This is a genomic window from Pelodictyon luteolum, assembly GCF_001622165.1.
In the GTDB taxonomy this organism is placed as follows: Bacteria; Bacteroidota; Chlorobiia; order Chlorobiales; family Chlorobiaceae; genus Chlorobium; species Chlorobium luteolum_B.
The window spans coordinates 1-86,518 of sequence record NZ_LVWG01000022.1 but is presented as its reverse complement, the minus strand read 5'-3'; the positions used below and the strand labels follow the sequence as shown (position 1 = coordinate 86,518).

Annotated in this window: 61 protein-coding genes and 1 tRNA gene; 17 read left to right on the top strand and 45 right to left on the bottom strand. The window is 57.8% G+C overall.

All coding sequences use genetic code 11. The features are described from left to right. Positions 1 to 9: 9 nt before the first annotated feature. Positions 10 to 711 (bottom strand): hypothetical protein, encoded by a 702-nt coding sequence (locus A3K90_RS04230; protein WP_303681318.1) that lies wholly within the window; start codon positions 709 to 711, stop codon positions 10 to 12. Positions 712 to 890: 179 nt separating this feature from the next. On the opposite strand from A3K90_RS04230, the gene A3K90_RS04225 reads away from it, so the two are divergent. Further along, on the top strand, positions 891 to 1,538 hold the full coding sequence (locus A3K90_RS04225) for a hypothetical protein (RefSeq protein ID WP_303681317.1): 648 nt from the start codon (positions 891 to 893) through the stop codon (positions 1,536 to 1,538). Positions 1,539 to 1,571: 33 nt separating this feature from the next. Here A3K90_RS04225 and A3K90_RS04220 read toward each other — a convergent pair whose 3' ends face one another. After that, positions 1,572 to 3,491, bottom strand: coding sequence for an FAD-dependent oxidoreductase (locus A3K90_RS04220; protein WP_303681316.1), 1,920 nt, complete (start codon positions 3,489 to 3,491; stop codon positions 1,572 to 1,574). Positions 3,492 to 3,585: 94 nt separating this feature from the next. Between A3K90_RS04220 and queG the strand changes: the two genes are divergently transcribed. Both queG and A3K90_RS04210 read left to right on the top strand, forming a co-directional pair. Beyond that, positions 3,586 to 4,530: a tRNA epoxyqueuosine(34) reductase QueG gene (gene queG, locus A3K90_RS04215; RefSeq protein WP_303681315.1), complete on the top strand. Its 945-nt coding sequence runs from the start codon at positions 3,586 to 3,588 to the stop codon at positions 4,528 to 4,530. 8 nt (positions 4,531 to 4,538) lie between these two features. Continuing rightward, positions 4,539 to 5,024 carry a DUF456 domain-containing protein gene (locus tag A3K90_RS04210; RefSeq protein ID WP_303681314.1) on the top strand — a complete coding sequence of 162 codons (486 nt, stop codon included), beginning with the start codon at positions 4,539 to 4,541 and terminating at the stop codon, positions 5,022 to 5,024. Positions 5,025 to 5,157: 133 nt separating this feature from the next. Here the strand turns inward: A3K90_RS04210 and purH are convergent, their stop codons facing one another. Next, positions 5,158 to 6,732 carry a bifunctional phosphoribosylaminoimidazolecarboxamide formyltransferase/IMP cyclohydrolase gene (gene purH / locus A3K90_RS04205; RefSeq protein WP_303681313.1) on the bottom strand — a complete coding sequence of 525 codons (1,575 nt, stop codon included), beginning with the start codon at positions 6,730 to 6,732 and terminating at the stop codon, positions 5,158 to 5,160. A gap of 79 nt (positions 6,733 to 6,811) precedes the next feature. Between purH and purN the strand changes: the two genes are divergently transcribed. The 4 genes from purN to nfo all read left to right on the top strand — a co-directional run bounded on the left by purN (position 6,812) and on the right by nfo (position 10,038). Further along, positions 6,812 to 7,414 (top strand): phosphoribosylglycinamide formyltransferase, encoded by a 603-nt coding sequence (purN, locus tag A3K90_RS04200; protein ID WP_303681312.1) that lies wholly within the window; start codon positions 6,812 to 6,814, stop codon positions 7,412 to 7,414. A gap of 44 nt (positions 7,415 to 7,458) precedes the next feature. Next, positions 7,459 to 8,130 carry a 7-carboxy-7-deazaguanine synthase QueE gene (locus A3K90_RS04195; protein ID WP_303681324.1) on the top strand — a complete coding sequence of 224 codons (672 nt, stop codon included), beginning with the start codon at positions 7,459 to 7,461 and terminating at the stop codon, positions 8,128 to 8,130. An 85-nt stretch (positions 8,131 to 8,215) separates the two neighbouring features. Then, positions 8,216 to 9,202, top strand: coding sequence for a glycosyltransferase family 2 protein (locus tag A3K90_RS04190; RefSeq protein WP_303681311.1), 987 nt, complete (start codon positions 8,216 to 8,218; stop codon positions 9,200 to 9,202). Further along, on the top strand, positions 9,199 to 10,038 hold the full coding sequence (nfo, locus tag A3K90_RS04185) for a deoxyribonuclease IV (RefSeq protein WP_303681310.1): 840 nt from the start codon (positions 9,199 to 9,201) through the stop codon (positions 10,036 to 10,038). Before A3K90_RS04190 ends, nfo begins: the two co-directional genes overlap by 4 nt. Positions 10,039 to 10,050: 12 nt before the next feature. Here nfo and A3K90_RS04180 read toward each other — a convergent pair whose 3' ends face one another. Then, positions 10,051 to 10,938 carry an ABC transporter permease gene (locus A3K90_RS04180; protein WP_303681309.1) on the bottom strand — a complete coding sequence of 296 codons (888 nt, stop codon included), beginning with the start codon at positions 10,936 to 10,938 and terminating at the stop codon, positions 10,051 to 10,053. A gap of 149 nt (positions 10,939 to 11,087) precedes the next feature. Here A3K90_RS04180 and A3K90_RS04175 point away from each other — a divergent pair. Next, positions 11,088 to 11,160 (top strand) — tRNA-Ala (locus A3K90_RS04175). A 97-nt stretch (positions 11,161 to 11,257) separates the two neighbouring features. Here A3K90_RS04175 and A3K90_RS04170 read toward each other — a convergent pair. Further along, a complete protein-coding gene (locus A3K90_RS04170) occupies positions 11,258 to 11,776 on the bottom strand; it encodes a hypothetical protein (RefSeq protein ID WP_303681308.1) in 519 nt (172 codons plus the stop codon). Between the two features lie 213 nt (positions 11,777 to 11,989). On the opposite strand from A3K90_RS04170, the gene purF reads away from it, so the two are divergent. After that, the gene (gene purF / locus A3K90_RS04165; protein WP_303681307.1) at positions 11,990 to 13,483 is read left to right on the top strand and encodes an amidophosphoribosyltransferase; all 1,494 of its coding nucleotides are present in this window, start codon (positions 11,990 to 11,992) and stop codon (positions 13,481 to 13,483) included. A 135-nt stretch (positions 13,484 to 13,618) separates the two neighbouring features. Here purF and A3K90_RS04160 read toward each other — a convergent pair whose 3' ends face one another. The 17 genes from A3K90_RS04160 to bchF form a co-directional block, all read right to left on the bottom strand. Then, positions 13,619 to 14,053, bottom strand: coding sequence for a TraR/DksA C4-type zinc finger protein (locus A3K90_RS04160; protein WP_303681306.1), 435 nt, complete (start codon positions 14,051 to 14,053; stop codon positions 13,619 to 13,621). A 65-nt stretch (positions 14,054 to 14,118) separates the two neighbouring features. After that, entirely contained in the window at positions 14,119 to 17,370 is a 3,252-nt protein-coding gene (gene ileS / locus A3K90_RS04155) for an isoleucine--tRNA ligase (protein ID WP_303681305.1), read from the bottom strand. A 149-nt stretch (positions 17,371 to 17,519) separates the two neighbouring features. After that, the gene (locus A3K90_RS04150) at positions 17,520 to 17,738 is read right to left on the bottom strand and encodes a hypothetical protein (RefSeq protein WP_303681304.1); all 219 of its coding nucleotides are present in this window, start codon (positions 17,736 to 17,738) and stop codon (positions 17,520 to 17,522) included. A gap of 97 nt (positions 17,739 to 17,835) precedes the next feature. Next, on the bottom strand, positions 17,836 to 19,251 hold the full coding sequence (locus A3K90_RS04145) for a mannose-1-phosphate guanylyltransferase/mannose-6-phosphate isomerase (RefSeq protein ID WP_303681323.1): 1,416 nt from the start codon (positions 19,249 to 19,251) through the stop codon (positions 17,836 to 17,838). Positions 19,252 to 19,259: 8 nt separating this feature from the next. Next, the gene (gene galE / locus A3K90_RS04140) at positions 19,260 to 20,246 is read right to left on the bottom strand and encodes a UDP-glucose 4-epimerase GalE (RefSeq protein WP_303681303.1); all 987 of its coding nucleotides are present in this window, start codon (positions 20,244 to 20,246) and stop codon (positions 19,260 to 19,262) included. 21 nt (positions 20,247 to 20,267) lie between these two features. Beyond that, positions 20,268 to 21,320, bottom strand: a complete 1,053-nt coding sequence (gene rfbB, locus A3K90_RS04135) for a dTDP-glucose 4,6-dehydratase (protein WP_303681302.1) — start codon at positions 21,318 to 21,320, stop codon at positions 20,268 to 20,270. Positions 21,321 to 21,333: 13 nt separating this feature from the next. Then, positions 21,334 to 22,200, bottom strand: coding sequence for a dTDP-4-dehydrorhamnose reductase (gene rfbD, locus A3K90_RS04130; RefSeq protein WP_303681301.1), 867 nt, complete (start codon positions 22,198 to 22,200; stop codon positions 21,334 to 21,336). After that, complete coding sequence (gene rfbC, locus A3K90_RS04125) at positions 22,197 to 22,781, bottom strand: dTDP-4-dehydrorhamnose 3,5-epimerase (protein WP_303681300.1); 585 nt, start codon at positions 22,779 to 22,781, stop codon at positions 22,197 to 22,199. The genes rfbD and rfbC overlap by 4 nt, the downstream gene beginning before the upstream one ends. Positions 22,782 to 22,850: 69 nt before the next feature. Continuing rightward, entirely contained in the window at positions 22,851 to 23,729 is an 879-nt protein-coding gene (gene rfbA, locus A3K90_RS04120) for a glucose-1-phosphate thymidylyltransferase RfbA (RefSeq protein ID WP_303681299.1), read from the bottom strand. Between the two features lie 12 nt (positions 23,730 to 23,741). Further along, on the bottom strand, positions 23,742 to 24,179 hold the full coding sequence (locus A3K90_RS04115; RefSeq protein WP_303681298.1) for a hypothetical protein: 438 nt from the start codon (positions 24,177 to 24,179) through the stop codon (positions 23,742 to 23,744). 74 nt (positions 24,180 to 24,253) lie between these two features. Continuing rightward, a complete protein-coding gene (locus A3K90_RS04110) occupies positions 24,254 to 24,754 on the bottom strand; it encodes an LptE family protein (protein ID WP_303681297.1) in 501 nt (166 codons plus the stop codon). A 17-nt stretch (positions 24,755 to 24,771) separates the two neighbouring features. Then, positions 24,772 to 25,596: an SDR family NAD(P)-dependent oxidoreductase gene (locus A3K90_RS04105; RefSeq protein ID WP_303681322.1), complete on the bottom strand. Its 825-nt coding sequence runs from the start codon at positions 25,594 to 25,596 to the stop codon at positions 24,772 to 24,774. Between the two features lie 16 nt (positions 25,597 to 25,612). After that, positions 25,613 to 26,914 carry a RuBisCO large subunit C-terminal-like domain-containing protein gene (locus A3K90_RS04100; RefSeq protein ID WP_303681296.1) on the bottom strand — a complete coding sequence of 434 codons (1,302 nt, stop codon included), beginning with the start codon at positions 26,912 to 26,914 and terminating at the stop codon, positions 25,613 to 25,615. Positions 26,915 to 27,005: 91 nt separating this feature from the next. After that, the gene (gene lsrF, locus A3K90_RS04095) at positions 27,006 to 27,887 is read right to left on the bottom strand and encodes a 3-hydroxy-5-phosphonooxypentane-2,4-dione thiolase (RefSeq protein ID WP_303681295.1); all 882 of its coding nucleotides are present in this window, start codon (positions 27,885 to 27,887) and stop codon (positions 27,006 to 27,008) included. A 48-nt stretch (positions 27,888 to 27,935) separates the two neighbouring features. Then, a complete protein-coding gene (locus A3K90_RS04090; RefSeq protein WP_303681294.1) occupies positions 27,936 to 30,041 on the bottom strand; it encodes a bifunctional aldolase/short-chain dehydrogenase in 2,106 nt (701 codons plus the stop codon). A gap of 39 nt (positions 30,042 to 30,080) precedes the next feature. Beyond that, positions 30,081 to 30,305: a hypothetical protein gene (locus A3K90_RS04085; RefSeq protein ID WP_303681293.1), complete on the bottom strand. Its 225-nt coding sequence runs from the start codon at positions 30,303 to 30,305 to the stop codon at positions 30,081 to 30,083. A gap of 6 nt (positions 30,306 to 30,311) precedes the next feature. Further along, positions 30,312 to 30,782: a 2-vinyl bacteriochlorophyllide hydratase gene (bchF, locus tag A3K90_RS04080; protein ID WP_303681292.1), complete on the bottom strand. Its 471-nt coding sequence runs from the start codon at positions 30,780 to 30,782 to the stop codon at positions 30,312 to 30,314. 266 nt (positions 30,783 to 31,048) lie between these two features. On the opposite strand from bchF, the gene A3K90_RS04075 reads away from it, so the two are divergent. Continuing rightward, positions 31,049 to 32,449, top strand: coding sequence for a radical SAM protein (locus A3K90_RS04075; protein ID WP_303681291.1), 1,401 nt, complete (start codon positions 31,049 to 31,051; stop codon positions 32,447 to 32,449). Beyond that, positions 32,439 to 32,975 carry a recombination regulator RecX gene (gene recX / locus A3K90_RS04070; RefSeq protein WP_303681290.1) on the top strand — a complete coding sequence of 179 codons (537 nt, stop codon included), beginning with the start codon at positions 32,439 to 32,441 and terminating at the stop codon, positions 32,973 to 32,975. The genes A3K90_RS04075 and recX overlap by 11 nt, the downstream gene beginning before the upstream one ends. On the opposite strand, the gene pyrH is transcribed toward recX, so the two are convergent. From pyrH to rplM, 5 genes are all read right to left on the bottom strand, one after another. Further along, positions 32,972 to 33,679, bottom strand: a complete 708-nt coding sequence (pyrH, locus tag A3K90_RS04065; RefSeq protein ID WP_303681321.1) for a UMP kinase — start codon at positions 33,677 to 33,679, stop codon at positions 32,972 to 32,974. The two genes, recX and pyrH, sit on opposite strands and share 4 nt — an antisense overlap. Before the next feature lie 117 nt (positions 33,680 to 33,796). Then, the gene (gene tsf, locus A3K90_RS04060) at positions 33,797 to 34,663 is read right to left on the bottom strand and encodes a translation elongation factor Ts (RefSeq protein ID WP_303681289.1); all 867 of its coding nucleotides are present in this window, start codon (positions 34,661 to 34,663) and stop codon (positions 33,797 to 33,799) included. 38 nt (positions 34,664 to 34,701) lie between these two features. Next, on the bottom strand, positions 34,702 to 35,457 hold the full coding sequence (gene rpsB / locus A3K90_RS04055; RefSeq protein ID WP_303681288.1) for a 30S ribosomal protein S2: 756 nt from the start codon (positions 35,455 to 35,457) through the stop codon (positions 34,702 to 34,704). A 158-nt stretch (positions 35,458 to 35,615) separates the two neighbouring features. Then, complete coding sequence (rpsI, locus tag A3K90_RS04050) at positions 35,616 to 36,005, bottom strand: 30S ribosomal protein S9 (protein ID WP_303681287.1); 390 nt, start codon at positions 36,003 to 36,005, stop codon at positions 35,616 to 35,618. Between the two features lie 18 nt (positions 36,006 to 36,023). Continuing rightward, a complete protein-coding gene (gene rplM, locus A3K90_RS04045; protein ID WP_011357164.1) occupies positions 36,024 to 36,473 on the bottom strand; it encodes a 50S ribosomal protein L13 in 450 nt (149 codons plus the stop codon). 143 nt (positions 36,474 to 36,616) lie between these two features. Here rplM and der point away from each other — a divergent pair, with 143 nt between their 5' ends. The 3 genes from der to A3K90_RS04030 all read left to right on the top strand — a co-directional run bounded on the left by der (position 36,617) and on the right by A3K90_RS04030 (position 39,496). Then, on the top strand, positions 36,617 to 37,927 hold the full coding sequence (der, locus tag A3K90_RS04040; RefSeq protein ID WP_303681286.1) for a ribosome biogenesis GTPase Der: 1,311 nt from the start codon (positions 36,617 to 36,619) through the stop codon (positions 37,925 to 37,927). 33 nt (positions 37,928 to 37,960) lie between these two features. Beyond that, the gene (locus A3K90_RS04035) at positions 37,961 to 39,148 is read left to right on the top strand and encodes an Mrp/NBP35 family ATP-binding protein (RefSeq protein WP_303681285.1); all 1,188 of its coding nucleotides are present in this window, start codon (positions 37,961 to 37,963) and stop codon (positions 39,146 to 39,148) included. 87 nt (positions 39,149 to 39,235) lie between these two features. Continuing rightward, positions 39,236 to 39,496 carry a NifU family protein gene (locus A3K90_RS04030; protein WP_041463992.1) on the top strand — a complete coding sequence of 87 codons (261 nt, stop codon included), beginning with the start codon at positions 39,236 to 39,238 and terminating at the stop codon, positions 39,494 to 39,496. A gap of 86 nt (positions 39,497 to 39,582) precedes the next feature. Here A3K90_RS04030 and A3K90_RS04025 read toward each other — a convergent pair whose 3' ends face one another. The 9 genes from A3K90_RS04025 to uvrB form a co-directional block, all read right to left on the bottom strand. After that, positions 39,583 to 41,163 carry a DNA translocase FtsK gene (locus A3K90_RS04025; protein WP_303681284.1) on the bottom strand — a complete coding sequence of 527 codons (1,581 nt, stop codon included), beginning with the start codon at positions 41,161 to 41,163 and terminating at the stop codon, positions 39,583 to 39,585. 125 nt (positions 41,164 to 41,288) lie between these two features. Further along, the gene (locus A3K90_RS04020; RefSeq protein ID WP_303681283.1) at positions 41,289 to 41,981 is read right to left on the bottom strand and encodes a DNA translocase FtsK 4TM domain-containing protein; all 693 of its coding nucleotides are present in this window, start codon (positions 41,979 to 41,981) and stop codon (positions 41,289 to 41,291) included. Positions 41,982 to 42,019: 38 nt separating this feature from the next. Then, complete coding sequence (gcvT, locus tag A3K90_RS04015) at positions 42,020 to 43,117, bottom strand: glycine cleavage system aminomethyltransferase GcvT (RefSeq protein WP_303681282.1); 1,098 nt, start codon at positions 43,115 to 43,117, stop codon at positions 42,020 to 42,022. A 135-nt stretch (positions 43,118 to 43,252) separates the two neighbouring features. Continuing rightward, positions 43,253 to 43,426, bottom strand: coding sequence for a hypothetical protein (locus A3K90_RS04010; protein WP_303681281.1), 174 nt, complete (start codon positions 43,424 to 43,426; stop codon positions 43,253 to 43,255). Positions 43,427 to 43,436: 10 nt separating this feature from the next. Next, positions 43,437 to 44,087 carry a TPM domain-containing protein gene (locus A3K90_RS04005; RefSeq protein WP_303681280.1) on the bottom strand — a complete coding sequence of 217 codons (651 nt, stop codon included), beginning with the start codon at positions 44,085 to 44,087 and terminating at the stop codon, positions 43,437 to 43,439. Between the two features lie 20 nt (positions 44,088 to 44,107). Continuing rightward, complete coding sequence (locus A3K90_RS04000; protein WP_303681279.1) at positions 44,108 to 44,899, bottom strand: YgcG family protein; 792 nt, start codon at positions 44,897 to 44,899, stop codon at positions 44,108 to 44,110. Positions 44,900 to 44,901: 2 nt separating this feature from the next. Continuing rightward, positions 44,902 to 45,489, bottom strand: a complete 588-nt coding sequence (locus A3K90_RS03995; RefSeq protein WP_303681320.1) for a LemA family protein — start codon at positions 45,487 to 45,489, stop codon at positions 44,902 to 44,904. Positions 45,490 to 45,582: 93 nt separating this feature from the next. Next, complete coding sequence (locus A3K90_RS03990; RefSeq protein WP_303681278.1) at positions 45,583 to 47,784, bottom strand: bifunctional (p)ppGpp synthetase/guanosine-3',5'-bis(diphosphate) 3'-pyrophosphohydrolase; 2,202 nt, start codon at positions 47,782 to 47,784, stop codon at positions 45,583 to 45,585. 132 nt (positions 47,785 to 47,916) lie between these two features. Beyond that, positions 47,917 to 49,977, bottom strand: coding sequence for an excinuclease ABC subunit UvrB (gene uvrB / locus A3K90_RS03985; RefSeq protein ID WP_303681277.1), 2,061 nt, complete (start codon positions 49,975 to 49,977; stop codon positions 47,917 to 47,919). Positions 49,978 to 50,473: 496 nt separating this feature from the next. Here uvrB and A3K90_RS03980 point away from each other — a divergent pair, with 496 nt between their 5' ends. The 3 genes from A3K90_RS03980 to A3K90_RS03970 are packed head-to-tail and all read left to right on the top strand — an operon-like array spanning position 50,474 to position 55,240. Further along, positions 50,474 to 53,338 (top strand): pitrilysin family protein, encoded by a 2,865-nt coding sequence (locus tag A3K90_RS03980; protein WP_303681276.1) that lies wholly within the window; start codon positions 50,474 to 50,476, stop codon positions 53,336 to 53,338. Positions 53,339 to 53,349: 11 nt separating this feature from the next. Next, positions 53,350 to 54,432: an LPS export ABC transporter permease LptG gene (lptG, locus tag A3K90_RS03975; RefSeq protein WP_303681275.1), complete on the top strand. Its 1,083-nt coding sequence runs from the start codon at positions 53,350 to 53,352 to the stop codon at positions 54,430 to 54,432. 4 nt (positions 54,433 to 54,436) lie between these two features. After that, the gene (locus A3K90_RS03970) at positions 54,437 to 55,240 is read left to right on the top strand and encodes an S-adenosyl-l-methionine hydroxide adenosyltransferase family protein (RefSeq protein ID WP_303681274.1); all 804 of its coding nucleotides are present in this window, start codon (positions 54,437 to 54,439) and stop codon (positions 55,238 to 55,240) included. Between the two features lie 233 nt (positions 55,241 to 55,473). Here A3K90_RS03970 and A3K90_RS03965 read toward each other — a convergent pair whose 3' ends face one another. The 9 genes from A3K90_RS03965 to A3K90_RS03925 form a co-directional block, all read right to left on the bottom strand. Beyond that, on the bottom strand, positions 55,474 to 56,373 hold the full coding sequence (locus A3K90_RS03965) for an RNA polymerase sigma factor RpoD/SigA (RefSeq protein ID WP_303681319.1): 900 nt from the start codon (positions 56,371 to 56,373) through the stop codon (positions 55,474 to 55,476). A gap of 148 nt (positions 56,374 to 56,521) precedes the next feature. After that, entirely contained in the window at positions 56,522 to 59,227 is a 2,706-nt protein-coding gene (locus A3K90_RS03960) for a valine--tRNA ligase (protein WP_303681273.1), read from the bottom strand. Between the two features lie 40 nt (positions 59,228 to 59,267). Then, positions 59,268 to 59,945: an ATP-dependent Clp endopeptidase proteolytic subunit ClpP gene (gene clpP, locus A3K90_RS03955; protein ID WP_011357148.1), complete on the bottom strand. Its 678-nt coding sequence runs from the start codon at positions 59,943 to 59,945 to the stop codon at positions 59,268 to 59,270. A 356-nt stretch (positions 59,946 to 60,301) separates the two neighbouring features. Next, positions 60,302 to 61,057, bottom strand: a complete 756-nt coding sequence (locus tag A3K90_RS03950) for a serine protease (RefSeq protein ID WP_011357147.1) — start codon at positions 61,055 to 61,057, stop codon at positions 60,302 to 60,304. A gap of 6 nt (positions 61,058 to 61,063) precedes the next feature. Continuing rightward, positions 61,064 to 62,470 carry an HlyD family type I secretion periplasmic adaptor subunit gene (locus tag A3K90_RS03945; RefSeq protein ID WP_303681272.1) on the bottom strand — a complete coding sequence of 469 codons (1,407 nt, stop codon included), beginning with the start codon at positions 62,468 to 62,470 and terminating at the stop codon, positions 61,064 to 61,066. A 110-nt stretch (positions 62,471 to 62,580) separates the two neighbouring features. Next, positions 62,581 to 62,859, bottom strand: coding sequence for a hypothetical protein (locus A3K90_RS03940; protein WP_303681271.1), 279 nt, complete (start codon positions 62,857 to 62,859; stop codon positions 62,581 to 62,583). Positions 62,860 to 62,970: 111 nt separating this feature from the next. Then, the gene (locus tag A3K90_RS03935; protein WP_303681270.1) at positions 62,971 to 65,127 is read right to left on the bottom strand and encodes a type I secretion system permease/ATPase; all 2,157 of its coding nucleotides are present in this window, start codon (positions 65,125 to 65,127) and stop codon (positions 62,971 to 62,973) included. Positions 65,128 to 65,160: 33 nt separating this feature from the next. Beyond that, positions 65,161 to 70,983 (bottom strand): Ig-like domain-containing protein, encoded by a 5,823-nt coding sequence (locus tag A3K90_RS03930; protein ID WP_303681269.1) that lies wholly within the window; start codon positions 70,981 to 70,983, stop codon positions 65,161 to 65,163. Positions 70,984 to 71,143: 160 nt separating this feature from the next. Next, entirely contained in the window at positions 71,144 to 86,395 is a 15,252-nt protein-coding gene (locus A3K90_RS03925; protein WP_303681268.1) for a hypothetical protein, read from the bottom strand. Positions 86,396 to 86,518: the final 123 nt, after the last annotated feature.

Below are 86,518 nucleotides of genomic sequence, written 5' to 3'. Positions count from 1 at the left end.
CACCAAGGATTAATCGTCATCTACCGGACCGCCGTCATCTGAACCGCCCCCGCCGGCAGCAAGTGCAACAATCCCGCCAATCAGCGCAAGCCCCCCGATGACCAGAAGGATATTCGTTCCACGCTTCCGCCCGTCATCCTTTTTCAGACCGGCGGCATCCAAATTCTGCCGCATCTCCGCCAGTCTTCCCTTTTCAGACATCTCATCTTCGAAAATTCCGCTTTTCACATCAGAAGGACTCTTCTGTGCAATCGGCTCTTTGCTCAGCTGCATCGCCTGTCGACCCGCCTGAATCCGACCAAGCTGATGACGGATATCATCAGGATCCAGCTGGATTTCGGCTTTCACATAATACTCCGTCCCATCCCAGCTCTCTTCGAGAATCTGCGTTTTTGTCACACCTGCCGATATTGCAGTGATATCCTCCGTGGTGAGGCTGTCAATGCCCTGATCCGTCTCCCTCTTTTCAGTATTCAGGGTACTTTCGACATAGGCACCGGTCTCCTTCAGAAGCAGCGCAGTGACCTGATCGAGCGCTGCATTCCGGCTGCTCACCTTGCTGTCCTTGTCGCTTGCGCGATACCGGTACTCTCGTATAAAGGTTTTCTGGGCAGCGTCAGCAACAGTCGCCATCATGAACGAGGCAACAAGGACCATAACCAATGAAGTCTTCGCCGTTTTGTGGAAGTGCTCTGAAAAAATGTAGCGCATGGGGACAGGGGAGGTCTTGAGTTATTGAGTAAATATGGCGCAAGATCGAAAACACATGTTTGCGGCTATTGGATTTTATTTGCACCAGCCATATATTAACAATTGTTACACTAAATTCAAAGAAACCATAGCGTAGCAAGATCACTAAACTTTTCAACAACCCCCATAGAAGAAAACCAATGAAAAATACCGTTCTGGCCATACTCGCGCTGAGCATGGCCCTCTTTACCGCCGGTTGCGGGAGCACTAAGATCCAGGAAACCAACCTAGGGAAAGCGCCGGGATGGTATGACGATATCCACAAGGATAACGACTATATCTTAGCCGCCAACACCCAGCGTTCAATGGACCTGCAGCTGGCCCTTGACAAGGCAACGGCTGCCGGCAGGGCCGAAATCGCCAGAAAGGTTGCCGTACAGGTAAAATCGATCCAGAAGCGATTCATCGACGAGGTAGGAAACGGCATGGACACGAAAACCGGTGATCTCTTCACTCAAGTCGAGAAAAACATTGCATCTGAATCCCTGGCAGGAAGTATTGTAACCAAACAAAGTATCGTCAAGGAAGGAGAGTTCTTCAGGGCTTATGTCCTTGTTAGCTACCCTGTCGGCAAAGCGAATGCGGAATTCCTTGAAAGCATCAAGAACCGTGAGTACAGCCTTACCCGGATGCGTGCCACCAAGGCGTTTAGGGAGCTTGAAAGGGATGTCGACAGGTATGAACAGATGAAAAATGCCCGGAAGGCTGACGATGCCATCAGTAACAGCAAACCGGAAACGAGTGAAGAAAGCACAGCTATAGAACAAAACGGAGTAAAAGAAGGCTGAGCGACAAAAGAGGCGCAGCTATCGACATCCCCGTCAGGAAAAAATTCCGCCCATCGGCACGATTGGCAGCGGAACAGAACGTACCCCTTCGGCTCTGAACACAGCGTTTGCCGCCATACGGCCGGTGAACGCTGCCGCCTCCATGAGAAAGACCGGTGCATCGACCCGTACCCAGTCTCCGGCAAGGAAGAGATTGCGGAACGGGGTTTCCGGTCCTGGGCGTCCGGCGTGTTCACCCGGTGCCCAGCGTGTGAAATTGGACTGCACCATGAACACTTCATGCAGTACCGAGGCATTGAGGGTTTCCGGGAAAAGACTGTGGAGTTCCCTGAGCATGGCCAGGCGGATTTCGTCATCAGAGCGCATGTCTTCAGGCGCAATGGCATAGGCATGCAGTTCGACAACACTTCCCCCCCGATCCCCTGCCCAACTGATGAATGGCTCCTGGAAGGCTGAATAGATCGACACTGAATCGGTGTAGGTGTACCCTGAGACCGTATAGAACGGGTACCCCTCGCCTTCCAGCGGCCGGTCGAGCCAAAGCCGGTATACGGCGTAAGGGTCTGCTTCCCCGAGTGAAGCAACGGACTTTTCGAATGCCGGGCTTGAGAGCTCGGAGTGCCTGACGATTTCTTTCGTTCCACGAACATCTGCAGCAAGAACGCAATACTCGCATTGCAGCACTTCGTCACTGACCGCTTCACCTGAACTGAGCACCAGGGTCGCCCCTTCCAAGGTCACCGAAAGCGGAGGAAGCGGTGTTGGAGGAGGGCCGCCAATAGGCTCACCCGAAGCGTTGAAACGGCCTGCATGGCAGGGGCAGTAGAATCCATCTCCTGAAGAATCCGGTGATACAGGACAGCCCATATGGGTGCACCGGCCGTCGAAGGCTCGGTACCCCGAGCCCTCCCTGCCGACCAGAACCGGCACGCCTTCACGGCTGACGAGCGACACCCACCCCGTCTCGGGAACCGAAGCCCCGTCAACGTGCAGAACCAGTCCTCCGCTTACGGGACCGGTGATATGAACGCCCGCAATGCGTCCGCCCTCATGCTCTAAGCGAAGCACCCGTTTCCCTGAAAGCACCCGCACACCAAGTTCCTTGAGTTTGGACTCAAGCGGGTTGATGATGGCCGTCATGCAGTCACGGTTGGTGATCCGGAATGCAAGCCCTTCGGGGCTGCCCATGAAATAAAAATGAAAATAGCGGATCGCTTCGGCAGCCGAAAGCACCTCCATCCGGTTCATCGTGGCGTCAGCGAATGGGTGCAGCACGGTATCGATGAACGCCGGCAATATCTCCCCGCGTCGACAGTACTCCATAAAATCGATGCCATCCAGTTCACCGAACGTGCGCCGATAGTCGTAGCGGAACATGTCGACCACTGGCGGAAGGCCTCGGTACTGGCGGAGGAATGATGCAATGTCAAGCGAGCGGGACTGTCCCACCACCGAAAGAATGTTCAGCGGGAACACTTTCGGGGTCTGACCGTATATTTCGCGCGGCCTTTCTTTGAACATCACCGGGTACCCGGGAGAAGCGTCGAATACCTCCCCGGTTATACCCGCCCTGTCGAACATCGCATTGAGGTTGTAGTACTGGTCAAAAAAACCATGAAATCCGTGCTCGACAGGAAATCGGCTCCCGAGCGCATCAATCTCCCATCCAGTGAGCTTGCCGCCGAGGGAGGTTGAGGACTCGACGAGTGTCACCCTCATCCCTTTTGAGGCAAGCTCCATGGCGGCCGAGATGCCCGCAAGACCTCCGCCGATCACCACACAAGTCCTTGGCACTGCCGGCCGGTCAGCCCCTTCACCTGACCCCCGACCGTCTTCATACAGCTCTTTCCGGGGTTGGAACGAGCCCACGAGGCCGGCGGATGCAGCGGTTGCAACACCAAGGCCGATGCCCGTGCGTAAAAAAATCTTCCTGATAAAATCCCGTCTGTCCATACAAAAAATGGGTAATGTCCTGAAATATCCTGCAGCCGCTTAGGGCAACATCCTGTAACTTAAGAAGAATCGACGCATTCGCCTATATTTCATTATGCATGAAGCGCCCACGACACTGGCCCGAAAGATCAGACAGGAAGCTCACCGGCTGGGGTTTTCTGCCATAGGCTTTGCCGCTCCTCCTCCAGGATTCCTGGCTGTTGAACGCTATGACGAGATGCTCAGGGATGGTCGTCACGGTGAAATGACCTATCTTGAAACAGGCGCTCCGGCACGCCGGCATCCCGAAAGCCTGCTCCCGGGCCTTAAAACAGTCGTATCACTGGCCGTCAGCTACCGCCACAATCCGCCCGGCGGCAGGGCGAAACTGTCGCGATACGCCATGGTCGCTGACTACCACACCGTGATGCGAAAAAAAGCAGAATCCCTTCTGGACTGCATTGAACGGCTGAACGGCTGTAAACCGAACGCCTTCATCGCCGTGGATGGAGCCCCGGTTCTGGAAAAAGAGTGGGCCGAACGCTCCGGCATGGCGAGAACCGGAAAAAACACACTCGCAATCGTCCCCTCGGCCGGCACCTTCGTATTCCTTGGCGAACTCTTGCTTGACATCGAAATCCGGGAAGAGCGACCCCTGCTGCCGAACCTCTGCGGCAGCTGCACGAAATGCATTGACGCCTGCCCGACCGGAGCGCTCCAGGGGCCGGGGAAAATCGATGCACGCCGCTGCATATCCTACCTGACAATCGAGTTGAAACGGGAGTTCACTGCTGAAGAATCAGCAATGATCGGCCGGAACCTCTTCGGCTGCGACACCTGTCAGGAGAACTGCCCCCATAACCAGCGACCGGCCATCAATCCAGACCCTGCCTTCTCCCCCAGACAAGAACTCACTGGACTCGACCCCGAAAGGATCCTCCAGCTGACCCGTTCAGGATTCAATGCACTCTTTGCCGGCACACCGGTATGGCGGATAGGGCTCAAACGACTGAAACGCAATGCCCGGGCCATCATTGCCAATGAACTACAACGTTCCTGACAACCAGCATGGAAACAACCGACATACTCTGGATGATCTCCGCGCTCCTTCTGTTAGCCGGCTTTGCCGGTCTTCTGGTCCCTGCCCTGCCTGGAGTGCTGCTTGTCTTGGCAGGGCTGATACTGGTGGCCTGGGCCGAAGGGTTCGCTTTTGTAGGATGGGGGACCCTTTTCATCCTTGCGGCCCTCACCCTGGCCGCCTACCTCTTCGATATGCTTGCCGGCCTGCTCGGCGCCAAACGGTTCGGGGCAGGCAAAGCCGGCCTCTTCGGAGCAGCAGCAGGAACGGTGACCGGTGTTGCGTTCGGCTTGCCGGGCATTATCCTTGGCCCCTTTATCGGTGCTGTCATGGGAGAACTCTATGCAGAGAAGGGCCTGCGTGAAGCAGGCATGGCGGGTCTCGGCGTCTGGATCGGCATTGCAGTCGGCACGGCCTTCCGGGTAGCCGTTGCATTCATGATGGTCGGGATCTTTCTTATGGCCCGGTTCGTGTAATTCGCTGGCCCCTCAAAAGCTCATAGGCTTTCGGGGCATGTTCAGCAGAAACCGCCAGGCCGGCAATACAGAAGCCCGCTCAAGCGGGCTTCTGAAGGGTCTTATGACAGATCGTGTGGCCTGAATGGTTTGATCAGTGCTTGAAGTGGCGCATGCCGGTGAAGACCATTGCAAGGTTGTTGGCATCGGCAGCCTCGATTACCTCGTTGTCACGGATGGAGCCACCCGGCTGGATTACCGCAGTGACACCGGCTTCGGCTGCGGCAAGCAGGCCGTCGGCGAAGGGGAAGAAGGCGTCGGATGCAACAACCGATCCATGGAGGTCTAAATTGACCTCGGAGGCTTTCCAGCGTGCAATCTTCGATGAGTCGACACGCGACATCTGGCCCGCTCCAACGCCGTATGTGCGACGGTTCTTAACGTAGAGGATCGTGTTGCTCTTGATGTGCTTGCATATTTTCCATGCGAACATAAGATCGCCGAGTTCCTCCTCGGTAGGCTGGCGCTTCGTCACCACATTGAGTTCCTCCCGGGCAACGATCTTGCTGTCGCGCTCCTGCACGAGCATGCCGAACGGAGTGGACTTGAACTCCCATCCGCCTTTCGGAAGAGCCTGCTTCTGCACGAGGAGCCTGCGGTCCTTTTTCTTCATGAGCAGATCAAGCACACCCTCTTCATAGGAGGGAGCGATGAGGATCTCGGTGAAAATGCCGTTGACTGCCTGTGCCGTCTCCATATCGAGCGGACGGTTGAAGGCGATGATGCCCCCGAAAGGAGCCTGGGTATCGGTTGCAAAGGCGCTGTGCCATGCTTCAACCAGCGTCGGCGCCTGTGCGACACCGCACGGATTGGTGTGTTTGATGATGACAACCGATGGATCCTCGCCGCGGAACTCCTCAACGAGTCCCGATGCCGCAGCAATGTCAAGCATATTGTTGTAGGAAAGCTCCTTGCCGTGGAGCTTCTCGAAATAGTCTCCGAACGAGCGGGTTCCCTCAGCGTCGGTAAGGGTGTAGAATCCCGCGCTCTGGTGGGGGTTCTCGCCGTAGCGCATATCGAGTTCGCGCTCAAGCTTCACCATCATGGTTTCGGCTGCAGCGGGAGCTGAGCCTTCTGCCCCGGTGAGGTACCGGGCGATTGCACTGTCGTAGCGGGAGGTCAGCTGGAACACCTGGCGGGCCAGACGAAGCCTGGTGGCACGAGTGGTCCTGCCGCCGGAGGAACGCATCTCTGCAAGGACAGAAGGGTAATCGGCACTGTCGGTAAGAACCGTGACCGACTCGTTGTTCTTGGCTGCGCTGCGCAGCATAGAAGGCCCTCCGATGTCGATATTCTCGATGGCATCCTCGAAGGAAACACCGGGCTTAGCGACCGTCGCTTCAAAAGGATAGAGGTTGACGACAACCATGTCGATGAACCCGATACCGTTCTCCACTGCCTCGGCAACATGAGCCGCATTGTCCCTGACTGCAAGAAGGCCACCGTGGATCTTCGGATGGAGGGTCTTCACCCGTCCGTCCATGATTTCGGGAAAGCCGGTGATCTCAGAGATCGAGGCCGCTTTGACACCGGAATCCTGCAGGGCTTTAAGGGTACCCCCGGTTGAAAAAATCTCAACGCCGAGGGAGGAAAGCTCGCGGCAGAAGTCGACGATGCCGGTTTTGTCGGAAACCGACACCAGCGCCCTTTTGATAAGCGGATCAGACATTTGAGGAATGGTTATCTTATGGTATACTTGCAGTGAGGAACAGCTTTATGAAGCGGAAATGTAAGAAAATATTCAGGAAATGAGTAACCCGAAAAGACGCCTTGCGGTCTTCTGCTCCGGAACGGGAAGCAATTTCATGGCAGTCCACAAAGCCATTGCGGAGCGCAGCCTCCCAGCCGAAATCGTCCTCTGCATCTCCAACCGCAGACAGTGCGGGGCTATGGAGTTCGCCCGCCGGGAGGGCATCGACACCCTCCACATTTCGGAGAAACAGTTCAACGGGCAGGAAGAGTTCGCCCGGGCAATGATCCAGGCGCTTGAAGCGCACGGCATAGAGACCATTCTCCTTGCCGGCTACATGCGCAAGATTCCCGCAGAAGTCACCCTGGCATACCGGAACAACATCCTCAACATCCATCCCGCACTCCTGCCGAAATTCGGCGGCGAGGGCATGTACGGCATCCATGTCCATACGGCGGTCCTTGCAGCGGGTGAACAACAGAGCGGTGCGACCGTGCACTTCGTCGACGAGGAATATGACCGGGGCGAAATCCTCCTGCAGGGAACAGTACCTGTGATGGAAGGCGACACACCCGAAACCCTGGCGGCACGGGTACTCGAATGCGAGCACCGCATCTACCCCGAAGCCCTCTATAAACTCCTTCTGCGCTTCAGGCAATGACGGATATCATGACGGGCACCATGACGGGCACCATGACGGGCGCCATGACGGGCGCCATGCTCCAGATCAGCGAAATATTCCACTCCATTCAGGGAGAGTCATCCTTTGCCGGATGGCCATGCACTTTCATCCGGCTCGCAGGATGCAGCCACGGTTGCCGTTACTGCGACACAACCTATGCAAGAACAGCAGAGCGCCAGCTCTCCATAGGCGACACCATAGATGAAGCCCGCCGCTTCCGGCCACACCTGATCGAAGTCACCGGCGGCGAACCACTCGAGCAGCCTCTGGTCCATAAACTGCTTTGCGCCCTCTGTGACGGAGGAGGCATCATCATGCTTGAGACCGGCGGATTCCTTTCCGTCCGCGACGTCGACCCGCGTGTGCACAAGGTCATTGACCTCAAGCCTCCATCCTCAGGCAAAGATGGAGAGAACTGCATGGAAAACATCGACCTTGCCCTCAGTCAGGGAGAAAAGGAGCGGAACCACTACGAGTTCAAGATCGTCGCCGCCGACCGGGATGACTACCTCTGGGCCCGCAAGCTCATCAAGGAGACCAGGCTCGCCGAAGCATGCACCGTCATGATGGGTCCGATAGCCGGAACGGTCCACCCATACGAGCTGGCCGGATGGATCCTTGAGGACCGGCTGCACGTACGCATGCAGCTGCAGCTCCACAAGTACATATGGCCAGACATAGAGCGCGGGGTATGAGGCCAGAGCGCCATTTGGGGCGTTTGTGTCCATCCGGCTGAGTTCGTACCTTTCCTCAATCGCTTACTCAACAAACATCGTCCCCGTGCTCATACTCTCCGTCATCGTTCCGCTCTATAATGAACGGGAATCAATCCCCGAACTGCTTAAGGAACTGTCTCTGGCCCTGTCTGACACAAAGCTTCATGCGCTCTGTGCGGAACCCTTCAGCCATGAAATCATTCTGGTGGACGATGGTTCAACCGATGGATCCGGCGAGGCGGCAAAAGCGCTGGCAGCAACTGCACCGGAAGTAAAACTCATCTCATTCAGAAAAAACTCGGGGAAAACAGCGGCCCTTTCAGCCGGTTTCAGGGCGGCCGAAGGGCGCTTTATCTGCACCCTCGACGCCGACCTGCAGGATGATCCCCGGGCCATACGTCCCCTGTTCGAAAAGCTTCTGGAGGGCTACGACCTCGTCAGCGGCTGGAAACGCCACAGGCACGACCCTGTCACCAAAACGGTCCCCTCACGCATCTTCAACGCCGTCACAGGATTCTTCACCGGTGTCCGGCTGCACGACATCAACTGCGGCCTGAAAGTCTATCGCCGCGAAGTTCCCGAAAGCATAGAGCTGCACGGCGACATGCACCGATACATCCCGGTGTTTGCGGCATGGAAAGGGTACCGGATCACCGAGTTGCCCGTTGAGCACCGCAGGCGCCGCTACGGCCGAACCAAATACGGATCGGCACGCTTCCTCAAAGGGCTGTTCGACTTCTTTGCTGTCCTCTTCATCACCCGCTACTTCCGCCGTCCCATGCACTTCTTCGGCATGGCAGGCCTCATCAGTTTCCTTCTGGGGTTCAGTATCAGCGCATACGTCACACTCGACAAAGTCATCAACAACCATTACATCAGCAACCGGCCGATCCTCTTTCTCGGCATCCTCCTCCTGATCCTCGGTGTCCAGCTGTTCTCGACGGGACTGCTTGGAGAGATGCTGTCGACAACCACCGGCGCGAAAGAAAGTTTTCTCATCCGCGAAACCATGAACCTCACCGCGGAACAGCAAAAAAAGATTACGGAATGAAACGCTTAGGAGCTCATGTCAGCATTGCTGGCGGCATTGAAAACGCCCCCTTGAATGCCCGGGCCATCGGGGCCACGGCGTTCGCACTTTTCACAAAAAACCAGCGGCAGTGGAAATCCCCCCCGCTCCAGCCGGCTTCAATTGAGGCCTTCAGGCGGAACTGTGCTGAGGGCGGGTTCGAGATGCGCCACATCCTCCCCCACGACAGCTACCTCATAAACCTCGGCAATCCCGACCCCCTGAAACTCGAACACTCCCGGGCGGCGTTCATTGATGAAATGCAGCGGGCAGCAGCCCTCGGGCTTGAGCTTTTGAACTTTCACCCGGGCAGCCATCTCAACCTCTCCACTCCGGATGAGTGCCTCCGCCGCATCGCCGATTCAATCAACATAGCTCTTGATCACTCGACCGGCGTGACTGCCGTCATCGAAAACACCGCAGGGCAGGGAACGAACCTCGGCAACCGGTTCGAGCACCTCGCAGCACTGATTGAAATGACCAACGACAAGTCACGCATCGGCATCTGCCTCGACACCTGCCACCTCTTTGCCGCCGGCTACGACCTCGCAACAGCAGACGCGGCAGCAGAGACCTTCAGGGAGTTCGACAGGGTTGTAGGGATGCAGTATCTGAGGGGCATGCACCTCAACGACGCACTGCACCCTGTCGGCAGCCGGCTCGACCGGCACGCATGTGTGGGAAAAGGCAAAATAGGGCTTGACGCATTCCGCCTCATCATGCAGAGTCCGGCATTCGAAGAAATTCCCCTCATCCTCGAAACCCCCGACTCGGACGGATGGGCGGAGGAGATCAGGATGCTCTACGGCCTGCAGTAACCATCGAGAATGCTAGCGGAGCACACGGGAGGCGGAGCGAAGGTACTTGGCGACCGAGAGCGCACTGCCGAAGAGACCGAGTATGATGCCGAGCACGGCCACGGAAGGGTATGCCAGAAGAGCAGAGTGCTGCAGCACAAGATAGAGACCGGGCTCATAACGCTGGAGCACCTGTTCGAAAATGAGTGCGAGAGCCCCCGAGGCAAGCAGGCCGGCCAGAAGGCCTTCGAGGGCCCCTTCAAGGAGGTACGGAGCAGCGATGAACGAGGTGGATGCACCGACAAGGCGCATGGTCCGTATTTTTTCCTTCCTTGAATACATGGCCAGTCGGATGGTGTAGCCGACCATCACCACCGTCGCCATCGAGATCAAGAGACCGATGGTGCCGGTGATGATGGTGAAGAGGCGTGCATTGTTCTCAATATCCAGAAGAAATGCCTTGTTGTAGCGGATGTCGGCTCCGGGAGCAATGCTTCGCACCGCAGCCATGATGGGCTGAAGGCTGTCGGGAGTAGCATAGGATGGAATGATGCGGAGCCGGATGGAACGGGGCAGGGGGTTCGAGCCGAGTATGGCGACGACGTCCTCTCCGAAATCCGCTGTAAAGATTTTGCGTGCCTCATCCTTGTCGATGAACCGGCTCTCGCTGACACCCGCAAGATCCTTCATCTTAAGGGCTGCAGCGCGGGCGTCCCCACCCTGCAGGGCATCACTGAAAAACACTTCCAGCTCCACACGGCCGCGAAGTTCCTGGATGATGTCATAAAAGCCAAGGGAGACCGTACCGAAAAGCCCCAGAAGAACAAGGGCGAAAAAGCTGATGGCGACGGTGACCGAAGCAGGCACACGAGCTCTCGAAATGCCTGAAAACCCTTCCCTGACAATGAAGCGAAGTGACATGGGTGAAGAAAATGGGATGCTTGGAGTTGAATACGACTTTCTGCAGCTTTCTGCAGCCGTCAGGACCCCTTATCCGGGGTCACAGTAAAAGAATCAGCAAAACTAGTTGCAAAAACAAGTTTTTTTTCTTTTAATTAAATCTTCCAATCGGGGCTATAGCTCAGTTGGTAGAGCATTTGCATGGCATGCAAAGGGTCAGGAGTTCGAGTCTCCTTAGCTCCACCCCGATAAAGAAAAGCGCAGGCATCCGCCCGCGCTTTTTTTTTGTCCCATCCGTCCCATCCGATCCTCGGCTCCGGTGAACCTCAAAGAGGATCCCTCAGGCCTTCTTTCCGATGCCAGAAACAAGGAATACCATACCCACCAGCAACGAAGCCGAAAGCCCCGCGCCGATATTATAGAACGATGCCAGCAGCACCACGGAGAGACTGAGGGCCGCACCTGCCGGAAACAGTTCCGAGGATGCAGTCCATGTAAGGGCTGTCAGGGCGGTAAAGAAAAAACCCGTAGCGATGCTGCCGGCTAGCGAAATGAACACCTTCTCACCATAGCCGCCCTTTACGGCATCCCACCGCCTCTGCTGGCTCCGGGCTCCGGGGTCCATGACCATTCGGGCGGTCATGGCAATGAGGGCGAATGATACCAGCAGTAACACATGCATGCCGTAAACGTTGAGGACGACCTCTCCGGAAGGATCGAACAGGCCTCCCGCGAGCTGCCGTGAAGCCAGCCGGAGCAAGGCAACGGAGGTAGCGTAGAAAACGGTTCCCCAGAGGAGCGTGATGGCGAGCCACAGGGCGGGACCGGGAACGGTCGGCGATGCAGGGGTGTTTTTCATGGTGTTGAGGGGTGAAAGGGTTTCCGGTTTTGGTGCAATTCGGCACTATAACAGCAGAGGCCTGTCAGTAATTCCCATCCACCTGAAAAACATCTTCTTGAGGGCTCGATGCCATCATAGTGATTATTTTCAATTTTGAATTTGAAGTTTCACTTGGCAATCGCCATTTTATGGAGCTCGGAAGTTTACACAAACTTAACATCCCCCAGGCCTATGTGTGGAGTTTTCGGCATCTTCAATTCAAAAACTCCTGCGGAAGACACCTTCTATGGTCTGTACTCCCTACAGCACCGGGGGCAGGAAGCTGCGGGGATTGTTGTTGCTGACTACAGCAAGGCCCGGAAAAAGACCATTTTCAAGCAGCACAAGGGAATGGGCCTCGTCTCGGAAGTATTCCGCGACGAAACAGTGTTCGACAGCCTCAGCGGCTATGCGGCAATCGGCCACAACCGATACTCTACGTCCGGTTCGGCAAAGTCGACCAACAACATCCAGCCGTTCTCCCTCACCTACCGTTCCGGAAGCCTGGCCATAGCCCATAACGGCAACCTGACCAACTCCAGAAAACTCCGCAACGAACTGACGGAACTCGGCGTCATCTTCCAGGCCTCCTCCGATACCGAAATCATCCCGCATCTTGCCGCACGGAGCCGTGAAAAGGAGCCGATACAGCAGATCTACGAAGCACTGAAGCAGGTGCAGGGCGCCTATTCGATGGTGCTGCTCGCAAACAACCAGATGATTGCCGCACGCGATCCATTCGGGTTCCGGCCGCTGGCGCTCGGCAAGAAGACCGATCCCCTCACCGGCGAACTGGCATACGTCGTCGCCAGCGAAACCTGTGCATTCGACATCATCCAGGCAGAATACATCCGCGATATCGAACCGGGCGAAATCCTGCTCATAGACCACCTTGCGGTGGCCAACGAAAAACCGACATCACTCTTCCTCCCGCCCTCGGAACGCAAGGCCCGCTGCATCTTTGAATACGTCTACTTTGCCCGTCCCGACAGCTTTATCTTCGGCAACTCGGTAGACAAGGTGCGCCGCAACCTCGGAAAAAACCTTGCCCGGGAGTCGTCGATTGAACAGACACCAGGGGAGAAGGAACTGACCGTTGTCAGCGTCCCCGACTCTTCGAACACCGCAGCCCTCGGTTTCGTGCGCGAAAGTAACCGGGCGGGCCGCCCCGCACGCTTTGAGCATGGGCTGATCCGTAACCACTATGTAGGAAGAACCTTCATCCAACCGGGCATTCAGAGCCGTGACATCAAAGTCCGCTCCAAATACAATATCGTCCGGGGTGTCCTGCAGAACCGCCCTATCATCCTCATCGACGACTCTATCGTACGGGGAACAACGGCAAGGATGCTGATCAAGCTGATCCGCGAAGCTGACCCCAAGGCCATACATCTGCACATCAGCTCTCCGCCGATCACCAACCCCTGCTTCTACGGCATGGACTTCCCCACCAAGCGCCAGCTGCTCACCCACATGTTCGATTCGATTGAAAATGAGGTCGATGAGATTGAAAAGATCAGGGAGTATATCGGTGTCGATACCCTCACCTACCTCTCCATGCCCGGGCTCATAAACAGCGTCCCCTCATTCGAAGGCGAGAGCTGCAGCTACTGCACCGCATGCTTCAGCGGAGACTACCCCATTCAGGTCAACGAGGCGACTACAGACAAGGAGGAAAACGACTAAAGGGACTGCAGAGAGCCACCCCCGTTATACCTTACCCGCCTGCATCGAAAAAGCCCGTCCCGCATGCCACCATGCAGGACGGGCTCTCTTGTTTCCGGCACGTCCCCTGATTTTCTGATACCGAGGAATGCGAACCTACTTTTTCCCCTGCTTGCACTCGATGCGGACCGAGGTATGCGGAACGGCCTCGAGGCGCTTCTTCGGAATGGGCTTGCCGGACTTGATGCAGATACCGTAGGTTCGGTTGCGGATCCGGTCAAGCGCCTGATCGATGTAGCCGATGTATTTCTCGTCGCGGGCGATAAACATGAAGCGCTGCTCACGGTCCATGGTTTCGGTCCCGTGGTCGGCCATGTGCATGGAGTAGTTCGAGTTGATCGAATCCTCCACATTCTCGTCTGAAAGTGATGAGCGGAGGATGTCGAGATCGCGCAAGACCTCCTCACGTCGTTTCAGGAGAAGCTGGCGGAAATGTTCAAGTTCCTCGTCCGTGAGATAGGTCTTGGTGAGCACCGGTTCCTCAATGATCTCCTGGTCCTTTTTTGATGCACTGCTGCTTTTCTTGGTCATGACACTTCAGATTTTCTGATTCTAACGGTATACCGTAAAAAAGGAGAGTTAAAATACCATTTCACTCAGGATTTATCAAGCGCGATACGGCATAATTCGCCGTTCACCGTTTCGGTGCCGGCTGTCGGATTGGCTTCGGAATCGAGCGGAGCGAGCTCTAGAGCCGTTGCGAGTGTTTCATCCCTAATATACGCATCATTTCGTTGCACCGCCTCGAGAAGTTTTTCTGTTCCCTCAATCCGCAACCGGATCCGGTCAGTAATGTCCAGTCCGCTGTCCCGCCGCATGGCCTGGATCCGGCTGACCAGTTCCCGCGACAGACCCATCATTTGAAGCATTTCACTCATTTCAGTATCAAGGGCGACCATGATGCCGTGTGACTCATCCGATGCGACAAGCCACCCTTCGATGTCCTCATGCATGATCTCCACATCCCCGCGGAGGATGTCGAACGACCTTTCAGCCCACTCGAGGGTAAGGCTCCCCTCTTTTTCGAGTTGCGCGATCTGCTTGTAGCTCATCGAGCGGACCGCTTCAGCAAGCTGCTTCATGTCCTTTCCGAACTTCGGTCCGAGTGTCTTGAAATTAGGCTTCACCTTCTTGCTGATGACGGAGCCGTCCTCGTCTACATACTCGATGTTGAGTACATTGACCTCTTCGGTGATGATGTCGGCCACAAGACGGTACTCTTCTCGCTCCGTACTGTCTGCAACAGCCAGAAGGATCCGTGAGAGCGGCTGTCGAACCTTGATTGACGCCCGCTCACGCATCGTCCTGACGAGCGAGGTGATGATCTGCGCTTTCTTCATACGGCGCTCGAGCGGCAGATCCACCGCTGCGGTGTCGATGGTCGGGAAATCAGCGAGATGCACCGATTCCCTTCCCGCAGTGCCCTGCAGGGCATGCAGGTTCAGATAGATCCGTTCAGCAAGGAACGGGGTGAACGGAGCGAGCAGCCTGGCAAGAGTTTCAAGGCACTGGTGGAGCGACTGGTATGCGGCAAGCTTGTCGGTCCCCATATCGCTTTTCCAGAACCGCTTGCGCGAGCGGCGGATGTACCAGTTCGAAAGATCGTCAACAATGAAATCGTCGACGAGACGCGCTGCTCCGGTCAGGTCATACTGCTCCATGCGGCTGTGCACTCCGCCGACAAGGCTGGAGAGGCTTGAGAGCACCCAGCGATCGAGCTCGGAGCGCTGAAGAAGCGGTACTGCGGGCTCGCTGCCCGTGAAACCGTCGACATTGGCATAGAGAACAAAAAAGTTGTAGCTGTTGATGTAGGCACGGAAGAACTTCCGCTGCTCTTCTTCGATCTCTTCGGTGTTGAACGACTTCGGCCGCCAGGGAGGACTTGCCACGAGGAGGTACCAGCGGATGGCATCTGCACCGTATTTCTGCATGGTCTCGAACGGATCGACCACGTTGCCTTTCGACTTCGACATTTTCTGCCCGTTCTTGTCGAGGATGTGGCCGTTGACGATGAGGTTCCGGTAGGCGGGGCGGTCAAAGAGAAGGGTCGAAACGGCGTGAAGGGTGTAGAACCACCCCCTCGTCTGGTCAACACCTTCAGCGATGAAGTCCGCGGGGAAGGTCTGCTCAAAAAGCTCCTTGTTCTCGAACGGATAGTGCAGCTGGGCGAACGGCATGGACCCGCTGTCGAACCAGACGTCAATCAGTTCGGGAGTACGGGTGAATCGGACCCCGTCGCGGATAAAATAGATCCGGTCGACAAAGGGCTTATGGAGATCAAGCTCCGCAAGTCCCTGATCGAGGGCATCGCCAAGCAGCATGCGGCGTCCGTCAACGTCGATAAAGCCGTCACGAAGCTCGGCAATCGAGCCGACTGCAAACATTTTGCCGGAAGCGGCATCGTCGCCGATTGCAAAATCCTCCGCCACCCAAACCGGCAGCGGTGAACCCCAGAACCGCTCGCGTGAGAGCGCCCAGTCCTTGTTTTCCTCGAGCCAGTTGCCAAACCGCCCGGAACCGATTTCGGGTGGACACCAGTTGATGGTTTTGTTGAGCTCAACCATCCGGTCCGCGATGCTGGTCGTGCGGATGTACCAGGACTCGCGCGCATAGTAGATGACCGGCACGTCATAACGCCATGAGAACGGGTAGGTATGGGTGATGGTCTCTTTTCTGTAGAGTTTCCCCTCCTCTTTCAGCCGCGTGATGATCGGCGGATCGGTGTCCTTGAAGAACATTCCCTCATACTCGGGAACCTCGGCCGTAAAGCAGCCGTTGCGCCCGACCGGCTGCAGCATCGGCAGGTCGTACTGTTTGGAAACCTCGTAGTCGTCGGCTCCGAATGCAGGTGCGATGTGCACGATGCCGGTGCCGTCCCCCGTTGAGACAAACGAACCGAGGGTGACATACCAGCACTTTCTGGCTGGTGAAAAGTATTTGAACAGCGGCTCGTATTCCAGACCTTCGAGCGCACTGCCCTCGATCCGCTCAACAACGTTCCACAGCGACTGACCCTCTTCATTCTTCTCAAGAAGCACCTGCAGGCGGGATTCGGCAAGGATCAGCACTTCACCGCTTTCGGCATGCTTCACCCTCACATACAGGATATCAGCACCGACCGACAGGGCTACGTTGGAAATGAGTGTCCATGGCGTGGTGGTCCATACAAGGAACGATGCATCCTCTCCTTTCAGGCGGAACTTCACGTAGACGCTCGGGTCCTTGACCTCCTTATAGCCAAGAGCCAGTTCATGCGAACTGAGCACGGTCTCGGACTTGGGATCCTGGGGAACGATCTTGTAGTCTTTATAGATCAATCCCTTGTCGAAAATGGTTTTCAGCGCCCACCAGACCGATTCGATGTAGTTGTTTTCACAGGTGATGTAGGGATGGTCCATGTCGACCCAGTATCCCATCCGCTCAGTGAGTTTTCCCCACCCTTCGCGGTTGTCGTCGATATGATGGTAGACGAGTGCACGGGCCTCCATGTTGAACTCCCCTTCTCCGTACTCCTCGACCTGCGCCTTGTTCTTCAGGCCGAGCTTCTTTTCTACGGAAATCTCGACCGGCAGGCCGTGGGTATCCCATCCCGCCTTGCGCGGAACCCGGTACCCCTGCATCGTCCTGTAGCGGCAGACGGCGTCCTTGATGGTACGGCTGAACACATGGTGCACGCCGGGCTTGCCGTTGACGGTCGGAGGGCCTTCATAAAACGAAAAAACCCGGTCGGAAGGCCGTTCCTCCAGGCTTTTATGGAATATATCGTGTTCGTTCCAGTAGGTGAGTACGGCAGCCTCCATCTCGCTGTAAGGCGTACTGGAGGGATACTCGGCAAATTTATCGGCCATGGTGTTACGTCAGATCATTCAAAAAAAACCAATATACAAGAATCAGCCATAAAAACAGTACAGGCAAGCCTTCCCCGTCGTGAAAAGCTTGCCTGGAAACCTGCATTCCGATTTCTTCCGGTACCGGCCGGAATCGTAAATGGTCTGTATTACTTCCTGTCGCCGAGCGAAGTGTTGACGCCCTCAAGTATCTGCTTTGCGACCACTGTGAGGGAGTCGAGAGCATCGGCAACCATTTTACCGAGCGGGGTGAGGGTGTTGTCGAGGAGGGTGCCGACACCGACAAGAATGGTGGCGAAATCACCTTTCACGACATCGCCGCCTTTCTGCTGTGGAGCCGGGGCGGGAGTTTTCATTTCTTCAGCCATAATCTGCAGGTATTTATGGTTTATGCTTATCGCGCTCTGATTTCAATTAGGGGAAGTTACAATTTTATATTTTTCCGTCAAAGCCCGCCGGAGGGCTTCAGCTCCTCCCGTACCGGTCATCCACGCGTATGATGTCATCCTCGCCGAGGTAGCTGCCGGTCTGGACCTCGATGAGCTCGAGCGGCACATCAGCGGGGTTTTCGAGCCGGTGGAAGGAGCCTACAGGAATGTAGGTCGACTGGTCCTCATGGAGCAGAACCTCCCGGTCCTCGACGGTGATCCTGGCAGTGCCGCGAACAACGATCCAGTGTTCTGCGCGGTGGAGGTGCTTCTGCAGGGAAAGCGCCGCTCCGGGATTCACCGTGATGCGCTTGACCTTGAAACGCTCAGCCTGGTCGACCGTTTCGTATGAGCCCCAGGGACGAAACACCCTGCGATGGATGTCAGCCTCCTCCCGCGCCTGTTTCTTGAGTTCGTCGACGAGCAGCTTAACGTCCTGCACATGGTCCTTCGAGGCGACAAGCACCGCATCGCACGTCTCGACGATGATGTGGTGCTCAAGGCCGACGGCGGCAACAAGGCGGCTTGAGGCATGGATGTAGCTGTCGGTGACGTCCTGCACGAGAACATCCCCCTTCGTCACGTTCCCTGACCCGTCGCGCTCATGCACGCTCCAGAGCGCCGACCAGGCACCGACATCGTTCCAGCCCGCATCGAGCGGGACAAGGAAGGCGTGCTCTGTTTTCTCCATGACGGCATAATCGATCGAATCAGACGGTGAGGCGAGGAACGCCTCCGGCTCAAGGCGAAGAAAATCAAGGTCTTCCGAAGCCCCGTCAAGGGCTCTTCTGCATGCCGCCAGCATCTCGGGGGCATACTGCTGGAGTTCGCCCAGAAAGGCTTTTGCACTGAAAAGAAAAATGCCGCTGTTCCAATAATATCCTCCGCTTTCCAGATACCCCTCGGCCGTCTTTCTATCGGGCTTTTCTACAAACCGCTCCACCCGCCTCGGCCGAAGGCCCTCCGGGCCGTCACTGGATGCCTTCAGATAGCCGTACCCGGTTTCCGGAGCGGTAGGAACGACACCGAAGGTCACGAGTCCTCCCTCTCGGGCAGCTGCAGCGCCGGCCTCGATGGCGGCGCCGAACGCCACCTCATCGGCTATGACATGATCGGCCGGCAGCAGCAGCATAAGCGCTCCCGGATGTTTCCGTTCAAGGAGCATCGCGGCAACCGCGGCAGCGGGAGCAGTATTGCGGCCCGCCGGTTCGAGGATGATGCCGCCCACCCGAACACCGGTTGCACGCAGCTGCTCGGCAACAAGGAACCGATGGCTTTCATTGCAGACGCAGTACACGGGCCCGTGGCCCGGTAATACTCTGAGTCGGCCGACCGTGTCCTGGAGCATGGTGTTTTCCGAGCAGAGCGGAAGAAGCTGCTTCGGGTAGAGGGCACGCGACAGCGGCCAGAGCCGTGAACCGGCTCCCCCGGAAAGGATGACTGGTACGATCATCGGTGCGTTCATGGTTTTCTTGCTGCAAGGGTGCGCTCGTACATCGTCCATGTGGAGGAGATGAGGGTGTCGACGTCGCTGAAACGCGGCACCCAGCCCAGCAGTTCGCGGGCTTTTACGGAGGAGGCGACAAGCTCGGCGGGATCACCCGCCCTCCGGCCCGCAATGACTGACGGAATCGGCCTGCCGGTTATGGCACGCGCGCGCTCGATCATTTCCTGCACCGTGACCCCGCGCTCGCTCCCGAGGTTCACCGAAAGGCTCCTGTCATTGCCGACGATATAATCAAACGCGCTGACATGAGCCTCGGCAAGGTCCGAGACATGCACATAGTCGCGGATGCAGCTGCCGTCCCTCGTCGGATAGTCGTTGCCATAGACGGAGAGCTCGGGGCGTATGCCGGCAGCCACCTCCATTACGATCGGCAGCAGATTCTCTGGCTGCAGCTCCAGCCCTTTGATGCGCCCACCTGTATCATAACCTGCGGCATTGAAATACCGGATGGCTGCGTAGCGCATCCCTTTAAGGCGGTCAAACCATGCAAGCAGCCGCTCGATTTCAAGCTTCGTGAACCCATAGAAGTTCTCGGGATCTTTCGGATGCTCCTCATCGATGGGAAGATATTTAGGGCTGCCGTAGACTGCCGCCGAGGAAGAGAAGATGATGCGGCCGATACCGGCCCGGGAGGCCTCGGCGAGAATGTTGATGGTTCCGGTGAGGTTGGACTCTGCATATGCCTCGGGTTCCAGCATCGACTGGCCGGCAGCCTTCAGGGCAGCAAGGTGCACGCACCCGTCAAAACCCGAAGCCATGGCAGCCCGGAGCTGAAGCGGGTGCATGATGTCACCGTGGATGAACGATGCGTCCCTGAAAAGGTTCTCCCTGAGGCCGGTTTTGAGGTTGTCGAACACCGTAACCTCGTGACCGCTGTCGAGAAAGGCGCGAACGACGTGGCTACCGATATAGCCCGCTCCGCCGATGACAAGAATCTGCATGATGGATGACCGGTAAAAAGGTTAACGCCCGCCGTAGTGAGCGTCGTAATAGTGCTGATAGGATCCGGAAGTCACACCCCGGAGCCACTCTTCGTTTGCAAGATACCACTCCACAGTCTTTTCAAGCCCCTCTTCGAATGAGAGGGAGGGAACCCAGCCGAGTTCACGCTGCAGAAGAGAGGAGTCGATGGCGTAGCGGAGGTCATGGCCCGCCCGGTCGGTCACAAACGTGAGAAGCTGTTCCGACTCCCCCGCCGTGCGACCGAGTTTTTCGTCCATGATCCGGCAGAGGAGCCGGACCAGGTCGATGTTGCTCCACTCGTTATGCCCGCCGATGTTGTAGGTCGCCCCATCCTGCCCCCGGTGGTAGATCACGTCGATGGCCCGGGCGTGATCCTCGACCCATAGCCAGTCACGCACATTCTCCCCTTTTCCATAAAGCGGCAGCGGCTTTGAGTTCCGGATGTTGTTGATGAAGAGCGGAATGAGCTTTTCGGGAAATTGGAACGGCCCGTAGTTGTTCGAGCAGTTGCTGATGACCACCGGCAGGCCGTAGGTATCGTGATAGGCCCTGACGAAGTGATCGGAGGATGCCTTTGAGGCCGAATAGGGGCTGTGAGGGTCGTAGGGGGTGGTTTCGGTGAACATCCCGGTCCCTTTCAGAAGTGAGCCGTATACCTCATCGGTAGAGACGTGGTAGAACCTCCGGCCTTCGTACCGCCCGTTCCAGTGCCGGCGTGCGGCGTCAAGCAGGTTCACTGTACCGATGACGTTCGTCATGACGAAAGCCGTAGGGTCGGCAATGGAGCGGTCAACATGCGACTCGGCTGCCAGATGGATCACACCCTCGAAATCCGTTTCTCTAAACAGCCGGTCAATGAACCCCCTGTCAGTAATATCTCCCTTCAGAAAGGTATAGCGCGGGTCATTCTCCACGTCACGAAGGTTGGCGAGGTTGCCTGCATAGGTGAGGCTGTCGAGGTTCGTAAGGCGGCAGTCGGGATGGGCCGAAAGAAAGTGGCGCACAACATGTGAGCCGATGAAGCCGGCGCCGCCGGTGATGAGCAGATGCATGACCGATGTTCCTTTAGCGGGGGTTGATGGTAGTGATGAGTGCCTTAAGGGAGTGCTGCCAGTAGGGAATCCGGAGGTCCCAGTCCCGTTTGATGGCACTCTTGTCGAGGACACTGTATGCGGGACGCACAGCGGCCTGCGGGAACTCTCTGCTGGTGATCGGTTCCACCCGGCAGGGAAGTCCCGCAAATTCCATCACGGCATGGGCGAAATCATACCAGGATGCGACCCCTTCATTGCTGTAGTGCCAGATCCCGCGGTAATGGAAGGCAGGATCGTGGCGGAGGGCAATGTGAAGGACAGCTGAAGCAAGGTCGGCCGCATGGGTCGGCGTCCCCGTCTGGTCGAACACCACCCCGAGCGACTCGCGCTCCCGGCCGAGCCGGAGCATGGTTTTTACGAAGTTCTGCCCGTAGGCCGAATAGAGCCATGAGGTCCTGATGATGGCATGCGAAGGATCGACACAGCCAACGAGTTGTTCGCCCTCGAACTTCGAGCGTCCGTACACACCCTCTGGACAAGGCGTATCCTCTTCCCTGTATGGCCTCGAGGCCGTACCGTCGAATACATAGTCTGTAGAGACGTGGATAAAAAAAGCTCCGGCGTCCCTGCAGCATCCGGCGAGCACCCCTGCCCCGTCCCGGTTGACCCGGAATGCCGTATCACGGTCTTCCTCGGCACCATCAACCGCGGTATAGGCTGCAGCATTAATGACAACATCCGGCTGAAACCGGTCAAACGCCCGGAGGACACTTCCGGAATCTGCAATATCAAGATCGGGCCGGTCGAGAAAAAGAAAACGGTGGGCACCAGCTCCCTTTCTGAGCGCCTGCAGCTCAGAACCGAGCTGCCCCCTGCCGCCTGCAACGAATATGTTCATCGGCGGTAGATCCTGTCGCTTGAAAATTCCTCGTATCGGAACGAGTCAGCTGAAGAAAGACCGGGAAGGGAGGAATCTCTGGCGGAGACGAGGATGAGGGAGGGGTCGAGCTTCCAGTCGATGCCGATTGCGGAATCGTTCCAGTGGATGCCGCCTTCATGCGAGGGCATATAGTAGTTGTCGCACTTGTAGGCGAAGACAGCCTCATCAGAGAGGACCACGAACCCATGCGCGAACCCTTTCGGGACCCAGAGCATGTTCTTCCGCTCCCCGTCAAGCTCGCAGGCAACGTGCCGACCGTACCACGGAGACCCTATGCGGATATCGAGAGCGATATCGAGCACACGGCCCGACACCACGCGCACCAGTTTCGACTGGGTATAGGGCGGTTTCTGGAAATGCAGCCCGCGGAGCACCCCCCTGCGCGATTTCGACTCATTGTCCTGCACGAAACGGACCCGGCCTACAGACTCTTCGATGACGTCCTGGCGGAAAGATTCCAGAAAATAACCCCGCAGATCGCCGAGCACATCGGGCTCAAGCTCGAGAACGTCGGGGATATCGGTTGCAATTACACGCATGGAGTATGCTTACAGCAACATTTTGTTATCGGAAAGGCGGCCCTGAACAACGCCGCAGGAACGGGGCACCTAGGGACGTGAAAGCAACCGCATAAGGTACTGTCCGTACTGGTTTTTCATGAGCGGAAGAGCGAGTTCCTTCAAGGCATCTCCTGAGATCCAGCCGTTTCGCCAGGCAATCTCCTCGGGGCAGGCTACCTTCAGGCCCTGACGCTTCTCGACTGTCTGAATGAAATTTCCTGCCTCCTGAAAAGACTCGTGCGTTCCGGTATCAAGCCAGGCGAACCCCCTGCCGAGCATGGAGCACTTGAGCTGGCCGCGGCGGAGGTACTCTTCATTGACTGCGGTGATTTCCAGTTCGCCGCGCTCGGACGGAAGCACACCATGAGCAACCTCGACCACATCAGCAGTATAGAAGTAGAGGCCCACGACGGCATAGTCCGATTTGGGATGCTCGGGCTTTTCGACAATGGAGATTACATTACCCTCCGCATCTATCTCGGCAACGCCGTACCGCTCGGGATCGCTTACCGCATAGCCGAACACGCAGGACTTCCGATCCACCTTGACCGTTTTGACCGCGGAGTGCAGCATCTGGCTGAAGCCGTATCCGAAAAAGATGTTGTCGCCGAGTACCAGCGCCACATCATCCCCGTCAATGAACTCTTCTCCAATGATGAACGCCTGGGCCAGCCCGTCGGGAGAGGGCTGCACGGCGTAGGACAGCCTGATTCCCCAGTCACTGCCGTCTCCGAGCAGCTTCATGAACGACGGCTGGTCTTCAGGAGTGGTGATGATGAGGATCTCCCTGATGCCGGCAAGCATGAGGGTGGTGAGGGGGTAGTAGATCATCGGCTTGTCGTAGACGGGAAGAAGCTGTTTGCTGGTCCCCCTCGTCACGGGATAGAGCCGGGTGCCGGATCCCCCGGCAAGTATGATTCCTTTCATCAAATCAGTCCTTCATGTCATAGGCAGCACGATGGCTGCAAGGTCTCTTGCGATCCGGACGGCTTTCCGGGCGGCACCAAGGGCTGCCGATGCCTCCGGTTCCCCAAAGAGCTCCCAGGGAAGACGATATCCGGCCTCATCGCCGTACTTGGCGAGCATTTTTTCATGCGAGTCATGCTGCTCGAACATCGGAAGAAGCTCTTCGATCAGCTCGGCGGCCTTGCTCTCAAGGGTACCTTCCGAGAGCAGCTGGGACAGGTGCATGCCCGGCTTGTGGGTCGAAGGCGACACACCAAAGAGCATCAGCACCGCAATGCCGGCATTTTCAACGACCAAGACTGAGCCTGCGGTGCATGACCGCCAGCGGTGAAGCCCGAAATCCTGTTCCGCCTCTTTCAGGAAGCCTCCGGAAAGATCGAGACGGTATCCTACATCCTCATGCAAACCCATACTATCCTCCCCGGCGGCCGGAGTGGCGAAGCACTCACGAACCGGCCCGTTGATTGAAATTGAAAAAATCCCATTTACCATCCGGAAACGATCCGGTCGAACGCCTCATCGACAACCTGCTGCATGCAGGAACGAAGGGCCTGCTGCTGACCAAGGTAATCGCCTATGGTATAATCGGCAAACCCCACAAACTGCCCGGAAAACACCGGTCGTTTTTTCACCCGGTCATCCATACTCACCTGAACGACGATGGTGATCCTGTTGGTAGCAGCGCGCTCAGTAGAACCGGAAAGCTGGTTGGCGGTATCGGACCAGGATGTGATGCTTCCCTCTATGAGCGCATCGGCGCGGGCTATCGAATTCACAACCTGGAGACTGCTTTCAGTTTCGATTTTGCGGGTCATCGCCCGGGTAAGATCAGCACGGTACTCGCTACCGCCGGCAAACACAGGAACTGCAACCGTCTTGAGATGAGGCGCCAGAGAGCCGCCCGACATGCTGTAGCACCCCTCAATGAAGAGGAGCAGGAAGAGAAGCGGGAGAGGAAGCACCCTCGCGACAGCAGTCTTCAGCATGGTACAGTCCCCTCAGGTTAATAGGTTCTACGATCGATTCTGTTGAACATTTTACGGAAAGGAAAGCTCAGGAGCAACCTTTTTTTTCTCCAGGTACTCAGGGCCGAGAGGTAGATTCCACTCCGGCCATCGCTCCATTCCGAAGCCATCTGCACGGCCAGTCGGGCGGCAACGGAGGGAGGCTGGGCGAAGATATCAAGCACCGTATTGAACGTATGCAGCTGTTTCTGCAGTTCCCTGGTGGGATCAGTAGGGCTCACCATAGCCGTCCGCACGAGGCCCGGATGAAGCAGCATGATCGACATGCCGGTATGGCGGTATTCGGCGGCTACGGCACGGGTGAAGCGGGCTATGGCGGCTTTGGTGGAGCCGTAGGCGCTGATCCACGGAGTGTTCGACTGCGGATCGGTTCCCGAACCGGCCATATTGATGAGCTTGCCTTTCGGGTTGTTTTGCAGGAAATAGCGGATGGCGGCACGGCTTCCGTTGTATGTTCCCTTGATGTTGGTATCGATGACACGGCCCCAGAGGTCGGGGTCGCTTTCTGCAAGGCTCCCGAACGGATCGGATATGCCTGCGTTGTTGATGAAGCAGTCAACCCGGCCAAAACGCGTCACACCGGCCGCCATGAGATGCTCGACCTCCACCCTTGAGGTGACATCGCAGGTAAAGCCGAAAGCCGTTCCTTCAGGGAAAGCTTCAAGGGCATGACGGACATTGGATTCGGATGAGGAGGTGATGACGACCTTAGCCCCTTCACGGACGAAAGCGTGCGCAATGGCGTTGCCGATGCCTTTTGTCGAACCGGTGATGATCGTGACCCGTCCCTGAAGCTTCTGCATCAGCACCCTCCGGAACTCATTTGTTCCTGCCAGCGCCGGCCACCATGGCTCCGAGCTCCGGATGGCTTTCGGCGTAAGTTGCCAGCGGCACGCCCTTTTCAATAGCTTCCCAGGCCTGACGGATGCTGGCAGCACCGGCTTTCGGACCCATGGGATGGCCGAAAATACCGCGGCCGGGAACAAAGCCGAAGTCAACGCTGCCGACTTTCCGGTAAACGGTTTCGAGCGTCAGGGCGGAATCACTGCCGCCGGGAACAGGCAGCGAACGACGGATGTGTCCGAACTCCTGGAGGCACTCGGCGATATTCTCCTTCACCTCCTCTTCGGGGGTCATCATCCGGCTGCCGAATCCGGGCATGATGATGGAATCAAGGCCTGCAAGCCGCTGAAGCTTGGTCATGACCCGCGAGTGGATGCCATACTTCTCCATCCTGCTGAAAGCCGCGATGAAGGGGAAATGGCCGATAAGCGGCACCTTGGTGTAGGCGGCAAGCATACGCACGGCGCTGAGTCCGACAGGAAGTGCGTTGATAAGCAGGCCGTTGGCTCCGTTCCGGACCGCAACATCATGCTGTTCCTTCAGGGAACCAACCTCATCGGTGATGTTTGCCAGGTAAACTTTCGGCTCACCGGTCTCTTTTTCGGCCCGCATCCGGGCGCGACCGAGCTCAAGCGATCGTTCGGCAAGGGTTGACCATTCGACGTCGGCAAGCATCTCGTCGTCCTTGGCGATATCAAGACCCCCGAGCCAGCTCTCACTGGCGATCTCTGCGAAATGTGCCGGGCTGAGCCCGATGTTCGGCTTGACGACACCGAAAAAAATCGGTCGGTCGTATGCCTGCAAGAGGTCGCGAATGCCCTCGATGCCGAACTTCGGACCCTCGAACGCGTTGAGATAGGGCTCGGGAAAGGTGATGTCGAGCAGCTTCACAACCGGGATGCCCGGAGTAAAGAACGCCCCTTCTCCGCAGACGGCGGTGAGCAGGTTCGGCAGTTTCGGGCCGAAATTGCGGTGGGGATGCGCGATGGTGACCCGGCAGGCATGGATGGGCCCTGTTTCCGAATGCTGGACGGGATAGCTCAGCTGCTCGAGCTCGCCTTCGATCCGGAGTCCGATGACCTTGGCCCCGAACCTCGGCCGGAAATCCTCGTCATGACCAACCCTGCGCCACTGCGCAGTCGACTGCTCGCTGCAGAAATGGGCAAGCGCCGTTTCGATGTCCCCCACACACTCGACATAGTACTCGAGCGTCAGGTAATCAGCCATGTCAAGCTGCTCTCTGGAGGCGAAAAAGCCTCTGATGTCATCAGTATTCATTAGCAAAGCTTCATCCCCCTCAGGCCTCCGGGGGTTCCCGTTAAAAAAATGCCGGGGCATCAGCCCCGCGCAGCCCAGAAGCAGAAAGACTTCAGCTTTCGCCTTTGATCGAGTTGAAATATTCGAATGCCTCGTCGGGAGTCAGTCCCTCATGCACTACCCGGTTGACCGCCTTCATCATAGCAAGCGGATAATCGCTCTGGAAGATGTTGCGGCCCATGTCCACGCCGGAAGCACCTTCCTGAATGGCACGGTATGACATGGTGAGGGCATCCTTTTCAGGCAGCTTCTTTCCTCCGGCCATGACGATCGGCACCGGGCAGGAGGCTACGACGCTCTCAAATTCTTCAGGTACATAGTACGTTTTCACGATCTGCGCGCCAAGCTCCGCAGAGATGCGGCATGCAAGGCGGAAGTACTTGGCATCGCGCACCATGTCCTTGCCGACTGCAGTGACAGCCATTGTCGGAATGCCGTAACGCAGACCCATGTCGACGAGCTTCGTCATGTTATGGATCGAGCGGGTCTCGAACTCGCCGCCGATGAAGACCTGAAGCGTGATGGCAGCCACGTTCATGCGGATCGCATCCTCGATGTCGACGGCCAGCTCCTCGTCGGAAAGCTCCTTCAGGATGCTCGGACCACCACTGCAGCGCATAACAACCGCCTTTGTAAGGGACGGAGGCACGGTTGTGCGAAGAATCCCGCGGGTAAGCATGATGGCGTCGGCATGCGGCATCAGGGGGACGATGTTGACGTCGGGGCGCTCAAGACCGGTTGTCGGGCCCTGAAAGTAGCCATGATCGATTGCGAACATCACGGTCTTGCCGGTGTCAGGACGGAAAATCCGGGAAAGGCGGTTCTTCATACCCCAGTCGAGCGAGTGCGCACCCTTGAGGAAAAAGCCGTAGTTGTTCACCGGAATATCGGTGTAATACTCTTTGGCCTGCTTGTCCTTATCGTATTCAGCCATGATGATGGTCTCCTGTTTGCAGTTGGTATGTTGGTGCTGGTACTGGTTTCAGCGGAGCGCCGCTGCGATATTTCCACCGTCGACCGTGGTGATTGAACCGGTGGTACGCTTTTCAAGCGCAAGATGGACGAACGCATCAGCGACATCCTCGGCCGTTACCTCCAGCTGGAGGAGGTTGCCGGCCATATACTCCCGTTCGCTGAGCCCCCGGGCAGCAGAACGCGCCTTGATCATCTCGGGGGTGAGAAGGCCGCTTCGTATCCGGTCGGCGTTGATGCCGTTGGCACGGATGCCGTCGCGACCGTGGTCGAGCGCATACTGGCGTACCAGGAACATGGTCGCGGCTTTCGGCAGACCGTAGGGACCGAAATCGGGACCGGGGTTGACAGCCTGCTTCGAGACGTTGAAAAGGAGAACGCCGCCGGTCCCCTGAAGTTTCATCACCCTGACCGCCTCCTGGGCGATTGACTGATGGGAGAAGAAGTTTAATTCGAAACTCTTGCGAAGCACCTCGTCGGGAACCTCTCCGATGCGCCCCTGGAGGGCTGCACCCACGTTGGAGACGATGATGTCAACACCTCCGAACCGGCGGCATGCCGCCTGAAAAGCCGCACGAACAGCATTGCGGTCAGTGACGTCGCAGGTCATGGCGAGTACGCCGCCCCCCAGTTCTTCAGCCGCCCGCTCCAGTCCGTCCATGTGGAGGTCGAGCAGCACGATTTCGGCGCCCATCTGTTTAAAGGCTTTCGCGGTAGCAAGTCCTATGCCGCCAGCTCCACCTGTGACCATGGCAACCTTGCCGGCAAAAGCAAGATGGCGGACTTTCTGCATTTTGGCCTGTTCCATCTCCCAGTACTCGATGTCGAACGCCTCCCGGTCAGTGATCGAGCGGAACGTGCCGATCGACTCTGCGTCAAGAATGGCCGCGGCGCTACCGGCAGCGATGTCTGCGTTGACCCGGGCCGCCTTCGCTGTCCGGCCGAGGCCGAAGAGGCCGATTCCCGGCACGAGAACGACGCGCGGAAGGGAGTCGAGCATGCAGGCGTCGCTGCCGGTTGCGGCCTTCTGCAGGGTGAAGTATGCTTCGTATTCCTCGCGGTACTGCCGTACGGCTTCGTGAACCGCCATTTTGAATCCTGCCATATCGGCGGCATCGGGAGCCGGGAGAACGAGCGGCCGGTTTTTTGTCCGCACGATGAAGTCAGGCGTCATCGCACCCTTCCGGCTCATCTCCGCCAGATCTCTGCAGTTGACATATTCAAGGATCCGGTTGGAGCTCCTGAAGTCCAGAATGAACTGGTCGTAGTCCTTCGTACCCGGCTCCTTCTCCTCGACGCAGGCTCCGCGGATGACCGGAGCGACATCCTCCACCGGAGGCAGTGATGCGGGAAGTGCTGCCGGGGGAAGCACGCCACGTGGCGATGCGGCGATGCTCGACTCAAGCGCGCTGACGGCAGCAATCATACGCTCATAAGCCTCACGAGCGGTGTTGCCGAAGGTTACAAGACCATGCTTGTGCAGCGCCAGTCCGTGAATGGCAGGATCAGCATCGAAAGCCTTGGCGGCATAGCGGGCCAGGCCGAGGCCCGGCTTGATGTATGGCACGGAACCGAACCCGTCACCGAGCACTTCACGGCATAGCGTCTCTCCCTCCGGCTGGTTGGAAAGAGTCAAAAAAGCAAGTGAGTGGGTATGAAAAATAAAGCGATGCGGCAGGAAAGCGTGGAGCAGCGTCTCGATTGAGGGGGTGAGGGCATTGCTGACCATATGGTCGGTCAGCTGGAACAGGTTCAGGTAGAGAAAGTGCTTGAACTCCCGTGTTGAAAACCTCTGGATATCTTCATCGCTCTTGCGTTCGCCGGTGGCGTAAAGGTGCTGGAGTTTCTGGAGAGGATCAATGCGGACCGGGGTGAAATCGTGTGCATTGACATCGGCAAGATCGACGCCGCTCCCCTTGATGAATATCACGTTGACCCCGTTGCCGATGATATCGTGCAGCTGGGTCTTTACGGAGGTGTTCCCTCCTCCGTGCATTACCAGTGAGCTCTCCCTGCCGAGCAGGCGGGAGGCATAGACCAGTTCGGAAAGCTCCGGGGGCATATCATGCCCTCCGGACGGTTTCAATACATCGCTGTCATTCCAGAGGTTCTGCATGGAAACTCCCGCTTATTTAAAGTGGATGGCAGCGCCCCCTCAACGGGAAGACTGCGCTTTTTTCTTCTTGTGCCAACCCTCTATCAGGAAACCCGAAAGATAGATGACGAGGAACCCCGGCACCACGAAAAAGACGAAGACAGACCGGTCAGCGTCCGTTGCGAGCTGGCCGGACGACCAGATCATCCAGACCAGGATGAACCAGAAGGGTGCGATAAAAAGAAACGTGAGGTTCCAGAGCTTCGTGAAACTGTAGTGTATCATGTGCCTTCAGATATGGCCGCCCATGCGGAGTTTGCGTTCATTGTGCTTCTCCAGGATTATGCGCACCAGATACTGCAGAGCATTGAGCACATAGGTAAAGTAGGCAAGAAATGCCTCCCACACGAGCACCTCCTCGGGGTAGCCCATCCATGCCATGACAAAGTAGAGAAGGTGGAACGCCGCAGCGATGGTACTGCCGATGTCCTCCCAGAGGAATTCCTTCGAGTATACCCATTTGTCGAAAATCTCTTTCTCGAAGAACATGCCGGTCACGAAGAGAAGGGCAAAGAAAAGAGTCTTGAAGAGGATCGCCAGGCTCACCCAGTAGAAGGAGGTGATGATGCCGTTGAGATAGAGCGCCGTCACCGTGACGCCGATAAGGAAAATGATGAACTGGATGGGAGCGAGGATAATCTGTATGTCGGTCCATACCGAGGCGTTCCTCTTTGCCAGCTGCTCCGGGGTATAACGAGGCATAAAATAATAGGCTGGTGACTGGTGGCGGCAAAACTCAAAGCAAGGAATATAGCAAAATCCCCCCTAGAGAAAAAGCATCGGAAGGGCTTCGGGAAGATGAAAAAATACATCTGCGGTCATGCTCACGCACTGTTTTTTTAGAAAATTCATATAAATTGAAAGATTAATGCCATGTCCTTCCAGCGTGCCTCCTTCGGGGAGTGACGGCACCGGTTGCCCCGGTTACCGCGAAGCTTTGTCAACGCCGAGATTTCCAACAGGACCAAATGCCATTGACGACCGCAACCCGATCCCTGAAAATCCTTCTGGTGTCACCCCAGGGGAAAATGGACGACGACAGCAACCAGAAGCCGCTCTTTCACATGGCGCTTGCCGTGCTGGTCAGTCTGACTCCCCCGCAACATACCATTGAAATGGTCGATGAGCACTTCCACGACGATATCGACTACGACGGTGACTACGACCTCGTCGGCATCACCTCGCGAACCCTTGAAGCTACACGTGCCTACGAGATAGCCGATACCTTCCGTGCCCATGGAAAGAAAGTCGTCCTCGGCGGACTGCACATCTCATTCAACCCCGAAGAAGCAGCCATCCACGCAGACAGCATCGTTGTCGGGGAAGCCGACAACCTCTGGGCAGCTCTCATTGAGGATGTCGGAAACGGAGTGCTTAAAGCGCTCTATGACTCAAAGGAATATCCTCCAGTAAAGGAGATTGTGCCGATAGACTACGCCCGCATCTCTCGTTCCTCGAAACGGGGCAAAGTCGACGGCACCAAGTCGATCCCGATCTACGTTACCCGCGGGTGCCCGTTCAACTGCTCGTTCTGCGTTACACCCAATTTCACCGGCAAGCAGTACAGGGCCCAGAAGGCCGAATCGCTGAAAACGCAGGTCGAAGAGGCGAAAAAATATTTCTTCAAGGCGAGCCGCAGTTCAAAAAAGCCCTGGTTCATGCTCACCGATGAAAACCTCGGCATCAACAAGAAAAAGCTCTGGGAATCCCTCGACCTCCTCAAAGAGTGCAATATCACCTTCAGTGTCTTTCTCTCGATCAACTTCCTTGAAGACCCTCAAACGGTCAACAAACTTGTCGATGCCGGCTGCAACTTCGTGCTCGCCGGGCTCGAGTCCATCAAGCAGAGCACCCTTGAGGCCTATAACAAAGGTCACGTCAACTCCGCGGAGAAGTATTCGAAAATCATCGAGGAATGCCGCAGAGCCGGGCTGAACATCCAGGGGAACTTCCTCTTCAACCCCGCCATCGACACCTTCGAGGATATCGATGAGCTGGTGCGGTTCGTCGAAAAGAACCATATCTTCATGCCCATCTTCCAGATCATCACTCCCTATCCGGGAACACAGATGTACATGGACTATAAGCGCGACGGACTTATCACCATAGAGGACTGGGAGAAATACAACGCACTGCACCTCGTCATCAAGTCCGACCGCTATGATCCCGTGCTGTTTCAGTACAAGGTGCTCAGAAGCTACAAAGGCATATACTCCTGGCGCCACATCGCCGGCAGGATCTGGTACAACCCGAAAAAGTTGATCAACCTCATCACAAACCTCGCCTTCCGCCACCACCTCACTTCGGAGCTCAAAGCCTTCGAGGCAGCACACAACCTCTCCTCAGAAAGTCTCCGGAATGTACGGTAGGCAAAGCGCTCACCGGGGCAGGAAGGCGACGGAAAGCTCCCTGAGCCTGGCCTCGGCCCACGCATTCAAACTCCTCGGGCTCCGAAGCCACAGCCGGATGGAACTAGAGACGAAACTCCGTAAAAAGGGATTTGAAGAAGCGCACATCGCCGGCTCGATTGAGCGGCTCATTGAGCTGAACCTCATCAATGACCGTACGTTTGCCGAAGAGTTCATGAGAAGCCGGAGCCGAATGAAACCGGCCGGCCGCATCAAGCTCAAGATGGAACTCCGCAAACGGGGCGTCGAAGACGCCATCATCGACGAAATACTAAAGCGTCACGATAGCACTGGAGCGTGCCTCGATGCCGCAGAAAAGAAGCTGAGGGCGATTGGAGGCTCACCGGGAACCAGAGAAAAGGAAAAACTGGTACGTTTCCTGCTGGGAAGGGGGTTCATGTGGGGGGAGATCCGGGAGGCGCTTGAGACACTTATGCAGGGAAACGGGGGCCGGAGCCCCCTTGGGGAAAATGAAGAAGAAAGCTAGGCGTGCACAAGCGAACCGACATGCTCTCCACGGATCAGCCGTGAGAGGTTCCCTTTCTCATTCATGTTCATCACCACAATCGGCAGCGTATTCTCCCGGCAGAGTGTAATGGCCGTCATGTCCATCACACGGAGGTTCTTGCGGATGACGTCAAGGTAGGAGATTTTCGGAAAGAATTCCGCACCGGGGTTGGTTTCGGGATCAGAATCGTAAACGCCATCGACACGGGTGCCTTTGACAATGACATCGGCTTCAATCTCAATGGCCCGAAGCGAAGCGGCCGTATCGGTGGTGAAGTAGGGATTGCCTGTCCCGGCACCGAAAATCACAACCCTTCCTTTTTCAAGGTGGCGGATTGCCCGACGGCGGATGAACGGCTCGGCCATCTGTTCCATCTTGATGGCAGTCTGCAGCCTCGTATACACTCCAAGGCGCTCCAGAGCGTCCTGAAAAGCGATAGAGTTGATGACGGTGGCAAGCATGCCCATGTAGTCGGCCTGGACGCGGTCCATGTTCTTGGCTGCATCGGAAACACCCCGGAAGATATTGCCGCCACCGATGACCAGTGCGATCTCGGCCCCCATGTCGCGGGCTTCTTTCACCTCTTCGGCAAACCGCTCAAGCATTTCAGCATTGATGCCGTAGCCATCAACGCCCGCAAGAGCCTCTCCGCTCAGTTTCAGCAGGATGCGCCTGTATTGCATAGTCATTATCCTCCGGGAAAGTGGTTAAGAGGGGTACCCTGAAGAAAGCCTACACCTTTAAATCTGCACAAAAAAACCGGGCAAAAAAAAGCCCCGATACCGAGGCTTTTTCATTACTCATTCTCCAAGCTGGTAGCGGACAAATTCCTTCACTTCCAACTTGGTCTGCACTTGCTTGCTGAACTCATCGAGCACGGCAGACACTTTCAGGTTGTTCGACTTGATGAAGGCCTGCTCAAGAAGCACCACCTCCTGATAGTACTTATCGAGGCGACCGAGAACGATCTTGTCGACAAACTCCTCTTTCTTGCCCTGGCCCAGCGCCTGCTGGCGGTAGATCTCGGATTCCTTGGCAATCAGTTCCTCGGGAACGGCGGAACGGTCGACTTCGATCGGTGCTGCAGCTGCGACCTGCATGGCGAGGTCCTTGGTAAGGCCCGTCACCGCATCAGGCTTGTCAGTCGCCACATGGATGATGGCTCCGAGCTGGGCTCCGGGGTGGACATAGGACTCGACGAGGCCATCTGAAGCATCAGTGAAAACGAGACGCTTCAATTCAATCTTCTCTCCGAGCTTCCCGGTCATGGTCTTGATTGCATCGTCGACGAGTTCGCCACCCATCTCCTCCGTCATCCTGAGCTTCAGGAGCTCAGCAGCCGAAGCGATACGATTCTGCAGGGCGAGCTCGGCAAGTGCTCCGGCAAAGCCGGTAAACACCTCACCACGAGCCACGAAATCGGTCTCACAGTTGAGTTCGAGAATGACGCCCGACTTGCGGTCCGACGACACCCTGATGCAGATCATGCCTTCGCTGGCATCTTTGTCTGCACGCTTGGCGGCAAGAGCGGCACCTTTCTTGCGAAGGTATTCGATGGCCTTCTCCATGTCGCCGCCGGTCTCCTCAAGGGCCTTTTTACAGTCCATCATGCCGATACCGGTCGTATCGCGCAGGTCCTTTACATCTTTTGCTGAAATCTGGCTCATGTCTCTAGGCTGTTGTCTTGTAATTCTTGTTGTGCTTGTTACTCTGCGCTTTCCTCTGCACCCTCGGCAGCTTCCGGCTCATCCATCTCTGCGAGGACTTCCTGCTCGACCTTCATGGCACGTGCGTTGACGACGGTGTCGGCCACGGCCTTTACCATAAGCTGAATGGAGCGGATCGCATCGTCGTTGGCAGGAATGACATAGTCAACCTGCTCCGGGTCGCAGTTGGTGTCGACCATTGCGAAAATCGGGATACCGAGCGAACGGGCTTCCTTGATGGCGATGTGCTCTTTTTTAATGTCGACGATGAAGAGTGCTGCAGGCAGACGGGTCATCGTGGCGATGCCGCCGAGGATCCGCATGAGTTTCTCGCGCTCGCGGGCAAGCATGAGGCGCTCTTTTTTGGTAATCATGTCGAAGGTACCGTCCGTCTCCATCCGTTCGATGGAGTTCATGCGCCTGATGCTCTGGCGGATGGTGGAGAAGTTGGTGAGCATGCCGCCGAGCCAGCGCTCACAGACGAAAGGCATGCCGGCGCGCGTGGCCTCGGCTGCGATGATCTGCTTGGCCTGCTTTTTGGTGCCGACAAACATGATCTCCCTGCCGGTCTGGGCAATGGCATCGAGTGCGTTGAGGGCATCATCGGCGAGAACGAGGGTCTTCTGAAGGTCGATGATATGAACGCCGTTCTTCTCCATGAAGATGTACGGCTTCATTTTCGGGCACCAGCGGCGTGCGAGGTGGCCGAAGTGGACTCCTGCGCGGAGCATCTCTTCAAGCTGAAAGTGTGACATTTGTCGTGTCCTTGTGTTTAGTTGTTGCCTCTACCGCCGCCCGCATGCCGGGACCCGGCGCAACAGCGCCGGACACTGCCGGAATGCTCCATCCGGGGGAAACCCCCGGAACGGCGCGGTATGTGGGATGTTGTACGAAAAAAAGTAATCCGGAAATATCAACGCTTGGAGAACTGGAAGCTCTTGCGCGCCTTTTTGCGGCCGAACTTCTTGCGCTCGACCATGCGGGGATCCCTGGTAAGAAGGCGTTCCTGCTTCAGGACCGCACGGGCCGCGTCATCGAACTCGGTGAGAGCACGGGCAATGCCGAGGCTGACCGCTCCCGACTGGCCGCTGAGTCCGCCGCCTTTCACATTGACCTTGATGTCGAAGTCTTCAGTCTTCTCGGTCAGTACCAGCGGACGGAGTGCATGCAGACGCTTGACCTCGTCCCGGAAATATTCTTCGACCGGCAGCTTGTTGATGATGACCCTGCCCTTGCCCGGAGTCATGAACACCCGTGCAACGGAGGTTTTGCGGCGTCCAACGGTATCGATAACCTCTTTCATTCCCTCTCGCTTTATTGTTTAGTGTATTTTCATTTCAGTCGGCGCCTGAGCCTCATGCGGATGCTGAGTACCTGCATATACCTTCAGTTTCCTGAAGAGCTGGCGGCCAAGGTTGTTGTGCGGAAGCATGCCCCATACGGCGTGCTCAATGATCTTTTCCGGCTTTTTGCGAAGCAGGTCCTTCACGGAGTCTACCCTGACGCCGCCCGGGTAATGGGAGTGGGAGAAGTAGGTCTTCAGATTCTCTTTGTTTCCGCTGAGGGCTACTTTCTCGGCATTGGTGACCACGATGAAGTCACCGGTATCAACGTGCGGAGTGAACTGGGGCTTGTGCTTCCCCCTGAGGACTCTGGCGATCTCAGCCGCCATCCTGCCAAGAACCTGGCCTTCGGCATCTATGACATACCACTTCCGTTCGACATCGGCAGGCTTCGCCGAATATGTTTTAAAACTTAGCGTCTTGCTCATGCTGTGTGTACAATGGTTTTAACAGGACTTTTCCGAAAAATAAAGTTTATCAATGTAAATTATTTCACTTAATTCTACAAATTATACCGTTCTCCTTTTCACAGCCTCTCCGGGGGGAACGAACCCTTAGCAGCACTCCTTAGATGAAGCCTCTAATCGCCCTGGTCGGCCGACCCAATGTCGGCAAATCAACCCTCTTCAACCGTATCCTCCGCGAGAAGGCTGCCATCGTCGACCCCACGCCCGGAGTGACCCGCGATCGCCACATCGCTGAAGGGCACTGGCAGGGCCGCGAATTCCGCCTGATGGATACCGGAGGGTACGCTCCCGAGGATGGCGTCATCAGCACGGCCATGCTCGAACAGACCATGATGGCCATCCATGACGCCGACATCATCATTTTTCTGACTGACGTGCGCTCGGGCCTTTCCTACGACGACCTTGAGCTCGCCAAGATCCTCAAGAGGAACTTTTCCGACAAGCCGACCTTCCTTGCCGTCAACAAGGCGGAGTCGCCGCAGCTTGCCATTGAAGCGGCATCCTTCGTCAGCACAGGATTCACTGAACCCTGGGCAATATCGGCACGTGACGGCAGCGGCGTGGCCGACCTGCTCGATGAGATCCTCCTCAACTTCCCCGAGTCCGACGGCCCCCCGGAAGAAGACGGTGCCATAAGGCTTGCCGTCATCGGCCGCCCGAACGTCGGTAAATCCAGCTTCGTCAATGCCCTCCTCGGCACCAACCGCCAGATTGTCTCCAGCATTCCCGGCACCACGCGCGACGCCATCGACACCCGTTTCACCCGTAAACAGCAGGAGTTCCTTCTGATCGATACGGCAGGTCTGCGCAAGCGGACAAAGATCAGTGCCGGAATCGAGTATTACAGCTCGCTGCGCAGCGAACGGGCCATCGAACGCTGCGAAGTGGCCATCGTCATGCTCGATGCCACACCGGGCATCGAAAAGCAGGACCTGAAGATCATCAACATCGCCGCTGAACGCAAACGCGGCGTGCTCCTCCTCGTCAACAAGTGGGATCTCGTCGAAAAGGACTCCAAGACGAGCAAGCTGTACGAAGAGACCCTCCGCTCCCATATGGGAAACCTTTCCTATGTCCCGGTTATCTTCACCTCGGCCCTGACGAAAAAGAACCTCTACCGCGCCATCGATACAGCAAAAGAGATCAGCCAGAACCGCTCGCGGAAAATCAGCACGAGCGCCCTCAACCGATTCCTCGAGGAGGCTCTTGCCGCCAACCACCCATCCACCCGGACGGGCAAGGAGCTGAAAATCAAGTACATGACCCAGATCGAGGCACCTTGGCCGGTATTTGCATTTTTCTGCAATAATCCGGAGCTTGTACAGACCAATTTCAGGAAATTCCTCGAAAACAAGCTGCGAGAGAAGTTCAGCTTAGAGGGTGTCACAATCTCGCTGCGCTTCATGCAGAAGTAACTTCCGCAATCATTTAACCCACCCGATAAAGCCATGCCCGCAATAGACCAGCAGCAGATTCTCCAGGCACTCTCCACCGTGCAGGAACCCGACCTCAAAAAAGACCTCGTCACCCTCGGCATGATCCGTGACATTGCCATCAGCGATGCTGGCGATGTGTCGTTCAGCGTGGTGCTCACAACACCGGCATGCCCCTTGAAGGAAGAGATCAAAACGGCCTGCATCAATGCCGTAAAGGCCGGTGTGCCGGGAGTCGGCACCATCAGGGTAAATCTGGAGGCGAAAGTGACTTCCGGCTCCAGCTGCAGCCACGGCCATGAGCCCGGTGACGGGCACAGCCATGACAACGGACACCAGTGCTCGAGCGGCCAGTGCGGCGGGCATGACAAACCGCTCCAGGGTGTGAAAAACATCATCGCCGTGGCATCAGGAAAGGGCGGGGTAGGAAAATCGACCCTCGCCGTCAACCTCGCCGTCAGCCTCGCAGAAAGCGGCGCGAAGGTCGGACTCATCGACGCCGATCTCTATGGACCGAGTATCCCTACCATGTTCGGGCTCCACTCCGAGAAGCCTGAAATGTCGGGCAAGAAAATCCGGCCGCTTGAAAAATTCGGGGTGAAGCTGATGTCGATCGGCTTCCTCATTGAAACCGACACCGCCGTCATATGGCGCGGTCCGATGGCCTCCAGCGCCATCAAGCAGTTCATCACCGACGTCGACTGGGGCGAGCTCGACTATCTGGTCTTCGACCTTCCTCCCGGAACCGGAGACATACAGCTTACGCTCGTACAGACCATCCCCGTCACCGGAGCCCTCATCGTCACCACTCCGCAGGACGTGGCACTAGCCGACGTTTCGAAAGCCGTCAGCATGTTTGGGAAAGTAGGTGTCCCCATCCTCGGCCTCGTGGAGAACATGAGCTGGTACGAACTTCCGGACGGTTCAAGAGACTACATCTTCGGCCAGAAAGGCGGAGAGCGCTTCGCCAAAGCCCAGGGGCTGTCGTTCCTCGGAGCCATTCCGATCGAGCGCGGTGTCGGAGAGGGCAGCGACAGCGGCATGCCCTACGTCCTCGGCAAACCCGAATCCACGTCGGCCAAAGCGCTGAAGGGTGTTGCAATGGAGACTGCCCGCAGGATATCCATCACGAACGCCTCATGCCGGGACGAGAACACCGGTTGCGGCAGCGGATGCGGATGCGGGAACGATGAAACGGTTTAGAGTTGTTTTTTTGAGGACCGGGGTAGATATTACCCTGTTCCTCCGGGGAGGTTCACCTGTATTTCCAATTACTAAAAGATGTATGCCATGAGCACAAGCAAAGACTACCTGCCGAACAGCGATGCACTCTATGACCGTGTGATCGCCGCACTTGAAACCGTACGCCCATACCTGCAGGTTGACGGCGGAGACTGCCAGCTTGTCGGCATCACCAAGGATATGGTTGTGGATGTGAAACTGCTTGGAGCATGCGGCAGCTGCCCCATGAGCACCCTGACCCTTCGGGCGGGCGTCGAGCAGGCCATCAAGAAAGCCATTCCGGAAATCGTCCGGGTGGAATCCGTCTAAGCTGCTGACCGCAAGGAGAGAAATCGACCCGGGCCCGCTGAGGTCCGGGAGCCGGTTTCATCAAGAGGTCACTGCTTATACCGCTCCTAGTAATCCTCTTCGGGGGGCGCGTTCAACCTCACTTCAAGTTCACTCAGGTCGGCAATGAGCACATCACGTGCACGGCTTCCATCCTGCGGCCCTACGATCCCCTCTTTCTCCAGCTGGTCCATAACCCTTCCCGCACGGCTGAAGCCGAGCCGGAGCCGCCGCTGGAGCAGCGAAGTACTACCCTGCTGGCTCATAACCACAAGCCTTGCTGCCTCGTCAAATGCCGGGTCCCGCTCATCATCTTCTGCACCAAACGACTGTGGGGCACCATTCTCAGAGCTTCCCCGTTTCCGCATCTCACCCTTCGGCAGAAGAACGTCACGGACATCCGTCAGGGCATGCTGGCTGCCGATATAGCGCGTCACTGCCTCTACTTCTTTCGACGAAACATATGGCCCCTGGAGGCGGATGGCCTTCGGGAGTGAAGACGGCTGGTAGAGCATGTCACCATCGCCGAGAAGCTGTTCGGCGCCGGACCCGTCAAGAATGGTTCTCGAGTCCACTTTGCTTGCCACCTGAAAGGCGATGCGCGAAGGGAAGTTCGCCTTGATGATGCCTGTGATGATGTCGACAGAAGGACGCTGGGTAGCCACGATGAGATGGATGCCGACAGCGCGGGCCAGCTGGGCAAGGCGCGTGATAGGCTCCTCGACGTCGCGGCCGGCGGTGATCATGAGATCGGCGAGCTCGTCAATGACCACAACGATGTAGTACATCGCATCCATGGGGTTCGCCCGGTTAAAGTCCCCGATGTTGCGGACCCCGGCCTGCTCGAGGCGGATATAGCGCAGCTCCATCTCCTTTTCGACGCACTTCAGGGCGTAGACCGCTTTCTGCGGCTCCGTTACAATCTGTTCATCGAATCCGGGGAATCGAAGCAGGAAGTGGTTTTTCAGGTGCTGGTAATGGAACAGCTCGACCCGCTTCGGATCGATAAGGACGAACTTCACCTTGTCGGGAGTGCAGGAGTATAGGAGGCTGGAGAGAATGACGTTGATGCCGACCGACTTGCCCGAGCCGGTCGAGCCGGCGATGAGGAGGTGCGGCATGGCGGTCAAGTCATCGATATAGACCTCGTTTGAGATGGTCTTGCCGAGCACGATCGGCAGGATGTAACGGCTGTTCTTGAACTTCTCCACCTGCAGCACGCTCCGGAGCATGACGGTCTCAGGGCGGCTGTTGGGGATCTCGACGCCGACGGCGTTCTTTCCGGGGATGGGCGCGATGATGCGGATGCCCCTGGCGGCAAGGGCCATGGCAAGGTCATTTTCCAGCGCCGTCACCCGGCTGACCTTCACATCAGGCGCAAGTTCCATCTCAAACAGCGTCACCCTCGGCCCCACCGTCGCCTGTATCCTCATCACCTCGATCTTGTAGATGGAGAGCTTTTCGAGGAGACGTCGCTTGCTTTCGGCAAGATGCTCCTCATCAATCCCGCCATCACCCTCCGGTCCCTTTTCAAGCAGGTCGATGGAGGGTATGCGGTAGGTATCGCGGTCTTTCGTCTTCACCTTCAGCTTGCGATCGTCGAGATCAGCCTCCATTTCATGGGTGGCCTGCTGAACGACAAGCTCCACACCGTCATCCCGACTTACGCCGGGGGGGGAAGAGAAGAGGGCAGGCGTACTATAGGGTAAATGGGCGTTGCCCTCGAGGCGTTCTGGTGCGGGGGGAGGAACTACAGAAGCCTCAGCGGGCCTTGCTATGGCAGCCGGTACGGCAGCGGGTTCATTTTTTTTTTACCGAGAGCCCGGAACACGTTCCCGATCCGTGAAAACAGGCGGGATGGCATGGCCGCAACCGTAGGCACAACACCCGCCCCTACGCCGGGGAGCATGATGCGGCTGAGATAGAATGACGGAACAGCAGCAATAGCCAGCAAAAGCGCCCACGCTCCCGTTGCGCCAAGCAATGTAGAGAACATCTCGGCAAGCATCCTGCCGACAGCTCCAGCAAGAAGGTCGCTGAATGCGAACGGTGTCAGCCCCCCCATTGCCGCCAGATCCAGCGACATCAGCACGCTGTACAGGAAAAAGATCAAGGCCGACTTCAGGCTTTTTGAACGGAACAGAGAGACCCCCCAGAAGAAGACCGCGGAAAAGAGCAGGAGCGAGGGGAAGCCAAGGAAAGAGCGGACGAAAAAGGACCCCACCCTTGCGCCGAGAAGCCCGAAGGGGGTCTGGATGTGGGCTACAGCATCACGTGCTGCAGGGCCCAAAATGTCATACCAGGGCAACTGGAGATAGACCGCCTGGTCACCGGGATGGAAGGTGATGGTCGAACCGGCAAGGAAAAGGGCGGAAAGCATCAGGACAATCCCTCCGATCTCCCGTTTAAGAGCCCCGTGCCCCGATTTTTTCCCGGTATCCGCGCTGTTGTCCTTTTTCCTCTTCACCCTTGAGTTTCTGTGGTTGAATGATTGAACCCTCCCCCTTAGGAGAGGGAGGTTTTCACGAACGGCAGGGGCCGTATCGTACCCGGCTGCATGGTGCCGCGTATCTCGACGAACACCCTCGTGCCCGGCTTCTGGTACTCGCGAAGGAGGCTGCAGGTACCCACCGGCTCCTGAAGGGTCGGCGAGAGGGTGCCGCTGCACACCCGCCCGATCTCCTGATGATCGCTGTTGAAGAGCTTGCAGCCCTGGCGCGGCAGTGCGCGCCCCTCAAGCACAAATCCTGCAACCGAACGTTTCGGATTCAGTTCCACCTGAAGACAGGCCTCCCGGCCGATAAAGTGCCCTTTGTCCAATTTCACCACCCATTTCAGGCGGGCTTCAAGGGGGTTGGTATCCTCATCGATTTCATGCCCGTAGAGAGAATATCCCATTTCAAGGCGGAGGGTATCGCGGGCGCCGAGACCGATTGGAAGGATTCCTTCAGGCTGTCCGGACCGGAGCAGCTCTTCCCAGAGCGGAAGGGCCATCTCATTCGGCACACAGATTTCAACACCGATCTCGCCGGTATAACCGGTGCGGGCCACCATCAGCTCCACACCGCGATACTCCAGTGTGCAGAAGTGGAACGACCCGAGAGATGGGGCGACGAGGGAAGGCAGCACCTTTTTCAGGATATCGAACGCCTTCGGACCCTGAAGGGCGATCAGCGACATCGCCGCTGAATGGTCTTCAAGCACGACACCATCATATTCTGCCACATGCTCCTGGAGCCACTGGTAATCTTTTTCGCAGTTGCCTGCGTTGACGATGATGAAAAAGGTTTGGGCGTCGATGCGGTAGATGATGAGATCGTCAACGATACCGCCGCTTGGATAAAGCATCACGTTGTACTGGGCCTGACCGTTTTTAGCGCGGCTGAGGTCATTGGTGGTCATATGCTGGAGGAACTCCTCCGCACGGGGCCCCTTCACATAGAAATTCCCCATGTGCGAGACATCGAAAAGGCCCGCCGCACTTCGGACGGCCCGATGTTCGGCAATGATGCCTGAATACTGAACCGGCATAAGCCATCCGCCGAAATCAATAATCCTCGCCCCGGCCTTCTCGTGCCAGGGATACAATGCTGTTTTTTTCATGTACTCACTCTTCTGGTGTTGGCCTTACGGAACTGGACTCTTCAGGCTGCGGACGGGCGAAGGTGGCCCTTCCGCAGGTCTCCTGTTCTTCAATATACGAATCCACAACGCTTGCTGAAGAGGTCGGCGCACTTTTCAGTGGCGGCCTTTCTGCTTGTCGCGTTTGATCTTCTGCGGCTTGCAGAGCGCATCTTTCTTTCTGGCTACACGGGCACACCTGCGGCATATATGGCGCGCCCCGCCCTCCTCGGCCACGCGCCCGGCATGGCGCAGCGCATCCTTTTCCTCGAGCCGGCAGAGCTTCTTCATCAAACAGGCCTCAGTAACGGATTTGGTTACTGAGCTCATTCCTGTCGCCCTCCCGGATCGGAAAATGCCTGGAAAGCAGCTCACCGCAACGGCCGACAGCCTCGCAAAGGGCAGCTGCAGCATCACCGCGCCGGATGCCCTGGACTATGCCGCCGACGAGCTCCGTCCATGCTCCGGGGTCCACTTTCTCGTTGATGCCTTTGTCGGCCACAACCCTGACCATGTGCTCAAAAAGCGAGATATAGATGAGTACGCCCGTCGCCGCCTCGGTGCCGTTGATCCCCTTCTGGTAAAACGCTGCAAGGGAGGCTTTTGCGACAGCGTCCTGCATATCCGTTTTGCGGGCAAACATGCGGCGCAGGGGTGCAAGACGCACGAGCAGTTCATGGAAAACGATGAAAAGCGGAACGAAGACACCGAGAAAATGCCACATGCCGTCTCCGCCCTGAAAATGCCCCACCGCCACAGCGACGATCATTGAAGAAAACAAGGCCCCGACCACCGAAGCGTGGCGATAGCGGGAACTCTCCTCGACCACCATCACGACAATCTCCCCCGAAGTGCTCGCCTCGGCCGCTTTGATCCGCTCCTCTACCTGCCGCTGGCCGGATTCAGTGAGCAGCTTCCGTACCGGATTGTATTTCATTTTCTCCTCCTGCATTGTTGTGGGACCCTTCGCCCTCACCAGCTCCCCGAAGCGCCGCCGCCACCGAATCCGCCGCCTCCGCCCCCAAAGCCACCGCCGCCGAAACCGCCTCCACCACCAAAGGTGCCGCCTCCGTAGAAACCGCCTCCGGGACCGCCGGAGATGAACGGCCCCCCACCGCCACCGCGATGGCGGCTGAAAAGGCCGCTGAAGTATATGAAAAAGAGCAGCAGCATAAGCATCGGCAGCGACACCCGTCCCCCCTTCTTCGGAGCCCCGGGTTCAGCCCTGTATTCCCCGTGTACAGCTGCTATGATGGAGGAAACTCCCTGCAGGAATCCTTCATCGATCCTGCCTGCGCGAAACAGCGGAACCATTTCGTTCTGGACGATGCGCCCGGCCGTAAGGTCGGTCAGGCTCCCTTCTAGGCCATAGCCGACCTCGATGCGGATCTTGCGGTCATCACGCGAAGCAATGAGCAGCGCGCCATTGTCCTTGCCTTTGCGGCCGATCTTCCATGCCTCGGCTACCCGCATGGAGAAATCCTCTATTGCGTCTCCCTCGAGTGAAGGAACCGTCAGCACCACTACCTGGGTCGATTCCTCTTTTTCAAGGCGCGCAAGGCTGCGATCGATTGAGGCCCGGGCAGAGGGAGAGATCATTGCGCCGTAGTCGTTCACCCTGCCGGACAGCGCCGGAACATCAAGGGCAAAGAGTGTGGAAGAAAAGGCTGCAAGGAGCGGAATGAGCAGCACAAGCACGCCGAGGGCCCTTACGGGCAGGGCCCCGGCGTCGTGCACTCTCTCTCTGAAGAAGGTCCGGACCATCCTCAGAATTTCACCTCCGGCAGGGCCTTCGAGGCTTCATCAGCCTTGAAGTACTCTCTCGGCTTGAGTTTCAGAAGCAGCGAATTGGTCATGGAGTTCGGGAACTGGCGGATCGAGAAGTTGAGGGTTTCGACAGCGCCGTTGTAGCGCTGGCGGGCAACCGCAATGCGGTTCTCGGTGCCTTCCAGCTGGTTCTGGAGGTCGCGGAAGTTCTGGTTGGCCTTGATTTCAGGGTAGCGCTCAACCGTCACGAGGAGGCGGGAGAGACTTGAGGAAAGTGCGCCCTGTGCGCTCTGGAAGCGCTGCATGGCCTGAGGGTCGCTGAGCATCTCGGGCGTCATCGTCACCGACGATGCTTTGGCGCGGGCCTCGACGACGGCAGTAAGGGTTTCCTTTTCGAAATCCGCCGCACCCTTCACCGTGGCGACAAGGTTCGGCACGAGATCCCCTCGGCGCTGGAGCTGCGACTCAAGGTCACCCCATGCACGGTTCACGGCTTCGTCGTTCTGCTGGATGCTGTTGTAGCCGCATCCTGAAAGGGAACCGAAGAACAAGAGCAGCGTAAAGATCTGTATGACACGGATAGCCATCGGTTTTCTGGAGGTGGTGTTCATGGGGTATGGTGTTGGTTGTTCAATGATTGCAAGGGTAAACATACAAACAATTCTGCAAAAGCATTCCGTTCAGCTGATAAGCCGCTCCACGGTGAAGACGCCGCCCACCTTCTTCAGCTTGTCCATAAGGGCACTGAGCTTTTCGGTGTTGCGTACATAGACCATGACGGTGCCGACGAACATCCCGTCGCGGGCATGGAGCGAAATGCTGCGGATGTTGGTATCGAACTTCGACATGACGAGGGTGAGCTGGTTGGTGATGCCGATACGGTCTTCTCCGACGATTCGGATGCCTGCGAGGAAGTCGGTTTCGACCTTCCGGTTCCACGATACCGACACCACCCGCTCACTTTTCTGCAGGTTCTCGTTACTCACGTTGATGCAGTTTTTCCGGTGGATCTTCACCACGCCTTCTGCAGTAACGAACCCGATGACATCATCTCCCGGAACCGGCTGGCAGCATTTCGCGTAAGCGTATGCGATATTGTTCATTCCGGCGATCGTGACCTCGTCCCGCTTTTTCGGCTGATCCTTCCGATCCTCGCCGCCCTCCCGGGCCGTGCGAAGATACTCTGCCAGCTGTTTCGGATCCTCCCTGACCTCAAGCGATTCCGGCTCCCGCTGTTCGCTGTTGACGCGTTTGATGACCTCTTCGCCGTTGATCTGCTGGTTTGCCAGGGCGCTGAAAAAGTCCGCAGGGGTCTTCACCCCGTATCGTCGGGCGTAACGCACGATGTCATTGTCCGAGAGGAGCTTCTTCGTCCCCGTAAGCATCTTCTCCCACATACCGCGACCCTTTTCGATCTGAAGGCGGCGCTCTTCGTTGATGGCCGAACGGATCTTCAGTTTAGCACGGTGGGTCACCACCAGCTTCAGCCAGTCAGCCTTGGGCTGCTGGTTCTTGGAGGTGATGATCTCTACCCGGTCTCCCGACTTGAGTTCGGCGTTCAGCCGGACAATGCGCCCGTTGACCTTCGCGCCGATGCATCCGTTGCCGATTTCGGTGTGGATGGAATAGGCGAAATCGATCGGGGTTGCGCCGGCCGGCATGGTCTTCATGTCGCCCTTCGGGGTGAAAACATAGATTTCGTCATGGTAGAGATTGAGCTTGAACCCCTCCATGAATGCGGCCGCAGAATCGGCGTCCTTGATGAGCTCGCGGGCCCAGCGGAGGAACGAGTCGATGCTGGCGTCGTCCTTGCTGATTTTCTCCTTGTAGCGCCAGTGCGCCGCGACGCCGAGTTCTGCGAACTCGTGCATGCGCCGGGTGCGGATCTGCAGCTCCACCATGTTGCCCTTCGGGCCGATGATGGCAGAATGGAGCGACTGGTATCCGTTATGCTTGGGGATGGATATGTAGTCCTTGAAGTGCTGCGGAACGGGCGGATACTTCTGGGTGATGAAACCGTAAACGGCAAAACAGTCGGCGATGCGTTCCGTATCGATGATCACACGGATGCCGTAGAGGTCGTGGATATCCTCGTAGGTCTTGTTCTTGTTGCGCATCTTGTTGTAGATCGAAAACAGGTGCTTAGCCCGTCCCTGCACCTCGACCTGGAAGCCCTGCTTCTCAAGGTCATCCTTGATGGGATCGATCATCTTGTTGAGGTAGGCGACCCGCTCGCCCCTCGTCAGGCGGACTTTCTGCTGCAGGAATGCGAACATCTCCGGGTCGATGTACTTCAGGGCGAGGTTCTCGAACTCCACCTTCATCTTGCCGAGACCGAACCGATGCGCAAGCGGTGCGTATATGTCGCGCGTTTCCAGAGCGATCTTCAGCCTCCGGTGCTCGGGGAGCGACTCGAGGGTGCGCATATTATGCAGCCGATCGCAGAACTTAATGAGGATGACGCGGATATCCTTCACCATCGAGAGCAGCATTTTCCGGAACCCTTCAGCCTGCGTGGTCTCGCGGTTGATCATGATCCCGGATATCTTCGTCAGCCCTTCGACGATGTCTGCGACCTCAAGACCGAGTTCGGCGGAAATGTCCTCATAGGTATAGCCGCTGTCCTCGATCACGTCGTGCAGAAGCGCGGCGGCGACCGATACGCCATCAAGCGGCAGCTCGTTGAGCAGAATCGTTGCGACCTCCACCGGATGGTAGAAATAGGGCTCGCCGGAAGCGCGCTTCTCCCCCTCATGGGCACGGTAGCACATGAAAAACGCCCGCTGTATCAGCGATTCATCGACCTGCTTGAGGTTCTGGCGTGCAAGACGCAGAATCTCATGGAGTTTCTGGTAGTGCTCCTTTTCTATCTGGGCCAACATAGCCGCTTCTGCTCCCCTTGAAAAAAAGTGGTAGATGCTGAAGGGGGTCCCGCTCCGGGCCCCCCGTCTCTTCTCTATAAAACTTTATTTCGCCATTAACAAAACAATGCACGAAGAAAAACTACTCCAACCTCATGCCTGCTCTCCTTTGCCGGGAGGTGCCGCGCCGCCAAGACGATCTTCGAGGCGTGCAATCTCGTCGCGCAGATATGCGGCCTTCTCATATTCCATGGCAAGCGCCGCCTGCTGCATCTCGGCGCGAAGTTCTGCAGCCATCGCACGGCCCTCCTCGGGGGTCATGGACTCGAGAACACCTGCAAGCAGTCGTTCAGGACGCGGCTCAAGTCCGAACCGGCGGCGGCGGTAGCGTTCCTCGGCATCGGCGACACTGGTGGTGTCGAGGATCTCCTCGACCGACTTTGTGATGGAGCGGGGCGTGATGCCGTGCTCCTCATTATACCGCTGCTGGATCTCGCGCCGGCGGGCAGTCTCGTCGAGCACTTCCCGTATAGAGCGGGTGATGGTGTCGGCATAGAGCACCACGAAACCCTCAACATTTCTCGCAGCCCTGCCGGCAATCTGCATGAGCGACCGGGTATTGCGCAGGAACCCCTCCTTGTCGGCATCGAGAATCGCCACAAGGGAGACTTCCGGCAGGTCAAGCCCCTCGCGAAGAAGGTTGACACCGACAAGGACATCGATCTCCCCCGTACGGAGCTCGCGCAGAATCTGCATCCGCTCAAGGCTCTTGATCTCGGAATGAAGGTATCGGGACCGGACGCCTGCCTTGCGGAGGAAGTCGTGCAGGTCTTCGCTCATCCGCTTCGTCAGGGTCATCACCAGCACCTTGTGCCCTCCGGCGTTATGGCGGCGGATCTCCATAAGGAGATTGTCAATCTGACCCTTCACGGGGCGAACCTCCACCGGAGGATCGAGCAACCCGGTCGGGCGTACCACCTGCTCGACAACAACGCCGCCCGAGCGTTCAAGCTCGAGATCTCCGGGCGTTGCGCTGATGCAGATGACCTCAGGAACCATGTCCATGAATTCATCGAAGCGGAGCGGCCGGTTGTCGAGCGCAGAGGGCAGACGGAACCCATGCTCGACAAGAATGGACTTGCGTGAGCGGTCACCCCCGTACATACCGCGGATCTGCGGCAGGGTCACATGCGACTCATCGACCACCACCAGATAGTCCTCGGGGAAATAGTCAAGCAGACAGTGCGGCCGCTCGCCGGGATTGCGAGCCGCGATGTGGCGTGAATAGTTCTCGATGCCGGAGCAGTAGCCGAGCTCCTTCATCATTTCAAGGTCATACCGGGTCCGCTCCTCAAGCCGCCCCGCCTCCACAAACCTTTCGGCCGAGCGAAGCTCGTTAAGCCGGCCGGCCAGTTCATTTTCAATCCGGAGCATAGCCTGTTTCAGCTGTTCCTCTCCGGCAACGAACTGGCGGGCGGGGTAGATGAATGCGTAGGGATCGCTGCCGAGCACTTCGCCGCTCGACATGTCGAAGGTCTGCAGGCTTTCTATCTCGTCGCCGAAAAACTCCACACGGAGCGCCAGCTGGTCGTAGGCGGGAATGAGATCGATGATGTCACCGCGCACCCGGAACTTGCCGGAACCGGGATCCACGTCGTCGCGCACGTAATGGAGGGAAATAAGCTCCTGCAGGAAACTGTTGCGCTCCTTCACCATGCCGGTGCGAAGCTCTATGATCTGGCTCTTCCACTCCTCCGGAGAGCCGAGGCCGTATATGCAGCTGACAGAGCTGACGACGATCACGTCACGCCGACCGCTGAGCAGGGCGCTGGTGGCCTTCAGCCGGAGGCGTTCGATTTCATCGTTGATGCGCAGGTCCTTGGCAATGTACTTGTCGATCGAGGGCAGGTATGCCTCCGGCTGGTAGAAGTCATAGTAGCTGATGAAGTACTCGACAGCGTTGTCTGGAAAGAACTGCCGGAGCTCCCCGTAAAGCTGCGCGGCAAGTGTCTTGTTATGGCTCATCACGAGCACCGGCCGCCCGGCCTGGGCGATCACGTTGGAAATAGTGTAGGTTTTTCCCGATCCAGTCACACCGAGCAGCGTCTGGAACGGACTACCGGCCTGCAAGCCTGCAGTGAGTTCCCGAATGGCCTTCGGCTGGTCGCCCGCAGGTTCGTAGGGGCTCACCAGCCGGTACACTCCCTTATCCATCCCAATCCCCTTCCGATCTCTCTGCACACACACTCCCTGCTACATACTTGTTTTGAATACCGTCGAATCATGCCCGGAGCGCGTCAACCCGGACCCGGGCTGTTTATACGAACCGACTCCGCCTGTTGATACCTTAAGAGGACTCCCGGCTGTTAATACCTAAAGAGGACCAACGGCTGTTAACACCTTAAGAGGACTCCCGGCTGTTGATACCTGAAGAGACCCCGGCTGTTTATCCTTAATTAAAGAACTATTCCCTTCAATTGTTAGTTCTTCATCGTAATATGCGATATCATAATGATTCAGCCCCATCTGGCTTCAGGCCGGAGGCCTCAAGCCAGATGGGGTAAGGATGACGTTGCCGGTTGCAATTATGCCCCATAAATCCCATTTTAATTTTTTACCCGGAAAAGCGGCCTTTCGGGCTTTCACGAACATCTTCGTCCCGATACTTGCCGCCGGGGCCTTTTTCCTCTCCGTAACCTCCTGCAAGCCCATGATGAATGCATCCGCCGAAGCCGGCAGCTACCCGTACCAGACCATCCCCGGAGACTCTCTCCACACCAGAATATATACCCTCAAAAACGGCCTGACCGTCTACATGAGCCCCTACCGGGACGAACCGAGGATCTATACCTCCATCGCGGTGCGTGCCGGCAGCAAGAATGACCCGGCCGAAACCACCGGCCTGGCCCACTACCTTGAGCACATGCTCTTCAAGGGCACCGACTCCATCGGCTCACTCGACTATGAAAAAGAGCATCTGGAGCTCGAGAAGATTTCCGATCTGTATGAAGAGTACCGTGCAGCCGAAGACCCTGAAAAAAGGGCCGCCATTTACCGCGACATCGACAGCATCTCCAACGTGGCCGCCAGCTACGCAGTACCAAACGAGTACGACAAGCTGCTGAACTCAATCGGTGCTCAGGGCACCAACGCCTACACCTGGGTAGAGCAGACCGTCTACCTCAACGACATCCCGGCCGACAAGCTTGAGCAGTGGCTCACCATCGAAGCCGAACGGTTCCGCAACCCCGTCATGCGCCTCTTCCATACCGAACTGGAAACGGTGTACGAAGAGAAGAACATGACCATGGACAGCGATAGCCGCAAAATATGGGAAAATCTCTTCGCAGGGCTCTTCAAAAAGCACACCTACGGCACCCAGACGACCATAGGAAAAGCGGAACACCTGAAGAATCCGTCCATACGGAACGTCATGAACTACTATCGTACCTGGTACGTACCCAACAATATGGCGCTCTGCATCGCAGGCGATTTCGACCCCGACGAAACCATCCGGCTGATTGAAAGGAAGTTCTCAGTCCTCGAGCCCAAAGCGCTGCCGGCCTTCGTCCCGCCACAGGAAGAGCCCCTGAATAAGCCAGAAGTGATACGGGTCAAGGGCCCTGAAGCCGAAGAGGTTGTAATCGGGTTCCGGTTCCAGGGCGTCAACACCCGCGACGCCGACCTCCTTACCCTGCTCGACAAGGTGCTCTACAACCAGACGGCCGGACTTATCGATTTGAACCTGAACCAGAAGCAGAAGGTGCTCGACGCAGGCTCCATGCTGGTGCTGATGAAAGACTATTCAGCTCATATCCTCAGCGCCAAGCCGCGCGAAGGCCAGAGCCTCGAAGAAGTCTCCCGCCTTCTGCAGGAGCAGGTGGAACTCATGAAAAACGGGGAGTTCCCGGACTGGCTCCTCGAGGCTGCCGTCAACGACCTGAAAATAGAACAGCTGAAGCTCTACGAAAGCAACCGCGGCAGGGTCGAAGCCTATGTCGACTCCTTCATCTGGGGCATGGACTGGCAGCAGTACAGCACCCAGATCGACCGACTCCGCAAAATTTCAAAAGAGGAGCTCACCGCCTTCGCCAGACAGCACTATAAAACGAACTACGTCGAGGTCCAGAAAGAGCATGGCACGCCGGAAAGCGAGACCAAAATACAGAAACCCCCGATCACCCCGCTCAAAGTCAACCGCGATACCCTCTCGACGTTTGCCGGTGAACTGCTCGCCATGCCCTCGAAAGGCACTGAGCCGGTCTATCTCGACTACCGGAAGGACATAGGGGTTCATGAGGTCAAGAGCGGCGTGAAGCTTCACTATGTTGAAAACCGCGAGAACGACCTGTACTCGCTCTACTATGTGTTCGACACAGGAAAGAACCAAAGCCGCAAAATCGAGCTGGCTCTCGACTACCTCTCCTATCTCGGCACGGCTGAACTTCCCCCGGAGGATTTCAGCCGCGAGCTCTACCGGCTCGGCACCAGCTTCTCGGCCTTTACTTCGGAGAACTTCGTCTATCTGAAGCTCTCAGGGCTCAGGGAGAACTTTCCCCGTGCGCTCCGCCTGCTTGAATCGCTCCTGGAGAACGCCCGCCCCGATCGGGATGCCCTTATGAAGCTGAAAGCCGGCATCCGGAAGGAGCGTGCAGACGACAAGCTTTCGAAGCGGAAAATCCTCTTCGAAGCAATGTCAAGTTACGGCAAGTACGGCCCGAAGTCACCATTCACCAATGTCCTCTCAGACCGCGAACTCGAAGCACTCACCCCCGAAGAGCTCCTGGGAGAGGTGCGCCACCTCATGCAGTACCGCCACCGCGTGCTGTACTACGGGCCCGATTCGGCCGAAACAATCGTCCGTGAACTCCAGACGGTACGCAGCTACCCGGCCGCACCCGAAGCCCCGCCGACATCCGATCCGTTCCCTGAGCTTGAGCAGACAGGAAACACCATCTTCGTAGTCGATTACGACATGACACAGGCGGAGGTTATCATGCTGACGCGTGACGCCATCTACGACCCTTCGGAGGTGCCGCTTATTTCTCTCTTCAACGAATATTACGGGGGAGGGATGTCATCGGTGGTATTCCAGGAGCTCCGTGAAGCCAAGGCTCTGGCCTATTCAGTATTTTCCGTGTACCGGACACCCAAACAGAAAGAAAAACATAACTATATTTTCAGCTACATCGGGACCCAGTCGGACAAGCTGCCCGAAGCACTCGGAGGCATCAGCGAACTGATGCAGGAACTGCCCCTATCGCCGGAACTGTTCGCCTCGGCCCGGAACGGAATCCTGCAGAAGATCTCCAGCGAGCGGCTCACCCGCACCGAGGTGCTCTTTAATTATGAAGACGCCGTCCGGTTAGGACATGAGGGCGATATACGCCGGGAAATCTTTGAAGGTGCGCAAAAGATGGGCATCGATGATGTGCAGCGGTTCCACGAAAACCACTTCAGGAACAGAAAGCATGTCATGCTGGTCCTCGGCAAAAAGGAGGAGCTTGACATAAACACCCTGCGCAAATACGGAACCGTTCGAGAGCTCACGCTTGAAAACATATTCGGGTACTGACCCCAGAGCGAATGAAAATCCTTGACCGCTACATATTCAGGCAGTTCGTGAAGACATTCGTCTTCACGAGCCTCGCCTTCGTAGCCCTGTTCATGCTCATCCACATGGTCGAGAACCTCGACGATTTCATGGACAGGAATCAGGGATTCGATGCCATCGCACAGTACTACCTGTTCGCTATACCGCAGACTATTCTCATCACCTCTCCGGTCAGCTCTCTTCTTGCCGCGATCCTCGTGGCAGGCAAGCTTGCAGTCTCAAGCGAGCTGCCCGCCATCCGTTCAGCAGGCGTCAGCATGGGCCAGCTTCTCTACCCGTTCCTGCTCGGAGGCATGATCATCAGTACCATCAACCTCACGAACTCGTTCTGGATCGCCCCGGCCGCAACGATGCGCAACAACAACTTCGAGCGCAACGAACTTGGACACCATCAGAGGGATGAGGAAGGCGGCAACAGCAACCTCCATATCCTCGAACCCGGAAACCACATCATAACCCTCGGTTCGCTCAACCCCGACATGTCGAGTGCCAGGGATGTCTCCATCGAGCAGTTCAGCGACAGCGGCATCATTTCCCGCTCCGATGCGGACAGCATGCGCTACAGCCCTGAAAATCAGGAGTGGGTGCTCCGGAATGCTTCGCTGCGAACGTTCGAAAACGGAAGCGAGCGGTTCCGGACCGAAAGCATCCTGCCGGTGAAACTCCATCTCTCACTCCAGTCTCTGGCTGAGCTCAACCTCCGGCCTGATGAAATGAACATCGGGCGCCACTGGCAGTACCTTTCAGAAAAGAAGCATGCCGGGTTCGCAGGCCTCGAGCGGAGCTCAGTCAAGCTGCACACCAAGCTCTCGCTGCCCTTCGCCTCGCTCATCATCATCCTCATCGGCGTACCGCTGTCTGCCAAGAAAAAGCGTGGCGGACTTGCCGCTGAAATCGGCATCAGCCTGTTTGCCGGGTTCCTCTTCCTCGGCCTCCAGAAAACCATCGCCACCTTCGGCTACAACGGCGTAATGCCGCCGATGCTTGCAGCCTGGCTACCGAACCTGCTCTTTCTCGGCGTCGGGTACGTCATCTACCGCTACTCCCCTGACTGAGCCGATGCATCCCCTGCAGCACCCGCCCGCCGTCGTACTCATGACCGACTTCGGCACCGGGGACACCTACGTCGGACAGATGAAAGGGGTCATCCTCACCATCGCACCCGAAACCCGCATCATAGACCTCACGCACGCCGTAACACCCCAGGACATCACGGAAGGCGCATTCCTGCTTGAACGTGCTCTCCCCTACCTTCCTCCGGCATCGATTGTCGTAGCCGTCATCGACCCGGGAGTCGGCACCAGCCGCAGGGCCATCGCCGTGGAAGCCGGAGGGCGGAGATTCCTTGCACCGGACAACGGCCTGCTCACCACCATCCTCAATATGCATGGCTGCGGAGCGTGTGTCGAAGTGACAAACAGGCAGTACATCGCCCCCGAACGGAGCAGAACATTCCACGGCAGGGACGTTTTTTCACCGGCCGCAGCCCATCTTGCCAGCGGCATAGCACTTGAAGCGCTCGGCCCGGCACTTGATCCTGCCGGCTGCATGAAGCTCGCCATGCCGGGTTGCACGGCACTCGGAAAAGGGGTATGGGAAGGGGGCGTCATCTTTGCCGACCGGTTCGGCAACCTCGTCACATCCATCGACAGCAGCCTCGCTGCCGAAGAAGACCGATGGCGCCTCGTCCTCCCGGACGGCACCGCGCTCCCGGTTCAGGAAACCTACGGCAACGTCCCGGAAGGCGAACCACTTGCCTACCGGGGCAGCTTCGGCACCCTGGAAGTCGGTGTCCGCAATGCCAGTGCCATCGAACGCTTCGGCCTGAGCCGGGGTGAGCGGATCAGGCTTGAACGCATCTAGGCGCATTGCCTTCCCTTAGGGTGGATGTTTCCGGCGCCCCCCCACCACACGCACACACACACACACACTCTCTCTCTCTCTCTCTCTGCTCAGGGGACAAAAGGAAACCTGGCGGCCTGAAGGGGATTACTGGCAACGCCCTGCACGAACCTGCAGATCGCAGATCGAAAAAAGAAGCCGCCCCGGAAGGGCGGCTTCTGCATCACAACGTAAAAAATGTCCGGAAATACCGTTCAGCTACCGATATACTCCTTCAGCACCTTACTGTAGGCCGACGTACGGAGACGGCGGATGGCTTTCTCCTTGATCTGGCGCACGCGCTCGCGCGTGAGCTTGAACTTCTCGCCAATCTCCTCGAGGGTGAGGGGGTTGTCCATGCCGATGCCGAAGTAGGATTTGATCACGTCAGCTTCGCGCGGAGCAAGCACCGACAGCGAACGCTCTACCTCAAGGGTGAGGGAATCGCGGTTCAGCCCGTGGTCCGGCAGGTGACCGTCGTTCTGCAGCACGTCGAGCAGACGGTTGTCGTCGCCCTGGGCGAACGGCGCATCCACCGACACATGGCGGCCGGCGATCTTCAATGTATCTGCAACGTCCTGCGAGTCCATGTCGAGCAGGTTGGCCAGCTCCTTGGTGTTCGGGTCGCGCTCGAACTCCTGCTCAAGCTGACTGTAGGCCTTGCTGATCTTGTTCAGGGTGCCGACACGGTTCAGTGGCAGGCGGACAATCCTCGACTGCTCGGCAAGGGCCTGAAGAATCGACTGGCGGATCCACCACACGGCGTAGGAGATGAACTTGAACCCTCTCGTTTCGTCAAAGCGCTTGGCCGCCTTGATGAGGCCGAGGTTGCCTTCGTTGATGAGGTCGCCAAGCGTGAGCCCCTGATTCTGGTACTGCTTGGCAACGGACACCACAAAGCGGAGGTTGCCCTTGATCAGTTTGTCCAGCGCCCGTTTAGCCCGTTTGTACTCTGTCGTATCCACCGGCATGTCGAAGCCTTCCTTGATGGCCTTCGTCAGCCGAACTTCATCATCTGCCGTCAGAAGATCGTACTTGCCGATTTCCTGCAGATACCGGTCCAGCGAGAGACTCTCGCGGTTGGTTATCTGCTTGCTTATTTTAAGCTGCCTCATATGTGCCATTCCCCCTCAAATATTCACGTGTGTTGAACCGGCGCGGCCGGCCTATACTATAAACCGGCAAAATCACAATATAATCGCTCAGTACATAATCCAAAAAACCGATTTTTTCTGGCTATCCATCCGCTTCCCTGAGTGCCCTTCAGTCGCTGAGCACCGCCAGATTACCCTCCAGTTTCAGGAGGTTGGCCTCAGCGTCGGCCAGTTTTTCGCGCTCCTTGGCCACCACATCTTCAGGTGCGTGATCGGCAAATCCTGAATTGGATAGTTTCTTCTTAAGCTGGGTGACATAACCCGATACATTCTGTATCTCTTTTTCCAGGCGGGAGAGTTCCTTCTCGAATGATATTAAACCCTCCAGAAGCACAAAGAGTTCATGTCCCTCGACCACCGAAGCGGCAGCATGCGGCGGCCGGGCATCGTCCTCTATAATCGAAGGGGTGCACTGGCCGAGCGCGGCAATGAAGGCAAGGCCGCTGTTGAGCGATTCCCCGGCAACGCTCCGGGCTCCTTTAAAGCGCACCTCTGCGCGAAGTCCCGGGGGCACGCCGAACAGTGCCTTAAGGCTCCGTATCTCCGTCACCACCTTCTGCACCAGCCCGAAGCCTTCCTCAGCAACCGGAGCGGCTGCCGGCACGGGCATCTCCGACGATGCGATGCTTTGGGTTGCGGGGCGCGGCAGAACCGAATGCCATATTTCATCGGTGATGAAAGGCATCACGGGATGCAGAACCCTCAGGCTCCCTTCAAGCACGTACACGGCAAGCGCAACAGCCTTTCTTGCTTCCCCGGGCGAACACCCCTCAGCAAGCGTTACCTTCAGTGCTTCGAGGTACCAGTCGCAGTAGTCGCCCCAGAAAAACTCATAGACTGTTTTGACGATGTCGTTCATCCGGAACTGTGCGAACGCCGCATGGTAACGCTCCAGCATGGCGTTGTAGGAGGAGAGGATCCAGCGGCCCGCCATATCGAATGATTCCAAGGAGGGATCGAACCCTTCGTAGTATCGGGCAAAGTCCGCCGGGCCCTCGAAATGCTTTTCGCGCTGCATGAATACCAGGCGCGACGCGTTCCAGATCTTTGTAGCGAAGTTCCTTCCGAGCTCGCACTTCTCCTCACCAAACAACACGTCCTGACCAAGCGGGGCGATGTAGATGATGGTGAAGCGCAGGGCATCGGTACCGTATGTGTCAATCACCTTCAGGGGATCCGGGGAGTTTCCGAGCGATTTGGAGAGCTTGCGGCCCTTCATGTCACGGATGATGCTTGTGAAGTAGACGTCCCGGAACGGCACGTCGCCCTTGAAGTACATGCCGGCCATGATCATGCGGGCAACCCAGAAAAAGATGATGTCGGGACCCGTAACGAGCGTGTCGGTTGGATAAAACGCCCTGAGATCTTCGTTGTCGCTTTTCGGGCCGGTCCAGCCGAGCGTGGTCAGGGGCCAGAGCCAGGATGAGAACCAGGTATCAAGCACGTCCTCATCCTGCACCAGTTTGTCGGTGCCGGCAAGGCGGCATGCCTCGTCGTAGGAATCCGCCACCCATACCTGACCGTCGGGTCCGTACCATGCGGGGATGCGGTGCCCCCACCAGAGCTGGCGGGATATGCACCAGTCCTGGATGTTCTCCATCCAGTGGCGGTAGGTGTTGATCCAGTGCGGGGGGTGGAACCGGATTTCTCCATCGTTGACAACCTGCAGCGCTTTTTCTGCAAGGGGCTGCATCTTCACAAACCACTGCTCGGAAAGGTAGGGCTCGACGACCACGTCAGCTCGCTCAGAGTATCCCACGTTATGTTCGTAGTCCTCGACACGGTCCAGATTTCCGAGCTCATCAAGGTCCGCAATGATCTTTTTGCGGGCATCGAACCGGTCCATGCCCATGTAGCCGTATTCGTCGGTCATCCTGCCGTCCTTGCCGACGACGGAAATCACCGGCAGGTTGTGGCGGCCTGCAACCGCATAGTCGTTGGGGTCGTGGGCAGGAGTGATTTTCAGCGCGCCCGTACCGAACTCGATATCGACATAGTCGTCGGCGATGACAGGGATGTGGCGGCCTGCAATCGGCACCACCACCATTTCGCCCACAAGGTCACGGAAGCGTTCGTCCTGAGGGTTCACGGCAATGGCCACGTCGGCAAGGATGGTCTCGGGCCGCACGGTGGCGATGGTGATGAAACGGGCAGGGTCTTTGGCAAGCGCGTAGCGCACATAGACCAGCTGGTCACGGCGCGGCTTCATGATCACCTCTTCATCGGAGAGCGCAGTCTGCGACACCGGACACCAGTTGATGATGCGTTTGCCGCGGTAGATGAGTCCGTCGCGGTAGAGGGCGATGAAGGCATTGATGACCGCTTCGGAAGCCCGCTCGTCCATGGTGAACAGGTTCCGGCGCCAGTCGCAGGAGATCCCGAGCCGCCGGAGCTGTTTCAAGATAAGCCCGCCGTACTCGTCCCTCCACTGCCAGACATGGGAGAGGAAATCCTTGCGGCCGAGGTCGTGGCGGCTGATGCCGTCCTTGCGCAGCTTCCGCTCCACCACGGTCTGGGTGGCGATGCCGGCGTGGTCGGTGCCCGGAAGCCAGAGCGCCTCCTTTCCCGTCATGCGGCTGTAGCGGATGAAGATGTCCTGAAGGGTATGGTTCAGCACATGGCCGAGCGTCAGGCTGCCGGTCACGTTCGGCGGCGGCATGAGCACGCTGTAGGGCTTGCGGCCCTCGCCATGGACCCGGGAGTGCTCGGCATGGAAGGTGCCGAGCGCCTCCCAGTGGGCGCTCCGCCACCGGTCCTCTACTTCACTGTGGTTATAGGTCTTCTCAAGGTTGAAGGGGACTTGCTGGTCGCTCATTGCAGGGAGGTAAATCGGTTGCGGCCGAAAAGGGCCGTTGTCAGTCTTTCTTTTCCGGGGCGGGGCGTTTTGCGAACACCTGGTCGATGATGCCGTAGTCGAGGGCTTCCTCTGCGTTCATCCAGCGGTCGCGCTCGGAGTCCTCACGCACCTGCTGTACATCCTTGCCGGTATGGCTGGCGAGGATCTCTTCAAGCAGGCGGCGGATCTTCTCGATCTCTCGCGCCTGGATGATGATGTCGCTCTCCTGGCCCTGTGCGCCGCCGGAGGGCTGGTGGATCATGATGCGCGAATGGGGAAGCGAGGCCCGCTTGCCCTTTGCGCCGCTGGCAAGCAGGAACGCGCCCATGCTTGCCGCCATGCCGACGCATACCGTCGACACATCGGGGCGGATGTACTGCATGGTATCGTAGATGCCGAGGCCGGCCGATACGCTGCCGCCGGGGGAGTTTACATAAATGTAGATATCGCGCTCAGGATCTTCAGACTCAAGGAAAATCAGCTGCGCCATGATGAGTCCGGCGACATGCTCGTCGATGCCGCTGCCGAGGAAGATGATGCGCTCGCGGAGCAGACGGGAAAAGATGTCAAAGGCCCGCTCACCGCGGCCTGAGGTCTCGATGACCATCGGCACCAGCGAGTTCTGGATACCCTGTTCTATCGCACCCGAGTAGAGCTTTGAGGCGTGGTGCTCGAAACCGAAATTGATGTTTGCCATTTGTGTATGGTCTGTAAGTGGTCGATGAAAACGAGAAGGCCCCAGCATCCGGAGCACATGTCAGGGAAGATACTGAGTATCCTGTAGAAACGGAAACCGCAATGCCGCACTAAAAGTGTCAATCGATGCAGGAGAGGGCAATGCGCCCTGGAATGGTTATCTGGTAACCGCTGCGTACTCGTACCTGTGCCATAGGTCTATCGCCTCCTTCATGAGAGCTCTCTTTGCTACCAATATAGAATATTCAGAAAAAGGGTCGCACATGTTCAGCATCATGAGGAAAAATACCGTGCAGAAGGAGCTCCTGCGATAAGAAATGCCACGGACCGCTATAGCTGATTTCAACCACATCCGGCTCAATCAGCCTTGCTGGTCCCCAGAAGCAGGAAGATGCTGTCCTGATTGCCGGCAAAGACCTGATACGGGCGAAGCTCCTTGACGGGATCGAAAACGGCGCTGCGCACCTTGATGTGGTACCCCTCCAGGAAATTCAGGATGAGGGAGCTTTTCAGGGCGAAATTGACATTCTGCGGGAAGTCCCCGTATTTCTGCAGCGCCTTCTGCGCGTCCAGCTTGTGACTGATGAGGCCGTATACCCTGCCGTCCGGACCGATCACCGGGCTGCCTGAATTGCCGCGCTGGATTTCAGCGCTCAGCTGGAACCAGTCCTCACGGCCCCGGAATTTCTGGTCGCCGTTGAAGATGCCTGCAGTGATACGCTTTTCGGAAACGTAATTGCCGATTTTGGGAAAACCGAGCACGAAGGTCTCCGCTCCCCTCGGAAAAGTCTGCCACTGACCGAACTCGAGCGGTCGGCCCTGAACGGAGGCAGCAATGATGGCGATGTCGAGCTCGTCGCTGTATCCGACGACCTTTGCCGCCGTGAAGACCCGATCGCGCTCCTTGGCGACGTAGAGCCGCTGCTTGCCCCTGACTGCGTGGTTGGCGGTGAGGAGGTAGCCTGGAGCGATAAGAAACGCGGTTGCAACGGAGGTTTCAGGGGTGAGGGTAAGGGCGCGCTTTACGGATTGCGGCGCAGGCGGCGCCGCATCAGCAAATGGCGAGAGAACAGATACCGAAAGGGTTATGAGAAGAATCAGTCGTTTCAGCATGCGGCATCACTCCCTGAAGGCCCGGTCCTGGAGTTTGAATACAGGCTCCATCAGATACTCCATCACAGTCCTCTTGGCAATCACCATATCGACGTTGGCCGCCATACCGGGAGTGACGGGGTAGTGCCTGCCCTTGTTCTCGAGATAGGACTGGTCGAGCTCAACGCGGACCTGGAAGAACTCCCGGCCATCCTCGAGCTGCTGCGCATCGGGGCTGATGACGGTAACTTTGCCCTTGATGTCGCCGAAGCGTGAGAAGTCATAGGCCGTAAGCTTGACGGAGACGGTCTGTCCGATATGGACGAAAGCGATATCCTTCTGCTGGATGGCGGCTTCAATTTCGATTTTACCGTCGATCGGCGTCAGCTCAAGAATCGGCTGACCCGGCTGGACCACCCCGCCTTCGGTGCGGACGTGGATCTTGTTGACGATTGCGTTCACCGGAGCAACGAGCTGGGTACGGTTCAGGCGATCACTCAGACCCTGCAGTTTCTGTCGAACCTCGGCAAGTCGCCCCACACCCTCTGCATACTCGTTTCCGACCTGACTCATGAAATTCATACGCGACTGGGCTAGACGGAAACGCCCTTCGGCAAGAGCCGCATCGGCCCGTTTGAGGGATACTTTCGCCTTATTGAGCTGCGACTGGGCCTCGTTGCGTTCCCGGTCCACATTGATCAGTGAAAGACGCGCTTCGAGCCTGCGGTCCACAAGATCCTTGATGAGTCCGTATTCGGCCCTGGCGAGTTCAAGCTCCCTTTTGGCCCGGTGCAGCTCGGCTTCAGTCTGCATCCGCTCTTCCCTGCGCTGGCTTACCTGCGCGTCAAGCAGCTGGAACTCCGTGTCGAGCACGGCCTTCCGTTCCCGGTACTGAGCCTGTTCGGCGGCTATGAGCTCAGGCTCCTCCTGCATCACCTCAAAAGGAAAAACCGGATCCCGCTCCTCTTTTTCAGCAAGAAGGCGCTCGACGCGCACCGCAATCGCCCGTTCCTCTTTCTGCGCCTGGCCGTAAAGACTCTTTGCCTGGGTGGGATCGAGACTCACCAGCACACTCCCCTCCTCTGCAACATCACCCTCACGCGCATAGATGTGCTCGATGATGCCCCCCTCGAGGCTCTGGATGAGCTGGGTCTGTTTCGGCGTAACCACCTTGCCCTGCCCGGTAACGACATGGTCCAGCTCTGCAAACGACGCCCATATGAGCATGACCGCCAGAAACACCGTGATCGAGAGCAGAAGGAACGTCGGCGTCGACTGCTTCCCGCCCCAGAGACGGTTCAAGCGGTCGATGCGCTCGAGGCTGGAAGAGACGAACCGGGCAAAACGCGACTCCTCCTCACCCTCAGAGTGCGGCGAGAGGAACCCTGCAAGGATCTCTTCGGCAGACCTGCCCTTTAGAAACGGAAACTTCAAGAAGCCGATCCCTCCTGATTGGTGAAAATGAAAGACTCAAAAGCAGGAATGGCCCCCCAGAGGGGGCCTTCGTTCCTGACTGTAAACCACAGAGACAACAGACGGGGAGCTTACTCCTTGACCTGTGTGTCGATGACATCGGAAGCATCACCTTCGCCTTCGATCTTCTCGTCCTCACGGCGTTTCAGTATACCTTTCTCGAGCATCTCCTCGATGGCGCGATTGATGCCGGTATGCATCCGGAGAAATGAAGCGATAGGCAGCACGAGGTCGCCTCTCTCCTGTGCACGCTGCTCGCCTTTTTCGTCCTGCATCCTGCGGACGGTCTGAATGCGCACAAGGCCGCCGCCGATGCGGATGAGGCCGATATCGTCAATGAACTGGTCCATAAGTGTTCTCCTGTTGAGGGTTTCTGGGGATTGGTACTGCAGTAAATAACGTCAATTAAAATAGGTTTTCCATTCCATAGCGACAAGTGCATTGTCGGCACCCTCGCCTGCTCATCCTTTCACCGCCATGGCAGTGGGGGGAGCTCCCGGAGCCGGGTTTTTCCGGTCGAGGATCGATTTCGGGCCGTCGGCGATAATGCGCCCCTTGTCGAAGATGATCACCCTGTCGACAAGCTTCAGCATGGCGCTGCGGTGGGTGATGACGACAAGCGTCTTGCCGATGATCACCTGTGAGAGCCGCTCGACGAACTTCGTTTCCGAGCCCATATCCATCATGCTCGTCGGCTCGTCCATGATGAAGACGGAGCGGTTCCCGACCAGACCCCTGGCAAGCGAAATCGCCTGTTTCTGGCCACCTGAGAGCCCCTCACCCCGCTCTCGGAGCATGAGGTCGTAGCCGTTCGGGTGGTCGCCGAGAAAATCGTGGACACCGGCAATCTGGGCCGCCCGAAGAAGCTCTTCGTCGGAAACGGCGAGGGCACCCGAAGCGATGTTGTCACGCACCGAACCCGAAAAGAGCCAGCTGTCCTGCATAATGAAGGAAACATGCCGGCGGATGTCGAAAGGGTCGATCTGGCGGACATCGGTATCATCGATCAGCACCGAACCGGAAGAGGGCCCATAGAGTCCGAGCATGAGCCGTGCGGCCGTGCTCTTGCCGGAACCGATCTTGCCGAGAAGAGCGACCCGCTCACCCGGCTGGATCGTGAACGACAAGTCCTGCAGGGCGTTCTGCTGCTGGTCGGGGTATGCGAAATTGACCTGACGGAACTCCAGCTTGCCGAGCATCTTCTCCTTGTTCAGGAACCGGGTCGAGGGGGGCCGGTCGAGCGGAAGGGCCATGAAGCGGTCGAGAGCAAGGAATGAAGCCTTCGCATGCACGAGCCTCGTGAGCAGGCCGGCAATCTGGCCGAGCGGTGCCATGCCGCGACCGGCAAGGATGACTGCTGCGATGAGGGCGCCCATCGTCATGTTGCCCACCGCCGCCTCGTAGGCTCCGACCACGATGATCATGACCTGGGCGATCTGCTGGGCGAACGCACTGAAATTGACGACTATCTGGGAGACGAGGCGGGACTTGACGGCTGAACCCGACTGGGCGAGCAGGCTCTCGCGCCAGCGCTTGCGCATCTCGCGCGTCGCCATGGAGGTCTTCATCACCTCCAGGCCGCTGATGGTCTCGACAAGGATCGACTGCTTCGACTTTCCCTCTTCAAGCGACTCCTGGGCCAGCTTGCTGAGGAACGGCTGGGCGATGACGCCGGAAGCGACAACCACAATAACCAGCACCGCCGGAACAAGAACCACCGGGCCGCCGATGACAAAGATCGCAATGAGGAAGACGATGACGAAGGGAAGATCGATGAGTGCGACAAGGGTGGCGGAGGTGAGGAAGTCGCGCAGGGTTTCAAACTCGCGCATGACGCTGCTGAGTCCTCCGACCGAATCGCGTTTGGCCGAAAGATCTATCGACACCAGCTGCTCGAACAGCTTCTCGCCGATGCGCACGTCAGCCCGGGAACCCGCCCCGTCGAGAAACCAGGAGCGGAGCATCTTGATGAGTGAATCGAAAACAAGGGCGATGAACACGCCGATGGTGAGGGCGACGAGCGACTCGGTCGCGTTGTTTGGCAGAACACGGTTATAGACCACCATGGAGAAGATCGATGTGGTCATGGCAAGCAGGTTCGTCATGACGGCGGCAATGAAGACCTGCCCGTAAGCCCACTTGCTCTCCTCAAGAGGACGGAGCAGCCAGCTCCAGCGGCTGAAGAGGCTCGCCGAATCAAAGCCGATCCGGTAGACGCGCTCAATGTTACGGGAGTAAGCCTGTTCCTGGAGTTTCAGTCCCTCCTTCGAACCCTCCGGCTCGAGCACATCGGCCTGTCCCCCCTCGGCAAGCCGGGTGATGACGACGAACTTGTCGACGTTATGCTGCACGAGCGCCGGAAGATCCTCATCCTCAAGGCGCGTCACATCCTTCGGCAGCTCATATATCCGCAGACCGCAGACACGGGCCACATCCTGGATGTCCTCGATCTCCGCCTGCGCCTTACCCTGGGGAAGGGCGCTGCGGATGAGATCCAGGCTCAGCGACTTGCCGGACTGGCGGGCGAAGTCGAGAATGATCTTCTCGAAATTCGAGGCCAGCTTGACCGGTTTCGGCTCAAGGATCTCTACGTCAGCTTCGTCAGTATAGGTGGTCATGGCAAGAATATAGTGGAATCACTCCGTAAATGTTCAATTGGCGAGCGATGAATAGAGCTGATCCCACCAGTGCTCGCTGAGGACCCCGCTGTCGACCGGAGCAAACCAGTCCGAAGAGACGGTGTCGGGCACATTCGCAGGATCGAAATCGATGCGGACATCCACATCCGCGAGCGCCTCCCCGTCGGCGTCGACGAACCCTTCGAGGTGCAGCGATGCATAACCCGCACCGTCGTCAAGGTTCAGGTAGGAGGAATAATCGTCCATGAAATCAGTATTGACAAGATCGGCGGCAGTAAGCGCCTGGAGCCCGCCCGTCGATTCATGATAGAATCCCGTGATGTCGATGAGATCCCTCTCATCGATTGAAAAGTCCTCGATGACGAGCGACGCGCCCTGCTCCGGATCCTGCGGAAGGAACACGAAGGTATCGGCCCCCTCGCCGCCGTTCAGGACGACCTCGCCGGGATCCGCACCGGTCCATGCCGTGGTGGCGATAAGCACATCGTCTCCCGTACCGCCATACAGATGATCGTCGCCGCCGAGCGAGACGATCACATCGTCACCCCCGCCTCCGGCAAGCACATCGTCGCCGAGCCCGCCGATCAGCCGGTCACCGTACAGACTCCCCTCGACCTTGATGCCGATGGTAGTCTGCAGCGGATCGTAAGCGCCGTCCATGAGGAGCGCCCCGTCGGCGGAAGCGACATTCAGCACCCAGCCGGTGCCGAAAACCAGATCGCCGGTGACTGCCGTGAACTGCAGTATTGCATCCGCAAAAACATATTCTTCAACCTGCACGTAGTCAACCTGTCCCGACAGGTCTTCCCAGAAATTGTCGACACGCTCGATCCTGAGCACAGGAAGATCCTCTTCGAACGAGAGATCATACTCGGTGATGCCGCGGAAGCCCGCCTCGTCGCCGAGCAGCGTGTTGAGGAAGTCGAACTGGGAAGCGGAGACGAACGCAATCTTGTACTCCGACATACCGTAGTGGAAATAGACTGTATCCTCACCCTCACCGCCGACCACATAGTTCTGCGTGTAGGTGAAATCGCCGAACGCGTCGGCGTAGTAGATGTCGTCGCCATATCCGCCACTCACGATGTCGTCGCCGTCTCCTGCAAGGAAAGTATCGTCGCCCTCTCCGCCCATGAGCACATCGTCCTGCTCATGACCCAGCAGCAGGTCGTCACCGCCCTCTCCGTAGAGGATGTCGTCACCCGTCAGGCCGTCGATCACATCCGCCGATGCCGTGCCCCACAGCGTATCGTCAATCATGGTGATGTCGCCGACAATCGGGGACGACGGCATGACGGTGTAGACGGCTGACGCCCCCGTCGTGTTTTCGTTGCCGGTCCGGTCAAGGACGGCGCCGTCACCGACGCTCACCACCATCGGCATCGCCAGGCCCTGCGAGCTGCTCACCTCCAGCGTGGCCGTCCACAGCGTGGGATCGAGGGCATCCTGCTGAAGACCTGAAACGGTGTCGAAACAGAACACATCCGTCAGGTCGAATCCCGTCACCTCCTCGCTGAAGTCGAAGGTGACCGTAGTCGTCTCCCCCGCATACAGCACCGGATCGGCAATGGTGATAAAGAGTTCGGGCGGGCCGTCGGTTATCGTGAACGACTTGACGACGAGGCTCGCGTTCTCGGCTCGGTCAGTCAGGACAAGAATCGTCTCGTAGGTACCGGTGGTGACGACCTCCGGGAGCAGGAACTGCCAGGAAGCCTCGCCGGTCGAGGCATCGAAGGAGGTGATGGTGAAGGTCGAATCAGAGGAATTCGTCAGGCGGGTATCCGCATCATACGAAGAACTCTGCCACAGGCCGAGCTCTTCGTTGTAGGTCGCCGTATACTGGACGTCATCGAAGATCAGCTTGAACTCCAGATACTCAGACTCCTCAGCGGCATTCAGGCTGTCGACAAGGTCGACATATCCGCGCATGAAGAACGCACCCGACTCGGGATTGATGAGGCGGATGGAGGCCGTCTCGGGAGCCACCGCGTCACGCACCAGGGTACTGCCGGCAACGGGATTGCCGTTGTCATCGAGGGGGACCAGCGGATTGGTCACTGTATTGCCCTCGTTATCAGTCGTAGTATAGGTGAATGTTGAATTGTAGTCGGTAAACGAGTCGGTAAGCTCGACCTGCGTCGTGGTGAAGGAAATCAGGTCAAAGTCCAGCCCGCCAAGATCGTTGAATGTCACCTCAAGACCGTCGACGATGCTCGACACCCCGTAATCGACCTTGGAGGCGAGCTGGTCGTCAGAAGCAACCAGCTCGGAAAGTGCTGCCAGCTTGAGGCCGTACTGGTTGCTCTCGATATCCTCATCAGTGGCATCCTCCCCCAGAGCGGCAAGAAAATCCGACTCATCATTGACAGGAGTTGCCCTGGTGCTGACAATGTCGATACCGACCAGCTCCGAGATTCCCGATGCGGCCGCGGCGTAGTAGGTCGAAATCAGTTCGGCATCCGCTGCCACGTCAAACGAGAGCTCTTCGACACCTGCGGCCAGTTCAATCAGCCGGACGGCGCTCTCGGTGTAGGGGGTGACGCTGACCTCGCTGACGCTGTTTTCAGGAACGTCAACCACGGCACGGAGCGCCACGTCGAGCGCCGTGGTAGCTCCGGTCGCTTCGTCGACATAGCTGCCGCTTTCGAGGCTGAGGAACACATCGCCGAAGTAATGGAACAGCCTCACCTGGAACTCCTCGACCACCACCACCTCCGTACCGGAAATGATCTTCGTGTCGATGATGGCCCCCTCCCCGATGAACTGCACATCCTCGGCATCTGCACCGACGATCTCGTACGCCCCATCGATCTTCTCAATCGAAAAGAGCAGCTCTCCCGCGCTGGTATACGCATTGACGACCACCGTTCCGTCGTCGATAAACGGTCCGGCCGACATGTCGAAAATGAGGTCGGAAGGATCGTCGGTCCCCTGCAGCGTGACCGTGAAGTCGGCCGCATCGCTCGAATCCGTCCCGTCGGAAGCCACGACGCTGAAGGTGCGCGTCTCACCGCTGGTGACATCGTCGGCGGTATTGTTGAATTTAAGCGCGTCGAGCAGTAACTCATAGCTGGAGATCACCGCAGGGGCTCCTTCTCCTCCAGACTCTACGAGGCTCGTGAAGACGACCGTCCGATCTTCACCCGCATCGGTCACGCTGTAACTGAAAGCTGTGCCATCGTAACTCACCTCACCGACATTGTCCGAGGTATCCGACAGATCAATCACTGTGCTTCCGAGCACCAGCCGGTCTCCGGACTCCACCGTCGAAGAGGCGATCGAGACGGTGAGGCTCGTGAGGTTCGCGCTGTCGACGTCGGAGAGGTTCACCCCCTCAGCAGCAAATGCGACAGCCGCCGAACCGTCATCCGTTCCGGCGACCTCGACGAACGTGGCGGTGTTGTCTATGCCGGAGTCATCAAGAGGCTTGAGATCAACCGCCGGCATGTCGTTCACCGCCGAAACGTTTACGCTCAGCGTGTACTCTGAGGCACTGTAGTCGGTGCCGTCGTACACCTCGAAGCCGATCGTGGCGTAGGGGGTCCCGTATGCATCGTCGGCAGGCGTGTAGCGGAGATTCCAGGCATCGATGTCCGAGGCGCTGATAAGCTGGTCAGCAACAACATCGACCCACTGGGAACCGTCGTAGTACTCGAGGTCGCCGGCGCTCTCGAGCGCTGTGATCCGAACACCGGCAAACGAGTCGCCGTCGACATCACTGAAGGTGCCGAAATCGTCGGCAAGCAGCACCACGAAGGTATCCTCATCCATCGTGACGGTGTCGTCTGCAGCACTCGGAGCGTCATTGACCGATGAGACATTCAGTGTCAGGGTGTACTCCGAGCTACTATAGGCTACACCATCATATACCTCGAAGCCGAGCGATGCGTATGGGACCCCATACGCATCAGCAACCGGCGTGTAACGCAGGCGTCCTGCTTCGATGTCCGACGTGCTGATCTCCTGTGAATCGCTTACGGCTGTCCATGTCGTTCCATCACTGCTGTATTCGAGCGTGCCAGCCACAGGAAGCGTCGTGATCCGAACGCCAGCAAGCAAGTCACCGTCTACATCTGTAAAGCTGCCTAAGTCGGATACAGCCAACAGCACAGCCACATCCTCTTCAGTCGTTACACTGTCATCAGTCGAAGTCGGCACATCGTTGACCGATGTGACATTCACTGTGAGCGTATAGTCCGAACTGCTATATGAGCTTCCGTCCGACACCTGGAAGCCGATCGTGGTGTACGGGGTACCGTTCAGGTCGGCCGGCGGCGTGTAGCGCAGCCGCCCGGCTTCGATGTCCGAGGTGCTGATCTCCTGATCGAGCGGGACCGTCTCCCAGGCAACCCCGTCGCTGCTGTACTCGAGCGTTCCTCCGGTCGGGAGCGTCGAGATCTTCACCGCGGCCAGTACGTCGCCGTCGGCATCTGAAAATGCCCCGAAATCCTCAAGGGTAAAGGCATAGGCGACGTCCTCGTCGGTCGTCACGCTGTCATCGGTTGAGGAGGGCAGAGTGTTGATATCCACACTGAGGACATAACCGCCCTCACTGTAGGCCGCACCGTCATAAACCTCGAAGCCGATCGAGGCATAATCATCGCCCGATGCCCCGGCCTCCGGCACGAAACGCAGCCGTCCGCCGTCGATCGACTCCGTGCTGATCTCCTGACCGGCACTGACCGCCATCCATGTCGAACCGTCTGCGCTGTACTCGAGGCTGCCGGCGGAGGGCAGCGAGCTGATCTTCACCCCCGCGACGGAATCGCCGTCGACATCGGTGTATGTGCCGAAATCGTCGAGAGAAAGCACAATCGTCGTTCCTTCGTTCGACACGACACTGTCGTCGCTCGAAGTCGGAGCGTCGTTGACACCGCTCACTGTGATATCCAGCTGGGCTAAGTCTGTGCCGCCCTGACCGTCGGAGACCTGGTAGGTGAAGCTGTCCGTTGCCGATTCGCCCTCTCCGAGTGCGTCGGTCGCCGTCTGGTCGGCGGTGTAGGTGTAGCTGCCGTCGCTCGAGAGCGTCAGCGTGCCGTAGGTGCCCGTAAGCGCCTCCCCTACCGTGCCGATGGAGCCGTACCCCGACTCCGTACCCGTCCGCAGCGCCGTCACGCTCAGGCCATCGCCATCACCGTCGGTGTCGTTGGAGAGCACGCCATGGGCGGCATCGACGGCCAGCGTGGCGTCCTCATCGACCGAGCCGCCGTCGATCAGGGCAAGGGGGGAGGTGTTGTCGGCCGCAGGCTGCACGTCGAAATCATAATAAGAACGGGTCCCGGCAAAGAAACCCAGGCCAACGGCAAGCACCGCTGCCGGATCCAGCCAGAAGAGCCCTTTGTCGTCGTCATCGTCCTCTTCCTGAACAGAGTACATCGGCTCCTGCGGCTCGACGTACTCGAGGGTGTAGACCTGGTAGTCGGCGACGAGCGCATAGCCGGTATCGGAAGAAGGAACCAGATAGCTGAGGATGTCCTCACCGCCGTCAAACTCCATAATCACGGAGCTGCCTTCGGAATCGGGAGGTGTGACAACTTCTTCTGGATCGGCAGGGGGTTTTTCAGGAAGCGGGTCGGCGACAGTGAACACCTCCCGTTCGGAGGAGGTTTCGTCAAGAGGGTCAGGGATGGCGGCGCCAAGGGCGGCGTTCACATCCAGCGTAAGCCCGTCGTCCTGCTCTTCCCCCTGCGGCAACTCCAGGTGCGAGGCCGCCCACTTTTCATAAAAGAGATGGGAAACATAGAGGCCGATGCCGACGCCAAGATTGGATGGCCATGAACTCACGGTCCGGGCTATGCGCTTGCCTGCCCGGCGGGCCCAGTTCTTCAGCCGCATGGATCCATAGCCATTAACAAGTGTCTGGAAATACCCGAGCCCAATACTGCCATCTCGAATCCTCCGGACCGCAAAGGCTTATGGATTTGGGAAACTGACAACAAGGTTCAAAGAAAAAAATGCCAAAAAGCCGGTCCCGAAAGACCGGCTTGATTACTGATTAAACGGCAAGCGCTGACGAACCGGCCTCCGAAAGACCCAGCAGGGACTCGTATTCATCCCTCCAGGTGCCATCACAGCCATAGATGAAATCGGATGCCGACAGCCTGGCCGTATTGACACCGAGCAGCTGGAGCATGCCTTCGGCATCAAGGATCTGCTTATCACCATCGTCATCTATATAGAGCGCATCGAAGCCGGCAAGACTTATCTGTCCGTTCGTCAGCAGATGGCTGCCGTTGTTGAGGTCGGAGAGATCGACCGTGCCCCCCAGGCTGTCAAGCAGTCCTTCGATGTTGATCCGGTCGTCGCCACGCGCAAAGTCTCCGATGACTGCATCGATGTCGATACCCTGAACGCCGGCCGTATACAGATGATCGGTGTTGTCAAGGGCGCCGATGATAACCTCGTCTTTGCCGCCTCCAAGAAGAATCAGAACACGCCCGTCTCCTCCTGTGGTATCATCCTGGGTCGCAAGCACGATACGATCGTCGCCGCTGCCGCCTAGGATGCGGTCGTCGCCGCCAACAGAGATGATGGTGTCGTTGCCCGATCCACCGTCGAGCCAGTCAAGCCCCTGGCCGCTCGAGAGGAAGTCGTCACCGCTGCCACCAAAGAAGTTCTGCTTCATGGTCGTGCTTGAATCGAGAACGATGTTGTCGTCGCCCTCAAGGCCGAACACCGTATAGGTTGTGTTGTCGAAGAGATGGATCTGGCCGAGCAGGGTCGATGTACCCGTCATCAGATTGAACGTCGTTCCGTCCAGAGAGAGGGCACTGTTCGTGTCCAGATTATGCACGTCAGCAGCATTGGCGTCGTCCCAGCCTACCAGGTCGGACTTGGAGAGCAGAGTGATGGTATTGTCTCCGCCGTTTCCGTTGATGGTGATGTCCGTCTCACTGAGAACAGAGAGATTAAGGACATGCTCCGTCTGTGCATCGTAATGGTTACCGAGCGTCAGTGTGACACCTGTCGAACCCGACTGAATGAAGAAGGTGAGATCCTTCGAGACGATGGCGTTTTCGTTGTAGGAATTCGGCATGACCAGGATCTCATGGGCGTCGAGGGTATCACTGTCGTCAATGGCGGCCTGGATCGTTGCGAACTTTTCACCTGTATTCACATTGATGACCGAACCGACAAGGTCGTCAATCTCCTTTGCCTCAATAGTGGTGGTGCAGGGGTTGTCATCTGGCGTGATGAAAAGATACTTCTCCACATCGGCAAGCACGCGGTCGGTATAATGCGTCGTGCCGCTCGTCAGCGTAACCTCGACCTCGACCTGATTGCCCTGGGCGCTCGTTGTGCGGTCAAATGAATACACGTAGGTCTCGCTCACTGCGCCACTTACTTTCGCTTGATCAGCTGTAAGGATATTGCCGGAGGAGCCGAGCTGCAGAACGTATTCGCCTTCAACGATCGTGGTATAGACGAAGACCGCAGTATCAATGCCGTCACCGCCGCTGATGAAGTCGCTGCCGTCCTTGCCGGAACCGCCGAAAAGAATGTCGTTGCCGTCACCGCCGAAGAGGTAGTCGCTGCCCGTACCACCGAAGATACAGTCGTTGCCGTCGCCACCTCGCAGGTAGTCGCTGCCTGCACCGCCGTCGATCATGTCGTTACCGCTGCCGAGGGTGAAGATGTTGTCCCCCGCAGAACCAGTAATGGAGACGTTGCCCGAAGCCAGAGCCGAAAGGTTTGAGTCGATCCCGCCATATGGGACCTCCGTCGTCGAATCTTCCGGCGCCACGGCCGTCAGGTCGTTCGGGAAGTTGGCACGGTCTACAGACGCCGGGTCGGAAACCATTACGTCGTCCGCATACTCGTCCGTCGTGCTTCCCATGGTGCCGTCCACATCGTCCGACGCCCGGACAATGGCGCTCACGTTGGTGAGATAGTACTCGGCGTCACCCTTGAGGGTCAGGATGTCATCAGACGCCATCGCCGAAGAGTTCACGACGACGTCCATGATGGCAAATGCGGTCGCCTTGTCCGTGCTGCTCGCAATCGCAGACTCATCGACGGAATCGTCGGCGGTAATCGTAAAGTCTCCCGAACCGGTGGTTGCCGTCAGGGCGGCACCGCTCTGGTAGACGCCGTCGGAATACACGGTCGTAGTGCCGGCAATCGGCGCTGTCTCGACCACAATCGAGCCGCTGCTCAGCGATGCATCGATTACATGCGCATACAGGCCGTCCGTCACTACATCTGTGGTCCCGTCTGCCATGCCGCCGGTCGTCCGGACCACAGAAATGTCGCCGGAACCCTTGAGCACAAGCGTATTGTCGGCCGACAGGAGCCCGGCCTGGATGGTTGTCGTCCTGTCGGAGTCGACGGTGATCGTGTTGTCACCAGGAGAGACCAGATCGACCGTAAGCGTTCCGGTTCCGCTGCCAGCATCGATGTCGCCCTTCATGGAATTGACAACATAGGTGCCGTTACCGGTCAGCGTGAGGACATCATTGTCCTCCTGCAGGGTTGCGCCGATGGTGACCGTATCGCCGGCGTAGGCGTCGACCGAAGTCGTGCCGTGCCCGGTGATGATCGAAACCGTATCCGCGTTGGCGTTGTTGGCCGTCTGTACGCCGAGAGTGCCGGTAAGCGTATGGGCGTCGACGTTGCCGATGAGGCCGATCACGGTGGCATTTGCCGCACCATCAAGCGTCAGAAGCTTATTGTCGTCCAAGGCCGCGGCATTCACCGTAACGCTTCCGCTATCCGAAGTATGGATAGTCGTAGCCTCGTCGCCGGTCAGCACCGTTACGCCCGTTGCGCCCGCTTCAAGCGTTGCAATAAGGGTACCGGCAAGCGGACTGTCTCCCTTGCTGTAACCGTCGGCGTCGACCGTCATGCCCGTCGAAATGTTTGTCACCTCGAAGTCCGCTGCACCATCAATGGTCAGCGTATCGCCCGTCGCCATAGCATTGGCGTTGACCTGAAGCTTGTCAGAAGCGTCCGTGCCGGTAACCATCGTATTGGCCGAACCCGTTATGACGACCAGCGTATCAGCCACCGAGTCCGAAGCCTCGGTCGTGATGTCCACCACTGCCTCTGCCAGATGCGCATCAACGCTGGCGCCGAGCGCCGCGACGACGAAGGCCGTCGTGCCTTTCAGTACAAGGTCGTCATCTCCGCTGCTTGCGCTGGATGAAAGTTTCCCTGCATCGATCGACACCGTTGCCGACGAAGAGCCGGCGCCACTCACGGTAGTCTTTGCCGATCCGGTCTTCACAGTAACAAGTTCTGAAGCATCCAGAGCCGCAGTATAGATGTCGAGCGTACCGCCGAAATCAACCACCGAACTGTTGACCGTAAGGCCTGTCTTGCCGTCGATCGTCACGCCGTTGTCGGCGTTGAAGATCTCGACTGCGCCAACACCGGCAAGCGAAAGGGTGTCACCGCTGCCCATCGCCGCCGCATCGAGGGTGACAGCAGTCGCATCCGAGGCCAGCGTGTTGATTGAGGCGCTCGAAGAGTTGAGTTTGATGTCAACATCGTTGACGGAGCCCATCATGCTGTTGGTCTTAAGGGTGACCGCCAGGCTGCCACTGAGCGTCGATGCATCAAGGTCGGCACCGAGGTCTTTCACCACAATCTGGCCCACGCCTTCAGCCATCAGTTCGTACGAATCGTGGGTGCCGTCATTGCCCACCACGCTACCAGAACTAATCTCGGCATCGTTGTAGTCGTCGACGAGACTCGCGGCATTGACCGTCACCAGGTCACCGCTGTTGGCTGCGTCGACCGTGAGGTCGTTGGTTCCGGCAGTCACGGTAATGGTGTCGGCAGAAGAAACACGCGTCGTGACAGTAATCGGACCTGTTGCTGAACCCGCATTGATGTTCGTCGATGTCTCGACAAGGTCGTACTCACCCGCGCCCGTCAGTTTGACGATGCCGGCATCAGCGGCGCCGGAGAGATTGACCTGCACTTTCTTGCCTGCGGTGTAGGTACTGTTCTGCAGTTCATACTCGGCCGTACCCTGCAGGTAGAGCACCGTGGAATCGCTGCTGTCGGAAAGCGCCAGGGCATTGACGGTGATGTCGATGGTCTCGGTATCATCTGCGACCGAATCCGTGCCGTTGACTGTCGTGGACGCAGAACCCGTGGTGATGGTCAGCGCGGACGCGGCTGCCGATCCACTGACCGCTGCAGTATTGATCGTCAGAGCACCCGTCAGGGCAGCTCCGCTGTTGATGCCTGTGACGCCGTTGGCATCGATATCGCCGACGAGGTTATTCACCGTAAGAGTGCCGCTGCCGGTCAGCTGGAGCGTGTGATCATCGGCAAGAGATGCCGCGTTGATCGTCGCGGCACGGTCCGTATCCACAGAAACATCGGTGGCATCGGCAAGGGAGACTGCAAGCGTACCAGCTCCGTTGTCTGCCTCAAGGTTGCCCTTCAGGGCGGTGACCGCAAAATTGCTGGCACCGGTAATGGTCAGTTTCGTGCCATCGGCAAGCACCGCTGCATCGACATTTACCGTATCGCCGGAGTAGTTGGCCGCAATCGTCGTAGCTGCGGCACTGGTCTCGATGGCGATATCGTTGTCGACACCATTGTTTGCGGTCGTGACCGAAAGCGTTCCTGTCGAGCCGCCTGCATCGATGTCGCCGACCAGCCCTGTCACGGTCGTCGTCGAACTGCCGCTGAGGGTCAGGAGCGTATCGTTGGCGAGGTCTGCTGCATATACCATTGAACTGCCGCCGGTACCTGTGATGCTCGTCGCGGCTGTTCCGGTATAGACAACGGTGCCTATGGCGTTGAGCTTCTTTGTAACATCCAAAGTGCCGGAGAGCGCACTGTTGTTGACACTCTCAAGCGTGTTGCCGTTGGCATCGATCACAACACCCGTTCCGGCATCGATCACCGTAAAGTCGCCCTCACCATAAGCATACAGGCGGACACCGCTACCCATGGAAGCGACGCTGACCGTAACAGTGCTACCGGTGCCGTTGGCATCGATGTAGCTGTTGTTGCTGCCGGTCTTCACGTTGACTGAGGCATTCTCTGCCGTCACGAGATCAAGTTCACCGGCCAGAGAGTTGGCATCAAGGTCGGCAGCAAGATTGATGACATCGGCGCGGCCTGTCGCGGAAGTACCGTCGACGACCAGTTCATAGGTGACCGCTCCGCTGTTGGAGTCAACCGTCAGCTTGTCGGCGTTGATTGTCACGGTATTGGAGACAGCAGTACTGACCACCGTGTGTCCGCTACCCGTCGTGACGGTCAAGTTGTACCCGCTGTAGGTGTCGACATCCAGGCCTCCCGTAAGCGCACTGGCATTGATGTCTTTCTTCGCGTTGTCTACCTCGATTTCCGCGTCCCCGGACAGGGTGAGGACCGCACCGCTGGAGGTCATCGAGGCGGCGTTGATGACGACTTCAGTATTGCTGCCGGCACCGGTATTGACCTCGTCAGCTACAATGGTCGAGCTTGCCGATCCCAAATCAATCTGCAAGCGGGAGTTGTCCGTGAGCTCCCCGGTGGTAACCAGCAATTCTCCTGAAAGGGCAGAGACAGAATAGGAGGTATCACCGTTCGCGTCAAGATCTTCGACAAGTCCGTCAACAACGATCTTCGCGGCACCCGAAAGGACCAGCACATTGCTGTCAGCCTGCATGTTCGCCGCATGAACGGTGATCGTGTCCAGAGTGGTCATCGAAGACGCACCGCTCACCAGAGCATTTGCATTGCCAAGGGTGACCGTGATATCGTTATCCGTCGTATTATCCGCGGCGTATACCTTGAGGGTGCCGGTAAGCGCCGAAGCGTTGACGTCTCCAATCAGGTCATTGACTCGTGCGGTTGAAGCACCCGTAAGGGTAAGGGTATAGTCGTTGGTCAGTTTGTCAGCCTCGACCGTAAGGCTGCCGCCAGCGGTTGCGCCCGTAGCAACCGTCGTCGCCTGGGTTCCGGTCAGGACCGTCACGCCGACCGCGGCTGATGCCGTGTTGACCGTCAGTGCACCTGAAAGAGCGCTGCCGGTTCCGTCACCGTCAGCATCAACTGTCACATATGATTTGACATTTGAGACCGTAAAGGATGCAGCTCCGTCAACAGTAAGTGTCTTATAGGCATCCATCGAATTGGCGTTGACCGCAACCGTACCGCTGGTACCCGTTACTGTCGCATTGCCATGACCGGTGCCAATGTTCAGGTTTGCGCTTGCGACTGTGGTCACCTCAAGCGTTCCTGTGCTGTCGGTAGCCACTACATCGCCCTGCAGGCTCGTCACCATCACGGCCGAGCTGCCCTGTACCGTCAGGTTCGTATTGTCGGCGAGAACCGTAGCATCAACGCTAACTGTGCCTCCGCTGCCGATGAGGGTCGTGGCAGCAGAGCCGGTTTTGACCGTCACGAGTTCTCCGGTTGCGAGACTTGCGGTCTTCACCGTCAAAGCGCCGGTGTAGCTACTGCTGCCATCGACGGTAATGCCGTTCTTTGCGTTGAAGAGATTCACGGTGCCGCCGTCCTTGAGGGTAACGGTGTCACCGCTGCCCATGGCAGTTGCATCGAGCGTCACGGATGAAGAATCCGTATTGATCAGTGCATTGGTCTGGTTCAGCTTGATGTCGACATCTGTACCACCAGTGACGTTCGCTGTGAGGTTGCCGGCAAGGCTGCTGGCATCAAGATCGGCGTCGAGATTGTTGACCGTTACGGTACCTGCACCCTCAGCACTGAGTTCCCAGTCGTCGGTACCGCTGTTCAGGCCGAGCGACATCTCATTGTCGGATTCGTCATCCGTCAGATTCAGGGCATCGACAATGATGTCATCGTTGCTGTCGACAGCTTTGACGCCAAGTGAACCGGTACCGGCCGTGACCGTGATGTCGTTCTCGGCGCCCTGGTCGGTCTCGACAAGCAGGCGACCCGAAAGATTCGGAGCCTGCACGTTACGCGTTGTATTGATGAGGCGGAAATCGCCCGTCCCGGAAAGGGTGAGACCACCATCGGCCTCGAGGGCGCTCGCGTCGATTGTCACCATGCCCGTACCGGCGGTGCTCGTGATGAGATACTCGGCATCACCAGTAAGCACGAGATCGGTATCCGAATTGGTGTCCGACAGGCTGGTTGCGTTGATGGTGATGTCGAGGTCGGTGGTATTGCCATCGACACTGTCGTCACCATTCACGGTCATGTTGCCCGTACCGGTAGTGATGGTCAGTTTCGGCGTCGTGCCGCTGCCGGTGATAGCGTCCGTCGATACGGTGATGGTACCGCTCGTGGCAGAAGCGACGAGGTTGGTCTCCAGCTTCGTAACCGTGTAGGCAGAGCTGCCGGAAAGCGTCAGGGCGGCACTGAGTACCGTGGCGTCGACGCTGAGGGAACCCGCATCGGCAGCCACTGTCGTCGCGGCCGATCCAGTCTTGACTTCTACTCCGGTCGCACCGCTTGCGGTTGTGATGCTGAGGGTCCCGGTCAGCGCCGAGCCGCCCGTTCCACCCGTCGCGTCGATTGCCGCACCGCTCGCAACCTTGTCGACAACGATCGGGGCGCCGTCACCGAGCAGGGTGATGGTCCCGTCGACCCCCATCGCAGAGGCGTCAATGTAGGTAAGATTAATGGCCTGCCCGGCATTGATCAGGGCGCCACTGACACCGACCTGAATGTCGACGTCATCAATGGCGCCGCCGGTGATCTGACCGCGATTGATCGTCAGCGTTCCGGAGAAGGTCGAGGCGTCAAGGTCGGCCTTCAGCGCATTGACCGTTACATCACCAAGTCCCTTGATGATCACCTCGGAATCATCCGAGGAGCTTACGTTGTAGGTATCGGCTTCATCGTCCAGCAACAGCCCTGCTTCAAGGGTGATCTTGTCGACCGACTCAACCGCATCTACCGTCGTCACGCCCGTACCGGCGGTAACGATGATATCATCGCCATTATCGGTAGTGGTATCCTTCGTATGAACCGTAACTGCGCCGGAAAGTGCACTCGCATCAACATCTGCACTCGTACCGGTCAGATCGAACCCGCCAGTACCCTCAAGGGCCACGGTGTTGTCGTCGGCAATCGAGTAGATGTCGAGATAGAGGGTGTTGCCGGTCGACGTATTCTTGATGAGGTACTCGGCGTCACCCGCAAGAGTCAGCTTCTGGTTGACGTCGGAGACGCTCTGGCCGGCAAGGGCGGAAGCATCGACACGGATGTCGAGGACATCTTTGTCGGTATTGTTCGAGTCGTCGCCGTTGATCGTCATGTTCGTCGTTCCGGTGACGATCTCGATGGCGGGATTGGTGCCGTCACCCGTCAGCGCCTGCGTGTTGACGGTCAGGAGGCTTCCGCTGAAGCCCGCGGCGTTCAGGTCGGCAAGCAGGTCGTTGACCGTGACCGTACCTGAACCGTCGACAACCAGTTCGGCGCTCGCCAGGGCACCCGATATCGTAGAATCCTGCGCCAGATTGTCGCCCTCGACCGTGATGGTCGCGCCGGTGGCGCCGGAGACCACCGTATGGCCGGAACCGGTCGTCACAGTGAAGGTACCGCCGTTCACGGCCGCATCAATATCAAGCCCGCCGGTCAGCGAGCCGGCATTGACGTCCGTGCTGACATAATCGACCGCCACCTCGGCATCACCGCTGAGAGTCAGGGAGTTCGTTGTCAGAAGGGTCGCATCAATCGTCAGATCGATTGCAACACCAGCACCAGTATTGACCTCATCGGCCGCAATGACTGTCTCTCCAGAACCGAGGACGAACGAAATGCCGCCGTTGTTGACGAGCTCTCCGGTGGTGACCGTCAGCGACCCGCTCAGCGGCGTGAGGTACGGATAGCCTGTAGAAACACCGAACCCGTTCGCGTCCAGATTGCGTACAAGATTGGTGACGACCACGCTGGACGAACCGCCGAGATAGAGCTCGGTCGTCGAAGCGGTCAGTGCTGCTGCATCGACATTGACCGTATCGTTGGATCCCGCAGTGTTGACATAAACATCTGTATTGCCGGCAAGGACTGAAATATCGTTGTCGACCGTATTGTCTGCGGTCCCAACGACCAGTGAACCAGATGTCATGCCCGAGCCATCTACGTCGCCGGTCAGACCACTCACATAGATGGTGGAAGCGCCGTTCAGGTCGAGGGTGGTGTCATTTGCAAGCACCGCAGCCTGAACGCTTACAGAGCCACCCGCAGTCGAGAGCGTGTTGATCGTTGTCGCCGCAACACCGGTATAGACGGAAACATTTGTGGCCGCTGCATCCGTGGTCACACTCAAGGTCCCCTGCAGAGCGGAGCCGGTGCTGTTGCCGTCAGCATCGACCGTGACACCGCTGGCCACCTTCGTAACGACAAAGTCCGCGGCACCGTCAACAGCGAGTACATCGTAAGTCGACATGGCATCGGCGTCCACGTTCACGGTGTGGCCGTCGGTCGTGCCGGTGATGGTGGCGTTGCTGGTACCGGTGGTGATGGTGACCTCACCGTCTCCGACCGTCGTTGCGGTAGTGATGTCGAGCACGCCGGAACTGGACGATGCAGCAACGTTGCCCTGAAGATTGCTGACGGTAACATCGGAAGATCCGGTCAGTGTCAGGAGGAGATCGTCGTTGAGTACCGCCGCATCAACGGTGGCCCTGCCGCCGCTGCTGTTGAGCGTGGTGTTGTTGGTGCCCGTCAGAAGCTGCAGGTTTGCCCCGTACTTCGTGGTGACGACCAGTGTTCCGGTCAGGGGGGAGCTGTCTGAATCGAAACTGAGATCGTCGGAGCCGTCAATCGTAATAGAGCCTGCATTCGTCACCGTAACGGCACCAACACCGTCCAGATCGAGGTTGCCGCCGAGGTAGTATGCATCGATGATGGCGGAACTGCCGCTGCGGGTTGTAACCGTGGTACCGTCTGAACCGGTCTGGATATTGACCGAACCGGCATCGACTTTGAGATTCACATCAAGGTACCCGTCATAGGTGCCTCCGTAGTAGCCCCGGATATCGGCAACCAGATTGTCGACCCTGATGCTGTCGCTGGTAGCCCCGGCACGGACATAGATAATCGCGTCGTCAGTGATGTTGGCTGCATCGAGCCTGTTCTCGCCTCCCGTGCCGTCCGTGAGCGTATCGAGAACCACCGTCTCGACACCATCAACGGTCGTCTGTGTAAGGGAGGTGTCATTCTGTGTAAACTCGATTTCCAGGTAATCCGAATTTCCGTTGGCCGCAAGGAACTTGTTGACACCGTCGAACTGCCCACTCGTCGCATAGACGCTGTTGCCCGAAGCGGAGGTGTCTTCCGTATAACGGCCGCTTTCCTTGTAGCTGTCATACAGGACATCTTCGACACCCGAAAGGGTACCCCAGTCGAAGTGCACCGTACCGCCGGCGATGATATGCACCTCGTCGAGGTCGGTGCTGCTCGAGCCGGTGTCCTTGATGACTTCGTTCGTGGTGAATTCATCCCCGACAAAGGTATCGCCGTCATCGTTGTATACCTGGGGCGTGATGAAGTAGTTGTCAGCGCCCTCAGCACCATCTGCGTAATCGGCACCGATACCGCCGGTGATGTTGTCATCGCCCGCCCGGCCAAGGATCACGTCAGCGCCGTCACCGCCAACCACGGTATCGCTACCCGTGCTGCCGAGGACATAGTTTGGATCGGTGAGTTCTTCCGGCAAACCTCCGCCATTGTAGGTGAACGGCGTGGTTCCGTTGCTGGAGGTGACGAAATCGTAGGTCCGGAAGGACGCCGAAGGATCAACCGCATCAGCCAAGCCTGAAACGCTGAGCGCAGTCTCGAGTTCAGCAAGCGTTCCCCAGACAAGGGTGACGTCGGAGAACTGGAGGTTCTCGGCCTGGACATAGTCGGTCTGGCGTGTTCCGTCGGTGAAGATGTAATCGACCTGGAAAATCGGCTCGCCCGCAACGAAATCGGTGCCGTAGACGACCCCGTCGGGCGACTCGCTGAAGAAGTCGTCCGTGAAGCCCTCACTCGCCGTAAGGGAACCATCGAGATCCGTCAGCAGATGGTCGGCCCTGTTGATCAGGTAGCTGGAGATGGTTCGGCTGAAGGTCGCCGTATCGGTATCGTCGCCGCCCACGAAATAGTTCGTGGTGCCGGACACCTCAAGGGCGACGTACTGGTCGTTGCCGGCGTCGCCGTTGAGGGTGTCGTCGCCCGCTCCGGCATACAGCGTGTCGTTGCCGGCACCGCCGTTGATTTCGTCATCGCCCGCGTCGCCGTAGAGTATGTCGTCGCCGGCTCCGCCGGAGAGCAGATCCTCGCCCTCAAGGCCGCGCAGGGTGTTGGCCTGACTGTCGCCCGTGATGACGTCGTCCTGTGCCGTGCCGGTGACATTCTCGATCGTGGAGACGGAACCGGAGGTCGAAAGATAGACATTCGACTCACCGAGCGTTCCGACCACGTAGGTACCCTCCGAGGCATCCCCCGTGTCGCCATCATTATTGAAATCGACCGCCGCCGTGTTGGTCAGGTCGAGCGTCAGGCCGTTGTCAGGCTGGTCGAACACCGCAGTGTCATCGGATGCCGTGGTACCCGCAACGATGTAGCTGACCCCGGCAAACGGGTATACCGCACCAGACGTATTGGTGGCATTGATAGCGATGCTCGTATTGTCGGTGGAAACCGTTTCGAACGTGTTGTACGGAAGCGTCGCCCCGAGGCCACTCTCGAGCGTACCGCCGGTGGCAAATGCAACAAGTGCCGCATACACGCCCGAGGCGGACGTCCCCACGTCGAACCGGTTCGCATAGATGCTCAGCTCAGAATCAGCTGCATACGTTCCGACATCGAACACCACGCCCTTGCTGTTGCCGGTGAAGATGTTGCTGTCGATGGATACGTCAGCAGCGCCCGTCATTCCGTCCAGGAAAACACCCGTAGTACTGTCGGCAAACGTGTTGCCGGTGATAACTGCTTGAGCCGCATAATCCGTAGGCAGCACAACGCCGGTCGTCAGACTGTCGAAGTCGTTATTCGTCAGCGTGACGCCGAGGCCCGTGGAAGCGACCGTTACACCGACGGCAGACGACGGCGAGCTGTCGCCGATGAAGGTGACATGGTCGATCGTTGCGCCAGTGGCTGTGATGTTGACTGCCGTGGAGCTGTCGGCTACCGCTTCGAAGCGAACGCCATCGAGGGTGAAGTTCGTGACGTTGACATTCAGCGTACCGCTAAACCTGGCGGCCGAATCGGTACCCGATCCGATGATGGTGAGGCCGGAAACCAGGCTTCCCGAACTGGTCAAGTCAACGGTCGCTCCGTCGGCAACGGTGATGACCTGCGAAGTGACACCGTTTGTTACGGTCACAGCGCTGAGGGCACCTGCCAGCGAGTTGTATGTACCAACCAGTGTTACTCCGTCCGAAGCGAAGAGGCGGAATGCGAACGACATGTCAACGTTCGTGCCGTCAGTCTGGGTAATGGTAAATCCCTGACTGGGATCGGATCCGCTGACATTCGCTACGGTATAAGAACCGCCCTGGTTGATGACCTCGACCCCTTCATACCGGTCTGTACCGTCTGTACCGGTGACCGTTGCCGATGCGACAGCAAGAAAGCGATCATCACCGGAGACAGAGATGATCGATCCCGTTGCCACAAGGGCCTTGTCGGCACCCGCATCACCGGAGAAGTAGTCGTTTCCGGAACCACCGACGAAGAGGTCGTTGCCGGCGTCGCCGTAAACATTGTCGTTGCCTGTTCCGCCGACGATGATGTCATTGCCATCACCACCGCAGATCTGGTCATTACCCTCCTCACCATAAATGAAGTCGCTTCCCCCTCCACCATAGAGGCCGTCCTCGGCAGATCCGCCGAGTATCACGTCAGAATAGCCGGATCCAATCAAGGTGTTGGCGCCGGTGCTTCCGATGATTTCGGCGCCGTCAATGGTGATCGAACCGACGCTCACCTTGGTAGAAACTTCCGTATTGGCATATACGGTAAGGGTATGATCCTCGCCGTCGTCCAGGAGCGAGGTGAGATTCATATCGAGGGCATCCGATGTGGAGCTACCATACTGGCTCAGCACAACAAACCGCTCGATGCCCGTCGTGTTGACATGCACGACCAGGTCCTGATTGTCAGCAGTACCCTGGAACTGCAGGGTATCGGTCCCGGTGCCGCCAATCAGGGTGTCGCTGGCATAGTCCGCGATCGAGCCCGAAACGGTGGTATAACTTGAAAGGTAAGGGCTGGTCCTTGAGTCGTAGCCGACAATGAAGGTATCGTTCCCGCCTTCACCCTCAAGCCTATCCGCGCCGGCGCCGCCGAAGAGCGTGTCGTCGCCCGTTCCGCCCTTGAGGGTATCGTTACCCGAGGAACCGAAAATAAGGTTGTTGAGAGTGTTGCCAGTACCGGTAAAGTTCGCCGTCCCGGTATAGCGCAGGTTCTCGACGTTAGCCGTCAGGGTGTAGGAGGTCTGATCGGTGCGGACCTCGTCGGTTCCCTCGTTGGTGTTTTCAATAACGACATCGCCGGAACTGACGAAATACAGATCGCTATCCCCACCGCCCTGCAGGATGTCGGAGCCGTTGCCTCCAATGATGTAGTCGGAACCGGTTCCGCCTTTTAGGACATCAGTCAGCGAAGAGCCGGTGATATAGTCGTTGCCAGCCTGGCCGTCGATGATCTGACCATCGATGTCGATGCCATTGACGGAGAGGGTGTTAAGGGTCGCCAGCGAGTACCCGATGTCCGAGGTCCCCAGCGCCGTGAGGGTTTCACTCGAAGAAGTCCCGATTTGCGTGACGTCGCCGCCGGGTGTCAGTAGCGTGGCCGTGGAACTCGTGGAGAAGGCCTGGATCTGCGCCTTCGTCAGACTGATGGCGCCGTTTCCGACGAAAGCATCAACCCCGTACGTCGACCTGAGCGAGTTGATCGAGGTAACCGTAAGTGCTGCAAGATTTGCGGAGCTGTCGCTGACGGTCAAGATGTCCACCTGGCTTGCAGCCGTCGAGGTATTGAGATATTGCACCTGGGCAATGGTGCCGGTGACCCGGAAATCCCCGTTGAGGGTCAGAGCCCGGTTCCCCAGTTCGGAGGCACCCATACTCACCGCTCCGGAGTCCGTTGCCGTAATGGTCGTATAGCGGGTATAGCCGGTCGCCGCCATATTCAGCGTGGCTGCACTCAGAGCAGAAGTTGTATCGGCCAGCGTATTGACCGTCACGTTGAAGGAGAGGCTCTTCGAGGCGATAAGCGCCGCATCGGCAACGGTGACCGCCTGGATGGAGGGGAGGAAAATTACATTGCCGGCTCCTGCTGCCGATACGGCGGTAGCAAGGTCGGCATACCCGCCGGCACCGACCACACGCACAGAGAGGTTGCTGAACTGCAGCACCTCGACATTGGTGACCGTATCGGTTCCGTCTGTGCCGACCGTGTCGGTAATGATCAGCGAAGAGTTGTCAGCAGCTCGGGTAATGGTGTAGTTGGCATAGCTGCCCGAATAAACCGCAGTGTCTATGCCGGTACCGCCGTCGATCGCATCGTTTCCGCTGCCACCCGTTATCCGGTCATCCCCGGCTTCGGCCTTGAGGGTATCGTTGCCCGCTCCACCGGTTATGGTATCGTCGCCTGCTCCGGCGTTGACTACGTCGGCACTGTCACCGGCATCAATCGTATCCGCGCTTGCCGTACCCGTCAGAAGGTCATCGTCGGCGGAGGCGACATAGGTGAACACCGGAAGTTCGACACCAGAGTCGGTGGTATTGATCGTGGTGGTGTCGGTAAAGGCGTCCGTCTTCCCGAAGGCTCTCGTCTGCGCTATGGTGAAGGTGACGGCTCCGCCGTCGCTGACAAGCACCTGGTCAAGGCCGCGGTCAACCAGGGTGGTGATCTGGGTGGTGGTCAGGCCGCTGATATTGCTCGCGCTGTCCGAGAGGATCAGCTTGTCGGTGTTGGAGTACACCGCCGAATCGAGCGCCAGCAGCTGCGCCACGGTACCGGTGACCTGGAAGAGGCCATCACCCGAAAGTGTGACCGCCCTCTCGCCGAGCTCGGAAGCGACGAGGGTTGCCGTCACGTTTGAGCTAGTGTTCGTAATGGTCGTGAAGCCCGAAAGCGCAGCATCAGAGAAGTTAGCGGCGCTGATGTTGGCCGCCGTATCGCTGATCTCCGAGAGGGTCGAATTCGCGACCGTCAGGGTTTTGGTGCTGATCGTACCGGCAGTCGCAATCGAAATCGGAGCTGCCGCAGCGATGAGCAGAACGTTACCGGTGCTTGCAGCCGTCGCCGCATCGGCAACGCTCGCATACCCGCTGGCGCCAACCACGAGGATTGTCTTGTCAGCCATCGTGATGACCTCGACCTCCTTGAGGGTGTCGATTCCCGTGGCGCTGCCGGAAGCGCTGGTGACAAGGACCTGACTGCCTCCAAGCGTTGAGAATGTAAAGCTCCTTCCTGAATAATTATCAGT

Coding starts and splice junctions, on each gene's coding strand:
- A3K90_RS04230 (WP_303681318.1), bottom strand. CDS start 711: ATGCGCTACATTTTTTCAGAGCACTTCCACAAAACGGCGAAGACTTCA.
- A3K90_RS04225 (WP_303681317.1), top strand. CDS start 891: ATGAAAAATACCGTTCTGGCCATACTCGCGCTGAGCATGGCCCTCTTT.
- A3K90_RS04220 (WP_303681316.1), bottom strand. CDS start 3,491: ATGGACAGACGGGATTTTATCAGGAAGATTTTTTTACGCACGGGCATC.
- queG (WP_303681315.1), top strand. CDS start 3,586: ATGCATGAAGCGCCCACGACACTGGCCCGAAAGATCAGACAGGAAGCT.
- A3K90_RS04210 (WP_303681314.1), top strand. CDS start 4,539: ATGGAAACAACCGACATACTCTGGATGATCTCCGCGCTCCTTCTGTTA.
- purH (WP_303681313.1), bottom strand. CDS start 6,732: ATGTCTGATCCGCTTATCAAAAGGGCGCTGGTGTCGGTTTCCGACAAA.
- purN (WP_303681312.1), top strand. CDS start 6,812: ATGAGTAACCCGAAAAGACGCCTTGCGGTCTTCTGCTCCGGAACGGGA.
- A3K90_RS04195 (WP_303681324.1), top strand. CDS start 7,459: ATGACGGGCGCCATGCTCCAGATCAGCGAAATATTCCACTCCATTCAG.
- nfo (WP_303681310.1), top strand. CDS start 9,199: ATGAAACGCTTAGGAGCTCATGTCAGCATTGCTGGCGGCATTGAAAAC.
- A3K90_RS04180 (WP_303681309.1), bottom strand. CDS start 10,938: ATGTCACTTCGCTTCATTGTCAGGGAAGGGTTTTCAGGCATTTCGAGA.
- A3K90_RS04170 (WP_303681308.1), bottom strand. CDS start 11,776: ATGAAAAACACCCCTGCATCGCCGACCGTTCCCGGTCCCGCCCTGTGG.
- purF (WP_303681307.1), top strand. CDS start 11,990: ATGTGTGGAGTTTTCGGCATCTTCAATTCAAAAACTCCTGCGGAAGAC.
- A3K90_RS04160 (WP_303681306.1), bottom strand. CDS start 14,053: ATGACCAAGAAAAGCAGCAGTGCATCAAAAAAGGACCAGGAGATCATT.
- ileS (WP_303681305.1), bottom strand. CDS start 17,370: ATGGCCGATAAATTTGCCGAGTATCCCTCCAGTACGCCTTACAGCGAG.
- A3K90_RS04150 (WP_303681304.1), bottom strand. CDS start 17,738: ATGGCTGAAGAAATGAAAACTCCCGCCCCGGCTCCACAGCAGAAAGGC.
- A3K90_RS04145 (WP_303681323.1), bottom strand. CDS start 19,251: ATGATCGTACCAGTCATCCTTTCCGGGGGAGCCGGTTCACGGCTCTGG.
- galE (WP_303681303.1), bottom strand. CDS start 20,246: ATGCAGATTCTTGTCATCGGCGGAGCGGGCTATATCGGTAGCCACGTC.
- rfbB (WP_303681302.1), bottom strand. CDS start 21,320: ATGCATCTGCTCATCACCGGCGGCGCCGGCTTCATCGGCTCACATGTT.
- rfbD (WP_303681301.1), bottom strand. CDS start 22,200: ATGAACATATTCGTTGCAGGCGGCAGGGGGCAGCTCGGTTCTGAGCTG.
- rfbC (WP_303681300.1), bottom strand. CDS start 22,781: ATGCGTGTAATTGCAACCGATATCCCCGACGTTCTCGAGCTTGAGCCC.
- rfbA (WP_303681299.1), bottom strand. CDS start 23,729: ATGAAAGGAATCATACTTGCCGGGGGATCCGGCACCCGGCTCTATCCC.
- A3K90_RS04115 (WP_303681298.1), bottom strand. CDS start 24,179: ATGGGTTTGCATGAGGATGTAGGATACCGTCTCGATCTTTCCGGAGGC.
- A3K90_RS04110 (WP_303681297.1), bottom strand. CDS start 24,754: ATGCTGAAGACTGCTGTCGCGAGGGTGCTTCCTCTCCCGCTTCTCTTC.
- A3K90_RS04105 (WP_303681322.1), bottom strand. CDS start 25,596: ATGCAGAAGCTTCAGGGACGGGTCACGATCATCACCGGTTCGACAAAA.
- A3K90_RS04100 (WP_303681296.1), bottom strand. CDS start 26,914: ATGAATACTGATGACATCAGAGGCTTTTTCGCCTCCAGAGAGCAGCTT.
- lsrF (WP_303681295.1), bottom strand. CDS start 27,887: ATGGCTGAATACGATAAGGACAAGCAGGCCAAAGAGTATTACACCGAT.
- A3K90_RS04090 (WP_303681294.1), bottom strand. CDS start 30,041: ATGCAGAACCTCTGGAATGACAGCGATGTATTGAAACCGTCCGGAGGG.
- A3K90_RS04085 (WP_303681293.1), bottom strand. CDS start 30,305: ATGATACACTACAGTTTCACGAAGCTCTGGAACCTCACGTTTCTTTTT.
- bchF (WP_303681292.1), bottom strand. CDS start 30,782: ATGCCTCGTTATACCCCGGAGCAGCTGGCAAAGAGGAACGCCTCGGTA.
- A3K90_RS04075 (WP_303681291.1), top strand. CDS start 31,049: ATGCCATTGACGACCGCAACCCGATCCCTGAAAATCCTTCTGGTGTCA.
- recX (WP_303681290.1), top strand. CDS start 32,439: ATGTACGGTAGGCAAAGCGCTCACCGGGGCAGGAAGGCGACGGAAAGC.
- pyrH (WP_303681321.1), bottom strand. CDS start 33,679: ATGCAATACAGGCGCATCCTGCTGAAACTGAGCGGAGAGGCTCTTGCG.
- tsf (WP_303681289.1), bottom strand. CDS start 34,663: ATGAGCCAGATTTCAGCAAAAGATGTAAAGGACCTGCGCGATACGACC.
- rpsB (WP_303681288.1), bottom strand. CDS start 35,457: ATGTCACACTTTCAGCTTGAAGAGATGCTCCGCGCAGGAGTCCACTTC.
- rpsI (WP_303681287.1), bottom strand. CDS start 36,005: ATGAAAGAGGTTATCGATACCGTTGGACGCCGCAAAACCTCCGTTGCA.
- rplM (WP_011357164.1), bottom strand. CDS start 36,473: ATGAGCAAGACGCTAAGTTTTAAAACATATTCGGCGAAGCCTGCCGAT.
- der (WP_303681286.1), top strand. CDS start 36,617: ATGAAGCCTCTAATCGCCCTGGTCGGCCGACCCAATGTCGGCAAATCA.
- A3K90_RS04035 (WP_303681285.1), top strand. CDS start 37,961: ATGCCCGCAATAGACCAGCAGCAGATTCTCCAGGCACTCTCCACCGTG.
- A3K90_RS04030 (WP_041463992.1), top strand. CDS start 39,236: ATGAGCACAAGCAAAGACTACCTGCCGAACAGCGATGCACTCTATGAC.
- gcvT (WP_303681282.1), bottom strand. CDS start 43,117: ATGAAAAAAACAGCATTGTATCCCTGGCACGAGAAGGCCGGGGCGAGG.
- A3K90_RS04010 (WP_303681281.1), bottom strand. CDS start 43,426: ATGAAGAAGCTCTGCCGGCTCGAGGAAAAGGATGCGCTGCGCCATGCC.
- A3K90_RS04005 (WP_303681280.1), bottom strand. CDS start 44,087: ATGCAGGAGGAGAAAATGAAATACAATCCGGTACGGAAGCTGCTCACT.
- A3K90_RS04000 (WP_303681279.1), bottom strand. CDS start 44,899: ATGGTCCGGACCTTCTTCAGAGAGAGAGTGCACGACGCCGGGGCCCTG.
- A3K90_RS03995 (WP_303681320.1), bottom strand. CDS start 45,489: ATGGCTATCCGTGTCATACAGATCTTTACGCTGCTCTTGTTCTTCGGT.
- A3K90_RS03990 (WP_303681278.1), bottom strand. CDS start 47,784: ATGTTGGCCCAGATAGAAAAGGAGCACTACCAGAAACTCCATGAGATT.
- uvrB (WP_303681277.1), bottom strand. CDS start 49,977: ATGGATAAGGGAGTGTACCGGCTGGTGAGCCCCTACGAACCTGCGGGC.
- A3K90_RS03980 (WP_303681276.1), top strand. CDS start 50,474: ATGATGAATGCATCCGCCGAAGCCGGCAGCTACCCGTACCAGACCATC.
- lptG (WP_303681275.1), top strand. CDS start 53,350: ATGAAAATCCTTGACCGCTACATATTCAGGCAGTTCGTGAAGACATTC.
- A3K90_RS03970 (WP_303681274.1), top strand. CDS start 54,437: ATGCATCCCCTGCAGCACCCGCCCGCCGTCGTACTCATGACCGACTTC.
- A3K90_RS03965 (WP_303681319.1), bottom strand. CDS start 56,373: ATGAGGCAGCTTAAAATAAGCAAGCAGATAACCAACCGCGAGAGTCTC.
- A3K90_RS03960 (WP_303681273.1), bottom strand. CDS start 59,227: ATGAGCGACCAGCAAGTCCCCTTCAACCTTGAGAAGACCTATAACCAC.
- clpP (WP_011357148.1), bottom strand. CDS start 59,945: ATGGCAAACATCAATTTCGGTTTCGAGCACCACGCCTCAAAGCTCTAC.
- A3K90_RS03950 (WP_011357147.1), bottom strand. CDS start 61,057: ATGCTGAAACGACTGATTCTTCTCATAACCCTTTCGGTATCTGTTCTC.
- A3K90_RS03940 (WP_303681271.1), bottom strand. CDS start 62,859: ATGGACCAGTTCATTGACGATATCGGCCTCATCCGCATCGGCGGCGGC.
- A3K90_RS03935 (WP_303681270.1), bottom strand. CDS start 65,127: ATGACCACCTATACTGACGAAGCTGACGTAGAGATCCTTGAGCCGAAA.
- A3K90_RS03930 (WP_303681269.1), bottom strand. CDS start 70,983: ATGCGGCTGAAGAACTGGGCCCGCCGGGCAGGCAAGCGCATAGCCCGG.
- A3K90_RS03925 (WP_303681268.1), bottom strand. CDS start 86,395: ATGGCTGACAAGACAATCCTCGTGGTTGGCGCCAGCGGGTATGCGAGC.